The organism is Mycobacterium sp. 20KCMC460 (genome assembly GCF_022179425.1).
Taxonomy (GTDB): Bacteria; Actinomycetota; Actinomycetes; order Mycobacteriales; family Mycobacteriaceae; genus Mycobacterium; species Mycobacterium kiyosense.
In genome coordinates, this window is record NZ_AP025524.1 from 57672 (window position 1) to 170285 (window position 112614).

108 protein-coding genes, 4 tRNA genes and 7 pseudogenes (2 of these 119 running past the window's edge) are annotated in these 112614 nt (G+C 67.6%); 63 read left to right on the top strand and 56 right to left on the bottom strand.

The window, feature by feature from the left end; translation table 11 throughout:
- Positions 1-549, top strand: the 3' portion of a protein-coding gene (locus tag MKCMC460_RS00255; protein ID WP_289624958.1) for a cutinase family protein. Its footprint begins 159 nt before the window's first position; the window shows 549 of its 708 coding nt (coding positions 160-708); its start codon lies off the left edge, out of view; it ends in the stop codon at positions 547-549.
- 17 nt (positions 550-566) lie between these two features.
- Here MKCMC460_RS00255 and MKCMC460_RS00260 read toward each other — a convergent pair whose 3' ends face one another.
- A complete protein-coding gene (locus tag MKCMC460_RS00260; RefSeq protein ID WP_236978867.1) occupies positions 567-704 on the bottom strand; it encodes a hypothetical protein in 138 nt (45 codons plus the stop codon).
- A 35-nt stretch (positions 705-739) separates the two neighbouring features.
- Positions 740-1123 carry a PPOX class F420-dependent oxidoreductase gene (locus MKCMC460_RS00265; RefSeq protein WP_236978869.1) on the bottom strand — a complete coding sequence of 128 codons (384 nt, stop codon included), beginning with the start codon at positions 1121-1123 and terminating at the stop codon, positions 740-742.
- A 113-nt stretch (positions 1124-1236) separates the two neighbouring features.
- Here MKCMC460_RS00265 and MKCMC460_RS00270 point away from each other — a divergent pair, with 113 nt between their 5' ends.
- Positions 1237-2217 (top strand): SDR family NAD(P)-dependent oxidoreductase, encoded by a 981-nt coding sequence (locus MKCMC460_RS00270; protein WP_238305159.1) that lies wholly within the window; start codon positions 1237-1239, stop codon positions 2215-2217.
- Between the two features lie 33 nt (positions 2218-2250).
- Here MKCMC460_RS00270 and MKCMC460_RS00275 read toward each other — a convergent pair whose 3' ends face one another.
- The 10 genes and pseudogenes from MKCMC460_RS00275 to MKCMC460_RS00320 form a co-directional block, all read right to left on the bottom strand.
- Positions 2251-2568: a hypothetical protein gene (locus MKCMC460_RS00275; protein ID WP_236978871.1), complete on the bottom strand. Its 318-nt coding sequence runs from the start codon at positions 2566-2568 to the stop codon at positions 2251-2253.
- Between the two features lie 16 nt (positions 2569-2584).
- On the bottom strand, positions 2585-3427 hold the full coding sequence (locus MKCMC460_RS00280) for a TauD/TfdA family dioxygenase (RefSeq protein ID WP_236978873.1): 843 nt from the start codon (positions 3425-3427) through the stop codon (positions 2585-2587).
- Positions 3428-3448: 21 nt separating this feature from the next.
- Positions 3449-3784, bottom strand: coding sequence for a hypothetical protein (locus tag MKCMC460_RS00285; RefSeq protein ID WP_370653048.1), 336 nt, complete (start codon positions 3782-3784; stop codon positions 3449-3451).
- 2 nt (positions 3785-3786) lie between these two features.
- Positions 3787-5049, bottom strand: coding sequence for an aromatic ring-hydroxylating dioxygenase subunit alpha (locus MKCMC460_RS00290; RefSeq protein WP_238305160.1), 1263 nt, complete (start codon positions 5047-5049; stop codon positions 3787-3789).
- 13 nt (positions 5050-5062) lie between these two features.
- Positions 5063-5806: an SDR family NAD(P)-dependent oxidoreductase gene (locus MKCMC460_RS00295; protein ID WP_236978877.1), complete on the bottom strand. Its 744-nt coding sequence runs from the start codon at positions 5804-5806 to the stop codon at positions 5063-5065.
- A pseudogene (locus tag MKCMC460_RS00300) lies at positions 5803-6078 on the bottom strand (2Fe-2S iron-sulfur cluster-binding protein); the annotation flags it as partial. The gene MKCMC460_RS00295 and the pseudogene MKCMC460_RS00300, both read right to left, overlap by 4 nt.
- 101 nt (positions 6079-6179) lie before the next feature.
- Positions 6180-6632, bottom strand: a complete 453-nt coding sequence (locus MKCMC460_RS00305; RefSeq protein WP_236978879.1) for a MarR family winged helix-turn-helix transcriptional regulator — start codon at positions 6630-6632, stop codon at positions 6180-6182.
- A gap of 13 nt (positions 6633-6645) precedes the next feature.
- Entirely contained in the window at positions 6646-7893 is a 1248-nt protein-coding gene (locus tag MKCMC460_RS00310) for an amidohydrolase family protein (RefSeq protein ID WP_238305161.1), read from the bottom strand.
- Positions 7890-8219: a hypothetical protein gene (locus tag MKCMC460_RS00315; protein ID WP_370653049.1), complete on the bottom strand. Its 330-nt coding sequence runs from the start codon at positions 8217-8219 to the stop codon at positions 7890-7892. The genes MKCMC460_RS00310 and MKCMC460_RS00315 overlap by 4 nt, the downstream gene beginning before the upstream one ends.
- A 5-nt stretch (positions 8220-8224) precedes the next feature.
- Positions 8225-9493 carry an aromatic ring-hydroxylating dioxygenase subunit alpha gene (locus tag MKCMC460_RS00320; protein WP_236978883.1) on the bottom strand — a complete coding sequence of 423 codons (1269 nt, stop codon included), beginning with the start codon at positions 9491-9493 and terminating at the stop codon, positions 8225-8227.
- 80 nt (positions 9494-9573) lie between these two features.
- On the opposite strand from MKCMC460_RS00320, the gene MKCMC460_RS00325 reads away from it, so the two are divergent.
- A complete protein-coding gene (locus MKCMC460_RS00325) occupies positions 9574-10971 on the top strand; it encodes an aldehyde dehydrogenase (protein WP_236978885.1) in 1398 nt (465 codons plus the stop codon).
- Positions 10972-11847: 876 nt separating this feature from the next.
- On the opposite strand, the gene ligD is transcribed toward MKCMC460_RS00325, so the two are convergent.
- Positions 11848-12879 (bottom strand): non-homologous end-joining DNA ligase, encoded by a 1032-nt coding sequence (ligD, locus tag MKCMC460_RS00330; RefSeq protein WP_236978887.1) that lies wholly within the window; start codon positions 12877-12879, stop codon positions 11848-11850.
- A 37-nt stretch (positions 12880-12916) separates the two neighbouring features.
- Between ligD and MKCMC460_RS00335 the strand changes: the two genes are divergently transcribed.
- The 3 genes from MKCMC460_RS00335 to MKCMC460_RS00345 all read left to right on the top strand — a co-directional run bounded on the left by MKCMC460_RS00335 (position 12917) and on the right by MKCMC460_RS00345 (position 14989).
- Positions 12917-13993 carry an ATP-dependent DNA ligase gene (locus MKCMC460_RS00335; protein ID WP_238305162.1) on the top strand — a complete coding sequence of 359 codons (1077 nt, stop codon included), beginning with the start codon at positions 12917-12919 and terminating at the stop codon, positions 13991-13993.
- Positions 13994-14053: 60 nt separating this feature from the next.
- Positions 14054-14503 carry a hypothetical protein gene (locus MKCMC460_RS00340; RefSeq protein ID WP_238305163.1) on the top strand — a complete coding sequence of 150 codons (450 nt, stop codon included), beginning with the start codon at positions 14054-14056 and terminating at the stop codon, positions 14501-14503.
- A 63-nt stretch (positions 14504-14566) separates the two neighbouring features.
- A complete protein-coding gene (locus MKCMC460_RS00345; protein WP_236978891.1) occupies positions 14567-14989 on the top strand; it encodes a hypothetical protein in 423 nt (140 codons plus the stop codon).
- On the opposite strand, the gene MKCMC460_RS00350 is transcribed toward MKCMC460_RS00345, so the two are convergent.
- From MKCMC460_RS00350 to MKCMC460_RS00360, 3 genes are read right to left on the bottom strand one after another with little or no spacing between them, the layout of a single operon-like run.
- Positions 14986-16221: a cytochrome P450 gene (locus MKCMC460_RS00350; RefSeq protein ID WP_236978893.1), complete on the bottom strand. Its 1236-nt coding sequence runs from the start codon at positions 16219-16221 to the stop codon at positions 14986-14988. The genes MKCMC460_RS00345 and MKCMC460_RS00350 overlap by 4 nt on opposite strands.
- 46 nt (positions 16222-16267) lie before the next feature.
- A complete protein-coding gene (locus MKCMC460_RS00355) occupies positions 16268-16738 on the bottom strand; it encodes an NUDIX domain-containing protein (RefSeq protein WP_236978895.1) in 471 nt (156 codons plus the stop codon).
- Positions 16738-18114 (bottom strand): wax ester/triacylglycerol synthase family O-acyltransferase, encoded by a 1377-nt coding sequence (locus MKCMC460_RS00360; RefSeq protein WP_236978897.1) that lies wholly within the window; start codon positions 18112-18114, stop codon positions 16738-16740. The genes MKCMC460_RS00355 and MKCMC460_RS00360 overlap by 1 nt, the downstream gene beginning before the upstream one ends.
- 182 nt (positions 18115-18296) lie before the next feature.
- Between MKCMC460_RS00360 and MKCMC460_RS00365 the strand changes: the two genes are divergently transcribed.
- The 3 genes from MKCMC460_RS00365 to MKCMC460_RS00375 are packed head-to-tail and all read left to right on the top strand — an operon-like array spanning position 18297 to position 19935.
- On the top strand, positions 18297-18785 hold the full coding sequence (locus tag MKCMC460_RS00365; RefSeq protein ID WP_238305164.1) for a DUF1772 domain-containing protein: 489 nt from the start codon (positions 18297-18299) through the stop codon (positions 18783-18785).
- A 53-nt stretch (positions 18786-18838) separates the two neighbouring features.
- Positions 18839-19174 carry a hypothetical protein gene (locus MKCMC460_RS00370; protein ID WP_238305165.1) on the top strand — a complete coding sequence of 112 codons (336 nt, stop codon included), beginning with the start codon at positions 18839-18841 and terminating at the stop codon, positions 19172-19174.
- A gap of 47 nt (positions 19175-19221) precedes the next feature.
- The gene (locus MKCMC460_RS00375) at positions 19222-19935 is read left to right on the top strand and encodes a VC0807 family protein (RefSeq protein ID WP_236978901.1); all 714 of its coding nucleotides are present in this window, start codon (positions 19222-19224) and stop codon (positions 19933-19935) included.
- Here MKCMC460_RS00375 and MKCMC460_RS00380 read toward each other — a convergent pair.
- On the bottom strand, positions 19919-20281 hold the full coding sequence (locus tag MKCMC460_RS00380) for a hypothetical protein (protein WP_238305167.1): 363 nt from the start codon (positions 20279-20281) through the stop codon (positions 19919-19921). The two genes, MKCMC460_RS00375 and MKCMC460_RS00380, sit on opposite strands and share 17 nt — an antisense overlap.
- A gap of 188 nt (positions 20282-20469) precedes the next feature.
- Between MKCMC460_RS00380 and MKCMC460_RS00385 the strand changes: the two genes are divergently transcribed.
- The 4 genes from MKCMC460_RS00385 to MKCMC460_RS00400 are packed head-to-tail and all read left to right on the top strand — an operon-like array spanning position 20470 to position 23439.
- Positions 20470-21558: a dihydrodipicolinate reductase gene (locus MKCMC460_RS00385; protein WP_238305169.1), complete on the top strand. Its 1089-nt coding sequence runs from the start codon at positions 20470-20472 to the stop codon at positions 21556-21558.
- The gene (locus MKCMC460_RS00390) at positions 21555-22052 is read left to right on the top strand and encodes a VOC family protein (RefSeq protein WP_370653050.1); all 498 of its coding nucleotides are present in this window, start codon (positions 21555-21557) and stop codon (positions 22050-22052) included. The genes MKCMC460_RS00385 and MKCMC460_RS00390 overlap by 4 nt, the downstream gene beginning before the upstream one ends.
- Positions 22049-22834: an SDR family NAD(P)-dependent oxidoreductase gene (locus tag MKCMC460_RS00395; RefSeq protein WP_236978911.1), complete on the top strand. Its 786-nt coding sequence runs from the start codon at positions 22049-22051 to the stop codon at positions 22832-22834. The genes MKCMC460_RS00390 and MKCMC460_RS00395 overlap by 4 nt, the downstream gene beginning before the upstream one ends.
- 2 nt (positions 22835-22836) lie before the next feature.
- Positions 22837-23439, top strand: a complete 603-nt coding sequence (locus tag MKCMC460_RS00400) for a TetR/AcrR family transcriptional regulator (protein WP_236984489.1) — start codon at positions 22837-22839, stop codon at positions 23437-23439.
- A 4-nt stretch (positions 23440-23443) separates the two neighbouring features.
- On the opposite strand, the gene MKCMC460_RS00405 is transcribed toward MKCMC460_RS00400, so the two are convergent.
- From MKCMC460_RS00405 to MKCMC460_RS00425, 5 genes are all read right to left on the bottom strand, one after another.
- Complete coding sequence (locus MKCMC460_RS00405; RefSeq protein WP_236978913.1) at positions 23444-24439, bottom strand: D-2-hydroxyacid dehydrogenase family protein; 996 nt, start codon at positions 24437-24439, stop codon at positions 23444-23446.
- An 8-nt stretch (positions 24440-24447) separates the two neighbouring features.
- Positions 24448-25962, bottom strand: coding sequence for a carboxylesterase/lipase family protein (locus MKCMC460_RS00410; protein WP_238305171.1), 1515 nt, complete (start codon positions 25960-25962; stop codon positions 24448-24450).
- 69 nt (positions 25963-26031) lie between these two features.
- On the bottom strand, positions 26032-26940 hold the full coding sequence (locus MKCMC460_RS00415; RefSeq protein WP_255731129.1) for a CoA ester lyase: 909 nt from the start codon (positions 26938-26940) through the stop codon (positions 26032-26034).
- A gap of 13 nt (positions 26941-26953) precedes the next feature.
- Positions 26954-28138, bottom strand: coding sequence for a CaiB/BaiF CoA-transferase family protein (locus MKCMC460_RS00420; protein ID WP_236978917.1), 1185 nt, complete (start codon positions 28136-28138; stop codon positions 26954-26956).
- Positions 28131-29477, bottom strand: a complete 1347-nt coding sequence (locus tag MKCMC460_RS00425; protein ID WP_236978919.1) for an LLM class flavin-dependent oxidoreductase — start codon at positions 29475-29477, stop codon at positions 28131-28133. The genes MKCMC460_RS00420 and MKCMC460_RS00425 overlap by 8 nt, the downstream gene beginning before the upstream one ends.
- A 69-nt stretch (positions 29478-29546) precedes the next feature.
- On the opposite strand from MKCMC460_RS00425, the gene MKCMC460_RS00430 reads away from it, so the two are divergent.
- From MKCMC460_RS00430 to MKCMC460_RS00445, 4 genes are all read left to right on the top strand, one after another.
- On the top strand, positions 29547-30191 hold the full coding sequence (locus tag MKCMC460_RS00430; RefSeq protein ID WP_236978921.1) for a GntR family transcriptional regulator: 645 nt from the start codon (positions 29547-29549) through the stop codon (positions 30189-30191).
- A 50-nt stretch (positions 30192-30241) separates the two neighbouring features.
- Positions 30242-30520 carry a type II toxin-antitoxin system Phd/YefM family antitoxin gene (locus MKCMC460_RS00435; RefSeq protein ID WP_236978923.1) on the top strand — a complete coding sequence of 93 codons (279 nt, stop codon included), beginning with the start codon at positions 30242-30244 and terminating at the stop codon, positions 30518-30520.
- On the top strand, positions 30517-30921 hold the full coding sequence (locus MKCMC460_RS00440) for a type II toxin-antitoxin system VapC family toxin (RefSeq protein WP_236978924.1): 405 nt from the start codon (positions 30517-30519) through the stop codon (positions 30919-30921). Before MKCMC460_RS00435 ends, MKCMC460_RS00440 begins: the two co-directional genes overlap by 4 nt.
- Before the next feature lie 400 nt (positions 30922-31321).
- A complete protein-coding gene (locus tag MKCMC460_RS00445) occupies positions 31322-32218 on the top strand; it encodes a helix-turn-helix transcriptional regulator (RefSeq protein WP_236978926.1) in 897 nt (298 codons plus the stop codon).
- 66 nt (positions 32219-32284) lie between these two features.
- On the opposite strand, the gene MKCMC460_RS00450 is transcribed toward MKCMC460_RS00445, so the two are convergent.
- Complete coding sequence (locus MKCMC460_RS00450; protein ID WP_238305173.1) at positions 32285-32869, bottom strand: TetR/AcrR family transcriptional regulator; 585 nt, start codon at positions 32867-32869, stop codon at positions 32285-32287.
- A 67-nt stretch (positions 32870-32936) separates the two neighbouring features.
- Between MKCMC460_RS00450 and MKCMC460_RS00455 the strand changes: the two genes are divergently transcribed.
- Positions 32937-34097: an LLM class flavin-dependent oxidoreductase gene (locus MKCMC460_RS00455; protein WP_236978932.1), complete on the top strand. Its 1161-nt coding sequence runs from the start codon at positions 32937-32939 to the stop codon at positions 34095-34097.
- Positions 34098-34118: 21 nt separating this feature from the next.
- Here MKCMC460_RS00455 and MKCMC460_RS31640 read toward each other — a convergent pair.
- Together MKCMC460_RS31640 and MKCMC460_RS31490 are read right to left on the bottom strand one after the other, a co-directional pair.
- Positions 34119-36780 (bottom strand): annotated as a pseudogene (locus MKCMC460_RS31640) (PE family protein).
- 288 nt (positions 36781-37068) lie between these two features.
- Positions 37069-39935, bottom strand: a pseudogene (locus MKCMC460_RS31490) (PE family protein).
- Positions 39936-40292: 357 nt separating this feature from the next.
- On the opposite strand from MKCMC460_RS31490, the gene MKCMC460_RS00495 reads away from it, so the two are divergent.
- Both MKCMC460_RS00495 and MKCMC460_RS00500 read left to right on the top strand, forming a co-directional pair.
- Complete coding sequence (locus MKCMC460_RS00495) at positions 40293-44186, top strand: Pls/PosA family non-ribosomal peptide synthetase (RefSeq protein WP_238305178.1); 3894 nt, start codon at positions 40293-40295, stop codon at positions 44184-44186.
- Positions 44183-45505 (top strand): M1 family metallopeptidase, encoded by a 1323-nt coding sequence (locus MKCMC460_RS00500; protein WP_236978938.1) that lies wholly within the window; start codon positions 44183-44185, stop codon positions 45503-45505. Before MKCMC460_RS00495 ends, MKCMC460_RS00500 begins: the two co-directional genes overlap by 4 nt.
- On the opposite strand, the gene MKCMC460_RS00505 is transcribed toward MKCMC460_RS00500, so the two are convergent.
- Positions 45442-48636: an adenylate/guanylate cyclase domain-containing protein gene (locus tag MKCMC460_RS00505; protein WP_238305180.1), complete on the bottom strand. Its 3195-nt coding sequence runs from the start codon at positions 48634-48636 to the stop codon at positions 45442-45444. The two genes, MKCMC460_RS00500 and MKCMC460_RS00505, sit on opposite strands and share 64 nt — an antisense overlap.
- 1 nt (position 48637) lies before the next feature.
- On the bottom strand, positions 48638-49024 hold the full coding sequence (locus MKCMC460_RS00510; protein WP_236978939.1) for a DUF2237 family protein: 387 nt from the start codon (positions 49022-49024) through the stop codon (positions 48638-48640).
- A 98-nt stretch (positions 49025-49122) separates the two neighbouring features.
- Here MKCMC460_RS00510 and MKCMC460_RS00515 point away from each other — a divergent pair, with 98 nt between their 5' ends.
- A complete protein-coding gene (locus MKCMC460_RS00515; RefSeq protein WP_236978942.1) occupies positions 49123-49512 on the top strand; it encodes a hypothetical protein in 390 nt (129 codons plus the stop codon).
- Between the two features lie 129 nt (positions 49513-49641).
- On the opposite strand, the pseudogene MKCMC460_RS00520 reads toward MKCMC460_RS00515, so the two are convergent.
- The 3 genes and pseudogenes from MKCMC460_RS00520 to MKCMC460_RS00530 form a co-directional block, all read right to left on the bottom strand.
- Positions 49642-49991: pseudogene (locus MKCMC460_RS00520) on the bottom strand (LLM class flavin-dependent oxidoreductase); the annotation flags it as partial.
- A gap of 26 nt (positions 49992-50017) precedes the next feature.
- Positions 50018-51211 carry an MBL fold metallo-hydrolase gene (locus MKCMC460_RS00525; protein ID WP_236984493.1) on the bottom strand — a complete coding sequence of 398 codons (1194 nt, stop codon included), beginning with the start codon at positions 51209-51211 and terminating at the stop codon, positions 50018-50020.
- Positions 51212-51266: 55 nt separating this feature from the next.
- Complete coding sequence (locus MKCMC460_RS00530) at positions 51267-52523, bottom strand: sulfotransferase (protein WP_370653051.1); 1257 nt, start codon at positions 52521-52523, stop codon at positions 51267-51269.
- 101 nt (positions 52524-52624) lie between these two features.
- Between MKCMC460_RS00530 and MKCMC460_RS00535 the strand changes: the two genes are divergently transcribed.
- Positions 52625-52984 carry a hypothetical protein gene (locus MKCMC460_RS00535; RefSeq protein ID WP_236978944.1) on the top strand — a complete coding sequence of 120 codons (360 nt, stop codon included), beginning with the start codon at positions 52625-52627 and terminating at the stop codon, positions 52982-52984.
- Between the two features lie 85 nt (positions 52985-53069).
- Complete coding sequence (locus tag MKCMC460_RS00540; protein WP_238305182.1) at positions 53070-54206, top strand: cellulase family glycosylhydrolase; 1137 nt, start codon at positions 53070-53072, stop codon at positions 54204-54206.
- Positions 54207-54222: 16 nt separating this feature from the next.
- Here the strand turns inward: MKCMC460_RS00540 and MKCMC460_RS00545 are convergent, their stop codons facing one another.
- The 4 genes from MKCMC460_RS00545 to MKCMC460_RS00565 form a co-directional block, all read right to left on the bottom strand.
- Positions 54223-54828 (bottom strand): bifunctional 2-polyprenyl-6-hydroxyphenol methylase/3-demethylubiquinol 3-O-methyltransferase UbiG, encoded by a 606-nt coding sequence (locus MKCMC460_RS00545; protein WP_236978946.1) that lies wholly within the window; start codon positions 54826-54828, stop codon positions 54223-54225.
- Between the two features lie 107 nt (positions 54829-54935).
- A tRNA-Ser gene (locus MKCMC460_RS00550) sits at positions 54936-55025 on the bottom strand.
- A gap of 29 nt (positions 55026-55054) precedes the next feature.
- Positions 55055-55516, bottom strand: a complete 462-nt coding sequence (locus MKCMC460_RS00555; protein WP_236984497.1) for a nucleoside deaminase — start codon at positions 55514-55516, stop codon at positions 55055-55057.
- A gap of 116 nt (positions 55517-55632) precedes the next feature.
- Complete coding sequence (locus tag MKCMC460_RS00565; protein WP_236978948.1) at positions 55633-56154, bottom strand: tRNA adenosine deaminase-associated protein; 522 nt, start codon at positions 56152-56154, stop codon at positions 55633-55635.
- Positions 56155-56261: 107 nt separating this feature from the next.
- Here MKCMC460_RS00565 and MKCMC460_RS00570 point away from each other — a divergent pair, with 107 nt between their 5' ends.
- A complete protein-coding gene (locus MKCMC460_RS00570) occupies positions 56262-57206 on the top strand; it encodes a prephenate dehydrogenase (protein ID WP_236984499.1) in 945 nt (314 codons plus the stop codon).
- Here MKCMC460_RS00570 and MKCMC460_RS00575 read toward each other — a convergent pair.
- From MKCMC460_RS00575 to MKCMC460_RS00595, 5 genes are read right to left on the bottom strand one after another with little or no spacing between them, the layout of a single operon-like run.
- On the bottom strand, positions 57169-57768 hold the full coding sequence (locus MKCMC460_RS00575) for a putative glycolipid-binding domain-containing protein (RefSeq protein ID WP_236978959.1): 600 nt from the start codon (positions 57766-57768) through the stop codon (positions 57169-57171). The genes MKCMC460_RS00570 and MKCMC460_RS00575 overlap by 38 nt on opposite strands.
- A 37-nt stretch (positions 57769-57805) precedes the next feature.
- Complete coding sequence (locus tag MKCMC460_RS00580; protein WP_236978961.1) at positions 57806-58507, bottom strand: ABC transporter permease; 702 nt, start codon at positions 58505-58507, stop codon at positions 57806-57808.
- Complete coding sequence (locus tag MKCMC460_RS00585; RefSeq protein WP_236978963.1) at positions 58504-59172, bottom strand: ABC transporter permease; 669 nt, start codon at positions 59170-59172, stop codon at positions 58504-58506. The genes MKCMC460_RS00580 and MKCMC460_RS00585 overlap by 4 nt, the downstream gene beginning before the upstream one ends.
- Entirely contained in the window at positions 59172-60275 is a 1104-nt protein-coding gene (locus MKCMC460_RS00590) for an ABC transporter ATP-binding protein (RefSeq protein WP_236978965.1), read from the bottom strand. The genes MKCMC460_RS00585 and MKCMC460_RS00590 overlap by 1 nt, the downstream gene beginning before the upstream one ends.
- Before the next feature lie 4 nt (positions 60276-60279).
- Positions 60280-61209 carry an ABC transporter substrate-binding protein gene (locus MKCMC460_RS00595; protein ID WP_236984501.1) on the bottom strand — a complete coding sequence of 310 codons (930 nt, stop codon included), beginning with the start codon at positions 61207-61209 and terminating at the stop codon, positions 60280-60282.
- Between the two features lie 106 nt (positions 61210-61315).
- On the opposite strand from MKCMC460_RS00595, the gene MKCMC460_RS00600 reads away from it, so the two are divergent.
- Positions 61316-61681, top strand: a complete 366-nt coding sequence (locus MKCMC460_RS00600; protein ID WP_236978967.1) for a lipopolysaccharide assembly LapA domain-containing protein — start codon at positions 61316-61318, stop codon at positions 61679-61681.
- A gap of 7 nt (positions 61682-61688) precedes the next feature.
- On the opposite strand, the gene MKCMC460_RS00605 is transcribed toward MKCMC460_RS00600, so the two are convergent.
- Together MKCMC460_RS00605 and MKCMC460_RS00610 are read right to left on the bottom strand one after the other, a co-directional pair.
- The gene (locus MKCMC460_RS00605) at positions 61689-62738 is read right to left on the bottom strand and encodes a phosphotransferase family protein (protein ID WP_236978969.1); all 1050 of its coding nucleotides are present in this window, start codon (positions 62736-62738) and stop codon (positions 61689-61691) included.
- Positions 62739-63010: 272 nt separating this feature from the next.
- Positions 63011-63616, bottom strand: a complete 606-nt coding sequence (locus MKCMC460_RS00610; RefSeq protein WP_236978971.1) for a histidine phosphatase family protein — start codon at positions 63614-63616, stop codon at positions 63011-63013.
- 85 nt (positions 63617-63701) lie between these two features.
- Here MKCMC460_RS00610 and MKCMC460_RS00615 point away from each other — a divergent pair, with 85 nt between their 5' ends.
- Genes MKCMC460_RS00615 through MKCMC460_RS00635 form a run of 5 tightly spaced genes read left to right on the top strand, consistent with a single transcriptional unit; the run spans position 63702 to position 68416 of the window.
- Positions 63702-64760, top strand: a complete 1059-nt coding sequence (locus MKCMC460_RS00615; protein ID WP_238305184.1) for a phosphotransferase family protein — start codon at positions 63702-63704, stop codon at positions 64758-64760.
- A gap of 1 nt (position 64761) precedes the next feature.
- Positions 64762-65526 carry an SDR family NAD(P)-dependent oxidoreductase gene (locus MKCMC460_RS00620; RefSeq protein WP_238305185.1) on the top strand — a complete coding sequence of 255 codons (765 nt, stop codon included), beginning with the start codon at positions 64762-64764 and terminating at the stop codon, positions 65524-65526.
- A 15-nt stretch (positions 65527-65541) separates the two neighbouring features.
- Positions 65542-66849: an acyl-CoA dehydrogenase family protein gene (locus tag MKCMC460_RS00625; RefSeq protein ID WP_236978972.1), complete on the top strand. Its 1308-nt coding sequence runs from the start codon at positions 65542-65544 to the stop codon at positions 66847-66849.
- On the top strand, positions 66846-67448 hold the full coding sequence (locus MKCMC460_RS00630; RefSeq protein ID WP_236978974.1) for a TetR/AcrR family transcriptional regulator: 603 nt from the start codon (positions 66846-66848) through the stop codon (positions 67446-67448). The genes MKCMC460_RS00625 and MKCMC460_RS00630 overlap by 4 nt, the downstream gene beginning before the upstream one ends.
- Positions 67448-68416: an NADPH:quinone oxidoreductase family protein gene (locus MKCMC460_RS00635; protein WP_236978976.1), complete on the top strand. Its 969-nt coding sequence runs from the start codon at positions 67448-67450 to the stop codon at positions 68414-68416. The genes MKCMC460_RS00630 and MKCMC460_RS00635 overlap by 1 nt, the downstream gene beginning before the upstream one ends.
- A 16-nt stretch (positions 68417-68432) precedes the next feature.
- On the opposite strand, the gene MKCMC460_RS00640 is transcribed toward MKCMC460_RS00635, so the two are convergent.
- Positions 68433-70313 (bottom strand): alkyl/aryl-sulfatase, encoded by a 1881-nt coding sequence (locus tag MKCMC460_RS00640; protein ID WP_238305186.1) that lies wholly within the window; start codon positions 70311-70313, stop codon positions 68433-68435.
- Positions 70314-70457: 144 nt separating this feature from the next.
- Here MKCMC460_RS00640 and MKCMC460_RS00645 point away from each other — a divergent pair, with 144 nt between their 5' ends.
- Positions 70458-70931 carry a lipoprotein LpqH gene (locus MKCMC460_RS00645; protein ID WP_236978978.1) on the top strand — a complete coding sequence of 158 codons (474 nt, stop codon included), beginning with the start codon at positions 70458-70460 and terminating at the stop codon, positions 70929-70931.
- A 2-nt stretch (positions 70932-70933) separates the two neighbouring features.
- Here the strand turns inward: MKCMC460_RS00645 and MKCMC460_RS00650 are convergent, their stop codons facing one another.
- The 4 genes from MKCMC460_RS00650 to MKCMC460_RS00665 all read right to left on the bottom strand — a co-directional run bounded on the left by MKCMC460_RS00650 (position 70934) and on the right by MKCMC460_RS00665 (position 73700).
- Positions 70934-72448, bottom strand: coding sequence for a cell wall metabolism sensor histidine kinase WalK (locus MKCMC460_RS00650; RefSeq protein ID WP_236978980.1), 1515 nt, complete (start codon positions 72446-72448; stop codon positions 70934-70936).
- Complete coding sequence (gene tcrX / locus MKCMC460_RS00655; protein ID WP_238305937.1) at positions 72426-73130, bottom strand: two-component system response regulator TcrX; 705 nt, start codon at positions 73128-73130, stop codon at positions 72426-72428. The genes MKCMC460_RS00650 and tcrX overlap by 23 nt, the downstream gene beginning before the upstream one ends.
- A 150-nt stretch (positions 73131-73280) precedes the next feature.
- The gene (locus tag MKCMC460_RS00660; RefSeq protein WP_236978982.1) at positions 73281-73436 is read right to left on the bottom strand and encodes a DUF6131 family protein; all 156 of its coding nucleotides are present in this window, start codon (positions 73434-73436) and stop codon (positions 73281-73283) included.
- Between the two features lie 12 nt (positions 73437-73448).
- Positions 73449-73700, bottom strand: a complete 252-nt coding sequence (locus tag MKCMC460_RS00665) for a hypothetical protein (RefSeq protein ID WP_236978984.1) — start codon at positions 73698-73700, stop codon at positions 73449-73451.
- Positions 73701-73958: 258 nt separating this feature from the next.
- Between MKCMC460_RS00665 and MKCMC460_RS00670 the strand changes: the two genes are divergently transcribed.
- A complete protein-coding gene (locus tag MKCMC460_RS00670) occupies positions 73959-74786 on the top strand; it encodes a hypothetical protein (RefSeq protein WP_238305187.1) in 828 nt (275 codons plus the stop codon).
- Between the two features lie 72 nt (positions 74787-74858).
- Here MKCMC460_RS00670 and MKCMC460_RS00675 read toward each other — a convergent pair whose 3' ends face one another.
- Entirely contained in the window at positions 74859-75797 is a 939-nt protein-coding gene (locus MKCMC460_RS00675) for a class I SAM-dependent methyltransferase (RefSeq protein ID WP_238305188.1), read from the bottom strand.
- Between the two features lie 162 nt (positions 75798-75959).
- Between MKCMC460_RS00675 and MKCMC460_RS00680 the strand changes: the two genes are divergently transcribed.
- Together MKCMC460_RS00680 and MKCMC460_RS00685 are read left to right on the top strand one after the other, a co-directional pair.
- Entirely contained in the window at positions 75960-76991 is a 1032-nt protein-coding gene (locus MKCMC460_RS00680) for a phosphotransferase family protein (protein WP_238305190.1), read from the top strand.
- A gap of 25 nt (positions 76992-77016) precedes the next feature.
- Entirely contained in the window at positions 77017-77157 is a 141-nt protein-coding gene (locus MKCMC460_RS00685; RefSeq protein WP_236978985.1) for a hypothetical protein, read from the top strand.
- Between the two features lie 108 nt (positions 77158-77265).
- Here MKCMC460_RS00685 and MKCMC460_RS00690 read toward each other — a convergent pair.
- Together MKCMC460_RS00690 and MKCMC460_RS00695 are read right to left on the bottom strand one after the other, a co-directional pair.
- Positions 77266-77338: transfer RNA gene (locus tag MKCMC460_RS00690), tRNA-Arg, on the bottom strand.
- 29 nt (positions 77339-77367) lie between these two features.
- A tRNA-Ser gene (locus tag MKCMC460_RS00695) sits at positions 77368-77459 on the bottom strand.
- An 82-nt stretch (positions 77460-77541) separates the two neighbouring features.
- Between MKCMC460_RS00695 and MKCMC460_RS00700 the strand changes: the two genes are divergently transcribed.
- The gene (locus MKCMC460_RS00700; protein ID WP_236978987.1) at positions 77542-78612 is read left to right on the top strand and encodes a pyridoxal phosphate-dependent aminotransferase; all 1071 of its coding nucleotides are present in this window, start codon (positions 77542-77544) and stop codon (positions 78610-78612) included.
- On the top strand, positions 78609-79070 hold the full coding sequence (locus MKCMC460_RS00705) for a DUF4334 domain-containing protein (RefSeq protein WP_236978989.1): 462 nt from the start codon (positions 78609-78611) through the stop codon (positions 79068-79070). Before MKCMC460_RS00700 ends, MKCMC460_RS00705 begins: the two co-directional genes overlap by 4 nt.
- Before the next feature lie 84 nt (positions 79071-79154).
- On the opposite strand, the pseudogene MKCMC460_RS00710 reads toward MKCMC460_RS00705, so the two are convergent.
- Positions 79155-79300, bottom strand: a pseudogene (locus MKCMC460_RS00710) (TIGR03086 family protein); the annotation flags it as partial.
- A 24-nt stretch (positions 79301-79324) separates the two neighbouring features.
- Here MKCMC460_RS00710 and MKCMC460_RS00715 point away from each other — a divergent pair.
- Genes MKCMC460_RS00715 through MKCMC460_RS00725 form a run of 3 tightly spaced genes read left to right on the top strand, consistent with a single transcriptional unit; the run spans position 79325 to position 82462 of the window.
- Positions 79325-80149 carry a crotonase/enoyl-CoA hydratase family protein gene (locus tag MKCMC460_RS00715; protein WP_236978991.1) on the top strand — a complete coding sequence of 275 codons (825 nt, stop codon included), beginning with the start codon at positions 79325-79327 and terminating at the stop codon, positions 80147-80149.
- Between the two features lie 17 nt (positions 80150-80166).
- Entirely contained in the window at positions 80167-81402 is a 1236-nt protein-coding gene (gene lipE, locus MKCMC460_RS00720; protein WP_236978993.1) for a lipase LipE, read from the top strand.
- Between the two features lie 43 nt (positions 81403-81445).
- On the top strand, positions 81446-82462 hold the full coding sequence (locus tag MKCMC460_RS00725) for a hypothetical protein (protein WP_236978995.1): 1017 nt from the start codon (positions 81446-81448) through the stop codon (positions 82460-82462).
- Here MKCMC460_RS00725 and MKCMC460_RS00730 read toward each other — a convergent pair.
- The 4 genes from MKCMC460_RS00730 to MKCMC460_RS00745 form a co-directional block, all read right to left on the bottom strand.
- Positions 82444-82581, bottom strand: a complete 138-nt coding sequence (locus MKCMC460_RS00730) for a hypothetical protein (protein ID WP_238305192.1) — start codon at positions 82579-82581, stop codon at positions 82444-82446. The two genes, MKCMC460_RS00725 and MKCMC460_RS00730, sit on opposite strands and share 19 nt — an antisense overlap.
- 198 nt (positions 82582-82779) lie before the next feature.
- Positions 82780-83079 carry a hypothetical protein gene (locus MKCMC460_RS00735; protein WP_236978999.1) on the bottom strand — a complete coding sequence of 100 codons (300 nt, stop codon included), beginning with the start codon at positions 83077-83079 and terminating at the stop codon, positions 82780-82782.
- A 61-nt stretch (positions 83080-83140) separates the two neighbouring features.
- Positions 83141-83560 carry an Hsp20/alpha crystallin family protein gene (locus MKCMC460_RS00740; RefSeq protein WP_236979001.1) on the bottom strand — a complete coding sequence of 140 codons (420 nt, stop codon included), beginning with the start codon at positions 83558-83560 and terminating at the stop codon, positions 83141-83143.
- Between the two features lie 164 nt (positions 83561-83724).
- Positions 83725-83811 (bottom strand) — tRNA-Ser (locus tag MKCMC460_RS00745).
- Between the two features lie 36 nt (positions 83812-83847).
- On the opposite strand from MKCMC460_RS00745, the gene MKCMC460_RS00750 reads away from it, so the two are divergent.
- On the top strand, positions 83848-84825 hold the full coding sequence (locus MKCMC460_RS00750; RefSeq protein ID WP_236979003.1) for an NAD(P)H-quinone oxidoreductase: 978 nt from the start codon (positions 83848-83850) through the stop codon (positions 84823-84825).
- 28 nt (positions 84826-84853) lie between these two features.
- Here MKCMC460_RS00750 and MKCMC460_RS00755 read toward each other — a convergent pair whose 3' ends face one another.
- Entirely contained in the window at positions 84854-85864 is a 1011-nt protein-coding gene (locus tag MKCMC460_RS00755; protein ID WP_236979005.1) for an adenylate/guanylate cyclase domain-containing protein, read from the bottom strand.
- 286 nt (positions 85865-86150) lie between these two features.
- On the opposite strand from MKCMC460_RS00755, the gene MKCMC460_RS00760 reads away from it, so the two are divergent.
- Positions 86151-87917, top strand: a complete 1767-nt coding sequence (locus MKCMC460_RS00760; RefSeq protein WP_236979007.1) for a serine/threonine-protein kinase PknH/PknJ — start codon at positions 86151-86153, stop codon at positions 87915-87917.
- Positions 87918-87967: 50 nt separating this feature from the next.
- Here MKCMC460_RS00760 and MKCMC460_RS00765 read toward each other — a convergent pair whose 3' ends face one another.
- On the bottom strand, positions 87968-89164 hold the full coding sequence (locus MKCMC460_RS00765) for a cysteine desulfurase-like protein (RefSeq protein WP_236979009.1): 1197 nt from the start codon (positions 89162-89164) through the stop codon (positions 87968-87970).
- Between the two features lie 129 nt (positions 89165-89293).
- Here MKCMC460_RS00765 and MKCMC460_RS00770 point away from each other — a divergent pair, with 129 nt between their 5' ends.
- The 22 genes and pseudogenes from MKCMC460_RS00770 to MKCMC460_RS00880 form a co-directional block, all read left to right on the top strand.
- A complete protein-coding gene (locus tag MKCMC460_RS00770; protein WP_236979011.1) occupies positions 89294-91261 on the top strand; it encodes a DUF6541 family protein in 1968 nt (655 codons plus the stop codon).
- A gap of 19 nt (positions 91262-91280) precedes the next feature.
- Complete coding sequence (locus MKCMC460_RS00775; protein WP_238305195.1) at positions 91281-91832, top strand: bacterial proteasome activator family protein; 552 nt, start codon at positions 91281-91283, stop codon at positions 91830-91832.
- Positions 91833-91835: 3 nt separating this feature from the next.
- On the top strand, positions 91836-92663 hold the full coding sequence (locus MKCMC460_RS00780; RefSeq protein ID WP_236979013.1) for an ABC transporter ATP-binding protein: 828 nt from the start codon (positions 91836-91838) through the stop codon (positions 92661-92663).
- Positions 92656-93570, top strand: a complete 915-nt coding sequence (locus MKCMC460_RS00785) for a glycosyltransferase (RefSeq protein ID WP_236979014.1) — start codon at positions 92656-92658, stop codon at positions 93568-93570. The genes MKCMC460_RS00780 and MKCMC460_RS00785 overlap by 8 nt, the downstream gene beginning before the upstream one ends.
- Complete coding sequence (locus tag MKCMC460_RS00790) at positions 93567-94397, top strand: ABC transporter permease (protein ID WP_236979016.1); 831 nt, start codon at positions 93567-93569, stop codon at positions 94395-94397. Before MKCMC460_RS00785 ends, MKCMC460_RS00790 begins: the two co-directional genes overlap by 4 nt.
- Positions 94398-94400: 3 nt before the next feature.
- On the top strand, positions 94401-95237 hold the full coding sequence (locus MKCMC460_RS00795; protein ID WP_236979018.1) for a class I SAM-dependent methyltransferase: 837 nt from the start codon (positions 94401-94403) through the stop codon (positions 95235-95237).
- A 237-nt stretch (positions 95238-95474) separates the two neighbouring features.
- A complete protein-coding gene (locus MKCMC460_RS00800; RefSeq protein WP_236979020.1) occupies positions 95475-96620 on the top strand; it encodes a beta-ketoacyl-ACP synthase III in 1146 nt (381 codons plus the stop codon).
- A 3-nt stretch (positions 96621-96623) separates the two neighbouring features.
- Positions 96624-96875, top strand: coding sequence for an acyl carrier protein (locus tag MKCMC460_RS00805; protein WP_236979022.1), 252 nt, complete (start codon positions 96624-96626; stop codon positions 96873-96875).
- Positions 96872-99778 (top strand): type I polyketide synthase, encoded by a 2907-nt coding sequence (locus MKCMC460_RS00810; RefSeq protein WP_236979024.1) that lies wholly within the window; start codon positions 96872-96874, stop codon positions 99776-99778. The genes MKCMC460_RS00805 and MKCMC460_RS00810 overlap by 4 nt, the downstream gene beginning before the upstream one ends.
- Positions 99775-100509 carry a thioesterase II family protein gene (locus tag MKCMC460_RS00815; protein WP_236979026.1) on the top strand — a complete coding sequence of 245 codons (735 nt, stop codon included), beginning with the start codon at positions 99775-99777 and terminating at the stop codon, positions 100507-100509. Before MKCMC460_RS00810 ends, MKCMC460_RS00815 begins: the two co-directional genes overlap by 4 nt.
- The gene (locus tag MKCMC460_RS00820; protein ID WP_236979028.1) at positions 100506-102131 is read left to right on the top strand and encodes a fatty acyl-AMP ligase; all 1626 of its coding nucleotides are present in this window, start codon (positions 100506-100508) and stop codon (positions 102129-102131) included. The genes MKCMC460_RS00815 and MKCMC460_RS00820 overlap by 4 nt, the downstream gene beginning before the upstream one ends.
- Before the next feature lie 178 nt (positions 102132-102309).
- On the top strand, positions 102310-104109 hold the full coding sequence (locus tag MKCMC460_RS31495) for a PE family protein (protein WP_289624948.1): 1800 nt from the start codon (positions 102310-102312) through the stop codon (positions 104107-104109).
- Positions 104110-104321: 212 nt separating this feature from the next.
- Positions 104322-104780 (top strand): annotated as a pseudogene (locus tag MKCMC460_RS31645) (PE family protein); the annotation flags it as partial.
- Between the two features lie 90 nt (positions 104781-104870).
- Positions 104871-105050, top strand: a pseudogene (locus MKCMC460_RS31650) (hypothetical protein); the annotation flags it as partial.
- A gap of 1158 nt (positions 105051-106208) precedes the next feature.
- Positions 106209-106676: a GTP cyclohydrolase I gene (locus MKCMC460_RS00845; protein WP_238305196.1), complete on the top strand. Its 468-nt coding sequence runs from the start codon at positions 106209-106211 to the stop codon at positions 106674-106676.
- Between the two features lie 79 nt (positions 106677-106755).
- Positions 106756-106974, top strand: a complete 219-nt coding sequence (locus MKCMC460_RS00850) for a hypothetical protein (RefSeq protein ID WP_236979034.1) — start codon at positions 106756-106758, stop codon at positions 106972-106974.
- A gap of 29 nt (positions 106975-107003) precedes the next feature.
- Positions 107004-108131, top strand: coding sequence for a flotillin family protein (locus MKCMC460_RS00855; RefSeq protein ID WP_238305197.1), 1128 nt, complete (start codon positions 107004-107006; stop codon positions 108129-108131).
- Positions 108132-108256: 125 nt separating this feature from the next.
- Entirely contained in the window at positions 108257-108745 is a 489-nt protein-coding gene (locus MKCMC460_RS00860) for a GreA/GreB family elongation factor (protein ID WP_236979038.1), read from the top strand.
- Positions 108746-108843: 98 nt separating this feature from the next.
- On the top strand, positions 108844-109209 hold the full coding sequence (locus tag MKCMC460_RS00865; RefSeq protein WP_236984505.1) for a GtrA family protein: 366 nt from the start codon (positions 108844-108846) through the stop codon (positions 109207-109209).
- 32 nt (positions 109210-109241) lie between these two features.
- A complete protein-coding gene (locus tag MKCMC460_RS00870) occupies positions 109242-110624 on the top strand; it encodes an FAD-binding oxidoreductase (protein WP_236979040.1) in 1383 nt (460 codons plus the stop codon).
- On the top strand, positions 110625-111407 hold the full coding sequence (locus tag MKCMC460_RS00875) for a decaprenylphospho-beta-D-erythro-pentofuranosid-2-ulose 2-reductase (RefSeq protein WP_236979042.1): 783 nt from the start codon (positions 110625-110627) through the stop codon (positions 111405-111407). It abuts the gene before it with no gap.
- A gap of 2 nt (positions 111408-111409) precedes the next feature.
- Positions 111410-112614 carry the 5' portion of a galactan 5-O-arabinofuranosyltransferase gene (locus tag MKCMC460_RS00880; RefSeq protein WP_236979044.1) on the top strand. 889 nt of this gene lie beyond the right edge of the window, so only the first 1205 of its 2094 coding nucleotides appear in the window; it begins with the start codon at positions 111410-111412; its stop codon lies off the right edge, out of view.

The following is a 112614-nucleotide window of genomic DNA, read 5'->3' on the forward strand; positions in this document are numbered from 1 at the left end:
GGCCTCGGCAGCGTCGGCGGCCCCTTCGTCGATGCGCTTCGCGCGCAGCTCGGCGGGCGGTCGCTCGGGGTGTATCCGGTCAACTATCCGGCCAGCACCGACTTCGCCAGCCCGCAGTTCGCGTCGTCGGTGATCGACGGAATTCGGGATGCCGGCAGCCATGTCCAGTCGACGGCAACGAATTGTCCCAACACCAAGCAGATTCTGGGCGGCTACTCCCAGGGCGCGGCCTTGGCCGGTTACGTCACCGCGGCCGCCGTGCCGCCCGGAGTTCCGGCCGCCGCGGTACCTCAACCGCTGTCCCCGGACGTCGCGAATCACGTTGCCGCCGTAGCACTATTCGGGACACCCTCGTCGGAGTTCCTCGATCAGTACGGCGCACCCCAGATCGTCATCGGGCCCGCTTACCAGGCCAAGACCATCGAGCTGTGCGCCGACGGGGACAATATCTGCGCGGGCGGCGGCACCACTCCCACCGTGGCGCACACGTTGTACGCCGTCAACGGAATGGCCGGGCAGGCAGCGGATTTCGCGGCCGCCCACCTATAGGGGCCTAGTTCGGTTCGCTAGTCGGGTTCGTCGTCGTCTTGCGGCGGCGGCAGCGGGGGCGAGTTCTTCAACCAATTCCGCAATCGGAACAGCCCGTTGATGACGATGCCCAGGCCCAACAAGACCAGAGCCCCCACGATTATTGCTGTGGTCACTGCTCCATGGTGGCAGGTTCAGCCGGGGACTTATGTCAGGCCGGGGAAACCTCGAGGCCGACGTGTACTTTGTCGATTCCGCCGCGGACGATCGAGTGTGCATAGAACCACCAGGCGTGGTACCAGTAGCGCCGCAGCACCGCGTGGTAAACCCGCCTCGTTTCGGACTTCGGCAGGATACGCGCGACGCCCGCCACGGCCTCACTCTTCGGGCTGCCCAGGCCGCCGCTCTTGGCGATGGTCACCCGCGGCGTGTTGCGAATCCGCTTGACTTTCCAGGAATCGTCGTCGGTGATGACCAGCAGGCGGTCCCCCTCGGGCACCCCCCAGATGGCGGTCGGCTTGGGGCGGCCGTCCTTGGTGAATGTCGTCAACAGCAGGTATTTGGACTTGATCACGTCTTGGAAGCTGACGGCCACGGCGGGTGTTCCTCCTGGAATAGAAAGTTCAGAAAGTGAACTACCCAACGGGTGATTCGCGGAAACCCAAGCCCGATGTGGCCGAGGGCACAAGCCGATTGCAGAATGCAAGCATGCATGTTCTGATCACCGGAGGCACGGGGTTCGTCGGCGGCTGGACCGCCAAAGCCATCGCCGACGCCGGGCATTCCGTCCGGTTCCTGGTGCGCAAGCCCGAACGTCTGAAGACTTCGGTCGCCGCACTGGGGGTGGATACCTCCGACTACGTCATCGGTGACATCAAGGACGGCGAGTCGGTGCGTAAGGCACTCGAAGGCTGCGACGCCGTCGTGCACAGCGCCGCCCTGGTGGCCACCGACCCACGGCAGACCCCACAGATGCTGGCCACCAACATGGAGGGGGCCCGCAACGTGCTGGGGCAGGCCGTCCAGCTGGGCCTGGACCCGGTGGTGCACGTGTCGAGCTTCACCGCCCTGTTCCATCCGAACCTGCCGACGCTCACCGCCGACCTGCCGGTGGTCGGCGGAACCGACGGCTACGGAACCTCCAAGGCCCAGGTCGAGATCTACGCCCGCGGCCTGCAGGACGCCGGCGCGCCGGTCAACATCACCTATCCCGGCATGGTGCTGGGACCGCCGGTGGGTGACCAGTTCGGCGAGGCCGGCGAAGGGGTCCGAGCGGCGCTGCAGATGCACACCATTCCCGGCCGCAGCGCCGCCTGGACGGTGGTAGACGTGCGTGACGTGGCAGCGCTGCACGCGGCCCTGCTGGAGCCCGGTCGCGGACCGCGCCGCTATATGGCCGGAGGTGAGCGGGTCGCGGTGGCGGATCTGGCGAAGATGCTGGGCGACGCCGCCGGCACCCCGATGATCTCGGTTCCGGTTCCCGACTCCGTATTGCGGGCTGCTGGAACGCTTTTGGATTTTGTGGGACCGTATCTGCCGTTCGACAACCCGTTCACCGCCGCCGGCATGCAGTACTACACCCAGATGCCGCAATCCGACGACTCGCCCGCCGAACGTGATCTCGGGATCACTTTCCGCGACGCCCGCACCACCATCGCGGATACGGTCGCGGCGCTGCGCGACGCCTGACCGAACCGACCGGGGTCAAGGCACGGTGCGGGGTCAGGAACCCCGGGGATGCTCGCTGACCAGGCTCAGGTAGCGCATCGCCGGCGGTGGATCTGTATGGACCACAACGGGTCTGGACATTTTCCCGGAGTCCAGGGCGGCGCGCAGCGTGGTGCGGGCGGTCTCGACGTCGGTGTCGATCTCGTAGAGGGTGATGAAGGACTCGCCGTCGGTCTGCCAGCGCCGCGCCGACACGAACCCGTCGACGGCGAGCATCTCGGGAATGTGGACCTCGTCGTGCCAGCGGTGGTATTCGTCGACCACATCCGATGAGGCGGGCTTGCTTTCGACGAAAAGTAGGGACTTGGTCACTGCGGTTCCCTTCGGGCTATTGGATCGGCTCGTCACCGAGAACGGTGGTGCGCAGCATCTCGCGCGGTGAATCGGGGTCGTAGGGAGCCGCCCGGTGCAGCACCCCGCGGTTGTCCCAGATCACGGTGTCGCCGACGGACCAGTTGTGGCTGTACACCCGCTCCGGCACGGTCGCCCGGTCCAGCAGCTCGGCCAGCAACGCGCGGCCCTGGTCCGGATCCATGCCCACCACGTAGTCGGCAGAAGCGCCCAGTACCAACGACTTCCGGCCACTGCGATGGGTCCACACCAGAGGGTGCTCGTGAGTGGGCCGGGATCGCCAGCGCGCCAGCTGTTCGGGGGTCGGGTCGGGGGTGACGCGCCGTTGCGAGGCTTCCAGCGAGTGCACCACCCGCAGCGTCCCGTAGCGCTGCTTCTCTTCGTCGGTCAGCGCGTCGTAGGCCGCATAGGAGTTCGCGAATTCCGTTTCGCCGCCCCGTTCGGCGACCTGCACCGCCGACAGCACGGTGGCTTTCTGCGGGCACTCGTCTCCGGTGGGCGTGCAGCCGTCGATGTGCCAGTCGAAGGTGGCCTTCAAATAGGCCGCCGAGGAATTTTTCGACCGGTCCAGCGTGATCGGGTAGATCCCGGCCACCGGATGGTGCCCGTCGGAGGAGTGGTCGACCTCACCGAGGCGGCGGCAGAAGGCGACCTGAGTCTCCGGGTCGAGCCCCAGGTTGCGAAACACCAGAACTCCGTTGTCTTCCAACGCATCCAAAATGGCCGCGCCGAGTGCGTCGTCAGTCAGCCGGTCCGGATTCAGGCCGGTGACCTCGGCGCCGACCGAATCGCTGAGCTTGGTGATGGTGAGCAGACTCATTGTTTTTTCCTTGCACTCTCGTTACGGCCACGGTTCGCCGGTGCGGTTCATCACGGCGTCGGCGGCATCGGTCGGGGCGGGCTGGTGCATGATCTCCACCGCCATGGCGACCATGATCAGCGAATAGATCAGGTGCAGCAGGTTGAGCGCGTCGTCGGGCAGGTTGTCCAGCTCGAACTTGTCGCAGTACTCGATGGCTTCTTCCAGGCGCGGCAGAAATGCGTCGTGGAACCGGTGCATCTCGGCCATGGTGCTGGCCAGCCGCTGGTTCCAGCGTTCGGTTTCGGTTGCCAGGCACCAGGTTTGGGCATACTCCTCGAACTCGGCGAAAGCGCTGGGCAGCAATGCATCCGACATGGTCACACCCCCGCCGGCTGCCGCTCGCGGCGGTAGGCCTCGACCCAGTCGACCACCACCTTGTGCAGGTGGCGCACCAGGATCTCCTGGTCGTTGAGCGGGAAGTCCTCGACGATCCCGTATTCCAGCGCGGCCTGGGTGCCGCCGAGCATGCCGGCGTCCTGCAGCGCAAATTCCTTGAGCACCACCGAGGCAACCTCGTGTTCGATCCGTTCGCGCACGGTGCGCGCCGGGTGGAAGTAGGTGTAGGCCTCGAAGCGGTGGGTGTTGTAGGAGGTCGGCCAGTAGCGGTAGAGCAGATACCAGCCGCCGTAGATCAGGATCTCGGTGTTGGGGAAGATCTGGAAGTTGCTGATCCCCCACGGCTCGATGCCGCCCGGGTTCAGACCCGCCGGTAGTTCGCCGATATCCGGCGTGCGCCACGGACCGACCAGACCGCTCTTGGTGGCCCGCTCGATCGGATACATGTAGTCGGGCGGCAGCAGCCAGCGCCGCCGCCCGGCCGTCGAGACCAGCCGGTGCGGACCGTCGAGTTGGAAATGGCCGCAGGTGAATCCGGCGTTGGGGTCACGCACCTCCGGCGGCACCTGCTGCGGGTGCAGCGACGGCACGTGATAGTACTCCTGGAACGCGTCGGCGAAGATCTTCCAGTTGCTGTTGTTGTGCGCGACCCATTCGTAGCGTTCGGTCAGCTTGTCGAACGGGTAGCCGTCCAGCCCGGTGACCATCGGGCCGAGGAACTCGCGCAGGCTCTGTCGCGGCTCGGGATCGAAGTTGACGAAGACGAACCCATTCCACACGTCGCAGTGCACCGGGGCCAGTCCGTGCCGGGCCGGGTCGAGGTCGAAGAACTCCGCGGACTGTTGCACATAGGTGAGCGCGCCGTCCAGGCCGTAGCGCCAGCCGTGGTACTTGCAGGTGAACTGCCGGCAGGTGCCGCGTGTCTCTTCGTGCGGAAAGTCGTTCCACACCAGTTTGTTTCCGCGATGCCGACAGACGTTGTAGAAGGCCCGGATCTGCTCGTCGCGGCCCTTGACCAGGATGATGGAGACGCGGGCGACCTCGATCTCCTTGGTCAGATAGCTACCGGCCCGCGGCAGCTCCTCGACGCGGGCCACGTTCAGCCACGCCCGCTTGAAGACCGCCTCACGTTCCAGCTCGTAGAATTCGGGCGACGTGGAATCGGCGAAAGAGACCGGCCCCGTGCCCAATTCGGGATAGTGCTCGGTCCAGGAACCCTCGGCCGGCCTGCCCTCTCGCGTCATTGGTGAACCTCCCTCACATCACCGCTCCGCCGTTGACACCCAGCACCTGGCCGGTGATGAAACCCGCTGCCTCCGAGCACAGAAACCCGACTGCCGCGGCGATATCGGCGCCGGTGCCCAGGTGACCGACCGGGATGTTGGCGGCGATCTCTTCGTTGGACTTCAGATACCCCGCCGCCTGCGCATTGTGCTGCATCGGGGTCTCGATGCCCGACGGCGGAATGTTGTTGACGGTGATTCCGTGCGCGGCGTATTCGCGGGCCAGCGATTTGGTCAGGGTGATCACCGCGCCCTTGGACGCCGCGTAGTGCGCGGCGAAGGGTGAGCCGCGCTGGGCGCTGGACGACGAGATCATCACGATGCGGCCCCATTTCGCGGCCACCATGTCCGGCAGGGCGACCTGACAGCAGTGGAAGGTGCCGGTCAGGTTGACGTCGACGATCCGGTTCCAGGACTCGGTGCTGATCTCCGCGAACGGGGAGAAGCCGAACATGCCCGCACTGGTGACCAGAATCGACACGGGCCCGAGTTCGGCACGCACGTGGGCGAAGGCCCGTTCGACAGCGGCGCGGTCGGTGACGTCGGCGCCGACACCGACGGCGGTGATCTCCTGCGCCCGAAGCGCATCGGTGACGCGTTGCGCCGCAACCTCGTCGATGTCCAGGACGGCGACCTGGTGCCCGAGTCGGCCAAGCTCGTGGCACGTCGCCTCACCCATGCCCGAGGCGCCGCCGGTCACCACGGCCACCCGGCTCATTCGTACACCACCCGAACCGTACGGGTGGTGGGCAGGGACTGGCAGGTGAGCACCCAGCCCTCCGCCACCTCGTCGTCGTCGAGCGCGTCGTTGTTGATCATCCGGGCGCAGCCCTCGGTCAATCGCGCCATACACGTTCCGCAGGAACCGATCTCGCAGGATGAGGGGGCGTTCAGCCCCGCCATCCGGGCGGTCTGCAGCAGGGTGTCGCCGGCGGCGTAGGCCACAGTGGTCGAGCGCCGATTCAGCTCGATGGTCACCGTCTCGGTGGCCACCTCGTCGGCGACGGCGGGCGGGGATTCATGCATCACCATCACAATATCAACTACTTGTCATCAGTATCAAGTACTAGATACACCGGGTGCCTCATCCCTCATTCCTCGACGTGGTCTTCGAAGAGTTGGTTACCGGTGCCCTTCTCCACCACCCGGGCCAGCAGTTCGCGCAACGTTTCCTTCTCTTCGGCGCTCAGCACGCCGAACACCTCCTCGTGAGCGGCCACCGCGTCGGCGAACACCGCCGCCACCACTTTGCGTCCGTCTTCGGTCAGATACGCGTGCAGAATGCGCTTGTGCGCCGGGTCGGGTTTACGCTGCACCAAGCCGCGCCGTTCCAGGGCGGTGAGAGCCAGCTGCACGCCCTGCGGGGTGATCAACAGCCGTCGGGCCAATTCGGCGCCGGACAGGCCCGGCTCGTTCGAAAGTTGGCGCAGCACACCGACTTGCGCGGTGCTGACACCGTGGCTGCTGATGGCGTCGTTCACGGTGGTCAGCGAGTAGTAGAAGGCCTGCTTGAGCAGCCACAGGATGTTCTCGGTGAGTTCCATAGCCGTCTCCCGCTCAGGCCGCCGGCGTCTTGTAGATCTGCCCGTCCTTCATGACGAACGAAACCTGTTGCGTGACACCGATATCGCGCGAGGGGTCGCCGGGCACCGCGATCACGTCGGCCAGGTAGCCCGGCGCCAAACGGCCCGATTCGTGGTCTGCTTCGACGAGTTCGGCGGCCACTACCGTGGCGGCGCGAATCGCCTGCATCGGTGTCATGCCGCGGGTCACCAGCGCCCCGAGTTCCTTGGCGTTCTGGCCATGCGGGATCGCCGGCGCGTCGGTGCCGCAGGCGATCCGCACCCCGGCGGCAATCGCCTTGGGCAGCATGGTTTTTGCCCGGGGAAACACGTCTTCGGCCTTCTTGCGCAGTTCGGGCGCGATCCGGTCGATGGCCATCGCCTCGGTCAGGTAGGTGGTGGAGACCAGGAAGGTCCCGTGGTCGGCCATCATCTGGATGGTGTCGTCGGAGGCCAGGAAGCCGTGCTCGATGCAGTCGATGCCGGCGCGGATGCACGCCCGGATGGCGGTGTCGCCGACCGCGTGGGCGGCCACCCGGACGCCCGCGCGGTGGGCCTCGTCGGCGATCGCGGCGAACTCGGCGTCGGAGTACTGCTGGGCGCCCGGCGCGGTGCTGTGCGACATCACCCCGCCGGACGCGGAGACCTTGATCAACTTGGCGCCGTGCCTGATTTGGTAACGCACACAGGCGATTACGTCGGGAACGCCGTTGGCGATACCCTCGGCGATGGATAACGGCATGATCCCGGGCGCCAAGCGCTGGAAGACCGTCGGGTCAAGGTGCCCGCCGTAGGGCGTGACGGCGTGCCCGGCCGGATAGATGCGCGGGCCGGTGTGCCAGCCCTGCTCGACAGCGCGCTGCAGTGCGACGTCGAGCAGGTAGCCGCCGGTCTTGACCATCAGCCCGAGGTTGCGCACCGTGGTGAAACCGGCATCCAGGGTGGTGCGCGCGTTGACCGCGGCGCGCAGCGTGCGGTATGCCGGGTCGTCCTGCACACCGTGCATCGGGGCGGGCAGGCCCTCAGGTCCGCCCGGGCCGCCGATGAACAGGTTGAGTTCCATGTCCATCAACCCCGGCAGCAACGTAACGTCGCCGAGATCGATGACGGAAGCCGAAGCTGGCAGCGGCCCTTCGGGATTGACGTCGGTGATCCGGTTGCCATCCACCACCACCACGGCGGATTCGCGCACCACGCCGGCGTCCACGTCGGCCCAGCGCGCCGCCTTCAGGACGGTGGTCACGGGAACGGCTCGGACACACAGTCCAGGGTGGAAGCACCGGAGTCGGGTACCCGGGGCTGTTTCCAGCACTCCACCGGGAACGACACCATGATCATCGAATACAGCAGGTGCATCAGGTTCAGCACGTCTTCGGGCAGATCGTCGAGTGGGAACTTGTCGCAGTAGGCCAGGGCCTCTTCGGCGCGTGGCGTGATCGCGTCGTAGAACGCCTTCATCTCGACCATCGAGCTGGCCAGCCGCTTGGCGTAGCGCTGCGGTTCGGTGGGTAGACACCAGTCGGCGAACGGTTCCAGGTCGGCGAATTCGGTTGGCAGCACGGCAGACATCGGAGTCACACTCTCGCGGGGTCGGTGCGCTGGTACTCGTCGATCCACGCCGCGGTCTCCTTGTGCAGGTGGCGCAGCAGGATCTCCTGGTCGTTGAGCACGAAGTCGTCGACCACCCGCGACTCGATCATGCTCTGGGTGGCCTCCAGCGTGTTGGCGTCCTGCAGGCCGTACTCCTTGAACGACACCGCCGCGAGTTCCTGGGCGACCCGCTCGCGGGGAGTCCGCGGCTGCGGGAAATACAGGGTGCCCTCGAAGATGTGACTGTTGTAGGACGTCGGCCAGTAGTGGTAGGTCAGATACCAGCCCTGGCCCCAGAACAGGATGACGAAGTTCGGGAACAACTGGAACGAATCCAGGCCCCACGGATCGCATTTCGCCGGATTCAGCCCGGGCGGCATTGGGCCCAGGTCCGGCTTGTCCCACGGCCCGAACAGGCCGCTCTGGCAGATGTCCTCGATCGGCTTGCGCATCTCCGCCGACATCTCCCAGGCCCGCACACCCGAGGTGCTGACCAATCGGTGCGGGCCCTCCAACCGGTAGTGCGGGGCCTCGAACCCGGCCTCGGCGGCCGCCTTCGAGTACGCGGTCGGCGACTGGTTCGCGTGCAGTACCGGCGCGTGATAGAACTCCTGGAACGCGTCCATGTAGAGCTTCCAGTTCGCCTTCACCTCGGAGCGGTAGTACCAGCGCGAGGTCATCAGGTCGAACGGATATCCCTCCAGTGCGGTCACCATCGGGCCCAGGAATTCCCGCAGCGTCTGTTCCGGCTGCTTGGCGAAGTTGACGAAGATGAAGCCTTCCCAGACGTCGCAGTGCACCGGCACCAGGCCGTAACGGCTCTTGTCGAGGTCGAAGAACTCGCCCTCCTGCTGCACGAACGTCAGGTTCCCGTCCAGGTCGTAGCGCCACGCGTGGTACTTGCAGGTGAACTGGCGGCACGTGCCGCTGGTCTCCTCGAGCGGCATGTCGTTCCACACCAGTTTGTTGCCGCGATGCCGGCACACGTTGTGGAACGCGTTGATCTGTCCAGATGCGTTGCGCACCAGAATGATCGAGGTGTTGACGACCTTCAGTTCCTTGGTGAAATAGCTGCCCTTGCGTGGAAGCTGTTGCACGCGGCCGACATTGAGCCAAGCGCGTTTGAAGATCGCGGCGCGCTCCAACTCGTAGATCTGCGGGCTGATCGAGTCCTCATAGGACACCGGCCCGGTGCCCAGTTCGGGATAGTGCTGCGTCCAGCTGCCTTCCGGCGGCTTGGGAAATCGGGGCATAACGGCTCCTGTCTTCCGTCAGGGCCGACGGTATATGCTCAATACCCGAATCGCAAGTAGTTGATACTGGAAGGCGGCCGATGGGATCGCAGGTTTTCGAAGTCATCTCTCCGCACACCGAGCAGCCGATCGCCGAAGTCACCGCGGCCAGCGCCGCCGACGTCGACGCCGCGATCGCTGCCGCGCGCGCGGCCTTCGACTCCTGGGGACGCGGCGCACCCGCCGATCGCATTGCCGCGATCCGGCGGTTGGCTGACGTGTACGACGAGCGGCGCAAGGAGATGGCCCAGACCATCAGCGCCGAGATAGGCGCTCCGATCACCTTCGCCCAGCGTGCGCAGGTGGGCCTGCCCGCGATGATGATGCGTGCGTTCTGCGACCTGGCCGAGCGCCACCCGTGGCAGGAGAACCGGCGCGGCTTCTTCGGCACCGACGTCCAGGTGCGCAAGGAACCGGTCGGCGTCGTCGGCGCCGTCGTGCCGTGGAACATGCCACAGTTCCTGATCGTCACCAAGCTGGTGCCCGCGCTGCTGGCCGGCTGCACGGTGGTGCTCAAACCGGCGCCCGAATCACCTTTGGATGCCTTGCTTTTGGCCGAGATGTTGGCGAGTGTGGGCCTGCCGGAGGGTGTGGTCACGCTGGTATTGGGCGGCCGCGATGTCGGCGAAGCCCTGGTCAGCCACCCCGGCTTGGACAAGGTGTCGTTCACCGGTTCCACGGCGGCCGGACGCGCGGTGGCAGCCGCATGTGCGCCCAACCTGACCAAGGTCAGCCTCGAACTCGGCGGCAAGTCCGCGGCCGTCGTCCTCGACGACGCCGCCCCGGAGCAGGTCGCCGCGGGCGTACGATCGGCCAGCCTGTCCAACAGCGGGCAGATCTGCAACGCGCTGACCCGCGTGCTGGTGCCGCAGCAGCGCCACGACGAGTACGTCGACGCGCTGGCCGCCGAGATGGGAGCGCTGCGGGTCGGCGACCCCGCCGAAAAGGACACCCAGCTCGGCCCGCTGGTCTCCCAGCGCCAGCAGAGCCGGGTGCGCGGGTACATCGAAATCGGGCAACGGGAGGGTGCGCGAATGGTGCTGGGCGGCACCGAGATGCCCGACGGCGTGGACCGCGGCTGGTACGTCAAGCCAACTCTTTTCGCGGGCGCCGACAACGCGATGCGCATCGCGCGTGAGGAGATCTTCGGTCCCGTCATCACCGTTATCCCATACCGCGACGAGGACGACGCGGTGGCCATCGCCAACGACTCCGACTACGGCTTGGCCGGCTCGGTGTGGACCGGTGACACCGATCGCGCGCTGGCGATCGCCGGCCGCATCCGCACCGGGACGCTAGGCATTAACCAGGGCTACACAATGGACCCGTTCGCGCCGTTCGGTGGTGTGAAGGGCAGCGGGTACGGGCGTGAGCTGGGTCCTGAGGGGTTGGACTCGTACCTGGAGACCAAGTCGATCGCTGTTGCGCCGGGAGGCTGAGCGGGGTCGGGTGTGAAGCGGTAGCGTCGGGTGTGAAGCCGGGGCGTTGGGCATGAAGCCTGGGCGTTGGGTGTGAACCCTGGGCGCGAAAACCACGAAAATCCCGCCACCACAACACTTTCAACGCCCAAACTTCACACTCAACGCCACAGCTTCACACGCGAGACCTCAGCCGGGAAAAACCAGGCCCTAGCGCCGCGGAACCGCGCCGCTGCGCGTGAAGCTGGGCGTTGCGCGTGAAACCTGGGCGCTGCGCGTGAAACCTGGGCGTTGGGCGTGAACCCTGGGCGTTGGGTGTGAAACCTGGGTGCGAAAACCGCGAAAATCCCGCCACCACAACACTTTCAACGCCCAAACTTCACACTCAACGCCACAGCTTCACACGCGACACCTCAGCCGGGAAAAACCAGGCCCTAGCGCCGCGGAACCGCGCCGCTGCGCGTGAAGCTGGGCGTTGCGCGTGAAACCTGGGCGCTGCGCGTGAAACCTGGGCGTTGGGCGTGAACCCTGGGCGTTGGGTGTGAAACCTGGGTGCGAAAACCGCGAAAATCCCGCCACCACAACATTTTCAACGCCCAAACTTCACACTCAACGCCACAGCTTCACACGCGACACCTCAGCCGCGTAAAACCACGCCCTAGCGCCGCGGAACCGCGCCGCTGCGCGTGAAGCTGGGCGTTGCGCGTGAAGCCTGGGCGCTTGGTGTGAAGCCTGGGCGTTGGGTGTGAAACCTGGGCGTTGGGCGTGAACCCTGGGCGCGAAAACCGTGAAAATCCCGCCACCACAACACTTTCAACGCCCAAACTTCACACTCAACGCCACAGCTTCACACGCGGCCACACCTCAGCGGAACGCCCAGCAGGACCAAAACGCCCTTCAGGACTTCTTCTTCAAGTCCGTATCCCGGCTCGGCTGCACTCGTTTCGGCTCCCCCGGCATCTTCGGGTAGTTCGGCGGATACGGCATATCCCCCAACCCGCGCTGCTCGTCGGCAGCCACCATCTCCAACAGCGGCGCCAGCGATTGCGCCTCCTCGTCCATCCCGGCCCACGGGTCCGCCCGCGCGGCAATCAGATCGGGCACCGTGGCCATGGTGTAGTCGTCAGGGTCCGCATCCGCGAGTTCGTCCCAGCTCAGCGGCATCGAGACCGTCGCGATCGGGGTGCGCCGCACCGAATACGGCGACGCCATGGTGCGGTCACGGGCATTCTGGTTGAAGTCGATGAAAATGCGCTGTCCGCGCTCTTCCTTCCACCAAGACGTCGTCACCGCCTCCGGCGCGCGCCGCTCTACCTCGCGGGCCAGCGCGATACCGGCGCGACGCACCGCGATAAAGTCCCAGTCGGTGGCGATCCGCAGATAGACGTGCACCCCGCGACCGCCCGAGGTTTTGGCGTAGCCCACCAGACCGAGTTCGTCGAGCAGCGGCCGCAGCACCTCGACGGCAACCGTGCGAGCCTCGAGGAAGCCGGTGCCGGGCTGCGGGTCCAGGTCGATGCGCAACTCGTCGGGATGGTCGGTATCCGGGCAGCGCACCTGCCACGGGTGTAGCGTGACGGTGCCCATCTGCGCCGCCCACACGATCGCCGCCGGGTGCGTCACCTTCAGCGCGTCGGCGGTACGTCCCGACGGGAAGGTGATCCGGCACGTTTCCAGGTAGTCGGGGTGATGCTGCGGCACCCGCTTCTGGTAGATCTCCTCGCCGTCGATGCCGTCGGGGAACCGCTGCAGATGGGTGGGCCGGTCCCGCAGGGCGGTCAGCATCGGGCCGGCACCGACCGTCGCGTAGTAGTCGATCAGCCGGCCTTTGGTGCCGTCGGTCGCCAGCGCGGGAAAGTACACCTTGTCCCGGTTGGTCACCCGCACGGCGATGCCGTCGACGTCGAGTTCTTCTGCTTTGGCAGCCATGTCTGGCTACCAGCATGCCGCACGACACAATGATCCAATGGATTTACCTGTCATGCCGCCCGTGTCGCCGATGCTGGCCAAGCCGGTCAAGACGATCCCGAACGACGCCTCCTACGAACCCAAATGGGATGGGTTCCGCTCCATCTGCTTTCGCGACGGCGACGAGGTGGAACTGGGCAGCCGCAACGAACGGCCGATGACGCGGTACTTTCCCGAACTGGTCGCCGCGGTCAAAAGCGAGTTGCCGCCCCGCTGCGTGATCGACGGGGAGATCGTGATTGCCACCGCGCACGGCCTGGATTTCGAAGCGCTGCAACAACGTATCCATCCCGCCGACTCGCGGGTGCGGATGCTGGCCGAGCAGACCCCGGCGTCGTTCATCGCGTTCGACCTACTCGCCCTGGACGACGAGGACTACACCGGGCGCCCGTTCACCGAGCGGCGCGCGGCGCTGGTCGAGGCGCTGACGGGCTCGGGACCGTCGTTTCACGTGACCCCGGCGACCACCGATCCCGCAGTCGCGCAACGCTGGTTCGACGAGTTCGAGGGCGCCGGCCTCGACGGGGTGATCGCCAAGCCGTTGAGCGTCACCTACCAGCCGGACAAACGGGTGATGTTCAAGGTCAAGCACGAACGCACCGCCGACTGCGTGGTCGCCGGTTATCGCGTACACAAATCGGGCGCCGACGCGATCGGGTCGCTGCTGCTGGGGCTCTATCAGCCGGACGGTCAACTCGCCTCGGTCGGGGTGATCGGCGCCTTCCCGATGGCCGAACGCAGACGGCTGTTCGCCGAATTACAGCCGCTGGTCACCGAGTTCGACCAGCATCCGTGGAACTGGGCCGCGCACGAATCCGGCGAACGCACGCCACGCAAGAACGAGGGCTCACGCTGGAACGCGGGCAAGGATTTGTCGTTCGTGCCGTTGCGACCGGAGCGGGTGGTCGAGGTCCGCTACGACCACATGGAGGGCGTGAGATTCCGCCACACCGCCCAATTCAACCGATGGCGCCCCGACCGCGAACCGCGCTCGTGCACCTACGCGCAGCTGGACCAGCCGGTCACTTTCAGCTTGGGCGACATCGTGCCCGGGCTTTTGCGGAAAGACACGTGATGGGCGGTGGAATGGCGCGGCCGCCGCGGAGATTACGTGGCGCAGCCTTAAGATGTCGTGATGCTGCACGTATGTTCACTGTTCGTTGCACGCACCGCCGCGTTCGACGAATATGGCGCGATCAACGCCACCTCCATTCCCATGGCGTGGTTTCAGGTCGACCAAATGCCGTTATGGGCAAAGGTTCCGGTGGTTCTGGTAGTGCATGCGCCGGCCGGTGGCGACTACGACCCGGATCTGCACGTGGTGTGCAAGGATCCGGCCGGCAAAGCGTTGGGATCGCTGCGCGCAGCCTGGCATTGGCCTGATGACGGAAAGCTGCCGTCGAAGTACCGGTGTTTCACCCAGGAGCTCGCATTTCAGGTGGAAACCGAAGGTGAATACACCATTGGCGCCTATTACGACGCCGACGGCAAATTCGAGTTGTCCACACCCGTCCCGATGTCGATCGTGCTGGCCGAAAAGAACCCCGAAAACGACGTCGACGACGACGACGAAGCCGCACTTTGAATTGATTCGACCGGTATTGCCAACGCCGGGTTTTCGCCAACCTCGCCCCGTTAAGCTGTCGTGATGCACGTAGCCGCACTACTCGTGGCGGGTTCCGCCAACATCGACGATTCCGCTATCGACGCCACCCGTCTGCCGACGACCAGTTACGACATCAACCAGGTTCCGATCTGGCTGACGGTCCCGCTGGTGCTGGTCGTGCACGCACCGGCCGGTGGCGATTTCGACCCGGAGCTGTTCGTCGTCGCGAAGGATCCCGGCGGGTCGATTCGCGGCACCCTGCGCTCTGCCTGGCAATGGCCGGACGAGGAGAACAAGGCGTCGAAGTATCGCTGCTTCACCCCGCAGCTCTCATTCGCGATCGAGACCACCGGTGAATTCACGATCGGCGTCTACCACGATGCGGAAGCCACCCGTCCCATCGCCACACCCATACCGCTGATGATCAACCTGGCCGGCGGGCGTCCGGGCCGCAACGGCAACTAGACCGCGACCGTCAGCGTCGACAGACCGCGCAGGGTGAGGTTCGGCTTGTACAGCGGTTCGCCGGCCAGTCGCGCGCCGGGAAAGCGTGCCGTCACCGCCGACAACGCCGCACTGGCTTCCAACCGGGCCAGCGGCGCACCCAGGCAGTAGTGGGCGCCGCGGCCAAAACCCAAGTGCCGCAACCCAACACGATCCGGATCGAAGACGTCGGGGCGCTCGAATTCGGCGGGATCACGGTGCGCTGCGGCCACCAGCAGCGTCATCATGTCCCCTTTGGCCACGTTGGTTCCGCCAATTGTCATGTCGTCCAACGCGATTCGGCTGAGTTGTTGCACCGGCGGATCGTAGCGCAGCGTCTCCTCCACCACGGCCGACGCCCGGGATGGGTCCTGGCTCAACGCCGTCCATTGCCGGCGGTCGCGCAGCATCGCCAGGATCGCGTTGCCGATCAGGTTCACCGTGGTCTCGTGCCCGGCGACCAGCAACAGCAGACAGGTCGAGACGATCTCCTCTTCGGTCAACTGATCGCCGGAGTCGTTGACCGCCACCAACCCCGACATCAGGTCGTCGCCGGGGTCGCGGCGCCGCAGCGCGATGAGGCTGTGCAGATATTCGCGCAGGCTCGCGCCGGCATCGAGGGCGTTGCTGATGTCGTCGGCCTCGCTGTCGGCGAAGAACGGGTCCAGTGACTTCGCCAGCACCGCCGACGCCCGGCTGAACTTCGGCTCGTCGTGCAGCGGCACGCCGAGCAACCGGCAGATCACCGCGACCGGCAGCGGGTAGGCGAAGTCCGCGACCACGTCGAAGCTGCCCTTCTCGGCGATCCGGCCCAGCAGTCCGTCCACCAGCGCACCGATCTCGGGTTGCAGCGCGTTGACCACCCTCGGCGCGAACGCCTTGCTGACGAGTTTGCGCAGCCGGGTGTGGTCGGGCGGGTCGAGAAACAGAAATCCCGGCGGCGTCTCCCGGCGTAGCGTCTGGTCGGCCTCGATCATCCGCTGCGCCGCGGTCGACTTGGAATGGTCACTGCTCGACGACGGATGCCGCAGCACGTCGTCGCAGTCGCGGTACGACGAGAACATGACGAAGCTGCCGCCCGGCAGCTCGACCGGGCCGAGATCGCGCAGCTGCGCGCACACCGGGTAGGGGTCAGGCCGGCTCGCCGGGTCCAGCAGCCGCAGCAACAGCGCCTGCGGGTCTTGCGCGGTGGACTGGGCTGGCGTCGGCGGCATGGGCCCCATTGTGCCCGTGTCGAGCGCGAGCCCAATGGCCCCGGCACTACTCCGCTGCGTCAAGGTGCGCCATCAGGCGGTCCAGGAACTCGCGCTGGCCCTTGAGCAGCTTGATCCGGGCCTGCGCCACCGGGAACCAGCCGACTCGGTCGACTTCGGGGAACTGCCGAATCTTGCCCGACCCGCGCGGCCACTCCAGCTCGAAGGTGTTGCTGCGCGCGTCGGTGACGTCGAGATCACCGGCGACGGCGAACGCGGTGACGATCTTGCCGCCGGACTGCTGCACCGCGCCGAGGTCGATGCGTGCCCCGGCCGGGACCGGCAGCCCGAGCTCCTCGCCGAACTCGCGTTGCGCGGCCGCCCACACGTCGTCGCCGTCGGTGTACTCGCCTTTCGGGATCGACCAGGCGCCGTCGTCCTTGCGCGCCCAGAACGGACCACCCGGATGAGCGATCAGGACCTCGACGACACCGCAGCGTGTCCGGTACAGCAGCAAACCCGCGCTGAGCCGCGGCATCAGGCTCCCACGGCCTGCTCCAGGTCCTTCAGCGACGACTCCAGATGGGCGAGCAACCGTTGCAGGTGCGGCACGCTGCGCCGGCAGCCGACCAGCCCGAAGTCCAGGTTGCCGGCGTTGTTGACCAGCGTGATGTTCAGCGCCTGGCCGTCCGGGATGTTGGACAGCGGGTAGCTGCCGTCCAGCCGCGCCCCGCCGTAGTAGAGCGGGTCCGCCGTCCCGGGCACGTTGGAGATGACGATGTTGAACGGCGGCGGCACCGCCGAGAGGAACCCCGGCACACCGGACAACAGCAACGGCGCCATGTTCAGCGCCGACAACGCCAGCACCTCATACGACGGCAGGTCGGCGAGCACTTTCTTGTTGCGGCGCATCGACTCGGCGATGATCTCGATCCGCTTCGCCGGGTCTTCGACATCGGTGGCCAAGTTGCACAGGATGCTGCCGACCTTGTTGCCGCCGCTGTCGGCGTCGGCCTCCGAACGCAGGCTCACCGGCACCATCGCCACCAGCGGCGTGTCGGGCAGTGCGTGCTGCTCGAGCAGGTAGTAACGCAGCGCACCTGCGCACATCGCCAGCACGGCGTCGTTGACCGTCACACCGGCGGCCTGCTTGACGCTCTTGACCCGGTCCAGTGACCAGGACTGTGCCGCGCACCGCCGCGCTCCTCCGACCTTCACGTTGAGCATGGTGTGCGGCGCGGCGAACGGCAGCGTCAACTGCTGTTCCAGCAGTGCCGCGCGGGCCAGCTTCAACGTCGAAGGGCCAACTCCCGCAAGCCCTTTGAGGGACCCCGCCAGTTTCATCAGTGAGTTCAGCGGGTTTGAGCCTCCTTCGGAGGGGGCTGCCGGTTTCGGCGGCCGCGGCAAACTCCACATCGCTTTGACTTCGGTGTCGTGCGGGTCGGTGGACAGCGTGCGCTGCATCAGCTTGACCGCCGAGACACCGTCGATCAGCGCATGGTGCATCTTGGTGTACAGCGCGAACCGGCCGTCCTGCAGGCCCTCGATCACGTACGCCTCCCATAGCGGGCGGTGCCGGTCGAGCAGGGCGGTGTGCACCCGCGAGGTCAGCTCCAGCAAGTCGCGGACCCGTCCCGGCGACGGCAGCGCCGAGCGCCGCACGTGGTAGTCGACGTCGACTTCGTCGTCGTAAGCCCAAGCGAGAGTGGCGATTCCACCCGCGATCTTCGCGGGGTGCTTCCGGAAAGTCGGCTGAAATTCGTCGTTGGCGATCAGCGCCTCGTAGAACTCCCGGACGAACTGCGGTCCGGCTCCCTCCGGAGGCTCGAACAGCGACAGGCCACCGACGTGCAAGGGATGCTCCCGCGATTCGCTGAACAGAAACATCGAGTCGGTGGGCACCATGAGTTCCATCCGGCCATTACACCCCGAGAATGCCCCGGACGTAATAGCCCTGCACGAACCGATGACCTCGGCGGCCTGAGTCCCCGCGTGAGAGTGAACGTCACGACGCGCCGTAAACCCGTCGCAGAAATCGCGCTCGGCCGGGGGTGCTCACCAAACGATCGCCTTGCCGCCCTGATTGGATTGCCGCTATGTCCAAGCGTGTCAGCCCCCTGAGCGTTCTGACCGTCGTCGCCGCTCTGGGCAACGCGGCCGTCGGCGGCCTGTTCTTTGCTTTCTCCGCCTTCGTCATGCGCGGCCTGGACCGGATCAACCCGGTGGACGCGGTTGTCGCGATGCGTGCCATAAATGCTGCCGCACAAGCGAATCCACCATTCTTGACGCTGTTCTTCGGGGCGGCTGTCACTGCACTGGCGGTCGGCATCGTCGCGGTGACACAGCTGGCGCGCCGCGGCAGCGGCTACCTGCTGGCCGGCGCGGTGCTGGCCGTCGTCGCGCTCGTCGTCACCGCCGCATGCAACGTGCCGCTCAACGAACAGCTGGACAAGGTCCGGCTCGCGACGGATGCCGCGCCGGCGTGGCATGCCTACTCCGGGCCGTGGACGGCGTGGAACCATGTGCGCACCATCTGCCCCCTGCTCGGCGCGGCGCTGCTGGGTGTGGGTCTGCTGCGCCGCTGATCAGGGCACCTGATCCAGTAGGTTCACAGCAGACCACAAGGAGACGATGCGACGTGAGCGATGGATCCGCCGAAGACGGCATTCCGGCGCGGGTGGTGCACAAAGCGAGCACCACGCTGATCGCCGCGGCACGAAGGTGGGCCTGGACCAACCCGGCGGTGCCGATCGGACTGGCCAGCCTGGCGCTGGCGGGCTACCTCGTACATCGGGTGGGCGGACACCGGCGCTTGGGCAACGCGCTGGACTCCACGGTCGTCACCGCGGGCGACGTGCTCGACCCCGATCCCACCGACACCGCCTCGCTGCGCCACCCGGTGCGCCGGGCCGGCCACGCAATCATCGACCGGCTCACCCGCGGCGCGGCCGCCCGCCGCTCAGCGCCGCGTTAGTTAGGGTCAGCTAACTACATCGGCGGGGGCGTCGGTACGCTCGGTCTGTGCCGCAAGAAAACCCCACTACTTCCGATGAATCGGCCGGCGCCGGGTTCGACGCCCCGAAAAGCCTGCGCGAATACGCGCAGACGACCGTGATCAACACCGTGCCGCCGGTATTGGCGTACTACGGCCTGCGTATGTTCGGCGTCACGCCGTACCTGGCCCTGGTGGGTGCGATCGTCGTCGCCACCCTGCAGGGCCTGTCCACCGTGGTGCGCAAACGCAAGATCGAATTCGTCAACGTGGCCGTGCTGGTCTGCGCCGCCGTCTCGCTGGCCGTCGCGTTCACCACCAAGAACCCGCGCATCGTGCAGGTCACCGAACTCATCCCGGCCACCTTCCTGGTCTGGTCGGTGGTGGCCAGCGGCGTGGTGCGCAAGCCCACCTCCAAGATGATCACCGGCGCCATCGCGCCCGGCCTCGCCGACGCGGCACTGCCGCAACGGGGCTGGACCGATCAGGACATCCGCGACTGGCACCGCCTGCACACCCGGCTGTGCGTGCGCCTCGGGCTGATCTGCGGCATGTTCCCGGTCGCCGCGGTCGCGTGCATCTTCACGCTGCCCGTCGACATCTCGCAGATCCTGATCGTGACGGTCGGTCCGACGCTGCTGGTGGTCTGCATCGCGAGCGCCACTACCCTGCTGCGCAGGTTCGTCCGTCGCACCGACGAGGCGGCAGCCGATCGCGCCGCTGCGGTCACCCGACGGGCGTAGCTCCCGAGCTGGACAGGGTGAATCCTCGACCCGAGGCGACCGTGCAGGTGACACCGTTGGATTCGGAGCGGCAGGTGAAGGGGCCGACCGCGGCGGATTGACCGTAAGCCAGCGTCGGGGTGCCTTGGCCCGAATTACCCAGGCAGGTCTCCCCCGAGCAGCTCTTGAACGACCCGTCGGTGCTCAGGCGCACCGACAGCGGCGGCGAGTTGGTTTGGCAGTACGTTTCGTCGGGGATGCCGCTACCCCGCTGGTAGCTCAGTTCGCAGCCGATGTTGCGGCTCGGCGACAGGAATGAACACCACGTACTGGTGCAGACCGGGTTGTCCGCGGCCGCCGTGGGCATCCCCGTCCACCCAGCCGTGACTAGGGCAGCTGCTACTGCGATTGCTGTCTTACGCACCGCAGAATTATCGGATTTTTCTCGTCTCCGGGACGCATGTTTCGGAGATTTCCGCGCATTCGTTGACAGTCGCTGTCATAAGGTCATACGTTGCCAGCCGGCATACCACTCATCCCACCGGAAGGTGACCCATGACCCCCACACCGTCCACATTTCGCGTCATCCAGTGGGCGACCGGGGGTGTCGGAAAAGCCGCCGTGGAATGCGTGCTGAACCATCCGCAACTCGAACTGGCCGGCTGTTGGGTGCACTCCGCGGACAAGAACGGCCGCGACGTCGGCGAGATCGTCGGCATCGACCCCATCGGCGTCACCGCCACCACCGACGTCGACGAGATCCTGGCCCTGGCTGCCGACTGCGTCGTCTACAGCCCACTGATCCCCAACGACGACGAAGTGATCGCGATCCTGCGGTCCGGCAAGAACGTGGTCACTCCGGTCGGCTGGGTCTATCCGGACCTCAGCCACCCGCGCCATCGGGCCGTCGCCGACGCCGCGCTGCAGGCCGGTGTGACGCTGCACGGGTCGGGAATCCACCCCGGCGGCATCACCGAACGCTTCCCGCTGATGGTCTCGGGGCTGTCATCGGCGGTCACCCATGTGCGCGCCGAAGAGTTCTCCGACATCCGCACCTACAACGCGCCGGACGTGGTCCGTCACATCATGGGCTTCGGCGGCACACCCGAAGAGGCGGTGCAGGGGCCGATGGCGGCGCTGCTGGAACAGGGATTCCAGATGTCGGTGCGAATGATCGCCGACCACATGGGATTTCGCATCGATCCCGAGATCAGGACGATCCAGGACATTGCGGTGGCAACCGCGGACATCGACTACGAGCCCTTCCCCATCACCGCGGGAACCGTGGCCGCGCGCCGCTTCCGCTGGCAGGCGGTCATCAACGGCGAACCCGTCATCACCGCTGCGGTCAACTGGCTGATGGGCGAGGACAACCTGGAGCCCGCCTGGAACTTCGGCGACGCAGGCGAACGGTTCGAGGTCGAGATCACCGGCGACCCCACGGTGCACCTCACTTTCAAAGGGCTGCAACCCCAGACCGTGGCCGACGGGCTCGTCCGCAACCCCGGCGTGGTGGCCACGGCCAACCACTGCGTCAACGCCATCCCCGACGTGTGCGCGGCCGCGCCGGGCATCAAGACCTACCTGGATCTGCCGTTGTTCGCCGGACGTCCGGCGCCCCACCTCACGGGTGGCGCCTTGTGACCGTGCTCGGCGACGTGTCGTTCTGCCACTTGGTCATCGGGGTCACTGACATCGACCGCGCCCTGGAATTCTACCGGGATCTGCTCGGTCTCGACGTGGTGTTCGACAACACCATCTCCGGTGAACCCTTCGACACCGTCCTGCACGCCACCCGCAAGCAGGAGGGCCGCGTGGTCGGCGGCTTGCTGGGCGGGCTGATGATCGAACTGCTCTCGTTGACCACCGCCGCGCCCGAGCGCAAGCCGTCGCGGCCCGGTATCACTGGGATCCACAACTTGTCGCTGTCGGTCACGGACCTGGACGACACGCACCTCCGGATCACCGCGGCCGGCTACACCCCCGATCAGCAGCCGTTCGAAATCAGCGGCGTACGAATGTTTTTCGTCAAGGATCCGGCCGGCACCCCGGTCGAGTTCATCGAACTGCCCGGCGGGGCTCGCAGCACCTACGAACTGCACCGTGGGGTGCCGCTGCGACTGGGGCCGGCCCGATGAGCTACTCGCACCCGGACTCGCTGCGGGGGCAGGTCGCCGTCGTGACCGGTGCCGCCCAGGGCGTCGGAAGGGGCGTCACCGCCGCGCTGCTGGAGCGCGGAGCTTCGGTGCTGCTGGTCGACATCCAGGAGGCGAAGCTCGGTGCCACCGCCGACGAATTGCGGACAGAATTCGGTGCAGCGCAACGTCTCTCGACACTCACAGCCGATCTGCGCCACCCCGAGAGCGCGCGGCGCATCGTGGCCGCGGCGGTGGACGCGTTCGGCACCGTGCACGGACTGGTCAACAACGCGATCGCCACCAACGAGCCCAAGGCGTTCGTCGACATCACCGTCGAAGACCTGGCGCTCGGTTACGACGTCGGTCCGCGGGCGACGTTTCTGCTCATGCAAGCCGTGCACCCGTTGCTGGTGGCTGCCGGCGGCGGCTCGATCGTCAACCTGGGCTCGGGGACCGGTACCGGCGGTGAACCCAAGTGGGGTGGCTACGCCGCGGCCAAGGAAGGGATCCGCGGCTTGTCGAAAGTGGCTGCGCTGGAATGGGGCCGCGACAACATCCGGGTCAACGTGATCTGCCCCTTCGCCGAATCGGACGGCGTCAAATTCTGGAAGCAGTTCGCACCCGAGGACTATGCGAAGGCGGTGGGTCGGGTCCCGATGAAGCGGATCGGCGATGTACGGACCGACGTCGGGGCGCTGGTCGCGTTCCTACTGAGCTCCGACGCGACGTTCATCACCGGCCAGACCATTCACGTCGACGGCGGAATCGGCAGCTTCCGGTGACGGTGCCCGGGGAGTCGCTGCGCGATCGGCAGCGCGCCCAGATCCGCGCCGATATCCGGCGGGCGGCCTTCCGGCTATTCGCCCAGCGCGGCTACCACACCGTGACGACTGACGAAATCGCGGCTGCCGCTGGTGTTTCCCAGCGCACGTTGTTTCGGCATGTGACCACCAAGGAAGAGCTGCTGCTGGCACCGGCACGGCACGGCGGCGCCGAGGTGGTGAGCCTGCTCGAACAACGCCCGGCGCAGGAATCGCCGGACGTCGCGTTGGCCAATGCGATCGTCGCACGCACCCGCTCGTTCGGCGAGACCGACACCGAGGAGTGGCGGGCAGCGTTGCTGGTGGCCCCGGATCTGTTGGACCGGTTGAACTTTCATACCGCCGCCGACCGGCAGCGGGCGACGGTCAGCACCGCAGCGCGGATGGGCGTGGATCCCGACGCCGACGTCCGGCCAGGCCTGTTGGTGCACTTGAGCTTCGCCGCCGCCGATTTCGGTTTCCAGCGCTGGGTCCGGCAGAACTCGGCGCAGCAACCGCTGGATCGGTGCGTGGCCGAGGCGCTGGAAGCATTGCGCAGCTCCCGCTGGAGTTCCGGTCGCGGTTGACCCGTTACCGCAGCGCTTCCGGGTTGGCGATCCGCACGGGTGTCCCGTACAGCCAGGCGACCACGGCTTCGACGGTGTCGGAGTAGAACGCGCCCAGCATTTCCCGGGTGACATAGCCGAGATGCGGCGACAGCGTCACATTCGGCAGATGACGCAACGGATGGTCGGCCGGAAGCGGTTCGGCGTCGAACACGTCCAGTCCCGCCCCGGCGATCCGGCCGCCCCTCAGCGTTTCGATCAGCGCCGTCTCGTCGACAATCGGCCCGCGAGAAGTGTTGACCAGAAACGCGGTTGGCTTCATCGACATCAGTTCCGGCCGGCCGACCAACCCGTGGGTGCGCTCGGAGAGTACGACGTGGATGGACACCACGTCGGACTGTTCGAACAAGGCTTCCTTGGCGACCCAGCGCGCGCCCACCTCCGCCGCGGCCGCCTCGGTGAGGTTCTGGCTCCACGAAATCACCGGCATGCCAAAGGCTTTCGCGTAGCCGGCCATCCGGCTGCCGACCCTGCCCAGCCCGAGCAGACCCAGGGTCTTGCCGGATAAGGTCGTCCCGATGGTGGACTGCCATCCTCCCTCGCGCATCCGGCGGTGTTCTTCGGCCAGATTGCGCACCGTGGCGATCATCAGACCCCACGCCAGCTCCGGAGTGGCGTCGCGGACCGCACGGAAGCGGGGGTGGGTGAAGTTCGAGTGGGCGACCAGCACGTGGTGCTCCGTGGCGGCGGCCAGGTCCAGATTGGGCAGGCTGCGGCCGACGATGGTGATCAGCTTGAGGTTCGGCAACCGGGCGATGAGGCTGCGCGGAAACGCCATGCGCTCACGCATCGTGCATGCCACGTCGAACGGCGCCAGCGCCTCGGCCGCCTCGTCTTCGGACAGATGCCGATCGAAGACGGTGATGTCACAACGTTTTTGCACCGGCGACCAGTCGGCCAGCTCGAGGGCCATGCGCGCGTAGTCGTCCAGTATCGCCACCCGGGCGGTGCGCTCACCCATCCGATCCCCTAGTGCACGGCGGTGGGGTTGGCAGCACGCTGGGGTCCGGCGTAATGGCGCCACGCTTCCCACGTCGCGCTGTAGAGTCCGTCGACCACCCGAGGTTCCGGACGATCGATGACGACGGCGGCTTTGTCGTCGTTGTACGCCGGCCAACCAGCCGCACCGGTCCGAGCGAACTCGATCCAGTGCTGCCGTACCCAGTCGCCCAGCGCCCGGTATTCGCGGCGCTCACCGGTGGTGAACGGTTGCGTCGCGGGCATGTCGAACCCGAACACCAGCGGAATGTCGGTGGCGTGAATGGCGCCCATGCCTATCCAGCGCAACAGCGGCGGGGCGTAGTCCATTCGGTACAGGTAGGTCGGCGCGTGCCGAGCATGGGCCTCCGCCGCGGCGATCATCGGTCGCACGAAGAAGCAATCGGTGGCCAGCTTGGTCAGCGTTCTGCCGCTTGGGTAGTCCGGATAGTGCCGCAGGACCTCGTCTTTCGCGGCCGGGTCGGTGGCGGCGAACATGCGTTCCACCCGCTGAGGGGTGGTCGGGAACAGATCGACGAACCGCCGGACCGGTCCCCAGCCCGCGTGCCCCATCTCGTTGCGCATCGAGCCGATGAGCAGCGGGACGCGGTGCGCGTGACCGGCCGCCAGCGCCGCCGTCGGGTCCTGCGGCAGCAGATCTCCGTCGATCACCGGGGCCAGCGACATCTGGCAGGGAACCTCGCGCGCGATACGTAGCATCACCCGGATCGCCGTCCCCGCAATCGCTTTGGCCGGCGCCGTGCGCAGGGCATCCGCGGCGTTCTCGGGATCGATGCCGAGCGCCTCGACAATCCGGCGGGCGGTTTCGGCGGCCTGGTCCCGGGTGCGCACCGCATCGGGTACCGGGCTCTGCGCGATCGCGCGGTGGAACAGTCCCTTGGTGGCGGGCATCACCAGGTGGTTGAGAACGGCGCTGGCACCGGCGGACTGCCCCCACACGGTGACGTTCTCCGGGTCGCCACCGAACGCCGCGATGTTGCGCCGCACCCACTGCAGCGCGGCGATCTGGTCGCGCAGGCCGACATTGGATTCGAAATCCGCCGAGTACCGGGAGAAGTCGACGAATCCCAGGCCGCCGAGCCGGTAGTTGATCGTGACGAGCACGATCCCGAACCGGCGCACCAGCGGCTCGGGATTGTGGACCGGCAACGCGGAGCTGCCCTCGAAGAACCCGCCGCCGTGGATGAATACCAGCACCGGCCGGGGTGGTCCGTCTCCGGCGGGCGCGCAGACGTTGAGCGTCAGGCAGTCCTCGTCCTGCAGCTGCCGCTTCACGATGCCCAGCGGCGAGCTGAACAGGTGCGAATGTGCGGCGTTACCGAATTCGGTCGCGTCCCGCACGCCGCCCCACGGCGTGACGGGCTGCGGGGCACGAAACCGCAGCGGCCCGACGGGCGGCGCCGCGTACGGGATCGAACGCCAGACGTCGACGTCGCGGTGCCGCCGGCCGCGCACGGCGCCGGACTCCACGTCGACCCTGGTCACCGCTTCAGGTTACGTTGACGCTGCGCCCACGGCGCACGCCACTCGAACTTTCCCGCCCTGGACGCAGAGTCAACCGCCAGAGTTCGCGCATAGCGCGGCGCGCGCCAGCGTCTGCTCGGCCATCTTCACGTGCGCTGCGTCCACCAGCACGCCGTTCACCCCGACCGCACCCCGGCCGTTCGACTCCGCTTCCCGGTACGCCGCGACATTGCGTTGCGCCAAGGCGATCTCGTCGGCGGTGGGCGCATACACCTCGTTGGCGACCGGTACCTGCCCGGGATGAATCGCCCACTTGCCGGTGTATCCCATCAGCGACGCCCGGCGTGCATCGCGCTCGTAACCGGTCAGATCGCGAAAGTCGGGGTAGGGCGCGTCGATCGCTTCGATACCGGCGATGCGCGCCGCGACGATCACCTTGCTACGCGCGTACTGCCAGAAATCGCCGGGGTAGTCGCCGAGCGGGACGAAGTTGGTGTCCACCCGGGCGCCCTGGGACAGCGAGAAGTCGCCGACCCCGAAGATCAGCGCGTCCAGCCGCGGGCTGGCGGCCGCGATGGCTTCGGCGTTGGCCAGGCCCTCGACCTCCTCGATCAGCACCTCGAGCCGAATCTGCCTGTCGAGTAACAGTTTTGCTTCAAGCTGGGTGAGCAGCACGTCCACCCACCACACGTCGCGGGCGGTGCGCGCCTTGGGGATGATGACGGTGTCCAGGTTGGCGCCGGCCTTGGTCACCACCTCGATCAGGTCGTCGTGACACCAGGGGGTGTCCAGGCCGTTGATCCGGATCGCGCGAGCCGTGCGGCCCCAATCGATCTCGTTGAGCGCTGCGATCGCCTTGGATCGAGCCGACTCCTTGCAGGCCACAGGCACCGCATCCTCGAGGTCGAGAAACACCAGGTCGGCGCCGCAGCCGGCGGCCTTGTCGAACATGTCGTCGTTGCTCGCGGGTACCGCCAGCTCGGAACGGCGCAGTGTCACTTGTTCTCCTCCCTCACAGCACACCGTTGGCGTGCAGATCGTCAATCTCGTTGCGGCTCAGCCCGAGTAGTTCGCCGTACACCTCGTCGTTGTGCTCGCCGAGGCGTGGGCCCAGCTGCCGTACCGCGCCGGGGGCCGCGGAGAACCGGGGCACCGGCGCCTGTACCGTCACCGGCCCTAGTTCGGTGTCGTCGACCGAGACGAACACGCCCCGGTGGGCAAGCTGCTCGTCGCGCACCAGATCGGTGATGTCGTAGACGGGTGCGGCGGCCACCTCGTGCGCTTCGAACACCTCCATCGCCTGCGAAAGTGTCTTACCGGCAACCCAATCCGCCACCACCGCGTCGACCTCGCGGGCGCGGGCGAGTCTGCGCTGCGGATCGGAGAAGTCGGCGTCGTGCACCAGGTCGTCGCGTCCGATCGCCCGGAACACCCGAAGGGCCAGCGCCGGCGAGCTTCCCGACATCGCCAGCCAGCGGCCGTCGGCGGTGCGATAGGTGTTGCGCGGCGCGGAGATGTCCCAGCGGTTGCCGGACCGCTCGGGCACCAGGCCGAGTTGGTCGTAGCCCAGCAGCGTCTGCTCCAGCAATCGGGCCAGCGGATCGATGAGGTTGACGTCGATCAATTGGCCCGGCCCACCGTGTACGTCGCGGTGGTACAGCGCCATCATCACCGCGTATGCGGCATTCAGCGATGCGACCCCGTCGGCCAGCATGAACGGCGGCAGCGTCGGCGGCCCGCCGGCCTGGCCGGTGATGTGGGCGAAGCCGCTCATCGCCTCGCCCAGAGTGCCGAACCCGGGCCGCTCGCTCTTGGGCCCGGTCAACCCGTATCCGGTGATGTGCAGCATGACGATTCGGTCGTTGACCCCGCGCAGGCTCTGATAGTCCAGCCCCCACTTGCGCAACGTCTGTGGCCGGGTGTTGAAGATCGCGACGTCGGCGTGCCGCACCAGTCGGCGCACCAGCTCCTGGCCGGCGCTGCAGCGCAGGTCCAGCGTGATCGATTTCTTGTTGCGCGAGATGGACTTCCACATCAGGCCGACGCCGTCGCGCTGGTTGCCCCAGGAGCGGATGGGGTCGCCGTTACGCGGGTCCTCCACCTTGATCACCTCGGCGCCGAACTCGCCCAGATAGGTGGCGACCAGCGGCGCGGCCGCCAAGGTGGCCAGGTCGAGCACCCGCAGGCCGTCAAGCATTGGCGCCGACGGGTCGTTGCAACCCGAGGTGACCCCGCAGCGTCGACGACTCGTACGCGCTACGGAACAACCCGCGTCGTTGCAGCTCCGGAACCACCATCCGTACCACGTCCTCGAACGCGCCGGGCAGATGCGTTGCGGCCAAGACGAATCCGTCGCAGGCACCGCTTTCGAACCAGTCGGCCATCTGGTCGGCGACCTGCTCACCGGTGCCGACGAACCGCGGCCCCTGCAGCAAGGTGGCGCGGTGGCCGGCGAGATCGCGCACCGTGACCGTGTCGCCGCCGATATGCGTGCGCAGATTCTGCACCAGGCCCCGGATTCCCGAGACCGATGCGATCAGATCGTCGGTAACCGGATCGTCCAGATCGTGTTGAGCGAAGTCGTAATTCATCAACTCCGACAACAGGGTGAGCGAGGCCATCGGGTGCACCAGGTCGTTGAGGAACATCGCCTCGCGGTCCTTGGCGTGCGACTCCGATTCCCCCACCACCGCGTAGGCCATCGGGCAGATACGGACCGCGCCCGGATCGCGTCCGGCAGCGGCGATGCGGTCCTTCTGGTCGGCGTAGTGGCTGCAGGCCACTTCGATTCCCGGGTCGCCGGTGAAGATCAATTCCGCCCAGCGCGAGGCGAATTCGCGCCCGCGGCCCGAAGAGCCGGCCTGAATGATGACCGGCCGTCCCTGCGGGGAGCGGGGCACCGTCAGGGGCCCGCGCGCCGCGAAGTACTGCCCGACGTGGCCTAGCTCGTGCACCTTTGCCGGATCGGCGTAGTGACCCGTCGCGCGGTCGTGCAGTACGGCGTCGTCCTCCCAGGTGTCCCAGAGTCCGGTGACCACGTCCATGAATTCGTCGGCACGGTCGTAGCGTTCGTCGTGACCGAGGTGGGCCTCGACGCCGAAGTTCTGCGCCTCGCTGTCGTTGACCGAGGTGACGACGTTCCAGGCGGCCCGCCCGGCCGACAGGTGGTCCAGCGACGCGAAGGTGCGGGCGACGTGGAACGGCGCATAGTAGGTGGTCGAATAGGTGGCGCCGAGTCCGATGTGCGAGGTCGCCTGGGCCAGTATCCCCAGCACCACGCCCAGGTCCAGCTTGACCGGCCGGGCACCGTACTGGACGGCCTCGGCCACCGAGTTGCCGTATACCCCGGGCATCGCCAACCGGTCGTCGAAGAACATCAGGTCGAAGCAGCCTTCTTCGAGCTGACGGCCGATCTTGGCGTAGTAGGACGCGTCGAGGTACCGGTGCTCGGTCGCGGGGTGTCGCCAGGATCCGGCGTACACCGAAGTGCTGCCCGCCTGCATGAAGGCGACGAGGGACATCTTGTCGGTTCGCATGGTTCGGAAATCTAACACCTGATATTTCAGATTTCAAATGTTAGATTCTCGATTTGATATGCTGCCTCGATGGCAGCGATCGACATCTCCGGCACCGTGCGCGAGCGCGCCGCCCGGGAACTGCGTGACCGCATCCTGACCGGCACCATCCCCGCCGGGGCGCGTCTGGACCTCGACGCCATCACCGAGGAATTCGCCACCAGTCGCACCCCGGTGCGCGAAGCCCTGCTTGAGCTGTCTTTCGAGGGCCTGGTCCGCGTCGCGCCGCGCAGCGGAGTCACGGTGATCGGGATCAGCCCGGAAGACGTGCTGGACAGCTTCACCATCCTGGGGGTGCTGACCGGCCAGGCGGCGGCCTGGGCCGCCCAGCGCGTGGAACCGGACGAGTTGGCGATGCTGCGCGAACTGGCCGCCGACGTCGCGTCGAGGTCCGGTGACGACAGCATCGGCGAGGCGAACTGGCACTTCCACCAGAAGATCCACCGGGCCGCGCACTCGCCCCGGCTGATGGCCCAGATCAAACAGGCGGCGCGGGTGGTGCCCACCAACTTCCTGACGCTGTTCCCCGACCACGAGAAGCACTCACTCGATGACCACGAGGCGCTGCTCGACGCGTTCGCCGACAAGGACGCCGAGCGTGCCCGCGCCATCGCCGAACGGCATGTGCTGGATGCCGGGCGCTCCCTGGCGGAGTGGCTGGAACAGCGCGGCTGAGCCCGCGTCCAGCGGCGCTGATGTAGCACAAGACGTGCTACGTTGGCTGGATGGAGGTCATCGGGGTCCGTGAACTGCGACAACATGCATCGCGGTACCTCGCGCGGGTCGAGGCCGGCGAGGAGCTGGGCGTTGCCAATCACGGGCGCCTGGTTGCCCGCCTCGTACCGGTTGCGCAAGCGACGCGGTCCCGCACCGCCCTGATAGATGCGGGACTGCTACTCCCGGCCCGCAGCCCGGAAAATCTGTACGACCCCGCCGGCACATCGCCGCCGAGCGAAAAGCGCACACTGTCGGACGTTCTCGAAGAAATGCGCGACGAGCAGTGATCTACCTGGACACCTCGGCCCTGACGAAACTGCTCATCGCCGAGGCTGAGACGGCTGCACTGCGAGCGTGGCTCAACGCCCAGCACGAGCGGGGCGAGCACGCAGCGACCAGCACGCTGGGCCGCATCGAGTTGATGCGAGCCGTTTACAGGTACGCAGCGACTGAGTACGTCGGGCGGGCCCGCTATCTGCTGGACGGCCTTGACATGGTCACGCTCAGCGCACCTGTGTTGACCGCAGCGGAGACCATCGGTCCGCCTACGCTGCGTTCGCTCGACGCGATCCACCTGGCGGCTGCTGCGCAACTCAAGCAGGAGCTGACGGCTTTCGTCACTTACGACCGGCGTTTGTTGGCGGGCTGCCACGACGTCGGGATTCCGGCGATATCGCCCGGCTCATGAAAGTTGTTGCGGGGCGGCAACGGTATGGCTAAGGTATGGCTAACATCAGCGAAATCCGTTGTGCAGAACCGGTATACCGCAAGCGCAGTCATCCAAAGACCACATTCGTCCAGCGGCGGCTCAAAAGCCTCGGATAGCCGACGGATTCTCGGGTTGAACTTTTCTCCCCCGATCGGGGGAGAAAACCCGCCCGCGCAATCGTCGGCATGGAACCCAAACCTGGCCCCAAGATTCTCAAAGACGTTGCTGATAAGCACTTTTCGGCAACAACATGACGAGCTGCCAGCCGGGGGACCGGGTGCAAACGGGCGTTGCCACGGCCCTACGAAGACCCGTGACAGCCGGTCAGATCTGGTTAATATCGCCTTCCACGGTACCGACGAGGGCAAGGCTGCAGCTCGTGAGTCAAGGATTCGCACAGGTCATCACCGCCGGCGAACGCGCGGGCAACCCGGTCCAGATGCGGCGCCGGCGCCTGGGCTCGATGAGCTTCGACGAGCTGGAACTCGACTCCGAAATCCGCTACCGGATGGCACCGTTGGACCGGATCGTCTTGACCCGGGTTCGCACCGGCTATTTGGAGCTGGACCGGGCCGGCGGTCAGACCGAAGTCCTGACACCCCAGGACCAGGTGGTCGCCCTGCCCACCGAGGACCTGACGGTGGGGATGCGGGGCAGCTACGAGATGGTGACGTTCCAGACTGCGGATCTGACCAAGGTGGCCGTCAGGTGCGCCGCGGACGGTGAACCCGTTCGATTGCTGTCCAGCCGCCCGGTGTCGGCGGCGACCGCCCGGCAACTCAGCTCGCTGATCGACTATCTACGCGACCACGTGCTCAGCCAGCCCGAGGCGTGCGATTCACCGGCGATCGCCAGCAACGCCGCGGCACTGCTGGCCGCCTGCGTGCTGAACACCTTTCCCAGCAATGTGTCGGCCAAGGCCGACCCGCTCGACCCGATCAAGTCCAGCCTGGTGCGCCGCGCCGTGGCGTTCATCGACGAGCGCGCGGACACCGACCTGTCCCTCGACGACATCGCCGCCGCCATCCACGTGACGCCGCGCGGGCTGCAGCACATGTTCCGTCGCCAGCTGGGCTGCACGCCGATCGGCTATCTGCGCCGGGTTCGCCTCAGTCGCGCGCACGAGGAACTGTCGGACGCCGATCCCGCGACCGTCTCGGTATCGGCGGTCGCCGCACGCTGGGGATTCGCTCATGGCGGGCGGTTCGCGGCCTACTACCGGCAGCATTACGGTCAGCACCCGCGCGTGACGCTGCACGGCCAATCGTCTAAGTAAGACTCCCGCATCCGGGGGCGCCGGCCGAACCAGGCGCGCGCCTGCCCCCGCTTGTCCCGCCGCTCCTCATCGTCCTCTGGTCAGCCCGGCCGCAAAGGTATTGACGAGTTCGTTGATGATGTCGGCCTCGCTGCGGCCGGCGGTCGCCTCTTCGTTCAGGGCCAGGGCCGTGACCGCAGCGAACACGATCCGCACCGCGATATGCGGGTCGTAGCCGTAACCGTGCCGCCGTGCGATCTCGGCCGTCAGCTGCTCAAGGCGGTCCAGCACCGGGGTTACGTGTGCACCGAACGGATCGGTGCTCAGTGCGCGGAACAATGCCCGGTTGGTGCGTACCAGAGTCCACAACCCCTCGACGTAGACCCGCATCATCTGGTGAGGTTCGTCGCCCAACGCGACCACGTGCTGCCATTCGACCAGCTGCTGCTCGGCCAGCGCCTCGAAGGGCTGCAACACCGCGGCGGCGAACAGCTGCTGTTTGGACGCGAAGTGGTTGAACAGAAGTTGTTCGGTGACGGTCGCCCGCTCGGCGATCTCCCGGGTCGTCGCGTGGAAACCTTTGGCCGCGAACATCTCTCGTGCGGCATCGAGCATCAGCACCTTGACCTCGGACGCGGACCTGCGGCGGCGGACATTATTGGTATGCGCCATCTTGAAATTCCCAACCATGCTGCAATAGAGTGCTTACTCTACAGCCCGTCGTCGAATCGAGCAGGCAATGACGAATGTCGAGGTAGCCCTCAACTATTGGCCGAGCCGCTATCTGCCGCCCCAGGCCGGCGCTGACTTCGCCAAGCAGATCGAGGCGAGCGGCGTCGTCGACTGGTTCCAGACCTGGGACCAACTGGTCAGCTTCTTTCCGCAGGCGCTGTGGCGTCCGGATGTCACTCCCATGGCCAACCTCAGCGCCGACTGCGACTCGTACTACAACGCTGCAATGGTCGCATTGTTGGCTGCCGCCGCGACGAACACGCTGAACATCACGACCACCCTGGACGCGGTGCGCAACGGTCCCGCGGAACTGCTACAACAAATTCTCACGCTCTCGTCCGCGACGCCGGCCAAGGTGGCGCTCCAGTTGGCCGCGGGCGAGCTCAAGCAATGTAAGCCGTTCGGCTGGAAGCGATCCCAGGGCCTATCCCGGATGGAGGACATCTTCGCCATCGTGCGCAAACTGCTGTCCACCGATGGGCTGATCAGCCACGAGGGCAACCATTGGAACTACTCGGGCGCATGGATCGGCGCCCACTTCCCCAAGGTCCCCGAGATCTGGGCCCTCGGCGGCGGCCCCCAGCTGATTGACATCGCGACCACCCACGCCGACGGTTTCATCAGCATGGTGCCCAGCGCATTCAGCACACCGGAACAATGGGGAGAGCAAGTCGCCCAGATCGACGCTCAGCTGGAGCGCAAGGACCGCGACCCAGAGAAGTTCACCAACGGCTTCTGGCCGTTCGTCATCGCATACCGCAGCGACGACGAACGCGAACGCCTGCTCAACAGTCCGATCACCAAGTGGATGGCCGCGGTGTTCGGGCGACTGCACCACGGGGCCTGGCGCGACGAGGGCGAGCAGCTGATCTTCGAGGAGAACTGGCACTACGCGCTCAAAATGCTGCCGCACCAGATGAGCGCGGCCGAGGTCGATGAGATCGTCGCCTCGGTAACGCCGTCCATGATCGAGAAGTCCTACATCATCGGCACCCCGGACGAGGTGGCCGCCGAACTCCAGAAGTACGTCGATGCGGGCGCCGACTACATCGCACCGAGCGACCTCGCTCCGGCGATTTTGCAGGCCGAGGAACAACCTCGCGCGCTCGAGACAATCCTGCAGGTCTGCGCTTGCCTCAAGGGTGCGGAACTACCCGCTGCGTCCTGAGGATCGCCGCCGCGCCGTCCGTCAGGGCGTGCCGTGCGAGCCGGGTGCGCCGCTGCTGCCGGTTCCGCCGCCCGCGCCGGGCAGCCCACCGGTACCGCCGTGCGCATTGGCCATGTTCGGCGCCGTCGCGTCACCGCCGTTACCGCCGTTACCACCGGCGCCGTCCTGCGGGCCGCCGGCACCGCCATCACCGCCGTCGCCGGCGACGACCTGCGCAGTGGAGGCTGCATTGGTGGCTTTGGCATCACCACCGCGGCCACCGTTTCCACCGGTCCCGACGGAGTCCCCGGCGCCGCCGTCGCCGCCGTGGCCGGCGGTGACTGTGCCGAGTCCGTTGCTGTTCGCGGTACCGCCGTCGCCACCGGCCCCGCCCGACCCGTTCTGTGACTCAACAGGGCCGTTCGGGGCGCCGGTGCCGCCGTGCCCGCCGTCGCCGGCGCTGGCTGCCGCCGCGGACGCGGTGTTGTCGACCGTTGCGTTGCCGCCGTGGCCGCCGGCGCCGCCGCGACCGTAATCGGTTGCCGCACCGCCATTTCCACCGTCGCCGCCGGTAGCGCTGCCGGTGCCGAACGCGTGTGCGTCGCCACCCGTCCCGCCGGCGCCGGCGTTCGCGATGTAGTTGACCCGCAGTTCGCCACCGTCGCCGCCGTCGCCTCCGGTCGCCGAACCGCTGCCGTAATTGACGGCATCGCCGCCGGTTCCGCCGTGTGCATAGAGACCGCCCAAGAAGGAAAGGCCGCCGGTGCCCCCGTTACCGCCGACGGCATCGGCGGATGCGCCCGACGCCACGACCAACGCCTTCCCGCCCACACCGCCGGCCCCCCCGCCGCTACCTGCTCCGCCGGTGCCGCCGGCCCCACCGACCACCCGCCCGGTAGCGGCGGTATTCACGGAGTCGGCGGAGCCGCCGTCGCCGCCCTTGCCTCCGAATCCGCCGGCATTCCCGCCGTCCCCGCCGGCTCCACCCGTGGTCGCGCCGGTACCCGCGTTGAAGGCGTCGCCCCCGCGGCCGCCGTCGGCGGCGTAGTTTGCGCCGCCACCGCCGTGGCCGCCAGCCCCACCGGTGGCGCTACCGGTGCCGGCGCTGTCGTTGATGTTGGCGTTGCCGCCCACCCCGCCGAAGCCGTCGCCGTCGTTGCCGCCGCTACCGCCGTTGCCACCGTTGCCGCCGGTGGCATTCAGGGTGCCGGCACCGATCGAGTTGCCCCCGCGACCCCCGGTGCCGGGGGTGCTGGTTTCGTCGTAGCCGACGCTGCCGCCGTTGCCGCCGTTGCCACCGACGCCGCCGAGGCCGGCGTTCCCCCCGTCGCCACCTTTGCCGCCGGTGCTGCCCGGGGTGATCTGGTCGCTGTAGCCGTTGCCACCGTTGCCGCCGTTGCCACCGGCCAGTTGGGTGCCCGCTCGCCCGTCCGCGCCCTGGTGGGCGCCGGCACCACCGACGCCACCGGCGCCCACCGCGCCGGGATTGCCGCCGTCGCCACCGCGCGCGCCGTTGCGGGCGCTCGCATTGCCATCGCCACCGTTGCCCCCGTTGCCACCGGCCCCGGAGTTGCCGCCGGCGCCACCGGCACCGCCGTCGCCGGTGGCGCCGTGATGGCTCAGCAGCCAGCCGCCCTCGCCGCCGGCGCCGCCGGATCCACCGTTGCCGCCCGTCGCGCCGTCGCCACCCAGGCCGCCGCTGCCTCCGGCGCCGCCGGCGTTGGGGTTGGTGTAGCCGAGCCCGCCGGCCCCACCGGAGCCTCCCGTTCCACCGACGCCGCCGACGCCACCCGCGCCGCCGTGGCCCCACAGGCCACCGCCGTTGCCGCCCCGGCCGCCACTGCCACCGTTACCGGCGGCGGTGCCATCGCCACCGGTGCCACCGACAGCCGTGGTGGAGCCGTCCGTGCCGACCAGGCCTTCCGCGCCACTGCCGCCGGCGCCGCCGATGCCACCGGTGCCGCCGCTGCCCAGCAGCGCGCCGCCGTGACCCCCGGCTCCGCCATTTCCGCCGTTGAGGCCGACCGCTCCGGTGCCGCCGATGCCGCCGGTTCCGCCCTTACCGAACAGGGTCGCCGACCCACCCGCACCACCTACCGCGTTCAGCCCGCCCGCGCCGCCGGCACCGCCATTGCCATACAGCCAGCCCCCCGACCCACCACGACCGCCAGCAGCCCCCGAACCCCCGCCCCACCAGCCCCACCATGACCGATCAACCCCGCCGACCCACCAGCCCCACCGGCCTGACCCGCCGCACCCGAACCACCACTACCGCCATTGCCCCACAACAAACCCCCATCCCCACCCGCCTGACCCGACCCCGCCGCACCATTGGCCCCATTACCGATCAACGGCCGACCCAACAAATACTCCGTCGGCGCATTGATCAACCCAAACGGCTCCCACCCCGCCAACAACCCCAGATTCAGCGCCTCCGCCGACCCGTACGCACCACCAGCACCGGCCAACGACTCCACGAACTGCGCATGAAACGCCGCCGCCCGCGCACTAACCTCCTGAAACTGCCGCCCATGCCCAGAAAACAACTCCGCAATCGCCGCCGACACCTCATCCCCGCAGCCACCGCGATCCGCGTCGTCGACACCGCCGCACTCGACCCCGCCTGCTCCAACGCCGACCCGATACCGGCCACATCCGCCGCCGCCGACGCCAACAACTCCGAACCCACCACGACAAACGACATTTCGAACCTCCAGACCCGCAGCGGACGAATATCCGGTTTTGCGTAAATGCTCGCTGGCGTCAGTCAACCAACGAGCATTTGCGTGTGGCGCTTTATCGATCGCGACGCTCTGCCCCGGGATAAATCTCGTCGCTTCGCGGATATTGCAATTTCTGGTATGCCGGATTTATTGGAATCCCATTTCAGATACACCGAATCCCGGGGCCATAATTCACTGTTGGGTCGCGGTGACATGGCTCCCGGGATTCGGGTCCGTCGGCTGGGGCGCCGACGGTAATCGTCCTGCCGCTACGGCGTGCCGTCGGTGCCGGGTACGCCGCTGCTTCCGGTTCCGCCGCCTGCCCCGGCGCTGCCACCGGTGCCGCCCTCTTTGTGGGTACCGCTGGGGCCTGTCGCATTGGCGCCGTTGCCGCCGTTGCCGCCGGGTCCGTTCACCGGCCCGCCGGCGCCGCCGTCGCCCCCGTCACCAGCGATGATGTTGGCTGTGGACGACGTGTTGGTGGCACTGGCACCGCCGCCGTTGCCGCCGTTCCCGCCTTTGCCGGCCGCGCCTCCGGCGCCGGCGTCACCGCCGTCGCCGCCGGTGACGTTGCCGAGTCCGGTGCTGGATGCGCTACCGCCTTGACCACCGTTGCCGCCCCAGCCGGCCTGCGATTGAAAGGCGCCGTTCGTGCCGCCCGGACCACCGGAACCGCCGTGGCCGCCGGTGGCTGCCGCCTTGGAAGTGGCATTGCTGACCGTCGCGGTGCCACCGTTCCCGCCGTCGCCGCCGCGCCCGTAGTTGATGCCCTGGCCGCCGTTGCCGCCGTCACCGGCGACGGCATTACCCGTGCCGTATGCGGTGGCGTTGCCGCCCACACCGCCGTCACCACCGTCGGCGATGTTGGTGGTGTTGAGTACGCCGCCGTCGCCGCCTCGTCCGCCGATGGCGTTCCCGCTGCCGTAGTTGATCGCGGCGCCGCCCTTCCCGCCGACGGCAGAAGAGGCGTTGTTCGAGGAGGTGCCGCCGGTGCCGCCGTGACCGCCGACGGCATCGGCAGTGTTGGCGATTCCGCTGACGAGCGCCTGACCGCCGACGCCGCCGGTGCCGCCGATCGCGCCAGTACCGCCGTTTCCGCCGGTCCCGCCCAGGACGGTGCCGGCGGGGCCGGTGGTCGCACCGTTGGCCGAACCTCCCTGGCCGCCGCGGCCGCCGTTGGTGATCCCGTTCCCGCCGTCGCCGCCGTTGCCAGCGGTGGTGGTGCCGCTACCGGCGTTGTACGCGTCGCCGCCATCGCCGGCGTTGCCGGCCACGTTGCCGCCGTTGCCGCCGCGCCCGCCGGCACCCGCCGTCACGTTGCCGGTGCCGCCGGGGTCGGTGACCTGTGCGTTTCCGCCTTTACCACCGACACCGGCCTCGTTGGCGCCGCCGGCGCTGCCGCCGTTTCCGCCTTTACCGCCGGTGGCGCCGAGCGAACCCGAGCCGAACGAGTTGCCGCCGTCGCCGCCCTTGCCGGCGTTGCCGTTGTTGCCGTTCGACCCGACGCTGCCGCCGTCGCCACCGTTGCCGCCGACGCCGCCGAGTCCGGCGTTGCCGCCACGGCCGCCGTCGCCGGCGTCGAAGTTGGCCAAGTTCAGGTCGCTGTAGCCGTTGCCGCCGTTGCCGCCGTTGCCACCGGCCAATTGGGCGCCGGAGAGCCCGTCGGCTCCCACGTGTGCGCCGATGCCGCCGGCCGCCCCGCCAATTCCACCGATACCGGCCGCACCGGGATTGGCGCCGTCGCCGCCCCGTCCGCCCAGCCCGCCGTTGGGGCTGCCCGCGGTGCCGTTGCTTCCGTTGCCGCCGCTGCCGCCTGCCCCGGCATTGCCGCCGGTCCCGCCGGCGCCACCATTACCGTTGGCGCCATCTGGGCTCAACAGCCAGCCGCCCTTGCCGCCGGCGCCGCCGGCGCCGCCATTGCCGCCGGCCGCGCCGTTTCCACCCAGGCCGCCATTGCCGCCGGTTTTACCGCCGACGGTGGGCTCGGTGAAACCGGTGCCACCGGCCCCGCCCGAACCACCGGTACCGCCGACGCCGCCGTCACCGCCCATGCCGCCGTGTCCCCACAGCAAGCCGCCGTCACCGCCTCGGCCGCCGATGCCGCCGTCGCCGGCGGCGGTGCCGTCTGTCCCGGCGGCGCCGGTCGGGTTCTGTGGCGAGCCGCCCTTGCCGTTCACACCGTTGATTCCGTCGCCGCCCGCGCCACCGACGCCACCGTTGCCGCCGCCGCCCAGCAGTGTGCCGCCATCACCACCGGTACCGCCGTGGCCGCCGACGCCCTGCGCACCGCCGATCCCGCCGGCGCCACCGTCGCCGCCGTGACCCCAGATCCAGCCGCCTCGCCCGCCGGTGCCGCCGTCCCCGCCGTTGAGCAGACTGCTGGCCGCGGCGCCGCCGGCACCGCCGGCGCCGCCTGATCCGAGCAGGTATCCGCCGTTGCCGCCGGTTCCGCCGCCCGCTCCGGTGCCGCCGATGCCGCCGGTTCCGCCCTTACCGAACAGGGTCGCCGACCCACCCGCACCACCTACCGCGTTCAGCCCGCCCGCGCCGCCGGCACCGCCATTGCCATACAGCCAGCCCCCCGACCCACCACGACCGCCAGCAGCCCCCGAACCCCCGCCCCACCAGCCCCACCATGACCGATCAACCCCGCCGACCCACCAGCCCCACCGGCCTGACCCGCCGCACCCGAACCACCACTACCGCCATTGCCCCACAACAAACCCCCATCCCCACCCGCCTGACCCGACCCCGCCGCACCATTGGCCCCATTACCGATCAACGGCCGACCCAACAAATACTCCGTCGGCGCATTGATCAACCCAAACGGCTCCCACCCCGCCAACAACCCCAGATTCAGCGCCTCCGCCGACCCGTACGCACCACCAGCACCGGCCAACGACTCCACGAACTGCGCATGAAACGCCGCCGCCCGCGCACTCACCTCCTGAAACTGCCGCCCATGCCCAGAAAACAACTCCGCAATCGCCGCCGACACCTCATCCCCCGCAGCCACCGCGATCCGCGTCGTCGACACCGCCGCACTCGACCCCGCCTGCTCCAACGCCGACCCGATACCGGCCACATCCGCCGCCGCCGACGCCAACAACTCCGAACCCACCACGACAAACGACATTTCGAACCTTCCCGCAGAGTCCAACAAGATCCGGTGCGCTGTTACTCGACCCATCCCATTCACGACGCCGAGCCGAGAGGCGTTAACCCGATTGCGTACCTGAATGCGAAGTGAAGCAATGAACCCGGCGGGCGCGGTGAGTTATTGGCGATGCAATACCGCGGTCGGACAAACATCGTCGTTCTCTGGATAAGCATTTAAATTCTCGGTTGTTGCCCGCGGAATTCAATTCTGGAACTCATTTACGAATTCCACGGCGGACGGAGCCGCGGCGGAGCGTTGCGCCAGCGTGGTCAGGGGCGACACAGGTAGCGTCACCGCACGCGCCGGGCGGTGTGGCTTGAGTATTTTCGTAAGGTGCCCGAGACCCCCGCGCAGTACCTCCGGTCGGCTGACGCGCCCAGGCCGCGCACGCTCATCGACATCATCAACGAGACAGCCGCGCGCTATCCGGATGCCGCCGCGATCGACGACGGCGAGGTGCAGCTCACCTACCGCGAACTGCTCGAGGACATGGCCGAAAGTGTGCGCTGGCTGGCCGCCCGGGGCATCGGCCGCGGCGACCGCATCGGCGTCCGGATGCCCTCAGGCAGCTATTCGCTGTACGTGGCGATCCTGTCGGTGCTGGCCGCGGGCGCCGCGTACGTCCCGGTAGACGCCGACGATCCCGACGAGCGGGCCGAGCTGGTCTTCAGCGAGGCCAATGTCGTCGCCGTGATTACCGAGAATGGCATCGAACGCACCCTGGGCGCCTCCCGCGGCTGGCGAGCCGGGGCGCCGCTGGCCCGCGACGACGCGTGGATCATCTTCACCTCCGGTTCCACCGGCACTCCCAAGGGGGTGGCCGTCACGCACCGCAGTGCCGCCGCGTTCGTCGACGCCGAGGCCCGACTGTTCTTGCAGGACAATCCGATCGGACCGGGCGACCGAGTACTGGCCGGGCTGTCGGTGGCGTTCGACGCGTCGTGCGAGGAGATGTGGCTGGCGTGGCGGCACGGCGCCTGCCTGGTCCCCGCGCCGCGGTCGCTGGTGCGCAGCGGAATGGACCTGGGCCCCTGGCTGGTGACCCGCGACGTGACTGTGGTGTCCACGGTGCCGTCGCTGGCCTCGCTGTGGCCCGCCGAAGCGCTGGAAGCGGTGCGGCTGTTGATCTTCGGTGGTGAGGCGTGTCCGCCCGAGCTTGCCGAGCGGTTAGCGGTGGAGGGACGTGAGGTGTGGAACACCTACGGTCCCACCGAGGCCACCGTCGTCGCCTGCGCCGCCCGGTTGGACGGTTCGCAGGTGAGCATCGGACTGCCGTTGGTGGGCTGGGATCTGGCCGTCGTCGATGACCAGTGCGAGCCGGTCGACTACGGGGTGACCGGCGAGTTGGTGATCGGCGGGGTGGGGCTGGCGCGCTATCTGGACGAGGACAAAGACGCCGAAAAGTACGCGGCGATGCCGACATTGGGGTGGCCGCGAGCGTATCGCAGCGGTGACCTGGTCCGTCTCGAGCGCGACGGCCTGTACTTCTGCGGCCGCCGCGACGACCAGGTGAAGGTCGGCGGGCGGCGCATCGAGCTCGGCGAGGTGGACGCGGCGCTGGTGAACCTGCCGGGGGTCAGCGGCGCCGCGGCCGCGGTGCGGCGCACCGGGGCCGGCGCCCCGGTGCTGGTCGGGTATCTGGTGAGCGCGGACCCGGACTTCGATATCGCCAAGGCGCGCAACCAACTTGCCGAGCATCTGCCCGCCGCCCTGGTGCCCCGACTGGTCCGCGTCGAGGCGCTGCCCACCCGTACCTCGGGCAAGGTGGACCGTGATGCGTTACCGTGGCCGCCACCGGGCGGCACCGACGAGACCCCGGAACTGGCCGGCACCGCCGGCGTGCTGGCCGGGTTGTGGCGGGACCTACTGGGCGCGGAAGTGGTTGGCCCGCAAGCAGATTTCTTCGCGCTCGGCGGTGGTTCGCTGGCCGCCGCGCAACTGGTCGCCACGTTGCGGCGACAGTACCCACAGATCACCGTCGCCGACCTCTACGACCATCCGCGGCTGGGATCGCTCGCCGGTTTCCTCGACGAACAGGAGGCGCCGCCGCAGGTCACCGAGCGGGTGGTAGTGCCGGTCCCCCGCCGCACCCAGGCGACCCAGCTGCTGTTGGCACTGCCGTTGGCGACCTTGGCTGCCTTGCAATGGGTTACCTGGCTGGCATTGGGGAACAACCTCGCCCGTGCGCTGCATGTAGTGCCGTGGACGGTCGCGGTGAACTGGTGGCTGGTGGTCGCCGCGTTCGTCCTGTTCGTCACGCCACTGGGCAGGATGGGCAGCGCAGTGCTCTGCGCCCGCCTGCTGTTGCGCGGCGTCAAGCCCGGCAGCTACCCGCGCGGGGGTTCGGTGCATCTGCGGGTCTGGTTCACCGAGCGGCTCGCCGCGGCCAGCGGGGCCGAAAACCTTGCGGGCGCACCGTGGCTCGTCTACTACGCACGCGCGCTGGGAGCCGAGATCGGCAAGGGCGTGGACCTGCACTCGATGCCGCCGGTGACCGGTCTGCTCAAGGTCGGGCAGCGCAGCGCGATCGAACCCGAGGTGGACCTGTGTGGGCATTGGGTCGACGGGGACATGTTCCACGTCGGGGCCATCACCATTGGCAACGACGCGACCATCGGCGCCCGGACCACGCTGCTGCCCGGCGCGGTCGTCGGCAAGAACGCCGACGTGGCACCGGGTTCGGGTGTGGTCGACAAGATCAAGAACGGGCAGTACTGGAAGGGTTCTCCGGCCGCGAAGTCCGGCCGGGTCAAGCACCCGTGGCCCGACGAGCGGCCACCGTCGCGCTCCTACTGGGTGGCCGGGTACGGGGTGACGTCGATGGTGTTGGCCGGCCTACCGCTGCTGGCCGCGGCCGCGGGGCTGGCCGTCATCGGGTTGGCGGTGCACCGTACGCGCAGCCTGGCACAGGCCGTGTTGCCGGCCCTGGTGTGGACACCGGTGGCCACCCTGGTCGCGGTGGCCGTGTACGCGGCGGCGACAGCGGTTGCGGTGCGGGCGTTGTCGATCGGGCTGCGCGAGGGATATCACCCGGTGCGCAGCCGGGCCGGCTGGCAGCTGTGGACCACCGAACGGCTGATGGACGCCGCCCGCAATTACCTGTTCCCGCTGTATGCCAGCCTGCTGACCCCGATCTGGTTGCGCATCCTGGGCGCGCGGGTCGGGCGCGGCACCGAGATCTCCACGGTGTTGCTCACACCCAAGTTCGCCGTCATCGAGGACGGCGCGTTCCTGGCCGACGACACCATGGTCGCGTCGTATGAGCTTGGCGGCGGCTGGATCTACGCTGCCGAGACCACGGTCGGGCGGCGCGCCTTCCTGGGTAACTCGGGCATCACCCAGCCGGGCCGTCGGGTGCCCGACGACGGGCTGGTCGCGGTGCTGTCGGCGACGCCGCCGAAGGCCAAACGGGGCTCGTCCTGGCTGGGCAGTCCGCCGATGCGACTGCGCCGCCGTCCCGCCGAGGCCGACGAGGAGACCACCTACGCTCCGCCGACCCGGTTGAAGCTGATGCGGGCCGTGGTGGAGACCTGCCGGTTGGTGCCGATGATGGTCACCGCCGCCATCGGGCTGGCGATGTTGGGCGGGCTGCAGTACCTGGCGGGCTTCGGGATCGGGTGGGCCGCGCTGGGCGGAGGGTTGGTGTTGCTGGCCGCGGGTGTGCTGGCCGGGGTGGTGACGGTGGCGGCCAAATGGTTGCTGGTGGGCCGGATCCGCGCGAGCGAGTACCCGCTGTGGTCGTCGTTCGTCTGGCGCAACGAGCTCGCCGACACATTCGTGGAAACCGTTGCGGCGCCCTGGTTTGCGCGCGCAGCGGCCGGTACGCCGGTGCTGAACCTGTGGCTGCGCGGGCTGGGGGCGGACATCGGCCGCGGGGTCTGGTGTGAGACCTATTGGCTTCCCGAAGCCGACCTGGTCACTCTCGGTGCGGGCAGCACCGTCAACCGCGGCTGTGTGGTGCAGACCCATCTGTTCCACGACCGGATCATGCGGATGGACACCGTCGTGCTCGAGCCCGGCTCCACGCTGGGCCCGCACTGCGTCGCGCTGCCCGCGGCCCGGCTTGGCGCCGGAGCTTCGGTGGGGCCCGCCTCGCTGGTGGTGCGCGGCGACGAGGTGCCGGGATCGACGCGCTGGCAAGGTAATCCGGTACGGCCATGGAAACCGGCCCGTAATCCGGGCCGGAAGAAGGGCAAGAACACCGAAGCCGAAGGCACCGCGGCGTGAAGACCGCGGCCAAGAAAGCCTCGAAGAACGGGGCGCTCGATTCGTACCTGCCACAGAACGGCAACTTCGGCTACTCGGTGTCGCGCTACGAACTGGATCTGCAGTACAAGGTCGGCATCAACCGGTTGTCCGGCACCGCGACGATCACCGCGGTCACGCTCACCGAATTGCAGGTGTTCACCCTGGATCTGTCCAGTGTGCTGGCGGTCTCGAAGGTCTCGGTGAACGGTAAGCGCGCCGAGCGGTTCAGTTGCCGCGCCGGCAAATTGCGCATCACGTTGTCGTCGAAGCTGGCGACCGGCGCGGCGATGTCGATCGTCGTGCGCTACAGCGGCCACCCGAAGCCATTCCGAACGCTGTGGGGCGAAGTCGGTTTCGAGGAGCTGACCGACGGCGCACTGGTGGCCGGGCAGCCCAACGGCGCCGCCTCGTGGTTCCCCTGCAACGACCATCCCAGTGCCAAGGCCGCCTTCCGCATCCAGGTCAGCGCCGAAAGTGCTTATCGGGTGGTGGCCAACGGCAAGCTGGTGTCGCGTCGGGTGCGGGCGTCGCAGACCGTCTGGACCTACGAACAACCCGAGCCCACCTCGACTTACCTGGTCACACTGCAGATCGGTGTGTACGAGCCGGCCCGGCTGGCCAGGACGCCGGTGACCATCCGAGCGGCCCTGCCCGAACGGCTGAAGAAGAACTTCGACCACGACTTCGGCGAGCAGCCGCAGATGATGAAGTTGTTCGTCGAGCTGTTCGGGCCGTACCCGCTGGCCAACGGCTATACGGTGGTGGTCACCGACGATCCGCTGGAGATTCCGCTTGAGGCACAAGGTATTTCGATCTTCGGTGCCAATCATTGCGACGGCAGCGGAGACAGCGAGCGGCTGATCGCCCACGAGTTGGCGCACCAGTGGTTCGGCAATTCGGTGACCGCGCGGCGGTGGCGCGACATCTGGCTGCACGAGGGCTTCGCCTGCTACGCCGAGTGGTTGTGGTCCGAGCACAGCGGCGGACCCAGCGCCGGGGAGCTGGCCGCCGAGTACCACGAGGAGCTTCGCGGTCAGCCGCAGGACCTGCTGCTCACCGATCCGGGACCCCGGCGCATGTTCGACGACCGGCTGTACAAGCGGGGCGCCCTGACCCTGCACACGCTGCGCGGACGACTGGGCGACGTGAAGTTCTTTGCGCTGCTGAAGGATTGGACATCGCGGTATCGGCACTCGACCGCCAGCACCGACGACTTCACCGGCCTGGCGGCCAACTACAGCGACGAGTCGCTGCGGCCGTTGTGGGATGCGTGGCTGTATTCGACCGCGCTGCCCTGAGCCTTCGCGAACGGTTCGTATCCGGTCGCTGCGGCCTTCGCGCGGCAGCGGTCGATGAACTGCTGGTGGGTGTCAGCGTCGCCGTGTGCTCGGGCCAGTAGGCCCCGCAGCCGCAGCACGGTGAGTTGGTCGATGACGCAACCGGGTTCGGGTGAGGCTGCGGCCAAGCGATCGACGGTGGCCTGCGCCTCGGCCAGATCGCCATCGGCACGCCGCTGCGCCAGTGCTTCGACGAGGACGTCGGCCGCCAGCCAAGCCCAGAACATCTCGCTCGTCTCGAGGTCGTTGTCGAAGACGGATCGAGCCAGCTCGACCGCTCCGTCGAGGTCACCGGTGCGGGCCAACTCTCGGGCCAGCTGAGGGTCGACAATCGGGACCGCAACGCGGGGAAACCGCCCGATTTCCGCGGATTCGCGGGTGCGACGCAACAGCTCAAGTCCTTCATCGCGGGTGTGATCACCGTGGCGAATTAGCACGCCGCCGTGCGTCATCTGGGCAAGCCCCAAAATGAAGTCGTCACCCGTCTGCTCGGCGATCCGCAACGCCAGGGCCGTCTCGGTTAACGCGGTCGCATCCGCGGCGATAGCTCCGGCGGGGATGGCGCCGATGTATTTCCACATGATCGCGGCGACGTGGCTGGTCGGATCGATCGGGGCCGCCATCGTGATGGCCACGTCGGCGTCGGATTGCCATCCGTCGATGCCGAGTCGCATCATTGCCAACGCTTTCATCCCGATCGCCAGGGCGAGCGGCGAACCGAATACGAGATCGCCCAGAGTAGGTTTCCCCTCGGCAAGATCGACTATTCGTTGGGAGACGTGGAGTGCTTTACTGACCTCTCCGACCTCCGAGTACGCGTATGCCGCTCCGTTGAGCAGGGCGACGGCCAGGGTGCTATCCCCGATCGAATCGATCAAATCGATGAATTCCGAAGCCATTGCGGCGGCATCGCCCGGTCGTCCATTGGTTGCGAGCACCATCATCGGGCCGTACATACCGATAGCCAATGACTCCTTGGCACCAGCCGCCGTGCACAGATCCCGAAGTTCCTCGAATCCCGTCTCATTGAAACCGATACCGGCGATAAATGAGCTGGCGCACAACATGGTTCGGGGCTCGATCTGCATCCGCACCTGGTCCGGGTCAGTGCGCGGCAGTTGATCGGCGACACGGCGGGCGCGTTGCCAGCTCGCCCGGGCTGCGGCGCGGTCGCGATGATTGGACCACGCGGCAGCACGCATGTGCCAGCCGAACGCGGTCCGCTGATCCCCGGCGGCTTCCAGGTGCTCGGCGATCAGGGCAGCATTCTCATCGCTGCCGGGATCGCGTGCTTCGATGACTGCGGCCACCCGCCGGTGCAATTCGGCGCGCCCGGCCTTGAGTTGCGACTCGTAGGCGACCGTGCGAATGAGCGGGTGCCCGAATGCGTATTCCGCGTACGGAGTGAACCGCACCTGGTCGATCAGTTCGGCCCGCAGTAACTTGTCGAGCACCGGCTCGACGCCGAGCGCGGTGAGCAGGTCGGGGGTGAAGCGCGACCCGATGACTGCCGCGGCATTGATCGCCCGCTTGGCGCCGGCGTCCAACCGGTCGATACGGGCGGCGATGGTGGCCTGAAGGGTGGCCGGGAGGCTGACGGCGGCGGTTTCGTCGCGGCATTCGTAACCTCCACGGTCACCCCGGATTACGTTGCGCTCGGCCAGGTCCCGGATGATCTCTTCGGCGAAGAACGGATTGCCGGCGGCCTGCTCCGCGATCTGACGCGCCAGACTGCTCAGCGACGGGTGCGCCCCCAACAACTCACCGATCAACGCCAGCGTGTGCGCGGAGTTCAGCGGCGCCAACGCGATCGTCTGCCCGCCGGTGGTTCGGGACAGTGCGCCGCGGTATTCGGGCCGATAGGTGATCAGCACCAGCGAGTGGGTCTGCGGCACCACGGTTACGAAGTCGGCGAGCATCGCCTCGCTGGCTTCGTCGATCCAATGCGCGTCCTCGACCACGAAGATTGCCGGCGTGCTGCGGGCCAGCGCGGCGGCGTTGAACATCGCTCCCAGCCGTCTACGGCGCGCGTCGGAGGTGATGGCAGGAAGTGCGACGGCGGGATCGGCGACCCTCAGCAGATCGTCCAGCAACAGCAGATCTTCGGCGTCCGCCTCGGGTATCCGGACACGGGTACGTTCCCGGGCCACCTCGGGGGTGACGTCGTTGATCCCGAAGACCGATCGCAGCAACCGCTCAACCACATGGAAGGGCACGTCGCGGGTGTGTGATTCGCAGTAGGTGCTGAACACTTCGAGACCGGCGGACGTGGCGCGCTGCACTGCTTCGGCGACAGTTCGGCTCTTGCCGATTCCCGGCGGGCCGACCACCGCTGCCACACAACCGTTTCCCCCGATCGCCTGCTCCAATATCCCGCCGATGGTGTTCAGCTCCCAAGTGCGCCCAACCAGGGTCGACTCCCGCCGCGGCGATACGAACCGGCCGGAAGGCATGGCCAGCAGTCGACGCGCGGGCACTGGGGCTTGCGAGCCTTTGATATGCACTAGTTCGGGTTCGCCGAGCACCGCGAGGTTCTCGACCAGCTTGGCGGTGGACTCGCCGAGCATCACCCCACCCGGCGCGGCCGCGGACTCCATCCGCTGGGCCATCCCGACCTGCTCGCCTACCGCGGTATAACCCGAAGGGCCAGAACCTATTTCACCGGCGATCACTTGGCCGGAGTTGAGGCCCACCCGTAGCCGCAACGGGGGGCCGAGGCCGGTGTCAAGGTGTGCGACTTCGCCCTGGATGTCCAACGCCGCCAGACAAGCCCGCCGGGCGTGGTCCTCCAGCGCGACCGGCGCCCCGAATACCGCCATGATCCCGTCGCCGGTGAACTTGTCGACGGTGCCGCCATAGCGCTGCACAGCAGCCGCAGAACGGGTGAACACCTGCGCCATCAGGTCGCGCAGTCCTTCGGGTCCCAACGCCGCCGCGAGTCGCATTGACCCCACCACGTCTGCGAACAGCACCGTCACCTGCTTGTACTCTGCACGTTCGGAGTCTGGCTGCACCGCGGTGCCGCAGCCGTCGCAGAACCTGGCGCCGTCCCGAAGGGCGAGACCACATGCCCGGCAAGACCGTTGGGACATCTCAGAGATTTGCGATGTCGTCAGGCACGTCCACCGCGTGTTGCTGAAGCACCTCGAGCGGCACCACGTCCAGCGTGCGCTGATGGGTGGAGGCCAGCACCACGGGAGCGGCGCAGCCATCCTGGTGGGCGCGCAGCCAGTTCCGCGCGGTGACGCACCAGCGGTCGCCGGGCAGCAACCCGGGGAACCGGTACAGGGGCACCGGGGTGGACAGGTCGTTGCCGATGGAGCGCTGGTGCTCGAGGAACTGCGCGGTCACCACGGCACAGATGGTGTGCAGGCCGCGGTCCTCCTCCCCGGTGGCACAACAGCCGTCCCGATAGAAGCCGGTCATCGGCTCGGTGCCGCACGGTTCCAGCGGGCCGCCTAGCACGTTGCGATCGGGCATTGGCTCAGTATTGCGCTTCCGGCCCGCGGATGGCGGGCAAATCTCTCTGCGCACGGGTCGCGGTGGAGTCGTAACACCGCCGGGGTAGGTTCAGCGGCGTGATACTAACGGGCGCCTTCCTGGCCGACGCGGCTGCCGTCGTCGACAACAAACTCAACGTGTCGGGCGGCGTGCTGTCCCGATTCGGGCTCGGGCCCGACCGCTCGGCCCGATTCGTCTTGGTGGTGCTGACGCAGGCCGAACCCGGCAACACCGACCGGCAGATCAAGATCGAGATGCGCCCGCCCAACGACGACGAGCCGATCAAGCTGGAGTTCGAGGTGCCGGAGGCGGCTGTCGCCGAGTTCCCCGGGTTCGCGTTCTTCGAGCTGCAGCTGCAGCTGCCGACCGACGGCCGCTGGGTGATGGTGGTGACCGGCGGTACCGGAGCGATTTCGCTGCCGGTGCTGGTCAGCGAGATGCCGCAGCCGTCCGGGTTGAGCCTCTGAACTGGGCAGCTGGGCGGCTGGGACTCAAGCCTTCATAGCGCGAACGTCCCCAAAATGTCGGTATTCGACGCGGGGAACCGTACATTTGAGGCCGCTCGCCGGAAGATAGTTGCGGGCGGGCGCCGGGGCGCCGTAGGTGACCGCCTCCCGCCGGATGTGGTCGCCGAGTTCGGCCCAGGCGCGGTCGGGGTCCCGTGTAGGTAGATCATTCCGCGGTTGACCGGTCGGGGCATGACGACGAGCGGCTTGGTGCCGCCCTCGGCGCACAGCTGGTAGCGGGCCGCGACCTCGGGCAGGTGATCGGCCAGACCGAGCGGCAGCCCGAACCGCGCCGCACGCCGCGCGGTGGCCAACGACCCGCCGCCCACATAGAGCGGCTGATGCGGCCGGGTCCAGGTGCCGATGTCCGCCCAGAACGCCAGCATCTGTTCGACCAGGTTGTCCATCAGCTTGCCGCGCCGGCTGAATTCGACTCCCAGCAACCTCAGTACGGTGAGCAACATGGCTACGAGTTTCTTGCCACCTGCTGGGTGAGCCAGGCGGTTTCCCAGAAGTTGGTGCTGTCGGCCAGCAGGTGCTCGTGTGCGGTCTTGAGCACTTCGCGCGCGGCGGGTTGGTCGGCGACCAGTTCGGCGAGGTGGATGGCGTGCAGCGGACGGCCGGCCGCCAAGTGGCCCCGGGCGCGGTCGACGAGCGCATCAGCGCCGGCCAGTTCGACGACGTCGGCGGCCACCGCGCCGAACCCTACCGGATACAGTTCGGTGGTGCAGCGGTGATGGAACCAGCCCGAGTAGTTCTCCCAGATGGCCCGCACGTCCCAGGCGACCTTGCCGTAGCCTTGTCCCACTTCGTATTCCGCGGGCAGGGCGATCTCCCGCATCAACGTTTCGACGTCCTTGCCGCCGTTCATTCCGGCGACGGTCTGGTCGTGCACATACTGGATCGCGTCGCGCAATCGAGTGAGTTCCGCCTCGATCAGCTCGGCGCCGGCGATCGGCTCGAAGTGGCCGGTGACGAGCAGGTCCGGCTTCAGATCACGCACCCGCTCGACCGAGGCGATCGTCGTCAAGGCATCTCGGTAGCGGTCACCGCGCATGGTGACCAGGTTCGGAATATGCCCGAACAGTGGACCGAACGTGTTGCCGCACAGGCAGATTCGCTCCTCAGGTAGCCACACCACCAGCGAGTCGGTGGTCTCGCCCCCGGGCACCGAGATGAGCTCCAGCCGTCGTCCCCCGACCTGCAGGGTCAGCGTGTCGTCGAAGTCGAGATCGACCGCGGGAACGCTCTGCGGGGGCAGCCGTTTGGTGCCGAGCCGGCGTTGGATGGCTGGGATTCCGGCGGCCAGGGTGTCTTGGAACGCGAACGCGCTGCGACTGGCCCGGTACGGGATGAGGCGTTCGTTGTCGTCACGCCACAGCGTCCAGTTCGCCTGCGCGACAACGACTGTGTCGGGATCGCGGACGCTGTCCAGGCCGCCGACGTGGTCGACGTGGCCTTGCGTGAAGATGATGTAGCGCACCGGCGCGGTGTCGACGGCGTCGAAGTTGGCGCGGTGCACCGGCCCTTCGAATCCCATCCCGGTGTTGACGATCACCCGTCCGTCGTCGGTGGTCAGCAGGTATGAGTTGGAAAGCCCGGGCGAGCACCACAACCCGGGGGCGATCGGTTCGGCGCGTTCGGCGGCGGCCGGGCGCATCTGGTCGGCGCCTGGGCGACTGCGGTAGACGGGCTCGAAGTTCACTGTCTCTCCCTCATTCGGCACGAACGTCGAACCTGTCGAAGTAGAAACCGAATCGTGTGCGCACCTCTTCGGCGCTGACACCGAAATGCCGTTGCAGGTCATAGCGGATGCGGCCGTGCTTGCCGCGTGGGTTGGCGTCAAGGTATCCCTGGAAGCAGCGAGCGGCCTGGTCGGTCAATTCGACACCGCTGCGACGGTAAAGCTCGGTCAGTAGCTGCATTTCGTTGCCGTTGAGGTGATGGAATCCGACGTCGATGCTGCGTTCGGCGGGGACCAGGTCGCGGTCCCGCACGCAGGCACTGAGCAACCGGTGCACCCGGTCGGTCCAATAGTCCAGCAGCCAATCCGGGTCAATACTGTTGCGGCGCAGACGATCCGAGTACGCCATCATGGTGATCGCCGACTGGATCACCGCAGCGGGATCGCGGTGGGTGAAGGCGACGGTGGCGTCGGGGAATGTCGCCAGCAGCGGTCCGAGTTGCTCACTGTGTTGCGGGCTTTTGAGCACCCAGGTCCGCGGGCCACGCAGAAACGTCAAGGCCTGCAACACTTTGCGTAGATACGCATAGTGATGGTGCTGATCCAGACCCAGGTAGTAATCGCGCCAACTCGGCACCCGCGCATGCCATTCCAGCACATAGGAAGCCAGATCCAGGTCCAGGACCTCGACCTCCTCCTCGATGGCCTCGGGGAACCGGTCGTGCATGGCCGCCACCAGCGGCGCGCTGGCCATCAGCGCGTCGTGTTCCTGTCTGGTCCGCGTGTAGCGCGGGTCCACGCCGCAGGCGTCCGGCCCGTGGCCGCGAGCCGGTATCGGATCCTGGCTCTCCCAGTACGGCAGCGCACGCCGGCGCGGGTCGGCGGCGATCAGGTTGACCAGGTGCGTGGTGCCCGATCGCGGCATCCCGACCACGATGAACGGCTTCTCGATCGGGATCGACTCGATCTCCGGGTAGCGCTTGACCAGATCGGTCAACGACAGCCGGTTGCGCAACAGGCGCACCACCCGCTGGCGCAGCGTGGAGCGGGTGAGTTGGCGCAGGCCATCGTCGGCCTCGATCGCGGCGACGTGCGCGCTCAACCGGTCGGTGAAACCGTCGGTGTCGTCCAGATCGTCCGCCCCGGCCTGAGCGCGTGCCTCGGCGAGCATCGCGTCGACGTCGAACGTAACGGGCCTGGACTCGGTGAACTCCAGGATCTGACGCTGGGTCTCGGTCAGCTGGGGCGAGGTCAGGTCACTCAGGTCGATGTGGTCCACAAGATCCACGCTGCTGACCTCCGTTGGCCGTCTTGCCGCTCGTCGCCGCCCGTCGAATATATGCCGCGACCCACCTGCGCTGGCGGGCAGCGCAACGGTAGGTTCAGCGGGTGATAGTCGGGGCCTTCCTGGCCGAGGCCGCAGCGGCGGTGGACAACAAGCTCAACGTGTCGGGCGGGGTGCTGCTGCGGTTCGCCGTCGAGGAAGATCGGCTGGCGCAGTTCCTGCTGGTGGTGCTCACCCAGGCGGAGACCGGAAGCCCGGATCGGCGGGTCGAAGTCGAAATCCGCCCGCCCACCGACGAGGAGTCCCTGACCATCGAGTTCGAACTGCCCGAGGCCGCCACCACAGCCGAGCTCGGGTTCGCCATCTTCCCCGTCGAAGTGACCCTGCCGGTCAACGGGCGCTGGGTGCTGATGGTGACCGGCGGCGCGGGCATGATCTCGCTTCCGCTGATCGTCAGCGGATGACGGCGGCATAACGATTTTCCACCTCACTTGTCGCGGTCCGGTACGCCGCGCGTGAGGGGTCGCCGACCGAAACTACCGTCGCGTCGTGCACCGTCGAACCGCCCTCAAGCTGCCGCTGGCGCTGGCCGTGGGCACGGCGCTGATCGGTGCACCGCGCGCCGGCGCCGACGCGGGCCGGTGGCCGGCCGACCGTGCCCACAACTGGTATCAGGCGCAGGGTTGGCTCGTCGGGTGCAACTACACGACCTCGACGGCGATCAATCAGCTCGAGATGTTTCAGGCCGGCACCTACGATCCCGCCCGCATCGACCGCGAGCTGGGCGCTGCGCGCTTCCACGGGTTCAACACGGTGCGGGTGTTCCTGCACGACCAGCTGTGGGCTCAGGACCGGCAAGGCTTCCAGTCCCGGTTGGCGCAGTTCGTCGGTATCACCGCACAGCACGGCATCAAGCCGCTGTTCGTCTTGTTCGACTCCTGCTGGGACCCGTTTCCGCGGATCGGCCGCCAGCGGGCGCCCCGACCGGGGGTGCACAACTCCGGGTGGGTGCAAAGCCCCGGCGCCGAGCACATCGACGACGCCCGCTACGCCGGTGTGCTGCGCGACTACGTCACCGGGGTGCTGAGCCAGTTCCGCAACGACGACCGGGTGCTGGGCTGGGATCTGTGGAACGAGCCCGACAACCCGGCCCGCGAGTACCGCAAAGTGGAGCGCAAGGACAAGCTGGACAAGGTCGCCGCGCTGCTGCCCCAGGTGTTCGGCTGGGCGCGCTCCGTCGATCCGGCGCAACCACTGACAAGTGGTGTGTGGCAAGGCAATTGGGGTGATCCCGGGAGCCGCAGCGCGATCGCCGGCATCCAGCTGGACAACTCCGACGTGATCACGTTCCACAACTACGGACCGCCCGCCCAGTTCGAAGGCCGGATCAACGAGCTGGAGCCGCTGGGGCGGCCGATCATCTGCACCGAGTACCTGGCGCGATCGCTGGGCAGCACGGTGGAGGGCATCCTGCCGATCGCCCGGCGACACAACGTCGGCGCCTTGAACTGGGGCCTGGTGGCGGGCAAGACCCAGACGTATCTGCCGTGGAGCTCGTGGGACCGCCCGGTCACCACAGCGCCGAAACCGTGGTTCGCCGACCTGCTGCAGCCGACCGGCCAGCCGTTCGCCGACGGCGAGGTGCAGACGATCAAGAAGCTGGTCAGCGGGCAGAAACCGGACTGAACCCGGGCCGGACGGCTCAGTCCTTGCGGAGCAGCGCGACCAGGAAGTCCGAGTCGTCGGCCAACGGGCGCAGATCCCAGGTGGACAACAACAGCTCGGGCACCAACCCGGCGCGCGGAACGTCGTCGAAAAACTGTCCGAACTCGTAGCCGCGACCGGCGCCGAAACCGATGACGACCCGCCCGTCCGCGCCCAGATGGCGGCGCAGCCGGCGCAGTACTTCGACTCGGGTGCTCGGAGCGAGGAAGGTCATGACGTTGCCGGCCGACACGATCACGTCGAAGGGTTCGCTGATGCCACGGGCGGGTAGGTCGAGTTCGGCCAGATCGCCGACCAGCCAGCGTGGCCCGGGATGGTCCTGCTCGGCCGCCGCGATGAGGACGGGATCGACGTCGACGCCGACCACATCGTGACCGGCGGCGGCCAGATATCCGCCCACTCGGCCCGGACCGCACCCGGCATCGAGGATGCGGGCACCGCGAGGTGCCACCGCGTCCACCAGGCGTGCCTCGCCGTCCAGGTCCTCACCGGCGCGGGCCTTCGAACGGAAACGCTCCACATACCAGTGCGAATGCTGGGGATCGGCGCTGACCCTCTGCATCCAGAGGCTCTGCTCGACCATGACCTCATTCTTGTAGACGGCCTAATACCTGTCGCACCGCGAGTGCTACCCGACTGCGAAGGTCGGGGCTAGCAATCGCAGCCCGGTCGCATTCGCGGGCAAAAAGTTGGCGGTGGCGGAGGGATTTGAACCCTCGGACGGTTTTAGCCGTCACACGCTTTCGAGGCGTGCTCCTTAGGCCGCTCGGACACGCCACCGCCGAGCAGCTTACCGAACCACACGCCCATCACCCCAATCGCTGACGGGCGAAGAACTCTTCCAGGGGCGCCGCGCACTCTGCAGCGAGCACTCCGCCGCGCACCTCGGGGCGGTGATTGAGCCGCCGGTCCCGCACCACATCCCACAGCGACCCCACCGCACCGGTCTTGGGCTCCCACGCCCCGAACACCAGCCGGGCCACCCGGGCCAGCACCAACGCCCCAGCGCACATGGTGCACGGCTCGACCGTCACCGCCAGCGTCGCACCTTCCAGACGCCACCCGTCGCCCAGAGCCGAGGCCGCCGCCCGCAGCGCCAGAATCTCGGCATGCGCGGTGGGGTCACCCAACAACTCGCGGGCATTGACCGCCCGCGCCAGCTCGGTGCCGTCGGCCCCCACGACAACCGCGCCGATCGGCACGTCCCGCGGGCCGGCCGTCCCGGCCACCACCAACGCGGCACGGATCAGATCCTCGTCGGAAACGGACAGACTCACCGACCCCGACTGATGGCGGCGACCCGCAGCACCCGGCTCCGCCGCGCTTGCGGTCACCGACCCCGACTGATGGCGGCGACCCGCAGCACCCGGCTCCGCCGCGCTTGCGGTCACCGACCGAGGCGGTCGATCACCGCCGACAACTGCTCGGCGAAGCCCATCTCCCGGGCAATCCGGCCCAGCTGCTCGTCGGCGTAGAGGTCGGTCTCGTCGAGGATCACGCTGAGCACTGCCTCGGGCAGCCCTATGTCGGACAGCAGCCCCAGGTCGCCTTCCTCGAACGGGTCGGAATCCTCCAGGTCCTCGGGATCGATCTCGGCGTCCAGGCTGTCCAGCACCTCGGCGGCGATGTCGTAGTCCAGCGCCGCGGTGGCGTCCGACAACAGCAGCCGGGTCCGGGCAGGCGCGGGTCGCACGATGACGAAGAACTCGTCGTCGATATCGAGTAACCCGAAGACCGCGCCGGCGCTGCGCAGCTCGCGCAACTCGGTTTCGGCGGCCGAAAGGCTGGTCAGCGCCTTGGCGCCCATCGGCGCACAGCGCCACTGACCCTCTTCACGTACCACCGCAACGCCGAAGCCGTCCGGAGTGTCCGCGGACGGGCCTGTTGCTGAAGCCCGTTGTGCGCCCATGGGCGCCTACGCTAGTCCCTGACCTGGCCCGTGGCCAGACGAAGCCGGGACGGGCGTCCCACCGCAACCGTGCCTGTGCCACCCTTGATCCTGTGAGTAGTCCACCGGTGTGCGTACTCGGTCTGGGCCTGATCGGGGGATCGATTGTGCGGGCGGCGGCGAGCGCCGGCCGCGAAGTTTTCGGCTACAACCGTTCGGTGGAGGGTGCTGCGGGCGCCCGGGCCGACGGGTTCGACGCCACCACCGACCTCGGCGAGGCGTTGGCCCGTGCCGCCGACCGCGACGCCCTGATCGTGCTGGCCGTCCCGATGCCCGCCCTGCCGCACCTGCTCGGCCACGTCCGGGAGGCCGCGCCCGACTGCCCGTTGACCGACGTCACCAGCGTCAAGACGGCGGTGCTTACGGCGGTGACCGAGGCCGGCCTGCTGGACCGGTTCGTCGGCGGACATCCGATGACCGGCACCGCGCACTCGGGATGGGCCGCCGGCCACGGCGGGCTGTTCAACCGGGCGCCCTGGGTGGTCAGCGTCGACGACCACGTCGATCCCGAGGTGTGGTCGATGGTGACGGCGCTCGCGCTGGACTGCGGGGCGCACGTGGTGCCGGCCCGGTCCGACGAGCACGACGCCGCCGCGGCCGCGATCTCACACCTGCCTCATCTGCTGGCCGAGGCGCTGGCCATCACCGCCAGCGAAGTCCCGCTGGCATTTGCGCTGGCCGCAGGGTCTTTTCGGGATGCCACCCGGGTCGCAGGCACCGCCCCGGACCTGGTGCGCGCGATGTGCGAGGGCAACGCCGACCAGTTGGTGCCCGCCACCGACCGGATCATCGAGCTGCTCTCCCGCGCCCGCGACTCGCTAGCCGCCAACGGCTCGGTCGCCGACCTGGTCGACGAGGGCCACGCCGCGCGCACCCGCTACGAACGCTTCCCGCGCCACGACATCGTCGCCGTCGTCGTCGGCGCGGAGAACTGGCGCCAGCAACTGGCCGCCGCCGGCCGGGCCGGCGGAGTGATCAGATCCGCTCCGCCAACCCTGGGTAATCCACGATGAACCCGTCGGCGTCGACCGTCACCGTCGTGTCCGCCACCGGCGAGCGCAGCTTGATCCCGTCCAAGCGGCCCTCGCTGCTGTAGCTGACGGTGGCCGCGTCCACCGACATGTCCGGCACGTTCACATAGACCATCGGCAGAGTGATCACCTCGGCCCGTTCGTGAATACCGAGTCGCCGGATAGGCAGCGCGTTGAAGAACGGGCTGAACACCAGATCGACGTCGAGGGCGCCGTTGTACCCCGCGCGCCGCTGTCCCTGGTGGTCGGTGATCAACCACATGTTCTCTTCGTCGCGGGCGATGGCAAGCTGGCGTTCCCGCTCGGCCAGTGTGACGGTCAACCCGAACCGCTTGGTGGCGCCGGACTCGTCGGTCTGCAGTTCGTAGAAAGCACCGAACGCCGGGTTGGTCGCGGTGGCTGCCGCGACGATGCGGCCGTTGGCCTTGATTCGCTTGCCTGACAACTGGATTCGTACGGATTCCATGCGTGATACGTCCTGGGCGCGCCAGGTCAACATCTGTGGCCAGACGCTTGGACTCGAATCAGAAGGGGCTGCGTTCACACGTCTACCGTAAGACGTGTCCGGCCGCTGCGGCGGATTAGGCGGGAACTGTGATGTTAGGTACCTGTCCGGTCCTGCTCAGCCGTCCCGATCCGGGTGCCGCCGCCCACACCGCCGACGCCAGCAGCCCGTCCAGAATCAGCGCCAGCCCGGTCACCATCAGCGCACCGACCAACGCGGAAGCGAACTGTCGTTCCTTGATCCCGTCGATCAAATAGCGGCCCAATCCGCCGAGGCTGGCGTAGGCGGCCACCGTCGCGGTGGCGACCACCTGCAACGTCGCGTTGCGCAGGCCGCCCAGGATCAGCGGCAACGCGTTGGGCAGCTCGACGCGCAGCAGCACCTGCGGTTCGGTCATGCCCATCGCGCGGACCGCATCGACCACCAGCCGATCCACGCTGGCGATGCCGGCATAGGTCCCGGCCAGCAGCGACGGGATTCCCAGCAGCATCAGCGCGGCAATCGGCGGGCCCAGGCCGAGCCCGAAGATCAGCACGCCGAGCAGCAGCACCCCCAGGGTTGGCAGCGCACGCAGGCCGTTGACCGCGCCCACCACCAGCACCTGACCGCGACCGGTGTGCCCGATGACCAGCCCGAGCGGGACGGCTATCAGCGCCGAGGCGGCCACCGCCAGCGCGGTGTACTCCAGATGCTCACCGATCCGGGCGGCCAGTCCGGCGGGACCGGCCCAGTTGGCGGCGGTGGTCAGGAAGGACAGCGCTTGTCCGATGAAGCTCATCGGGCGCCGCCCACCAACGGCGTCGTGATGCCCCGGCTGCGCTCCCACGGCGTGAGCAACCGCCCGGTCAGGTTCAGCGCGGTGTCGATCACCACCGCGAGCAGGAACATCGCAATGATGCCGGCCACGATCTGGTCGCTCTTATTCATCTGGAATCCGGCGGTGAACCAGCTACCCAGGCCGCCGATACCGATGACCGAACCCACCGACACCATCGCGATGTTGGTCGCCACGACCACCCGCAATCCCGCCACCAGCACCGGGACCGACAGCGGCAGTTCGACTTTCACCATCCGGACCAGCGGCGAGTAGCCGAGCGCGACCGCCGCGTCGCGCACCGCGCCGGGCACCGCATCCAGAGCTTCCAGCACCGCGCGCACCATCAGCGCCGCGGTGTAGGCGCTCAGTGCGACCATCACGTTGGCTTCGTCGAGGATGCGGGTGCCGATGATCATCGGCAGCACCACGAACAGCGCCAGCGACGGAATGGTGAACACCACGCTGGCGGCAGCCGTGGTCAGCCGGCGCAGCGCCGGAGTGCGCTGCACCGCCACCCCGAGGGGCAGCGCCACCGCCAGCCCGATCAGCACCGGCACCAGCGACAGCCGCAGGTGCACCACGGTCAGCGCCCACGCGGTACCTAAATGGGTCAGCAGGTAGTGCATCAGTCCGGCTCGCTCCTGCGGCGCGCTTCGACCGCGGCCAGCACGTCGGCGGCCCGCACCCCGCCGACGACCTTTTCCGCGCGGTCGACGGCGACACCCACCGACGACGGCGAGGCCAGCGCCGCATCCAACGCCTGGCTCAGGTTGCCGTCCACGTGGAAGACCGACCCGACCGACGTCATCGCCTCCGACAGCGGTAGCCCGGCGCGGTGGTGGCGCAGCGCGTCGGCGTCGATCCAGCCCACCGGCGCGCCGCCGTCGTCGACCACCAGCGCCCAGCCGGCGGGGGGTTCGGCGGCGGCCAGGCCGGTGGCCGGGATCTGCGCGATGTCGTGCATGGGCAGGGCGGCCGCGCTCAACAGTTGCAGCCATCGGTAGCCGCGGCCCAGCCCGATGAACTTCGAGACGAACTCGTTGGCCGGGCGGGACAGCAGCCGCGCCGGGTCGTCGTACTGCTGCAGCACGCCGCCCGCCCCGAACACCGCCACCCGGTCGGCCAGCCGCAAGGCTTCGTCGATGTCATGCGTGACGAACACCACGGTCTTGCGTAATTCGCCTTGCAGACGCAGGATTTCGTTCTGCAACGTGTGCCGCACCACCGGGTCGACGGCCGAGAACGGCTCGTCCATCAACAGGATCGGCGGGTCGGCGGCCAGCGCCCGGGCCACCCCGACCCGTTGCTGTTCACCGCCGGACAGTTGCCTCGGATAGCGATTCGCCAGCTTGGGGTCCAGGCCCACCCGTTCGAGCACCTGGTAGGCGGCTTTGCGGGCGGCGCGCCGGGACTGGCCGTTGAGCACGGGAACCGTTGCGACATTGTCGATCACCCGCTGATGGGGCATCAGCCCCGCGTTCTGGATCACGTAGCCGATGCCGCGGCGCAACCGCACCGGGTTGACGGTCGCAACGTCGGCACCGTTTACGACGACACGGCCCGAGGTGGGGTCGACCATCCGGTTGATCATCCGCAGCGCGGTGGTCTTACCACAGCCCGACGATCCGACGAACACGGTCAACTTGCCTTCGGGCACTTCGAGATTCAAGTTGTCGACGGCGGTGGCGCCACCGTCGAACACCTTGCTGACACTCTCGAACCGGATCATGGCGCTACCCGACCGGATGGTCGAAACCGTTGTCGTGCAACCATTTCCGGGCCGCCTGGTCGGGGTCGAGGCCGCCGTTGCCGGACACCGCGACGTTGAGTTCGGCGATGCCGTTCGTGGTCAACTTGGCCGACACCGCGTCCAGCACATCCTTGAGCCGGTCGGACTTCTTCTGGGAATTCACCAGCGGCACAATGTTGCCGGCCAGGAAATTGTGGTCCGGATCCTCGAGCACCACAAGGTGATTCTGCAGCACCGCCGGCGCGGTGCTGAAGATGTTGGCGGCGGTCACATTTCCCTCGATCAGTGCGCGCACCGTCACCGGGCCACCGCCGTCGTTGATGGGGACGAAATTGCCCGGGCTGATATCGAGGCCGTACTTCTGCTTGAGGCCCGGCAGTCCCGACGGTCGGGTCGCGAACGCCGACGGCGCCGCGAAGCGCACTTCGGCGGAGTGCGCGGCCAGATCGGCGATGGTCTTCAGTCCCCACTTGGCTGCGGTCGCCGCGGTGACCGTGACGGTGTCGGTGTCGGAGGCCGGCGCAGGCGCCAGCAGCGACAGATCGCCCGGGAGACGTTTGTAGAGCGCCAATTCCACGTCGTCGAGCAGGGTAGCGGTGGCGGTGGGCTCGAAATAGAGCAGCAGGTTGCCGATGTACTCCGGCACCAGATCCACGGAATGATCTTTGAGCGCCGGGATGTACGTCTCGCGGCTACCGATCCCCATCCGCCGGCCGACTTCGAACCCGTTGGCCTGCAAGGCCTGTGCGTAGATTTCGGCGACGATCTGCGACTCCGGGAAGTCGCCGGACCCGACCACGATGGACTTCGGGCCGCCCGCCCCCGAGCCGAACGGATCGGGATTGCTGCACGCGGCGAGTAGGCACACCGCCGCCGCCCACCCTGCCGCGGCGAAACCCACGCGCCGCAGCATTCTCACCTTGCCGACACTAACCGTTTCCGTTGCCCGGACAACGCTTCCTGCGAGTTTCCCGCGTGGTTTGGTTTCAATCCGCTCAGGATGGGAGAAAGATAGACCTATGAGCAGCAATCCCCCAGGCGTGCCGTCCGAACGGCCGGCGCCCGATCAGTCGCCTGCGCTTAATCCCGAAGAGCGATCCCGTCCGATCCCCAAGGACAGGGCATCCACGTTCACCCGCGCCGGTGCGCTCTGGGCGTCGCTGATCATGGGTTTCCTGGTGCTGATCCTGCTGCTGATCTTCGTCACCCAGAACCTGGACCCGGTCAAGCTGTCCTTCCTGGGTTGGCAGTGGACGACGCCGCTGGGGGTGGGGATGCTGGTCGCCGCCATCGGTGGCGGGCTGATCACCTTCGCGGTGGGCACCGCGCGCATCGTTCAGCTGCGCCGCGCGGCCAAGAAGAACCTCACCGCCGCGGTGCGCTGACCCGAGCTCAGCTCAGCTTGGCGATCTCGCCGAGTCCGCGGGAGATCAACGGCGCCACCACCTCGGGCACGTCGTCGGAGTTTTCGGCCTTGCCGTCGGCCTGCGCCGACATCCGTCTGCGGAAGTCGATGCCCGCCGCGATGATCGCCAACTTGAAGTACGCCAGCGCCATGTAGAACTCCCACGGCCCCAGCGAGTGCCCGGAGACCAACGAGTACCGGTCGGCCAATTCGTCGGCGGACGGCAGCAGCGGCGACGTCCAGGCCGCTTGGGTGTCGATGATCAGGTCCAGCGCGGGATCGCGGTAGACGCACATCAGCGCCGCGTCGCTGATCGGGTCGCCCAGCGTCGAGAGCTCCCAGTCCACGACGGCCCGCACGATGGTCGGGTCTTCGGCGTCCAGGATGGTGTTGTCGATGCGGTAGTCGCCGTGCACGATCGAGGTCCGGCTCTGCTTCGGAATGGCCTGCTGCAGCGCCGAATGCAAGCGGGCCACGTCGCCGTCGCGGCGGTCGTCGGGCAACCGCACCAGCTCCCACTGCGAGCCCCACCGCCGCACCTGGCGTTCCAGGTAGCCGGTGGGTTTGCCGAAGTCGCCCAGCCCGACCGACTCCGGGTCGATGCTGTGCAGATCGACGAGCACCCGGATCAACGCGTCGACGCAGCCGTCGATGGCGCGCCGGCCCAGCGATTCCAGCTGGGCGCGCCGGCGCACCACCTGCCCGGCGACGAACTCGACGATCTGAAACGGCCCGCCCAGCACGGAGTCGTCCTCGCACAGCGCGATCGCGCGCGCCACCGGAACCGGGGTGTTTTGCAGCGCGGCCACCACTTTGTATTCGCGGCTCATGTCGTGCGCCGACGGCGTTAGCCCGTGCAGCGGCGGGCGCCGGACCAGCCAGCTGGTCGCGTCGTCGTAGACGCGGAAGGTCAGATTCGAACGGCCACCGGAAATGAACTCGCCGCGCAGTTCGCCGTCGCGGTCGATACCCAGCGAACGCAGATACCCGTCCAGCGCGGCCAGGTCCAGGCCGTCAAGTCGGTCCACCGAAGTCACCGCACTTGTTTACCACCGCGGGGTTCGAGCTGTACTACCACCTTTGGATTTGTTCGCTCCTCCTCAAGCCGCTACGCGGCTCGCATCGTCGACTCACCCCTTTGAATTTGTTCGCTCCTCCTCAAGCCGCTACGCGGCTCGCATCGTCGACTCACCCCTACCGAATCTGTTCGCTCCTCCTCAAGCCGCTACGCGGCTCGCATCGTCGACTCACCCCTACCGAATCTGTTCGCTCCTCCTCAAGCCGCTACGCGGCTCGCATCGTCGACTCATCACCGCTGGTTTCTCGGCAGCAGATCCCACACATGCTCGGTGCCGTTAACACTCGCCACCGTGCCCTGCCCCTCCCGGGAGAACAACAGCCGCGTCACCGACGTGTAGTCGATGGGAAACGACAGCAACCGGGCGGTGCCCAGCATCTCGTGCAACACCACGTTGATCACTCCGCCGTGGCTGAACGCCGCGATCGTCTCATCGGGCTCGGCGCTGGCGACCAGATCGTCGACGGCGGCCCGCACCCGGGCGCGGAATGCGTCCTCGTCCACCGCGCTGGGCAGATGCCCCTGCGCCATCCGCGCCCATTCCTCGGGGAACTCGGTCTTGATCTGCTCGACCGGTATGTAGGAGTGCAGATCGCGGTCGTATTCGGCGAACCGGTCGTCGATCTCGATGGGCAGCCCGTGGTGCTGCGCCACCGGTTCGGCGGTCTGGATGGCGCGCTTTTGGGGGCTGGAGACCACTCGGGAGATGGGAAACCGAGACAGCGCGTCGGGCAGGCGGGCGACCTGCTCGAAGCCCGTCTCCGACAGATGCGGGTCGGCGCCCTCGCCAGGTTCGCTGCGCAGCGGCAACGCGTGCCGGACCAGAAGCAGTTGCATGCGGCAAGCCTCGCATGGCGCCAATCCGGCCCTCCCAACACCGTGGAGAATGCTATTCTCCGCATGGAGAGTGAGGTGTGCGACCATGACCGATGCGCGACCGGCACCGAGGGGGATCCAGCTTGACTGCGGCGCACTCGGTCGGTGGCTCGACTCGGAGGGCGCTCCCGGCCAGGGTGAGGAGCCCGTTCTCGAGCAGCTCAGCGGCGGATCGCAGAACACGCTGTACCTGGTCCGGCGCGGACCGGAACGCATGGTGCTGCGGATGCCCGGCCCCCGCGCCGACGCCGCCCGCATCAACGGGCTGCTGCGCGAGATCCGGCTGGTCCGGGCGCTGTCCGGCACCGACGTTCCACACGCGGAGTTGATCGCGGCCGACGAGACCGGCTCGGTGCTGGGCCTGCCGTTCTACGTGATGACCGCCATCGACGGGTGGAGCCCGATGGACGGCGGCTGGGCTGAGCCGTTCGACACCGATCTGTCCGCCCGTCGTGAACTGGCGTTCCAGCTTGTCGAAGGCGCCGCCAAACTCGGCCGGGTGGACTGGCGCGCCCAGGGTCTCGAGGGCTTCGGTCGCCCGGACGGTTTCCACGACCGGCAGGTGGACCGGTGGCTGGCATTCCTGGACGCTTACAAAGTGCGTGAGTTGCCCGGACTGGACGAGGCCGCCGACTGGCTGCGCCGCAATCGTCCGGCGCGCTATAAGCCGGGCATCATGCACGGTGACTACCAGTTCGCCAATGTGATGTTCGCCCACGGAGCCCCGGCACGACTGGCCGCGATCGTGGACTGGGAGATGACCACCGTCGGCGATCCGCTGCTCGACCTGGCGTGGTCGCTGCTGGGTTACGACGGGGAAGAACCGCGCGCCGATGGCTTCTATCTGGACATGGCCGGCATGCCCAAGCGCAGCGAATTGCTGGACCACTACGAGAAACTCAGCGGACTGTCCACCGAGAACATCGACTACTACCTGGTATTGGCCAACTGGAAGCTGGGCATCGTGCTGGAGAAAACGTATGCTGCCGGCGTGCGCACCGGCAGAGTCGATCCGAAGATCAAGGACGCGTTCGCAGCGATGATCCCGCAGTTGATTGCCACCGCGGCCGAGATGGCCCGCTCGCTGCCGGCCAAGGCCCGTTGAAATGGGTTACGCCGAGCAACTTTTCGACCTGACCGACCGAGTGGTGCTGATCACCGGCGGCAGCCGAGGGCTGGGCCGCGAGGTCGCTTTCGGTGCGGCCCGCTGCGGTGCGGACGTGGTGATCGCCAGCCGCAACCTGGACAACTGCGTGGCCGTCGCCAACGAGATCGAGTCCGAGACCGGCCGCACCGCAATGCCATACCAGGTGCACGTGGGCCGGTGGGATCAGCTCGACGGGCTGGTCGAGGCGAGCTATGACGCGTTCGGCAAGGTCGACGTCCTGGTCAACAACGCCGGCATGTCGCCGTTGTACGACAAGCTCACCGACGTCACCGAGAAGCTGTTCGATTCGGTGCTCAACCTCAATCTCAAAGGGCCGTTTCGGCTTTCGGCGCTGGTCGGTGAGCGGATGGTGGCTGCCGGGCGCGGCTCGATCATCAACGTAAGCACCGCCGGATCGCTGCGACCGACGCCCGACATCATTCCGTATGCGTGCGCGAAAGCCGGGTTGAATGCGATGACCGAGGCGTTGGCGAAGGCGTTCGGGCCGGCGGTGCGGGTCAATACACTGATGGCCGGACCCTTCCTCACCGACGTCAGCAAAGCCTGGAATCTCGACCAGGCCACCCGAAATCCGTTCGAACACCTGTCGCTCAAGCGCGCCGGCAATCCGTCCGAAATCGTCGGCGCTGCATTGTTTCTGGCGTCGGACGCATCCAGTTTCACCACCGGCTCGATCCTGCGAGCCGACGGCGGCATCCCCTAACGAGAGGAACGATCGATGGCGTGGGATTTCTCTACCGAACCGGAGTTCGAGAAGAAGCTGCAGTGGGTGCGCCAGTTCGTCCGTGCGGAAGTCGAGCCGCTCGAGGTGCTGTTCCCCGGCTGTGAGTTCCTGCCGCTGGACGACGAACGCCGCCGCATCGTCGACCCGCTCAAACAGCAAGTCCGCGACCAGGGCCTGTGGGCGCCGCACTTGGGACCCGAACTGGGAGGGCAGGGCTTCGGTGCCGTCAAGCTGACGCTGATCAACGAGATCTTGGGCCGTAGTCCTTGGGCGCCAATAGTATTCGGAACGCAAGCACCCGATACCGGCAACGCCGAGATCCTCGCCCGCTTCGGCACCCAGCAACAGAAGGACCGCTACCTGGACGGACTGCTGTCCGGTGAGATCTTCTCCTGCTTCTCGATGACCGAGCCGCAGGGCGGAGCCGATCCGCGGGTGTTCACCACGCGTGCGGTGCGCGACGGCGACGACTGGGTGATCAACGGCCGAAAGTTCTTCTCCTCCAACGCTTCGATCGCATCGTTCTTCATCGTCGTGGCGATCACCGATCCCGACGTGCCCGTGCACCACGGCGCATCGACCTTCCTGATCCCGGCCGGGACACCGGGTCTCACCATCGAAGCCAACCATCACCTGGTCGGTGCGGACCCCCACGAGCCGGGACACTCGCTGGTCCGTTACGACGACGTCCGGGTAGGACCGGACGCGCTGCTGGGCGAGGCCGGCCAAGGATTCCTGATCCTGCAAACCCGGTTGGCGGGTGGCCGGCTACACCACGCGATGCGCTCGCTCGGGGTGGCGCAGCGGGCCGTCGAGATGATGTCGCGGCGTGCGAAAAGCCGCTTCACCCAAGGCGGTTTGCTGGCCGAGAAGCAGATGGTGCAGGAGTTCATCGCCGACTCTTACACCGAGTTGACACCGTTCCGACTGACCGTGCTGCACGCCGCGTGGCTGATCGACAACGGCGATGAACGTGCCGCCCGCGCCGAGATCGCCACCTGCAAGATCCTGGCATCCCAGGTGCTCAAATCCATTGGTATGCGCGCGATACAGGTCCACGGCGCGCTGGGGCTCAGCGACCAGCTGCCACTGGTCAACACCCTGCTGGGTGGTATCGCGCTGGGCCTGGCCGACGGTCCCACCGAGGCGCACAAGGTCAACCTGGCTCGGATGCTGCTCAAGGGCTACCAGGCCGAGGAAGGCGAGTGGCCCAGCGAGATGCTGGATGTCCGCCGTGAAGCGGCCCGCAAGAAATACGCCGGACTGGTGGATCGCGTTCCGGCGCTGCCTGATTCGCCGTGAACGGCAGGGTCGCCGCGGCCGTCGGGCGGGCGCTCGACGACCGGCAGCGCGGCGCCACCGAGGAGGTGGAACGCATCCTTAACGCCGCGGTGCGGGTGATGGAGCGGGTGGCCCCCGAGCCGCCGCGGGTCAGCGACATCGTGGCCGAGGCCGGCTCGTCGAACAAGGCGTTCTACCGGTACTTCGCCGGAAAAGACGATCTGATCCTGGCCGTGATGGAGCGCGGAGTCGCAATCGTGGTGTCCTACCTCGAACATCAGATGGCCAAGGAGTCTCGGCCCCAAGACAAAGTTGCCCGCTGGATCGAGGGTGCGCTGGCTCAGGTCGCCGACCCGCACCTGCTCAGCATGAGCCGTGCGGTGGCCGGGCAGATGTCGAATTGGCATGTCGCCGACCAGGAAATGATGCAGCCGATGCGGGGGTTGTTGGTCGAACCGGTGACGGCGCTCGGCAGCGCCGATGTCGAACGTGACGTGGCGGCGGTCTACGGTTGCACGGTGGCGATGATGCGGCGTTATGTGGGCTCAGGTGATCGGCCGGGTCCTGACGACATCGGCCACCTGGTGCGGTTCTGTCTGCTGGGTCTGGGAGTGAATTGATGCGCGCAATCGTCTGCAACGCCTACGGTCCCCCGGAGGATCTGGTGCTCACCGAGGTGGCCGACCCGGTACCGGCGCCCGGGCAGGTGCTGGTGCGGGTGCACGCCGCGGCGGTTAACTTTCCCGACGTGCTGTTCGTCGCCGGCAAGTACCAGGTCAAGATTCCGCCGCCGTTCATACCCGGCAACGAGATCGCCGGCGAGGTGGTGGCCGTCGGCGAAGGCGCGACGTTCGACGTGGGCCAGCGGGTGTTCGGCACGACGTACGGCGCGTTCGCCGAACTCGCGCTGCTCGACGGGTCGGTCGCAGATGTGGTCCCCGACGGCGTCGACTTCGGGTCGGCCGCTGCATTCGGCGTGACCTACCGCACCGCCTATCACGCCCTGCGCTCGGTGGCCGAAGTCAAGGCGGGTGACTGGGTCGTGGTGCTCGGCGCGGCCGGCGGGGTGGGCCTGGCCGCGGTGGACCTGGCCGTGGCGATGGGCGCACACGTGCTGGCCGCGGCGTCCAGCCCGGAGAAGCTGCAACTGTGTCGGGAGCGTGGCGCGCAGGCCACCGTGGATTACGACAACGAGGACCTCAAGCTGCGTATCCGCGAACTCACCGAAGATCGGGCCCGCGTGGTGCTCGACCCGGTCGGCGGATCCTATGCCGAACCGGCGCTGCGCGGGCTGGCCCGCGGCGGCATCTTCGTCACCCTCGGCTACGCCGCGGGAACAATCCCGGCGATTCCGCTGAATCTGGTGATGCTCAAGGACATTACGGTCCGCGGCATGGAGATCCGCACCTTCCTCAGCGACTACCCCGACGAATGCGTCCGCGACCTGGCCGAGCTGTCAAAGATGTTCGCCGACGGCAAGATTCGGCCGTACATCGGCGCCCGCTTCCCGTTGGCGCAGACCGCGGCCGCGTTGCGTTACGTCGCGGACCGGAAGGTGCTGGGCAAGGTCATCATCGACGTCGCCTGACCGCGCAGCAAGCGGACTAGGGCGTGACGATGTTGAAGTCGGGGTCGGGCGCATCGAGCACCGCGATCAGGGACTGCAGCGCCGACCGGTCGCCCGAGAGCTCCAGCCCCGGTGAGTCGAAATCACCGATCGCCACCAGCAACAGCCGAACCTTGTTGGCCAGCTTGATCGTAACGGTGGCGGTGGCCGGGTCGGCGGGGACGCGGCGATGCACCAGCACGCCGTTGCGCAGGGCCAGACGGTAGTTGGTGTCCACATCGGTGAACGTGACGTCGATGGTGACGTCGAGATCCCAGCTGCGGGGACCGTTCACCCGGATGGCCAGGCTGTCGAACACCTGCTCGGGCGTCAGCTGCGCCAGCAACGTCGGCGACGTGACGCTGGTGGCGGTGCCGAAGTTGCCGATCCGTAGTTCGGTGGCGCCGCTGAGGAAGAAGTTGCGCCAGGTCGCGTTCTCGGCGCCATAGCCCAGTTGTTCCAGGGTGTCCGCATACAGCCGACGGGCCTCGCCGTGCTGCTCGTCGGTGAACATCGCGTGGTCGAGCAGTGTTGCCGCCCAACGGAAATCACCTTCGTCGAACGCGCCTTGGGCGAGTTCGACCACACGGTCCAGGCCGCCGATGGCCTCGACATAGCGGGGCCCCAGCGCCTCGGGCGGGTGCGGCCAGAGCCGGCCCGGGTTGCCGTCGAACCAGCCCATGTAGCGTTGGTAGACCGCTTTGACGTTGTGGCTCACCGAACCGTAGTAGCCGCGGGCATGCCAAGCTTGGTCCAAAGCCGGTGGCATTTCGAATATTTCGGCGATCTCAACGCCCGTGTAGCCCTGGTTGAGCAGCCGCAACGTCTGGTCGTGCAGGTAGGCGTAGAGATCCCGTTGCAGCGAGAGGAATTCGACGATGCGGTCGCGGCCCCACGTCGGCCAGTGATGGGAGGCGAACACCACGTCGGCGCGGTCGGCGAAGGTGTCGATGGCCTCGGTGAGATACCCCGCCCAGGCATGCGGATCGCGGACCAGCGCTCCACGCAGCGTCAACAGGTTGTGCAGGTTGTGGGTGGCGTTCTCGGCCATGCACAGAGCGCGGAATTGCGGGAAATAGAAGTGCATTTCGGCGGGCGCCTCGGTGCCCGGTGCCATCTGGAACTCGATCTGCACGCCGTCGATGGTGTGCGTCTCCCCCGTCGACCGGATGTCTACCGTGGGCACGATCAGGGCCACCTCCCCGGTCGAGGCAACCTGACCGAGACCGCTTCCCACCTGCCCCTGCGGGCCGCGGTCCAACAGCGCCCCGTACATGTAGGTGGCGCGGCGCGTCATGGCCGGACCCGCGTACACGTTCTCCTGGACCGCGTGCGCCGTGAAGCCCTCCGGAGCCAGCACTGCGACCTTGCCGGCATCGACGTCGGCCTGTGAGGTGACCCCCAGTACGCCACCGAAGTGGTCGACGTGGCTGTGGGTGTAGATGACCGCGACGACGGGACGTTGCCCGCCTCGGTGGGTCCGGTACAACTGCAGCGCCGCGGCGGCGGTCTCGGTGGACACCAGGGGGTCGATGACGATGACGCCGGTGTCGCCCTCGACGAAGCTGATGTTGGAGATATCCAGACCGCGGACCTGGTAGATGCCCGGAACCACTTCGTAGAGGCCTTGCTTGGCCGCCAGTGTGGACTGGCGCCACAGGCTGGGGTGCACCGACGTGGGCGCCGGGCCGGTGAGGAATGCGTACAGGTCGTTGTCCCACACCACCCGGCCGTCGGCCGCCTTGACGACGCATGGGGACAGGGCGGCGATGAAGCCGCGGTCGGCGTCGTCGAAGTCTCTGGTGTCGTGCACCGGCAGCGAATGATTTGCGTGTGCTGACTCGATGACCTCGGAAGGCGATTTGTGCTCCACTGCCAATACCTTGCCACCATTGCGGTCCGCCGAGTTAACGAACTATCGAGGAATTTTCCGCGGTTCCTGGACCCCGGGTCCGGTTCAGTCGCATACTGCCGGGGCGGTCCTCAACGACGACGGATCGTTTCCTCGGGCAAAGGAGCACAGGTGAAGCGTGGACTGACGGTTGCAGCAGCTGCAGCGGCCATTGTGGCGGCGGGTCTTTCGGGCTGTTCGAGCAACAACAAGCCGGCAACGAGCAGCGGCTCCTCCAGCGCGGCCCCCGGCGGGGGCAGCGGCACCTCCGCGTCGAAGGTCCTCATCGACGGCCAGGACCAGCACGTCAGCGGAACCACCCTGTGCACCACGGTCGGCGGCACCGTCAACATCGCGATCGGCGGACAGGCGACCGGGATCGGCGCGGTGCTCTCCGACGCCAATCCGCCCGAGGTCAAGTCGGTTGCGCTCGGCAACGTCAACGGCGTCTCGCTGGCCTACGCCCCCGGAACGCCCGATGCCAAGGCAGAAGCGACCAAGAACGGCAGCAGCTACAAGATCAGCGGCACTGCCACCGGGGCGGACATGGCCAATCCGACGGCGATCGTGAAGAAGTCGTTCGAAATCGACGTCACCTGCCCCTGAGGCTAATTCACCGACGGGTTCTCGGGCGGTGCGGTTGCCCACCCGTTCACGGGCAACCGCACCGCGAACTCGGTATTGCCGGGTGAGCTGTGCACCGTGATCGTCCCGTTGTGGGCGCGGACGACGGCGGAGACGATCGCCAGGCCCAGCCCGGTGCTGCCGCCTTTGCGTGACCGCGAGGTGTCGCCGCGCACGAACCGCTCGAAAACCTCCGACTGCTGCGCCGCCGGAATGCCGGGGCCGTTGTCGACGACCTGCAGCAGCGCATGCGTCGGCTCGGCGGTCAGCCGGGTGGTGACCACGGTGCCCGCGCCGGTGTGCACCCGGGCGTTGGCCAGCAGATTGGCCATCACCTGGCGCAGCCGGGCCTCGTCGCCGACCACCACCACCGGCTCGGCCGGCAGATCGAGCTCCCACTCGTGGTCCGGCCCAGCGATATGGGCGTCGCTGACCGCGTCGACGGCCAGCCGGGACAGATCCACCGGTTCCCGCTCCAACGGACGTCCCGAGTCGAGCCGGGCCAGCAGCAGCAGGTCCTCGACGAGTCGGGTGATGCGCTCGGTCTCCGAGGACACCCGGCTCATGGCGTGCGCCACCGCTTCCCGGTCGTCACCCATGCGTTGGGCCAGTTCGGTGTAGCCGCGGATGGCGGCCAGCGGAGTACGCAGTTCGTGGCTGGCGTCGGCGACGAACTGGCGGACCCGGGTCTCGCTGGCCTGTCGCGTGGACAGCGCCGCGGAGATGTGGTCGAGCATCCGATTGAGGGCCGAACCGAGTTGTCCCACTTCGGTATTGGGGTTGGCGTCGGTTTCGGAGACGCGTACCGGCAGTTCCACCTCGCCGCGGTCCAACGGCAATTCGACGACCTTGGTCGCGGTCTGCGCGACCCGGCGCAGCGGCGCCAGCGCACGCCGGATGATCACCACGCCGGCCGTGGTCGCCGCCGCCAGCGCGATCAAAGTGAGGATGCCGAAGATGACCAGCATGCGCAGCATGGTGGCGTCGATGTTGGACATCGACAGGCCGGTGACGATCAGGTCCTGCTGGTTGCGGCTCGGCGCGGCCATCACCCGGTAGCGGCCCAGACCGTCGAGGTTCAACGTCACCGGAGAGCGGGTGCCGGCGATCCGTTCCAGCTGCTGCTGGGCGGTCGGCGTCAACGCGGCCCGGGCACCACTGCTGGTCAGATAACCGGAGTCGACGGTCTTGCCGTCAGTAACCACGGCTGCGACCATGCCGGCCGGCTGGCCCGGAGCGTCCAGAAACCTGGGGCCGGGACCGCTCTTGACCGCGCGTGATTCGTGCCGGCGCGGCGGGTCGGGATACATCAGCGACGACCGGTAGGACGTTCCGCTCAATTGGCTGTCGAGTTGAGCCAGCAGGTGGTGGCGCAAAGCCAATTCGGTGGCCGCGGTGATTCCCACGCAGACGATCGCCAGCACGGCGACCTGCCCAACCAGGAGCCGCACACGAAGCGACCAGACTCCCGGCCTCCTAGCGCGCCGGCTTGAGGACATAGCCTGCGCCGCGCAGCGTGTGGATCATGGGTTCGCGTCCGTTGTCGATTTTCTTGCGCAGGTAGGAGATGTAGAGCTCGACGATGTTGGACCGGCCGCCGAAGTCGTAGCTCCATACCCGGTCCAGAATCTGAGCCTTGCTCAGCACCCGCTTGGCGTTGCGCATCATGAACCGCAGCAACTCGAATTCGGTGGAGGTCAACGAGATCGGTTCGCCGGCGCGGGTCACCTCGTGGCTGTCCTCGTCGAGGACGAGGTCGCCGACGACCAGCTGCGCGCCGCTGTCGACGGTGGTCACCCCGGTGCGCCGCAGCAACGCACGCAGCCGCAGCACAACTTCTTCGATGCTGAAGGGTTTAGTGACGTAATCGTCCCCGCCGGCGGTCAACCCCGCGATGCGGTCTTCCACCGCGTCCTTGGCCGTCAACAGCAGCACCGGCAGCCGTGGGTTTTCCTGCCGCAGTTTCTGCAGCACATCGAGGCCGCTCATGTCGGGCAACATCACGTCGAGAACGACCACGTCGGGCCGTTCGGCCCGCGCGGTGGCAATCGCCGATGAGCCGTCACCGGCCGTCGCGATATTCCAGCCTTCGTAACGCAAGGCCATCGACACCATTTCCGCGAGGACGGGTTCGTCGTCGACCACCAGCACGGTGACCGGTTGGCCGTCCGCGCGGCACATCACTACCCGCTCGACCGAAGTTTTTGGAGACGCCACGCGATCCAGTATCCGGGTATTCCCTTAGGCCGAGGCTATGGCGTTGCTGTGTGGCTGCTATGAAACGGTCGCGTGACCGCATTGCGATCACGCGACCGTTTCATGGTGGGTCGTTTAATACCAGTAGCGCCGGCCGGCCACCGGGCGGCCGATGGAGCCCATGGCCCACATCACCGCACCGACGACGAGCAGCACCACGCCGAGCACCGTCAAAAGATGGACGCCGAAAACGAATCCGAGGATGAGCAGGAGTGCACCGACGAGAATCATTGTGATTTTCCTTTACCTAGCAGGGATGAGTTCGATTGAATGCATTGCGCTGGGTTGCGGCAGGCGTGGTGCGTGGCAATCCTTTACCTTCGGATTCACGCCCATGTAATTCAGTGGCCCGGCAATGACCGTCACCGCAACGGTTCCCAGTGAGGCACAACTGGTTTCCTCACCTTTGAAATAGTCGCGCTGCCAGGCTGCGAGGATCCCTATGAGCAGCCACACCAGCACAATTGCGCCCAGAATTCCGCGACCGCGAACCATAGTTTCCTCCGTTGTCCCGATACAATTCCCGTGCCGAGAGCTTTGCCCGTTGCACTCGTACCTAAACCTGGACTGCGCGTAGAATCTGCGGTGCCGACCCACGACGTCGGCCCGGAACACCAGACGGCGCGCGCATTCGACGCGCCGGAGAACTTGTACGCCCGAGCCGCTGCCGGTACCTCCCCGCTGGCGCGAGCGCCGGTCTTGTCTCGGTAGCATGGTGCGACAACCATTGCGGCAAAGGGGGATAACGGCACCGTGACCGACACGTTGTTCGCGGATGTCTCGGAATACCAAGTGCCCGTGGATGACTCGTATCCGTACCAGGTGCTCTCGATTCGCGTCAGTGACGGCACCTACGTCGACCACAACTTCGCGCGCAACTACGCCTGGATGCGCACCGCGTTGGACAGTGGCCGGCTGGCGTTCGGCATCGTCTACACCTACGTGCGCCCGAATTGGCAGGCCACCGCCGATACGGTGCGTTCGGCAATCGACGCACAAGGCGGATTGCACCCGCGGGTGGCCCTGATGCTCGACGTCGAATCGGGCGGCAACCCGGCCGGCGACGGGTCGGGCTGGATCAACCCGCTGTACTGGAACCTGGCGGACTACGCCGGCTCGGCAGCGCGAATCATCGGCTACGCCAACGCCTATGACTTCTACAACATGTGGCGGGTGCGCCCAGATGGGTTGCGGTTGGTGGCCGCCGGATACGGCTCCAACCCCAACCTGCCCGGCCAGGTGGCCCACCAGTACACCGACGGTTCGGGCTACAGCCCGAATCTGCCCCAGGGCGCGCTGCCATTCGGCCGGTGCGACATGAATTCCGCCGACGGGCTGACACCGCAACAATTCGCCGCCGCGTGCGGCATCACCGCGAACGGAGGACCGCTGATGGCGCTCAGCGACGAGGAACAGACGGAGTTGCTGACCAAGGTGCGCGAGATCTGGGATCAGCTGCGCGGACCCGGGGGCGCGGGCTGGCCACAGCTGGGCCAAAACAGCCAGGGCCAGAATCTCACCCCTGTCGACGCGATCGCGGAAATCAAAAAGGACGTGCAGAGCCCTCGACCCTCGAGCTGAAATATGTTGGCGGACAACGGTTTTCAATAATCAAACAGCTGGGCGGGACGTCCGCTGATGGTGACGCCGCGCTTACGGACGCTGGGCGGACACAAAAAGGGTTGGCGGCAGCGAGTTTTCCCGCTCACCACCGGCGTCGCGGCCATATCGGGCCAGCAACTCCGCGAAGGTCTGCGCCGACACCTGCCAGCCACGCTCCCGCAACCAGTCGGCCAGCGGGGTGCGCTCCTCGGCGTACCAGAGGTCGTCGGGGTCCTCGACCTCGACATTGGCCAGTTGCGCGGCCACCGCACGCATCCGTCGCATGTCCGCACGCTGCCGTCGTACCAGCTCGGGATCCAGGAAGCCTTCGCCGGGAACGTTCGAGGCCAACCAGCTGCCCGACGGGCTGAGCGCGTCGATGCGCTCGAACAACAGGTCCTGAGCCTGGGCGGGTAGGTACCGCACCAAGCCCTCGGCCGACCAAGCTGACGGCTTGGACGCATCAAACCCGGCCTCCTGCAATGCCTTTGGCCAATCCTGGCGCAGGTCCACCGGAATGCTCACCAGCTGCGACGTGGGCTGGGCGCCATGCCGGCGCAAGGTGGTGGCCTTGAAGTCCAGGACGCGCGGCTGGTCCAGTTCGTATACGACGGTGCCGTCCGGCCAGGGGAGCCGCCAGGCCCGCGAGTCCAGCCCCGATGCCAGTATCACCACCTGCCGAACACCGGCATCGGCGGCGCCGAGGAAGAACTCGTCGAAGAACGCGGTGCGCGTCGCCATGAAGTCGACCATCAACCGCACCCGCGCAACCACTTCCGGTTCCACCTCGGCCGCACCGGACAGCAACTCCGGGTTGGCGTAGACGCTCCACACCCCTTCGCCCGCGGCATCCAGGAACACCCGCGCGAACGGGTCTCGGATCAGCGGGTCGTCGCTCTCGGTTTCGACGGCGCGGGCGGCGGCCACACCCAGAGCGGTGGCGCCGACACTTTCGGTGATGTCCCAGGAATCGTTGTCGGTACGCGGCATGCCGCCCATTCTTCCAGCCGACCTGAGTGGCAAACGCCCTTCAAGAGTCCCCTACGCTTTTTGCCAGACGGTAGACAGGTTGCATAGGAGCAGCATGACTCACACGCCGGTGTCCGCCCAGCGGGACGGGATGATCTGGGCGCAGACCCCGCGGGCCACATCATGACGTCGGTCGACCTGGACGCGGTGGCTCGGTGGATGTCGACCCAGGGGCTCGGCGAAGGCCCGCTGCAGGATGTCACCGCCATCACCGGCGGCACCCAGAACGTGATGCTGCGCTTCACCCGATCCGGCCGCTCCTACGTGCTGCGCCGTGGGCCGCGCCATCTGCGTGCCCGCAGCAACAGCGTGATCCTGCGCGAGACCAGGGTCCTGGCGGCGCTGGCCGATTCCGATGTGCCGCATCCACACCTGATTGCCAGCTGCGACGACACCAGCGTGCTGGGCGACGCTGTGTTCTACCTGATGGAGCCGATCGAGGGCTTCAACGCCGGCGAAGGCCTGCCGCCGCTGCACGCGGGCAATGCCGAGGTCCGGCACGGCATGGGGCTGTCGATGGCCGACGCGCTGGCCAAGCTGGGCGCCGTCGACCACGTCGCGGTCGGCCTCGCCGACTACGGCAAACCCGAAGGCTTCCTGGAACGCCAAGTGCCGCGCTGGCTTTCGGAGCTGGAGTCCTACCAGGAGTACGACGGCTACCCCGGGCCGGACATCCCCGGCATCGAGGAGGTTGCGGGCTGGCTGGAGCGCAACCGGCCAACGAGCTGGAAGCCCGGCATCATGCACGGCGACTACCACGCCGCCAACGTGATGTTCTCCCGCACCGGCCCGGAAGTGGTCGCCATCTGCGACTGGGAGATGTCCACCATCGGGGACCCGCTGCTGGACCTGGGCTGGCTACTGGCCACCTGGCGCCAGGACGACGGGTCCTCGGTGTTCAGTCACGCCCTCGGCGGCACCGACGGGCTGGCCAGCACCGACGAACTGCTGGCGCGTTATGCGGAGAACACCACCCGGGATCTGTCGCACATCGACTGGTACACCGTGCTGGCCTGCTTCAAGCTGGGCATCGTGATCGAAGGAACCCTGGCGCGGGCCTGCGCCGGCAAAGCCGAAAAGGAAGTCGGCGACCAGCTGCACGCGGCCACCGTGCACTTGTTCGAGCGGGCTCTGCGGCTGATCGAGACGAGGTAGCGCTGGCTGCTGAGATAATCGGCCGATGACCTCCGAACGCTCCCCCGGCGATCCGACACCCCGCGTTACGCGCGAGGAGCAGGAGCGCTACAGCGACGAGGATGAAATGCGTTCGGCGCAGGACGAGCAACGCTTACGCGACGAGGCGCCACCACACCATCGGTGATCCCGGCAGCTGCTTTGGCCCTGCGACCTGCTGCGGGGCTCGCGTGAAATGTGGGCGGAAATCAGGCGGCAGAACCGCCCTGCGTTCACGCGGGGGAAGTGGAAAAAGCGCGCCCGAAGGGATTCGAACCCCTAACCTTCTGATCCGTAGTCAGATGCTCTATCCGTTGAGCTACGGGCGCCGGTCTTAAGTTGTCCTGCTGGTGTTGCGTGGCGGAGGCGAGAGGATTTGAACCTCCGGTTCCCTTTGAGGGGAACAACTCATTAGCAGTGAGCCCCATTCGGCCGCTCTGGCACGCCTCCTTGGCCTCCCTGAGGGTACCCGACCGAGGAACCCGGAACCGCCGGAGGCATAGCGTACACAGCCGCGACATATGCTGTCGAAGTGACCGCCCGCCTGCGGCCCGCGCTGGCCGGGCTTCCCGTGTACGTGCCGGGCAAGACCGTCCCCGGCGCCATCAAACTGGCCAGCAACGAAACGGTGTTCGGACCGTTGCCCAGCGTCCGCGCGGCCATCGAGAACGCCACCGAGCTGATCAACCGTTACCCCGACAACGGGTGCGTACAACTCAAGGCGGCGCTGGCCCGGCATCTCGGCCCCGAGTTCGCACCCGAGCACGTCGCGGTGGGCTGCGGATCGGTGAGCCTGTGCCAGCAGCTGGTGCAGATCTCCGCGTCGGCCGGCGACGAGGTGGTCTTCGGGTGGCGCAGCTTCGAGCTGTACCCGCCGCAGGTCCAGGTCGCCGGCGCCATCCCGGTCCAGATCCCCCTGACCGAGCACACCTTCGACCTCGACGCGATGCTGGCCGCCGTCACCGACCGCACCCGGCTGATCTTCGTGTGCAATCCCAACAACCCGACGTCGACCGTCGTCGACCCGGACGCGCTGACCCGCTTCGTGGAGGCGGTGCCGCCACACATCCTGATCGCCATCGACGAGGCCTACGTCGAATACATCCGCGACGGCATGGCACCGGACAGCCTCGGGCTGGTCCGCGCCCACGACAACGTCGTGGTGCTGCGCACCTTCTCCAAGGCCTACGGACTGGCGGGACTGCGGGTCGGTTACGCGGTCGGCCACCCCGACGTGATCACCGCCCTGGACCAGGTCTACGTCCCGTTCACCGCGACCAGCGTCTCGCAGGCCGCGGCCATCGCGTCACTGGAAGCCGCCGACGAACTGCTGGCCCGCACCAACACAGTCGTCGCCGAACGCGAGCGGGTCAGCACGGCACTGCGCGAGGCGGGTTTCCAACTACCGTCGTCGCAGGCCAACTTCGCCTGGCTGCCATTGGGCGCGCGCACCCGGGACTTCGTGGAGCAGGCCGCCGACGCGCTGATCATCGTCCGCCCGTACGGCACCGACGGTGTCCGGGTCACCGTGACGGCGGCCACCGAGGAAAACGACGCCCTGCTGCGGTTCGCCCGCAGCTGGATCAGAGGAGAAAACAGATGAGCGTGGCGCGTAAGCAGTTCGAGGACTTCAAGGAACGCACCGGCGCGATCCCGGACGCCGAGCTCGACGACTTCTGGGCGACGCTGCAGCCCGCGACGATCGACGGCATGCTCGGTGAGTGGAAGGGCGGCGAGTTCGTCACCGGCCACCCCATGAACGGACAGCTGGAGAAGTCCCGCTGGTACGGCAAGACGTTCAAGTCCGTCTTCGACGTGCAGCCGCTGGTGTGCCTGGACGACGACGGCAACAAGTTCTCCAACGTCCCGCTGGGCAAAGGCGAAGCCAGCCTGTGGCTGGAGGAATTCCGCGGCGAAATCACCGCGACGATGGTCTATGACGGCCAACCGGTGCACGACCACTTCAAGAAGGTCGACGACACCGCGGTGCTGGGCATCATGAACGGCAAGGGCGTCGTGCACGACGGCCGGTACTTCTACTTCTATCTCGAGCGGGTATAGCGGGCCGGGCCGCCCCCTCGCCGAACGTCACGCCAGCGTGACGCTGGGCGCCGACGGTTGCGGCAGCGTGACGCTCGACGCCCGGTCGTAGTCGGAGCATGGCGTCTGCTTGGACCTGTCGTCGCGGCCGATGGGATGAACCACTTGCGCAGCACCGCAAGGGTGGCTTCGGCGCTGGCCAGCTCGTCGGTGGGCGGAGAATCCGGTCCGGGTCGCAAGTCCGAGGGCATACTCGCCACGCTACGGTCTGACGCATGGGCGCAACATACGAATCGGTCACGGTCGAGATCAAGGATCACGTCGCGCAGGTGACGCTGATCGGTCCGGGCAAGGGCAACGCCATGGGACCCGCTTTCTGGGCGGAGATGCCCGACGTTTTCGCCACGCTGGACGCCGACCGGGAGGTGCGCGCCATCGTGATCGCCGGCTCGGGTAAGAACTTCAGCTACGGCCTGGACCTGCCCGCGATGGGCGGTACCTTCGCGCCGCTGATGGCCGACAACGCGCTGGCCCGCGCCCGCACCGACTTCCACACCGAACTGCGGCGCATGCAGGGCGCCATCACCGCGGTCGCCGACTGCCGCACCCCGACCATCGCCGCCGTGCAGGGTTGGTGCATCGGCGGTGGGGTCGACCTGATCTCCGCCGTCGACATCCGCTACGCCAGCGCCGACGCCAAGTTCTCCGTCCGTGAGGTCCGCTTGGCCATCGTCGCCGACGTCGGCAGTCTGGCCCGGCTGCCGTTGATCCTCAACGACGGGCATCTGCGCGAACTCGCGCTGACCGGCAAAGACATCGACGCCGCCCGCGCCGAGAAGATCGGCCTGGTCAACGACGTGTTCGAGGACGCGGAAGCCGCCCTTGCCGCCGCCCACGCCACCGCCGCCGAGATCGCCGCCAACCCGCCGCTGGCCGTCTACGGCGTCAAGGACGTCCTCGACCAGCAACGCATCGCGGCGGTATCGGAGAGCCTGCGCTACGTCGCCGCGTGGAACTCCGCGTTCCTGCCGTCCAAGGACCTTTCCGAAGCCATCGCGGCCACCTTCCAGAAGCGCCCGCCACGGTTCACCGGCGAGTAGCGCACGTACCCTCGGGTTTGATGACTCCCGACGGCAAGATTCGCGTTCCCGCCGACCTGGACGCCGTGACGGCGACCGCTGACGAAGACCATTCCGAGGTCGACAGCGCCGCCGTCGAACGGATCTGGCAGGCCGCCCGGCACTGGTATCAGGGCGGCATGCACCCCGCCATCCAGCTGTGCATCCGCCGCAACGGCAAGGTGGTGCTCAACCGCGCCATCGGGCACGGCTGGGGCAACGCGCCGACCGACCAACCCGACGCGGAGAAAGTCCCCGTCACCACCGGCACCCCGTTCTGCGTGTACTCGGCGGCCAAGGGGATCACCGCGACCGTCATCCACATGCTCGTCGAGCGCGGCGTATTCGCCCTCGACGACCGGGTCTGCGAGTACATCCCCAGCTACACCAGCCACGGCAAGGACCGGACCACCATCCGGCACGTACTGACCCACAGTGCGGGCGTCCCGTTCCCCACCGGGCCCAAGCCCGATCTGCGCCGCGCCGACGACCACGAGTACGCCCAGGAGCAGCTCGGCAAACTGCGGCCGCTGTACCGCCCCGGCCTGGTGCACATCTATCACGCACTGACCTGGGGCCCGCTCATGCGCGAGATCGTCTACGCCGCGGCCGGCAAAGACATCCGCGAGATCCTGGCGACCGAGATCCTGGACCCGCTGAATTTCCGGTGGACCAACTTCGGCGTGGCCCCGCAGGACGTCCCGTTGGTCGCCCCCAGCCACCCCACCGGCCGACCGCTGCCGCCGGTGATCGCGGCCCTCTTCCGCAAGGCGATCGGCGGCACCGTGCACGAGATCATCCCGTACACCAACACCCCGGCGTTCCTGACCACCGTGGTGCCCTCGTCCAACACCATCTCCACCGCCGACGAACTGTCGCGTTTTGCCGAAATCTGGCGCCGCGGAGGCGAACTCGACGGCGTGCGCATCATGAGCCCGGAGCGCATGTACGGGGCGGTGCAGGAATCCCGACGGCTGCGGCCGGACTTCGCGGTGGGGCTGCAACCCGCCCGCTGGGGCACCGGGTACATGCTCGGCACCAAACGGTTCGGTCCGTTCGGGCGCAACGCCCCGGCGGCGTTCGGCAACCTGGGCCTGGCCAACATCGCGATCTGGGCCGACCCGCAGCGCGGTCTGGCAGCGGGCCTGATCAGCAGCGGCAAGCCGGGGCGCGACCCGGAGCTCAAGCGCTACACCGCCCTGATGGACACCATCGCCGCCGAGATGACGGTCTAACGCGAACGTTTGTTCACCGGCGTGCGGGGTACCCCTGTCCGTCATGCACGCCGTCCGGTTCCGTGAACTGCTGGAAAGCAGCGGTCCGTTCGTGTCGGTGTATTACGAGGAATCGGTCGGTTTGGGCAACGGTGCCGGGGCCATTCAGCTCGACCACCGTTGGCAGGGACTGCGCGAGCGGTTGGAACGGCTCGGCGCCGACAAATCGATGACCGACGCGATCAAGCGGGCCGTCCTGCGATGGAACCGGCCGGCCATCCGTCGGGGCGGCCGCGCGGTGGTCGTCGGGCCCGAGGGCGTCTTGTTCAACGAGGTGTTGCTGCGTCCGACCGATTCGACGGTGGTACGCGTCTCGGAGCTGCCCTACATCGTCCCGATTCTCGCGCACGGACTGGAGAACCCGAACTATCTGCTGGCGATGGTCGACGCCACCGGCGCCGATATCAGCGCTTACCTCGGCGGCGAACTGCACTCCGAATCCGTCGACGGCGCACTGGGCCGGGTGGCGGCGCGGCTGACCAAGCTGCTGGACGAAACCCTGGCCGGCACCACGTTTGTAGCCGGCACCACCGAGGCGCGGGCGAACCTGATGGCCGCACTGCCGACATCGGTGTGCGGACAGGTGGTGTCGCTGCCGATCTGCGCACCTCGCGGTGAGTATGACTTCGACGAGCTCAAGTGGGCTGCCGAGGCGTGGTTTCTGGACCGCCAGCTCAGCGCGGTCGACGACGCCGTGGTGCGTTTCGATGCCGAGGCCGGCCGCCGCTCCGGGCGTGCCGTGCAGGGTTTGGGTGCGGTGTGCTCGGCGTTGCGGCAGGGAACAATCGACACATTGATCGTCGGCGACATCGGCGATGCGGTCGTGGTGGCCGACGAAGGAATGACCACCGTCGCCCCTCGCGGCGACGACCGGGAGCTGGGTTCCGGACGGGTGATGCGGGCCGACGAGGCGCTGCCGCTGTTCGCGATATCGGCCGGGGCGTCGCTGGTGCGCACCGACGAGCGGATCGCCCCGACCGACGGAATAGCCGCGGTGCTGCGTCACACTCCGAGTAGCTGAGGATTGGCGAACCAGCCTGCCATCAGATCGCGGTCGCCGGCATGGGGGTAGTCGTCGTCGGGCAGCGGCACCACGTCATGCTGCTCCAGCCAGTCGACGGGGTCGGCTTCCAGCGTCATCGAATCCATCGTTTTCTGGCCCCTCTCCTCGGATCTCTCAGTTGTCAGGTCAGCAGAACATGTTGGGGACGGGCCGCCCGCCCCGGGATGAGTCGCCCAACCTGGGCATCGGCGTGGTCGTCACCGCTGCAGGTGCCGACAGCGCCCACGATGTGGCCCGGGTGGCGAGCTGGCCCACTCGACTCGTTGGTGATGACATCACCTCCCTTCCTGCTCAACGTGGTCACCGGCGGGTGCCGGAGGGCTGCGTTGCACGGCATCGATTCGATGCGCCGGCCCGTGCCGCGGGTACGCCGGCAGCCGCCAAGACCGACCGGCAGACTTGGGCACGGCGAGGGCGCATCCGGTCGCCGGTGGTGCCGGTGGCCGACACCGCAGACGGCGGGCCGCCGCCCGCAGGATCGCGTCGACCTCGGCGATCAGCGCGATCACCGATGCGTCATCGGTGACCAGCGGCACCGTCTGCGGCGCCGGCGCCTCGACGGCTGCGCGTGACACTTCCCGCACCGCCCCCGTGCTGCACTGCGACATCACTGACCCAGCTTCTGTCGGCGGCCGCTCAAGCGCTGAGCGCGTGCTGGTTCTGGTTGTGGCTGATGGTGATTTTGCGGGGCTTGGCCTTCTCGGCCACCGGGATGCGCAACCGCAGCACTCCGGCGTCATAGGAGGCTTCGATGCGGTCGGTGTCCAGATTCTCGCCGAGCACCAACTGCCGGGAGAACACCCCTCGCGGCCGTTCGGTGGCCAGCATTTCCTTGCTCGAATCCACGTCTGGACGCTCGGCCCGAACGGTCACCACGTTGCGCTCGATATCCAGATCCAGCGAGTCGACGTTGATGCCGGGCAAGTCGAACTCGACGACGAACTGCTCGCCCTCGCGCCAGGCGTCCATCGGCATCACCGCCGGCCGCGCCGCGGTGCCCAGAACCTGCTGAGTGAAGCGATCGAGATCGCGGAACGGATCGCTACGCACCAACATGGTCGCCACCTCCAACACTCCAATCATCAATCGTTGTGGACAGGAAATCTATGTCTGACGACACACTTTTTATATAGCGCGACATGGAGGATTTGGCAAGTGTCTGCGACAAGATTTTAGCCGCCCGGCGGAGGCGAACGGGCGCTCCCGGGGAACTCGCGCTGCGGTGGCGGAGGGATTTGAACCCCCGGACGGTGTTAGCCGTCTCTCGCTTTCAAGGCGAGTGCATTAGGCCGCTCTGCCACGCCACCGCTGCTAAGGGTAACGGTGCTTGTAGCGTGACCCTCATGCGTGCCATCGTCGCCGAATCCGCCGAACAACTTCGCTGGCAGGACGTCCCCGACGTATCCGCCGGCCCGGGTGAGGTCTTGGTCAAAGTTGCCGCCGCCGGCGTCAACCGCGCCGACGTGCTGCAAGCCGCCGGCAAGTACCCGCCCCCGCCGGGCGCCAGCGAGATCATCGGCATGGAGGTCAGCGGTACCATCGCCGAAGTCGGCGCGGATGTCACCAATTGGTCTGTCGGACAAGAGGTTTGCGCATTACTGGCTGGCGGGGGTTACGCCGAGTACGTCGCCGTGCCCGCCGGGCAGGTGCTGCCGATTCCCGCCCCGGTCGACCTCGTCGACGCGGCCGGAATCCCCGAGGTGGCCTGCACGGTGTGGTCGAACCTGGTGATGACCGCCCACCTCGGCCCGGGCCAGCTGGTGCTGCTGCACGGCGGCGGCAGCGGGATCGGCACCCACGGGATCCAGGTGGCTCGCGCGCTCGGCGCCCGGGTTGCCGTCACCGCCGGGTCGGCAGAGAAGCTGCAATTCTGCCGCGACCTGGGCGCTCAGATCACCATCTCGTACAAGGACGAAGACTTCGTCGCGCGAATCAGAGAAGAAACCAACGGCGGTGGCGCGGACGTAATCCTGGACATCATGGGCGCGGCCTACCTGGACCGCAATATCGATGCACTGGCCACCGACGGGCAGCTGATCGTGATCGGCATGCAGGGCGGCGTCAAGGCCGAACTCAACCTGGGCAAGTTGCTGGCGAAGCGGGCGCGCGTAATCGGCACCACGCTGCGCGGCCGGCCGGTGAGTGGGCCCAACAGCAAAAGCGCCGTCGCCGAGGCGGTCACTACATCGGTCTGGCCGATGTTCGCCAGCGGGGCCGTCCGACCGATCATCGGCGCCCGGTTACCCATCCAGCAGGCCGCGGAGGCGCACCGGTTGCTGGTTTCGGGCGAGGTCACCGGAAAGGTCGTATTGACCGTCTGAGTTGCAGCGTCACGCCCCGCCCCATGGTCTAGTCGGCGCTCTTGCGTGCGATCACCGGGAACACCGTCGCCGTGCCGTGCCGGCCCTTGATCTCGACGCTTTCGCTTGGGCCCCAAGTGAACTGGTCTGCGACGGCGGCTTGCACGCCGCTGGCCGCCAACACCGGAGCGCGCCCTTGACGCCCCGCCATCGACGCCAGCCGGAATGCCACGTTGGTCGCATCACCGATCACCGCATCGGCCGACCTGGTCATCGCGGCCAGTGCGGCCACCCCCTGCACCACACCCCAGCCCATCCGGATCGGCCCGCCGTCCGGGCTGCGCAACGGCCACCCGGGCGCGAGCTCCTCGACAAGTCGATTCGCGGCCAACGCGAAATCAACGGCCAGCTCGGCGGCGTCCGGAAACCGGCGCACCTCCCAGACCGCGAACAGCGCGTCGCCGGCATAGTGGCTGAGCGTGCCCCGATGAGCGCGCAGCACACCACCCACCTGGCGCCAGAGCATGTACAGGCTGTGCGCCATGACCCCCTCGTCGGTCACCTGCGAAATCGTCGAGTAGTTGACGATGTCACCGACCACCATCACCATCGCGGATTTGCCGATCCGCGCCAGCGTGCTCTTCACCACCCGTTTCGGGATGCCGTTGAAGCGCTCCGCGCGGAATTTCAGCACCACGTCGCCGATCTGGATCTCGTCGCCGGGCCGGATCAGCAACGCCACCGCCCGTTCCAGCCGCACCCCGTTGAGCAAGGTGCCGTTGCTGCTGGTGTCGATCACGAAGGCCTGATCGGCTTCGGCGTGCAGCCGGATCTCGAGATGCGTGCGCGAGATCTCGGGATCGGGTATGACCAGCCGACGCGACGCCCTGATTCCCGCGCATTCGCGTCCGACGAACAGCTGATCGAAAATCGGGACGGTGCGCGTGCAGACATCGCCGTCCATCATGTCCAGGTAGCCCAACGGTTCCCGAATTTGCCCGCCGGTCAACCGGTCCGTCGCAATCATCGCCTCGCTGCTACCCGTCGCCGCTAGTGGCATCCGCAATATTGTCAGCATGCGCCCGCCGGTGCCAGTTCGAAACGGCGCCTCTCCGATTTCGGATCGGGTGACCCGGCGTATCCGCAAGTTACCCGGTGCGGTCCGTTTATCTGTAGTTCTGGTGTTTTCTGTGTGAAAATCGTCGGCAGCAAACGTGTGGTCCGGCGGTCCTGTGCAGTGCCGCCCTGACACCAGCCGCCGCCGCAGGAGGGAACAACAGTCGGACACCTCCGCTGGGAGCCGCACGAAAGCGCTTACACCCCAAGCAATTTCACAGTTGTACGCGGTGAGGAAAGGGACGCTGATGGACGAGGTCGCGTTCGGGCGCTACCGGCTGCTATCAGTCATCGGTCAGGGCGGCATGGGCACCGTCTACCGGGCTCACGACACGCTGATGAATCGCGATGTCGCGATCAAGGTGCTGCCCACCGCACTCGGCGACCGGGCCGATTACCGGGAGCGCTTCCGGCGCGAGGCCCACACCGCAGCCAGGTTGACCGAACCGCACATCATCCCGATTCACGAGTCCGGCGAAATCGACGGACAGTTGTACCTCGTGATGCCGATCGTCGAGGGCATCGACTTAGGGCAGTTGTTGCGACGCGACGGGCCGATGAGCGCGCAAGAGGCGGTGCATGTCATCGAGCAGTTGGCCAGTGCACTGGACGCGGCCCATGCCGTCGGATTGGTGCACCGCGACATCAAGCCGTCCAACGCCCTGGTGACCGGACGCAACTTCGTCTACCTGATCGACTTCGGCATCGCCCACGATGCGGCGGCGACGAAGCTGACCTCCACCGGCATGATCGTGGGCACCATGGCCTACATGGCACCGGAACGCTTCCTCGCCGGGACCGCCGGGCCCAGCTCCGATGTCTACGCCCTGACGTGTGTGCTGCACGAATGCCTCACCGGCGAACACCCTTTCCCCGGCGAAAGTATGGAGCAACAGATCGCCGGGCACCTGTCCTTGGATCCGCCCCGTCCCAGCGCGCAGCGCGCGCAGGTACCCGCTGGATTCGACGAGGTGATCTCCCGTGGCATGGCCAAGAAACCCGAGGACCGCTACGCCTCCGCGGTCGAACTGGCCGATGCGGCACGAGACGCCCTGATCGCGCCTGCCGTTCCCGCTCATGCCGCCGCCTCGGCGCCCACCGCTGTTGCCAACCCCGACGTTCCGACGACGCCGTACCGCCCGCGTCCCTATGCGCAGCAGCGTTCGGCGCGGTCCCCGCACGCCACTCCGCTGCTGCCGCGCTCTACGCCGCCCACTGGACGAAAGCGCTGGCTCTTGATCGGCGCCGGAGCTTTGGCGGTAGTTGTCACGCTCGCAATCATGGCTGTGAATTTCGGATCGAAGAAAGCGGGCACCACCGCCGCGACCTCGACCGCCACTCCGACCTCCGCGGCCAGTCCCGCGACCGGCCCAGCCGGCCCGAGCGGCCCGCCGCTCGTCGGCGAGGCCGACCTGCAGGGCCTGCTGCTGTCTCCCGATCAAATGGACACCGCGCTGGGCGCCACCGGACTGCGGGTCGACGGGCCGAAATATCCGACATCGACCTACGACGACAACGACACGGTGTCGGATAAGGCCTGCCTGCCCATGGTGAGCCCGGGAGAAAGCGAGGCCTACTCGGGCAGTGGCTGGAACGCGTTGTACGGACAAGAACTGGAGACACCGGGGAGCACAGCAGACTTCTACGGTATCCAGCTGGTGGTGTCATTTCCATCGGTGCAACAAGCCAAAGCGTTCTTCACCACTTCGTTTCAGCGCTGGTCGACCTGCTCGAACCGACAGTTCACCAAAACCGTTGCCGGCAAACCTGATCAGGTGTGGACCGTCGGGTCCGTCTCCAACGTGAATGGCATGCTGAGTGTGGGCAAAACCCTCAGCGGCCGCAACGCTGCCGAGCATTGGCTTTGGACGACCTGTCAGCGCGCGCTGACTGTGGCCGACAACGTGGCCATCGACGTAGTGGCGTGCAGTTTGCAGCATTCGGTCTCCGCGGTCAACGTCGCCCAGCAGATCGCCGCCAAGGTGCCGGCCGTCTGACTCGCGAATGTAACGTCACCGCGAATCGCCGCGCCGATCTCGCGGGCGGCTCAGCCCAACGAGGCCAACGCGCGTACCAGCTGGTCGACCTCGGCCATCGTCGAGTAGTGCGCCAACCCGACCGTTACCGCACCGCCGATGTCGTTGACGCCCAGCACGTCGAGCACCCGGGAACCGGCATTGGCGATCGCCAGCACCCCGTTGTCCGCCAACCGCTGCACCACCCGGTCGGCGGGCACGTCGTTGACCGCGAAGCTGACCACCGGGATCCGCGCCTCGGGCCGGCCCAGCAAAATCACCAACGGCAGCGACCGCAGCGAGGACATCAGATAGTCGTAGATCCGGTTGAGGTAGGACGACGCCGAATGCATCGACACCGACAACCGTTCGCGCCTGCTACCGCGGGCCGACTCGTCCAGCGACGCCAAGTATTCGATGCTGGCCACCACACCGCCCAGCAGACCGAACTGATGCACGCCCAACTCCAGCCGGGCCGGGCCGGTCGCGTACGGATTGGTCGACACCGACCCGAAGGGGTTCAACAACGCCGGGTCGCGGAACACCATCGCACCGATCGGCGGTCCGCCCCAGGCCACCGCGTTCACAGTCACCACGTCGGCGTCGGTTTCCTTCAGATCGAACAACCGGTAGGGTGCCGCCGCGGAATGGTCGACCACCACCAGTCCGCCGACGTCGTGCACGAGTTTGGTCATTGCCCGCAGGTCGGTGACGGCGCCCAACGTCCCCGACGCCGACGTCACCGCGACCAACCGGGTGGACTTGCCGATCAGGCTCTCCCACTGCCAGGTAGGCAGCTCACCGGTCTCGATATCGACCTCGGCCCACTTGACTTTCGCACCGTACAGATGCGCCGCGCGCAGCCACGGCGCGATGTTCGCCTCGTCGTCCAGCCGGCTGACGACCACCTCGTAACCCAAACCGGCCCGCGCGGACGACGCCTCGGCCAGCGACGACAACAGCACCGCCCGGTCGGAGCCCAACACCACGCCGGCCGGGTCGGCGTTGACCAGGTCGGCCACCGCCTCGCGGGCCGCCTCCAGCAGCGCGGCGCTGCGCCGCGCCGACGGATGGGCGCCGACCATGCTGGCCCCGGACCGCCGGAAAGCCGTCGACACCGTGGTCGCGACGGAATCGGGGATCAGCATGCCGGCCGGTGCATCGAAGTGCACCCATCCGTCACCAAGCGACGGATGCAGTCCACGCACCCGGGCGACGTCGTAGGCCATGCCAGCCACCTTAGAACTCTCCAGAGCACTCGCCATTTTGTAGACGGGTAGACGGTAGCGGGTGCGCCGGAGACGTTCCAGCCGTTACGGCCTCCCGAGCGAGGGCACCCGGGCAGCCATACTAGTCGAGTGAGCTTGTGCTTCGGAACGCTGATCGCATTGATCCTGCTGATCGCGCCGGGGGCCATCGTCGCACGTATCACGCAGTTGAGCTGGCCGATCTCGATCGCGGTCGGCCCTCCGCTGACGTACGGCGTGGTGGCTTTGGCGATCATCCCCTACGGCGCGGTCGGCATCCCGTGGAACGGCTGGACGGCGCTGGCCGCATTCGCGGTCGTCTGCGTGTTGGCGACGGCCTGGACCCTGCTGCTCGCCCGGTTCCGCGACCGGCAGGCCGAGGCCCACGGCATGCGCCCGGGACCCGGTCTGGTGGTGGCCGCCGGCGTGCTGCTCGGTGCCGGGCTGATCGGCTGGGCCGCGTTCGCCGGCATCCCGCACTGGCAGTCGATCCCCAGCACCTGGGACGCGGTCTGGCACGCCAACGAGGTGCGCTGGATTCTGGACACCGGCCAAGCGTCCTCCACCCACATGGGTGAGCTGCGCAACGTCGAAACCCATGCGCTGCTCTACTACCCGTCGGTGTTTCACGCGCTAACGGCGGTCTTCTGCCAGCTCACCGGGGCGGCGGCCACCACCGGTTACACGCTGTCCTCGGTGGCGGTCGCGGTCTGGCTGTTCCCGGTCAGCGCCGCCGTACTGGCGTGGCGCGCGCTGCGCACCCACACCACCGAGTGGCGCACCGCGGCGGTCGCGGCCACCGCGGCGGCATTGTCGGCGTCCTTCACCGCGGTGCCCTACGTGGAATTCGACACCGCCGCCATGCCGAACCTGGCGGCCTACGGGGTCGCCATCCCGGTGATGGCGTTGATCGCCTCGACGCTGGGGCACCGGGACCGTATCCCGGTTGCCATCCTGGCCTTAGTCGGCGTGTTCTCCGTGCACATCACCGGAGGGATCATCGTGCTGCTGTTGCTCGGCGGCTGGTGGCTGTTCGAAGTGTTCTGGCACCCGGTACGCAGCCGGCTGGCCGACCTGCTGACGCTGAGCGGCGTGGGCGTGGCTTCCGGGCTGATCCTGCTGCCGCAGTTCCTGTGCGTCACGCAGCAGGAGGACATCATCGCCGGGCACTCGTTCTTGACCTACCTGAGCATGCGGCACGGCCTGTTCGACGCCGTGTTCATGCACTCCCGGCATCTCAACGACTTCCCTTATCAGTGGGGGCTGAGTCTGCTGTGCGCGATCGGCGGATTCATCATGCTGGTCAAAAAGATCTGGTGGCCGCTGGCGGTGTGGCTGACGCTGATCGTGATCAACGTCGACGCGGGCACGCCACTGTGGGGTCCGTTCGGAAGGGTCGCCGGGTTGTTCGGCGAGTTCTTCTACAAAGACCCACGCCGCATCGCCGCCGCCACGACCCCGCTGTTCAACCTGATGGCGGCCGTCGCGCTGGTCACCCTGGTCGCCGGGGCGGTGGCGCTGGCCAAGCGATTCGTCCAGCCCCGAAAGGCCATGCCGTCCCGGTTCTGGGCCGGCGCCACCGCGGCGCTGCTGGTCGGCATCACCGTGGCCACCGCGTGGCACTACTTTCCCCGGCACCGGTTCCTGTTCGGCGACAAGTACGACCAGGTGATGATCAATCAGCAGGACCTGGACGCGATGGCGTACCTGGCTCAGCTGCCAGGTGCCCGCGACACCCTGATCGGCGACTCCAACGTCGACGGCACGGCGTGGATGTACGCGGTAGCCGGGCTGCACCCGCTCTGGACGCACTACGACTATCCGGTCCAGATGGGTCCGGGCTACCACCGCTACATCTTCTGGGCGTTTGCCCGCAAGGGCGACAGCGATCCGCGCGTTCCCGAGGCGATCAAGGCGCTCAACATCCGTTATGTCCTGGCCAGCGGTCCGACGGTGCGGGGGTTCAAGATTCCCGACGGGTTAGTCTCACTGGACAAGTCGCCTTACTGGACGATGATCTACGACAACGGCGGCGCCCAGATCTACGAATGGCACGGCTACGCGCCGCCACGCTCTTGACAGACGCAGCACGAGGACGGTGATTGGGTTGAGTGACGGACACGGCGAGCCCGATGTCGACGACGTCGAGGTAATCGGCGGCGGCGTCGATCCGCGCCTGATGGCGATCCGGCAAGCCGAGGACGACGACTCCGACGAGCAATCGCTGACCGACCTGGTCGAGCAGCCGGCCAAGGTGATGCGGATCGGCACCATGATCAAGCAGCTGCTCGAGGAGGTCCGCGCCGCACCGCTGGATGACGCCAGCCGCACCCGGCTGCGCGACATCCACGCCAAGAGCATCAAAGAACTCGAAGACGGCCTGGCGCCGGAGCTGCGCGAAGAACTGGAACGGCTGACCCTGCCGTTCAACGAGGAAGCGGCTCCGTCCGACGCGGAGCTGCGGATCGCGCAGGCGCAGCTGGTGGGCTGGCTGGAGGGGTTGTTCCACGGCATTCAGACCGCGCTGTTCGCCCAGCAGATGGCCGCCCGCGCACAACTCGAGCAGATGCGCCAGGGCGCGCTGCCGCCCGGGGTGAGCAGGCCCGGTCACGGGGGCCACGGTGCCCACGGAACCGGACAGTATCTGTAAGCCGTGTCCAGCGGTCCGCACATCGAAACCCGCGACGCGTGGGTGGAGTTTCCCATCTTCGACGCCAAGTCCCGCTCTTTGAAAAAAGCGTTCCTGGGCAAGGCGGGCGGCGCAATCGGGCGCAACGCCTCCAACGTCGTGGTCATCGAGGCGCTGCGGGACATCACCATGTCGCTGGAGCTCGGTGATCGGGTGGGCCTGGTCGGGCACAACGGCGCCGGGAAATCGACACTGCTGCGGCTACTTTCGGGCATCTACGAGCCGACCCGCGGCTGGGCGAAGGTGACCGGCCGGGTGGCTCCGGTCTTCGACCTGGGCATCGGCATGGACCCGGAGATCTCCGGTTACGAGAACATCATCATCCGCGGACTGTTCCTGGGGCAGACCCGCAAGCAGATGCTGGCCAAGGTCGACGAGATCGCCGAGTTCACCGAGCTGGGCGACTACCTGTCGATGCCGCTGCGCACCTATTCCACCGGCATGCGGGTGCGGCTGGCGATGGGAGTGGTGACCAGCATCGACCCGGAGATCCTACTGCTCGACGAGGGCATCGGCGCGGTGGACGCCGAGTTCCTCAAGAAGGCGCAGTCGCGGCTGCAAAGCCTGGTCGAGCGATCCGGAATCCTGGTGTTCGCAAGCCATTCCAACGAATTCCTGGCCCGGCTGTGCAAAACGGCGATGTGGATCGACCACGGCGTCATCAAGCAACGCGGTGAGATCGAGGACGTGGTGCGCGCCTACGAAGGTGAGGACGCCGCCCGGCACGTGCGTGAAGTCCTGGCCGAGACACGGCGCGACAACCTGACCCAAAGAGCTTCTGGCGGTGAGTGATTCCGTCTTCGCCGTGGTGGTCACGCACCGGCGCCCCGAGGAACTCGCACGCTCGCTGGACGTGCTGTGCAGCCAGACGCGGCCGCCGGACAAGCTGATCGTCATCGACAACGACAACTCCGGCGACACCCGGGTGCACGCCCTGGTGACCGGGCAGCAGATCCCGCAGATCTACCTCAACTCACGCCGAAACCTCGGTGGTGCAGGCGGTTTCGCGTTGGGCATGCTGCTGGCACTGGCCCACGGCGCCGACTGGATATGGCTGGCCGACGACGACGGTTACGCACAGGGCACCGAGGTGCTGGAGACCCTGCTGGCGTGCGCCGAGAAGTACGGCTTGGCCGAGGTGTCACCGATGGTGTGCAACATCGACGACCCCGAGCTGCTGGCTTTCCCGCTGCGCCGCGGACTGGTATGGCGCAGGCGGGCAAGCGAATTGCGTACCGAACCCGGCCAAGACCTGCTGCCCGGCATCGCGTCGCTGTTCAACGGCGCCCTGTTCCGGGCGTCGACGCTGGACGCGGTCGGCGTGCCGGACCTGCGGTTGTTCATCCGCGGCGACGAGGTGGAGCTGCACCGCCGGCTGGTGCGATCCGGGTTGCCGTTCGGCACCTGCCTGGACGCGGTCTACCTACACCCTTGCGGCAGTGCGGAATTCAAGCCTATCCTCGGCGGCCGCATGCACACTCAATACCCCGACGACCCCAAGAAGCGGTTCTACACCTATCGCAACCGCGGCTACGTACTGTCCCAGCCCGGGCTGCGCAAGCTGTTGCCGCAAGAATGGGTGCGGTTCGCCTGGTTCTTCCTGGTGACCCGCCGTGACCCCCGGGGCCTGATGGAGTGGTTCCGGCTGCGCCGGCTGGGACGACGTGAGCAGTTCGGAGCGCCGGGAGGTTCGGCATGACATTCATCGACGCCGCCGCGCAGTCCAAGACGTTCGGCCGGGCCCGCGGCGATCTGGTCGACGGCTTCCACCGCCGCGAATTGTGGCTGCACCTGGGTTGGCAGGACATCAAACAGCGGTATCGCCGTTCGGTGCTGGGCCCGTTCTGGATCACCATCGCCACCGGCACCACCGCGGTGGCGATGGGCGGGCTGTACTCCAAGCTGTTCCACCTCGACCTGTCGGTGCACCTGCCGTATGTCACGCTCGGGCTGATCATCTGGAATCTGATCAACGCCGCCATCCTGGAAGGCGCCGACGTGTTCGTCGCCAACGAGGGCCTGATCAAGCAACTGCCGACACCGCTGAGCGTGCACGTGTACCGGCTGGTGTGGCGGCAGATGATCCTGTTCGCGCACAACATCGTGATCTACGTAGTGGTCGCGATCATCTTCCCCAAGCCCTGGTCATGGGCGGACCTGTCGGTGTTGCCCGCGCTGGCGCTGATCATGCTCAACTGCGTGTGGGTGTCGCTGTGCTTCGGCATCCTGGCGACCCGCTACCGCGACATCGGCCCGCTGCTCAATTCGGTTGTGCAGCTGCTGTTCTTCATGACGCCGATCATCTGGAACGACAGCACGCTGCGGCAGCAGGGCGCGGGCGGCTGGTCGAAGATCGTCGAACTCAACCCGCTGCTGCACTACCTCGACATTGTGCGGGCCCCGCTGCTGGGGGCACCTCAGGAGCTGCGGCACTGGGCGGTGGTGCTGGCGCTGACGTTGATCGGCTGGGCGTTGGCGGCGGTGGCGATGCGCCAGTACCGGGCCCGCGTGCCCTACTGGGTGTAAGCGATGAACGATTCCCGCCCCGACAAAGTCGACGCCAGCATGCTCACCGGCGTCTCGGAGACAGCGCTGTTGACCCTCAATGGCCGTGCCTACCAGGCCGGCCACCCCGAGGCGATCATCGACGATCCGATGGCCATCAAGCTCGTCGAATCCATCGACTACGACTTCGCGAAATTCGGCCGCAAGGGCCAGGAGATGGCGTTGCGGTCGCTGGCGGTCGACAAGTGCGCGCGGGCCTACCTCGCCGAGCACCCCCGGGCCACCGTCGTGGCCCTGGCCGAAGGCTTTCAGACCAGCTTCTGGCGGCTCGACGCGGCACTGCCGGATGCCCAGTTCCGGTGGGTGTCAATCGACCTGCCGCCGGTGATCGAACTGCGGCGGCGACTACTGCCGCATTCGCCGAGGATCACCGAGATAGCGCAGTCCGCCCTGGACTACAGCTGGATGGACCACATCGACACCGGCGAGGGCGTGTTCATCACCGCGGAGGGGCTGCTGATGTACCTGCAACCCGACGAGGCACTGGGACTTATCGCGGCGTGTGCCGAACGGTTCCCCGGCGGTCAGATGTTCTTCGACCTGCCGCCCACCATCGTGAAAAAGGTTGCGCGCAAGGGCATGCGCTCGTCGCGGCATTACCGGGTGCCACCGATGCCGTTCAGCCTCTCGCCGGGTCAGCTGGCGGATCTGGCTCGAACCGTTCCCGGCATCCGCGCGGTGCACGACATACCGATGCCCAACGGGCGGGGCTGGTTTTTCGGCTCGGTGTACCCCGCGCTCTGGCAGTTCGGGCCGATCAGACCGTTCCGCGGGGCCTACACGGTGCTCGAATTCGGTTGAGGCTTCCGCAGTGATGGGGACTTCGACGGAGAGCAGATCTGCGCGATTCGCCGACGTTTAGCCAGGGAAAGACCAGGAATATCCACTATCGGCAAATTCCGAACACCCTGTCGCTGAGCAGCTTACGCTCCACCAACATTGGAGCGGGTAGGTATCTAGGTCGTCTCCGACAACTGCATCGACGCAACTGCCGGAAATTCCCGCATGGCCACCGGACCGAACGAAAGGACATCGGCGATGAGGGACGTCTACATCACGGCGTGCGGCGCGGCTCTTCCCAACAGCCCAGTGGACAACGAATCCATGGAACGGATCATCGGATACGTCGGAGGTCGACCGTCTCCGCTGCGCACCAGGATTCTGAACAGCAACGGAATCACCTCCCGGCACTACGCCATCGACCCCGTCACAAGGGAATTCACCCATTCGAACGCCGAGCTGACCGCCGAGGCGATCCGCAACCTCGAGCAAGACGGGGTGGATATCGACACCATGCAGGCGCTGGCATGCGGCACGTCGACGCCTGATCAGCTGATGCCCGGCCACGCGTTGATGACGCAGGGTCTGCTTGGCGTCTCCGACATTCCGGCGGTGACCACCACCGGGCTCTGCCTCGCCGGACTCACCGCCTGGGAATTCGCCTGGCTCAGTGTGGCCAGCGGCCGCTACGACAACGCGGTGGCCAGCGCATCGGAGATCTACTCGGCAGTGATGGCCGCAGAAACATTCTCCCGGGAAGCCGAACACACCACCATCGATCCAGAGATCGGGTTGGCCATCGCTTTCGAACGCGACTTCCTGCGGTGGATGTTGTCAGACGGCGCCGGGGCGATATGGCTGTCCGCCGAGCCACGAACTGACGAGCTCAGTCTGCGCATCGACTGGCTGGAGACCATCTCCTATGCGGGCGAGATGCCCTTGTGCATGCACCGCGGATTGAAGGTCAACGAAGACGGCAGCACGACGGGCTGGCCGCAACTGCCGTTCGATACCGCGCTTAACGACGGGGTGTTCTCGCTGCAGCAGAACGTGCGCCTGCTCAACAAGAACATCGTCTACTACACGCTGGAAAAGCCGCTGGCGAAGTTGATGGTCAAGCACGGACTCAGTGCGGACAAGATCGATTACGTCCTGCCGCACTACTCCTCGATGTACTTCCACGAGCGATCGGTAGCCGGTCTGAAGCGAATCGGCCTGGACGTCGACGAGCGCAAGTGGTTCACCAATCTGACCTACAAGGGCAACACCGGCTCGGCCTCGATCCTGTTGATGCTCGAGGAGCTGTACCACTCGGGACGTTTGAAGGAAGGCGACCGGATAGTCTGCGCCGTCCCGGAAAGCGGTCGATTCTCAACGGGTTTCGCTCACCTCACGGTGGTCTAGCCCATGAATCCGGATCAGACTCAGGAGCTGGCCGACTGGCTGTTGAGTAAGGTCAGCCGATACCTCAACGTGGCTCCGGACACCATCGATTTCGACGTACCGCTGGCAGACTTCGGCATCGACTCGGCGATGAGTTTGTCGCTCTGTGCCGACCTGCAGCGCGAGCGCGGGGTACAGGTCGACACCACCATCGTCTACGACTACCCGACGATCAACGCGATGGCGGAATACCTGTCCGGCCAGGGTGAACCGTGACCGCGATCGCCGTCGTCGGCATCGACTGCCGCTTCCCGGGGGCACCGGACAAGGACGCCTACTGGCGGTTGCTGACCGAGGCCACGGTCACCGACACCGATGTCCCCGCGCAGCGGTGGGACGTCGAAACCTACTACCACCCACGCGGAGTCGCGGGCTCGATGAATACCCGGCGCGGCCACTTCCTGGACGACGTCGACGCCTTCGATCACGAGTTCTTCGGCATCACTCCGGTCGAGGCGGCCGTCCTCGATCCACAACAACGGCTGCTGCTGCAGACGTCGTACCGCGCCCTCGAAGACGCCGGGATCGACCCCAAGTTGTTGTCGGGGACAGCGACCGGAGTCTTCGTCGGCGTCATGTCCAGTGAGTGGAGCAGCTGCCAGATGCTCGATCTCGAGCGGATATCGGCGTTTCACGGCTCCGGCAGCGGCTATTTCATGCTGGCCAACCGAATCTCCTACCACTTGAACCTGGCCGGGCCGAGCATGGCGATCGACACCGCGTGCTCGTCGTCGTTGGTAGCGGTGCACCAGGGATGCGCGGCGCTGCGCGCAGCAGAAGTCGACACTGCGATTGTTGCCGGCACGAATCTGCTTCTCACACCCGCGCTTTCGGTGTTCTACACGCAGGCCGGACTCTCGGCTTCCGATGGGCGGTGCAAACCGTTCTGCCAGGGCGCCGACGGTATCGGGCGCGGTGAGGGTGTCGGCGCGGTGGTGCTGCGCCGATTGGACGACGCGATCGCGGCGGGCCAGCAGATCTATGCGGTGATACGCGGTTCGGCGGTCAACCACGACGGTCGCAGCAACGGCATCACCGCTCCCAACCGGTCGGCCCAAGTCGCGCTGATGCGTCAAGCACTGGCCCGTGCCGGGGTACAAGCCCATCATCTCGCCTTCGTCGAAGCCCACGGCACCGGAACGGTGTTGGGTGACATGATCGAAGCCAACGCGCTCGGTGACCTGCACCGGTCGCGGGTCGACGGGCCCTGCCTGCTGGGGTCGGTCAAGGGAAACATCGGGCACACCGAGGGCGCCGCCGGTATCGCCTCGTTCATCAAAGCCTGCCTGGCGCTGCATTTCCGGGTGCTGCCGCCGACCGTGATTGCCGGACAAGCCAATCCAGGACTGCGGCTCGAGTCACAGGGCCTGACCCTGGCCGCCACGGCATCCGACCTGCCCGCCCAGGGGGCACTGGGCGGGGTCAGTTCCTTCGGTCTTGGCGGCAGCAACGCCCACGTGGTGCTGGAATCCGCGTCTGCGACCACTGCGACCGCCGGTGCCCCGACGGGTGTGTTGACACTGTCGGCACCGAACGAACGGGGATTGCGGCGCAACGCAGCCGTCTTCGCCGACGCCATGGCCGGCGTGGATTCGCAGCACATTGCCGCGTGGTGTCGTGCCAGCAACATTGTGAAACGGTCGCACCGACATCGGCTGGCCCTGGCCGGCGACCGGGACGCCCTGTTGGCGGGGCTGGCCGGCTATCTCGCCGGAGATCGCGATGAACTCGGCTCGGCGGCGCCGGTCCGCAAAGGCCCCGCCGAAATTGGATTGTTGTGCTCCGGGCAAGGTGCGCAGTTCCCAGGGATGACGCTGCCGCTCTACCGCTCCCATGCCGGCTACCGGAATCAGCTCGACGCCGTGTGCGCGGTGCTCGATCACCACCTGTGTGCGCCGCTGCTGCCCGCCATCTTCGGCGAACACGGCAACCTCGACGACACCGGCACAGCACAGCCGGCCTTGTTCGCGGTCTCCTACGCATTGGGAAAGTCTCTGCTGCTCAGCGGAATCAGCCCGGTGTTCGGGATCGGGCACAGCGTTGGCGAGATCGCACTTGCGTGTCTTGCCGGGGTGTTCTCCGTCGCCGACGCGGCCAGGATGGTGGTGACCCGCGGCGCACTGATGGGTTCGCTGCCACCGGGTGGGGCCATGATCGCAGTGGATCTGCCGGCAGCCCAGGCACAGGCGTTGGCCGACGCCGAGCCGGACTGTGCGGTTGCCGCGGTGAACGGTCCGCGTTCGGTGGTGATCTCCGGTCCGGCGCAGTCCCTGGACACCATCGCCGCAGCGGTCCGCCGCCAGGGCGGGCGAGCACGGAAGCTGGTGGTATCGCATGCTTTTCACTCTCCGCTGATGCGACCCATGGTCGCGGAGTTCCGTCGGGAGATCGCCGGCATTCGTCTGAGCCCGGCAGAATTTCCGATCGTGTCCACCGTTACCGGAGCATTGGTGGAGGGCCAGGAAATGGATGCCGACTACTGGGCTCGACAGATCTGCGACCCGGTCCGGTTCGCCGACGCGTGCGAGATTGCCACCCGCAGCTTCCGGGCTCGCTACATCGCCGAGGCCGGGCCGCGGGCCACGCTACTCACGCTGGCCCGTCAGTCCGGCGTGACCGCTGGTTCTTTGACGCCGTGCAACGGACCGGATTCGCGCGGCCACGAGTTGGTGGAAGTGGCGGCGACTCTGCTGCGCGACGGGTATCCCGTTGAGCTGTCGCATATCTACGGCCATTCCGCCGAGCCGCCCGGGCGAATCCCGCCCTACGAGTTCGACGATGGCCCTCGATTTTGGTCTGACGGCCAGACCACACTCGTACCGGAGCGACGCGCAACCGAAACCCCGCCGCCGGACTCAGCGGATGTGGCGACCGACATCCTCTCCCTGATCGCGGCGATCGGTGGCCTTCCGCTGAGCACTGTCACTCGGTCGAGCCGCCTCGGTGAAGACCTCGGCTACGACTCGCTGCTGCAACTGCGGTTGTTCGAGCAGATGCGCCGAAATTACCCGCAGTTGGCGCTGCAGGACAGCGCCGATCTGCCGGCCGACATCGCTACCGTCGGTGATTTGGTCGACTTGGTGGCCAGGCGCCTCGAGTTGGCGAGTACCAACCCATGACCGCCCTCGAACTCGTGTGTTTCCCGCACGCCGGCGGTGGCGCCGCGTCATTCAACTCGCTGCGCCGCGACCTCTCGTCGGTCGGCGCGAATGTCAACGTCACCACCGTAGAGCTTCCCGGACGTGGCGAGCGTTCTCACCAACAGAGGTTCGTCGACGTCCGCGCTTGCGCACGGTCGCTGGCCGAACAACTCGCCGACAAGCTGTGCGGTCCGCATGTGCTGCTCGGCCACAGTATGGGTGGCTTGCTCGCTTATCTGGTTGCACGGCAACGTATCGCCGAGGACTTGCGGCCCCCTGAGGCGGTAATCGTGGTGGCGGCAGCCGCGCCGCACTGCAACAGTCACCTGCGCGACGTCGATGCCATGCATGACCAAGATCTGGCGACCGAGTTGGTCAGCTGTGGCGGGCTGCCTGCCGAGGTGCTGACGCGACCGGAATGGCTGGACATTTTGATACCCGTCATCCGCGACGATCTTGCGCTGTGCCGGTCCTATCGCCCCGCCGCCGAAGCACCGCTGCCCTGTGCTCTGCACATCTTCGGCGCCCATTACGACCCGCTGGTGCCGATCGAGGCGCTGGAGGCCTGGTCGGATTATTCGCTACGGCCGCAGCCGGTCCGGTTGTTCGCCGGCAGTCACTTCCTCTTCCGGCCGGCCAATCCCGAACGGGTGTCCGCCGTTCGGGACATCACCGAGAACGCCTTGGGTGGAAGGGAATTGGTGTCATGAGTGTGCTGGTCGACAGCATTCTCGCCGCTGCCCGCGGCACCCGGTGGGCGCTGACCGTCGGTACCGTTGCCGAGCCGCACCACATCCCATGGAGCGAGGTGCACCGGGCAGCGGCCGGCATGTCGACCGCGCTGGCCGACAAGGGAATCGGGCACGGCGATACCGTCGCGGTATTGGCCGGCGACGCCGCTGACGTAGCACCGCTGGCGCAGGCGCTCTGGATCCGCGGCGCAGCGCTGACCATGCTGCAACAACCCACCCCGCGGATGGACCTTGGCGTCTGGCTCGCAGACACCCTGCGGGCGCTCGAGATGCTCCGGGTCGCCGGCGTGGTCGTGGGTGTGCCGTTCGAGATGGCCGCGCCGCCACTGGCCGAGCAGGGGTTGCCGGTGTGGAGCGTCGATTCCCTTCGCGAAGCAGGCCCGATCGCCCTGGTGCAAGCCGACGAAGCCGATATAGCGTTGCGGCAGTTGACATCCGGTTCCACCGGAATCCCGAAGGCCGTCGAGATCAGTCACGGCAACCTGGCCGCCAACATCGATTCGACCGGCCGGGCGACCGGCGCCACCAGCGACAGCATTGCCGTCAGTTGGCTGCCGCTCTGCCACGACATGGGGATGATCGGATTCATCTGCATGCCAATGGTATACGGCGCCCAGGCGGTAGTATTGCGCACCGAGGAGTTCCTGCGCCGGCCGATCGTGTGGGCCGAGATGATCACCAGGTTCGGGGCGACGATCACCGCGGGCCCCAATTTCGCCTACTCGGTGCTGGCCCGGATGTTGGAGCGCTGCGAACCACCAACCATCGACCTGTCGTCGCTGCGTGTCGCGATCAACGGGGCCGAACCCATCGATCACCGCGACCTGGAGCACTTTCAATCGGTTGGCGCCCGGTTCGGCCTGGGCCCCGGGGTGCTCACCCCGTTCTACGGGCTGGCCGAAGCGACCGTGACGGTGTCCGCGGGAGTGTTCGGTGTGCCGCCCGTGGTGGACCACGTGTCGCGCGCACGCATGGCGGCGGCCGACGTCGCCGAACCTGTGGCACCCGATTCGCCCGACGGCCAACCGGTGGTCTGTGTGGGACGGCCCGTGCACGACATGCGGGTGCGCGTCACCAAAGACGGAAACATCTTGGGCAGCAGGGAGATTGGTGCGATCGAAGTTGCCGGCCCGTCGGTCGCCCGCAGCTATCTGACCACCGACGGCACCGTGATGCTGGCGGACGAAGACGGGTGGGTCGACACCGGCGATCTCGGTTACCTGGACGAGCAGGACCGCCTCTATATCTGCGGCCGCAGCAAGGACCTGATCGTGCTGGCAGGGCGCAACCTCTACCCACACGACATCGAACGTGCCGCCGCGGGCGTCGAAGGCGTGCGCAAGGGGTGCGTGGTGGCCTTGCGCATCGACACCGACCGTGAGGGTTTCGCGGTACTGGCCGAGGTATACGACCGCTACGGCGAGCAGGACCGGATGCGGCTGCGCCGTGAGATCGCAGCCCGGGTCAGCAGCCACGTCGGCCACGTGCCACGTGAGGTGAAGCTGCTCACGCCGGGGAGTCTGCCCAAGACAACGTCGGGAAAGCTGCGGCGCAGCCATGCGCGCGCGCTACTGGGGTGACGTTGCCCCGCAACGGGATTCGCGGCCGGCTACCACCCGGCCGTCCAGGCTGTCGCAGCGGATATCCCAAAAGGCCCACCGATATCCACTTCACGACAACGCGAACATGGCTGTACCCGAACCGGTTACGATCCGCCCCGTTGTTGCGGGTCGGCAAACAGCTCGATAGGAGATCCCCGTGTCCTACTTAAGCACTGTTCCGGAAGCGTTGACTTGCGCCGTCTCCGAATTGGCCGGCATCGGTTCGGCAATTCAGACTGCCAATGCAGCCGCCGCCGGCCCCACCACCCGCGTGCTGACCGCGACCGCCGACGAAGTGTCCGAAGCGGTCGCGGCGCTGTTCGGCGCACACGCTCAGAGCTATCAATCACTGAGCCTGCAGGCCACGGCGTTTCACGAGCAGTTCGTGCGGGCGCTCAACGCGGCCGGCAACTCCTACGCACAGGCCGAAGCGGCCAACGCCGCGCCGCTGCAACTGGCCCTGGACGTGATCAACGCACCCACCCAGGCGCTCCTCGGCCGGCCCTTGATCGGTAATGGCGCCGCCGGCACAACGGTCAACGGCGTCGGTCAAGCCGGCGGTGCCGGCGGAATCTTGTGGGGCAACGGCGGAGCGGGCGGGGTTAGTACGGCCGCAGGCGCAGCCGGCGGATCCGGCGGTAGTGCCGGCCTGTTCGGCAACGGCGGGGTCGGCGGTCAGGGCGGGCGCGGTGCAGCGGGCGGGTCCGGCGGGACCGGCGGACTGCTCTACGGGGATGGCGGCACTGGGGGTACCGGCGGCGCCGCCCTGGCCGGATTCAACGGCGGTCAGGCGGGGAGCGGCGGTACCGGCGGCAACGCCATCGTGTTCGGCAACGGCGGGTACGGCGGTCAGGGAGGCGTCGGGCTCAACGGAACCAACGGGGTGAACCCCACTCCCACCGGGGCGGCGGCAGCGACCGGAACGTTCGGCTCGAACAATTCCGGAACCGGGTCGGAGCTGGTCGCCGGTGGGGGTACCGGCGGCGTGGGCGCGACCGGTGGTCCCGGCGTCGCGGGCGGCACCGGCGGGATGGGCGGCCAGGGCGTCGCCACCGGCACCGCGGCCGGTGGGGACGTCCTGTTCGCTGCGGGCGGCGCAGGCGGCAATGGGGGTATTGCCGGCGCCGGCGCCGCCGGAGGCACCGGCGGCGAGGGCGGCCTCGGCTACACCATCGACCCGAGCGGCACCGGCTCCTTCACCGGGGCAGCCGGCGGTCAAGGCGGACTCGGCGCCCCGGGCGGACAGTACGGCGGCAGAGGCGGTGACGGTGGCGCCGGTGGCAACGCGACGGCGCAAGCGAACTTCGCCACCTACACATACGGTGGTCCCGGCGGCGACGCCGGCTTCGGGGGCACCGGGATGGCGGGCAGTGCCGGTGGCATCGGAGGCACCGGCGGCAACGGCGGCCACGCCGGCCTGCTGATCGGCAACGGTGGCGGCGGCGGTGCAGGCGGCTTCGGTGGCGCCGGCGGATCGGGCGACTTCGGCGGCGACGGCGGCAATGGTGGCCACGGAGGTGCCGCCAGCGTCGGGGTCACCGGAAGCACCGCCACGGCCGGCGATGGCGGCGACGGCGGTGACGGCGGCGCCGGTGGTGCCGGCGGAGCAGGGGGCGCCGGGGGCGCTGGGGGTCAGGGCGGCGGCGCTGGACTGCTCGCCGGCAACGGCGGTGCCGGCGGACCCGGAGGCGCCGGAGGGACCGGAGGCGGCGGCGGACTCGGTGGTGACGGCGGCAACGGCGGCGCCGTCGGCAGTAGCGGCACCGGCCAAATCGGCGGCGCTGGCGGATCCTCCGGCGCCGGCGGAGTCGGCGGCGAGGCAGGCGCCGCGGGAAGCGGGGGCAGTGGCGGCGCCGGTGGCGCGCTGATTGGCAGCACCGGCGTGAGCGGTCACCTCGGCGCGACAGGTCAGATCGGCGCCGACGGCCTAGCTGGATCACCGGGCCGCCAAGGCTAAGCCCAGCCCCGCTCGCCGATGGTCCGGGCGGTTTATTCCGGTAGCCGGAAAATGCCGAAGAATATCCGCTTTCCGAATACCCCGAACATGTTGTCGCCGTGGCGATTACGCTGCGGCCACGTGTTGCACGGTGGGCAATACGAGTCGGATGGGAGCTGCAGTTGTCCTATTTAGTCGCTGTCCCGGAAGCATTGGCCTCGGCGGCCGGCACGGTGGCCGAGATCGGTTCGGCCGTACGTGCCGCCAGTACCGCAGCGGCGCACCCGACCACCACGGTGCTGGCCGCGGCCGCCGACGAGGTGTCCACGCAGATCGCCGCACTCTTCGAGCAGCATGCTCAGAGCTACCAGGCGATCAGCGCCCAGGCGGCCACCTTTCACGAGCAGTTCCTGCAGGCCCTGAACGCTGCCGGAAGCTCCTACGCCTCGGCCGAGGCGGCCAACGCGGCGCCGCTGCAGACAGCCGAACACACTGTGCTCGACGTGATCAACGCCCCGACCCGGGCGTTGCTGGGCCGCCCGCTGGTCGGCAACGGCACCGACGGCAGTTCGCCGGGCCAGGCCGGCGGCGCGGGCGGGTTGTTGATCGGCAACGGCGGCAACGGAGCTGCCGGTGCGACCGGCCAGGCCGGTGGCGCGGGCGGTTCGGCGGGCCTGCTGGGTCGGGGCGGTAACGGCGGCACCGGCGGCGCCGGAGCGGTCGGCGGCAACGGCGGCAACGGCGGCCTGCTGTTCGGCAGCGGTGGCACCGGCGGTACGGGCGGCACCGGCGCGGCCGGCGGCATCGGCGGCAACGCGCTGCTGTTCGGCAACGGCGGCGCGGGCGGCGTCGGAGGCAATGCGGCGGCAGCTGTCAACGGTGGTCATGCCGGCGCCGGCGGCGACGGTGGTGCGGCCGGGTTGTGGGGCAACGGCGGATCCGGCGGGGCCGGCGGCCATGGCCTGGCCGGGGCAGACGGAGTCAATCCCGGCAGCAACGGCGCTTCGGCAGGCGCCGGGACCGCGGGCGCGTCGCAAACCGTGTCAGATGGTCAATCCGACACCCGAGCTTTCGGCGCCGACGGGCAGCGGGGCGGCACCGGTGGTACGGGGTGGGCCGGCGGCACCGGCGGGCAGGGCGGCAACGCATCGGCCACCAACACCGATCCCGTCGGGGCTTACGTCCGTGCCGACGGCGGCCAGGGGGGCGCCGGCGGTACCGCCGGAACCGGCGGCGCCGGCGGGACCGGCGGAGCCGGCGGGAATGCGACCGCCGTCAGCAGCAATACCACGAGCCACTCCAATTCGATTACTGCCACGGCCGGGAACGGCGGCAACGGTGCTGCCGGCGGGAGCGATGGCGGCAGCGGCGGGACCGGCGGAGCCGGCGGTAACGCAACCACCTCCACCTGGCAGTACGACAACAACACCGCGTACGGCGGCAACGGCGGCAAGGGCGGTGACGGGGGCATCGGCACCACCGGCGGAACCGGCGGCAGCGGCGGAGCCGGCGGCAACGGTGGCCGTGGCGGACTCTTGTTCGGCGATGGCGGCAACGGCGGCGCGGGAGGAACGGGAGGCACTGGCGGGCACGGGGCCATCGGTGGCACCGGTGGTAACGGGGGCAACGGCGGCACCAGCAACAGCGTGGACGCCGGCGACGGTGGCGACGCGGGCCGGGGCGGCACCGGCGGCACCGGCGGCACCGGCGGCACCGGCGGGGCCGGCGGCAACGGCGGCGCCGGCGGGTTGCTCTCGGGCCACGGCGGCACCGGCGGGGCCGGCGGATCGGCCGGCGACGGCGGCACCGGCGGGATCGGCGGCACCGGCGGTCATGGCGGCAACTCGGGCGGCACCGGTGGCGTCGCCGGTGCGTCAGCCGACGGCGGCGACGGTGGTGACGGTGGGGCGGCCGGAACGGCGGGCAGTGCCGGCAGCGGCGGCACCGGCGGCGTGCTGGGCTCGGCCGGATCCGGCGGCGCACTGGGTGGAGCCGGTTCGTCGGGCAGCCAGGGCGGCAACGGCGCGCACGGGTAGCACCTGCCCGTATCAAGGATCCGCCAAGAATCCTTTGAGGATCCGTCGAGAATTTCTCCAGGATCCGGCCCGAGGCTGGGTCCCATGCTTCGCCACGACAACGGCTCCGCGCTGGCGGTCGCCACGGTCCTGCAGTTCCCCGTCGGCCGCCGGACCGCACTCGAACTATTGCGGCCGATCCGCTTTCAGTCGCTCTGCGAGGAGCACCTGCTGCCGTTTCACGGCGCGGTGCACATCGGTTACCTCCCCGGTGAAAAGCGGTTCAGACAACCAGAATTCGAGCGAGCTGTAGCAGCCTGCTCGGGCGGCATCCAGATCCAGCAACCGATGACCACCCGGATCGGTCTCTGGCTGCACCACCAACTCGCCCCACGAGGGGTGGGCGTGCTGGTGGAGGGTGCCTACGCCTGCGCTGCGGCGGCCGGCGGCACCCGTACGGCCGGGCCCGCCAGCACCCTGGCGTTCTACGGCGCACTGCGGCACAACGTCGAGTTGCAGCGCGAATTCCTCACCCGGACAAGGCAGGAACTCGTCCGGATAGGTGAGGGGTGACTCTCGGCGGCGCCCGCGGGGACGGATCGAAACCTGCCGCGACTCGACTCCGAGCACCCCGAAGGAGCATCATGCGATCGTGAGCGCCTCGGTCATCGGTTGCGTGGGGACCGTGATAGTGCCGACCCGCGGCGCGGATGGTGCCGGCGAGGTCTTGCTGACGGTACGCGGCACCAAAGAGGCGTTCCTGGCCCGCTCCGACCGACCGCTGGCGAAAGGGACCACGGTGCTGGTGGTCCAAACCCACGGTCCCCGAACGGTCTTCGTCGAACCTTGGCACGACCCAACACACTCTTAGTCAGAAACGAAAACACAAGGAGTACAACAATGCTCGGTTACAGGGTGCCCGCTCCGGACGAGGCGATGCTGATCTCGGGCGGCAAAGCAAAGGGCAACGCGCCCTTCCGGGTCGTCACCGGCCATGGCGCGTTCGTGGTGCCGTTCTTCCGCAAGGCCGCGTTCCTGACGCTGGCCATGTGCGAGGCCGAGGTCGCCGAGAAGTGCGTCACCCAGCAGGGCATCACGCTCAATGTGCGGGCCGTCATCGCGTTCAAGGTCGGCAACGACCCGGAGAGCATCATCGCCGCGGCGCAGCGCTTCCTGTCCGAACAGGATCAGATGCAGGTGCTCACCGGGCGGATCTTCGCCGGCCATCTGCGCTCGATCATCGGCTCGATGACCGTCGAGCAGATCATCCGGGAACGTCAGAAGCTGGCCACCGAGGTACTCGACGGCTCCAAGGAAGAAATGGCCCGCATCGGCCTGAGCGTCGATGCGCTGCAGATCCAGTCCATCGACGACGACGGGCTGGGCTACATCAAGGCGATGTCGGCGCCGCACAACGCGGCCGTGCAGCAGCAGGCGCAGATCGCCCAGGCCCAGGCCAACCAGAAGGCCGCCGAAGCCGAACAGGAGTCGCAACGCAAGCAGGCCGAATTCGCCCGGGAGACCGCGATAGTCAAGGCGCAGTACAAGGCCGAGGTCGACAAGGCCCAGGCGGAAGCCGCGCAGGCCGGCCCGCTGGCCGAGGCGGAGGCGCAGCGCGAGGTGCTGGCAATGCGCACCGAACTGGCCGAGCGGGCTGCCGAACTGCGCCAGCAGGAACTGGTCGCCGAGGTGGTCAAGCCCGCCGAAGCCGAAGCCGAGCGGGTCCGGATCCTGGCCGTCGCCGACGCCGAGAAGATGCGCATCCAGGCCGAGGCGGCGGCGTCGCACAACCGCGTCGCGCTGGACCGGATGATCATCGACCAACTGCCCGAAATCGTGGACAAGGCGGCGCGCGGCCTGGCCGGCTCCAACTTGACCGTGCTCAACGGCGCCGAGGGCATCAGCCAGGTGACCAGCGGACTGGTCTCGCAAGGCCTGGCGATTTTCGACGCGGTGCGCAACGGGCTGGGCCAGTACGACGAGGACGCGGGCGAGGTTGTCCCTTTCAACAGCAAAGACGCCACGTGAAAGTGCTTTGAGGTCGCTTACGCCGGGGTAAACGAGGACGAAATACCCGTGACGGCCGGGTTCGTTGTGGTGTATCACTGTAAGCCACGAATCCGGTTCGATGGCCCCAGGAAAGGTCGGCGCAGGTGAGCGAGGAAGCCCAGGCAACGGACTTGGCGGCTGCAGCGCGGGAGAACCTCGCCGCCGAGCTGGAGCGGCTCAAGCAGCGGCACGACCGGCTGGAGGTCGAGGTCAAGAACGACCGGGGCATGGTCGGCGACCACGGCGACGCCGCCGAGGCCATCCAGCGCGCCGACGAACTTGCCGTGCTCGCCGAACGCATCAACGAGCTGGACCGACGGTTGAAGGCCGGCCCGGCCGGCACGGAGGCCTCCGAGGACGAGCTGCCCGGCGGCACCGAGGTGACGCTGCGGTTCGCCGACGGCGAGGTGGTCACCATGCACGTGATCTCCATCGTCGAGGAAACCCCGGTGGGCCACGAGTCCGAGACGCTGACCGCCCGCAGCCCGCTGGGCCAGGCGCTGGCCGGACATCAGGCCGGCGACACCGTGACCTATTCGACCCCGCAGGGACCGGCGCAGGTCGAGCTGATCTCGGTGAAGCTGCCCTCCTAACTTCGACGCGGTACTTTGACGCGATGATCCCGCCCGAGCCCGATGCCGCGCCCGCCGATCAGGATCAGCACCAGCACCTGCACCTGACCACCCAGGCACTGCGCTTCCTGATCACCGGCGGGTTCGCCGCCATCGTGGACTTCAGCGTGTACGTGGCGCTCTACAAGGGTGCGAGCCTGCAGGTCGACCTGTCGAAGTTCATCAGCGTCGTCATCGGCACCATCACCGCCTACCTAATCAACCGGCGCTGGACGTTCCAGGCGGCGCCGAGTCGCGCCCGGTTCGCCGCCGTCATGGCGCTCTACGGAGTCACCTTCGCCGTCCAGGTGGGCCTCAACCACCTGTCCCTGGCGTTGCTGCACTACCGCAGCTGGGCCATCCCCGTCGCATTCGTGATCGCGCAGGGCGTGGCCACGGTGATCAATTTCGTCGTGCAGCGAACCGTGATCTTCCGCGTCCGCTGAGCCGCTGCCAGGAGGCGGTACCCTCTTTGACGATGTTCAGCGCTGATATTCCGACCACCCCGACCCGGCTCATGGGCTTCGGCCGGACCGCCCCATCGGTGGCCCAGGTGTTGTCCACCCCCGACGTCGAGGTGATCGCCAAGGCGGTGGCCCAGGTGGCCGACTCCCCCGGCCGGGGCGTGATCGCCCGCGGTCTGGGGCGCTCGTACGGCGACAACGCCCAGAACGGCGGCGGCCTGGTGATCGACATGACGCCGCTGAACCGCATTCATTCGATCAGCGCCCAGACCTGCCTGGCCGACGTCGACAGCGGGGTGAGCCTCGATCAGCTGATGAAGGCGGCGCTGCCGTTCGGGTTGTGGGTGCCGGTGCTGCCGGGCACCCGCCAGGTCACCGTCGGCGGCGCGATCGGCTGCGACATCCACGGCAAAAACCACCACAGCGCGGGCAGCTTCGGCAACCACGTCCGGTCGATGGACCTGCTGCTGGCCGACGGCTCGGTGCGCACCATCACCCCCGACGGCGAAGATGCCGAACTGTTCTGGGCCACCGTCGGGGGCAACGGGCTGACCGGCATCGTGCTGCGCGCCACCATCGCGATGACCCCTACCGAGACGGCGTACTTCATCGCCGACGGCGTCGCCACCCACGATCTCGACGAAACCGTCGCCGTCCACCTCGACGGCAGCGAGGAAAAGTACACCTACTCCAGTGCCTGGTTCGACCTGATCAGCCCGCCACCGAAACTGGGGCGCGCCTCGGTCAGCCGCGGCAGCCTGGCGCGACTGGACCAGCTGCCCGACAAGCTGGCCAAGAACCCGCTCAAATTCGATGCGCCGCAACTGTTGAAGGTGCCCAACGCATTTCCCGTCAGCGCGATGAACAAGTTGTCGTTCATGGCGATCGGCGAGGTCTACTACCGGCTGGGTGGTAACTACACCGGCAAGATCATGAATCTGTCCCAGTTCTACCACATGCTCGACCTGGTCAGCGGATGGAATTATGCTTACGGCCCAGCCGGTTTCGCCCAGCATCAGTTCCTGGTCCCGCCGGACGCGATGGACGAATTCAAGGCCATCATCCGATGGATCCAGACCCAAGGCCACTATTCGGCCCTCAACGTCTTCAAGCTTTTCGGCCCGGGAAACGTTGCGCCGCTGAGCTTCCCGATGGCCGGTTGGAATGTCGCGATGGACTTCCCGGTCAAGGCCGGCGTCAACGAGTTCCTCAACGAACTCGATCGACGAGTCCTGCAGTTCGGTGGCCGCGTCTACACCGCCAAGGACTCTCGGGTCAGTGCCGAGAATTTCCACGCCATGTATCCGCGCATAGACGAGTGGATCGCCTTGCGCCGCAAGGTAGATCCCGCCGGGGTGTTCGCCTCCGACATGGCCCGACGTTTGGAGCTGCTCTAGATGGTGCTGGACGCTGTCGGTAATCCTCAGTCCATCCTGTTACTCGGAGGCACTTCCGAGATCGGGCTGGCCATCTGCGAGCGGTACTTGCAGAACGCCCGCGCTCGAATCGTGCTGGCCGACTTACCCGACCACCCCCGCAAGGCCGATGCGATCGCCGCCATGCAGGCCGCCGGCGCCAAGACCGTCGAGTGGATCGACTTCGACGCCCTCCGGTCCGACGCCCACCCGGCGGTGATCGAACAAGCCTTCGCCGGCGGCGACATCGACGTCGCTATCGTCGCGTTCGGTGTCCTCGGTGACGCCGAGGAGCTGTGGCAGAACCAGCGTAAGGCCGTGCAGGCGGCCGAAATCAATTACACCGCAGCGGTTTCGGTGGGCGTGCTGCTGGGCGAGAAGATGCGCGCCCAGGGCTTCGGCCAGATCATCGCGATGAGCAGCGCCGCGGGTGAACGGGTGCGGCGGTCCAACTTCGTCTACGGTTCCACCAAGGCCGGTCTGGACGGCTTCTACCTCGGGCTCGGGGAGGCGCTGCGCGAGTTCGGGGTTCACGTGCTGGTGATCCGGCCCGGCCAGGTCCGCACCTCGACGACGATCGCGCACTGGAAGGCGACCGGCGCCAAAGAAGCCCCGCTGACCGTCGACAAGGAGTACGTAGCCGACCTCGCGGTGACCGCGGCCGCCAAAGGTAAGGAATTGGTTTGGGCACCAGCAACATTCCGTTACGTGATGATGGTGTTGCGACACGTCCCGCGGAAGATCTTCCGCAGGCTGCCCATCTGACCATGCGCAACGCGCTGGCCACGCTGGGCCAGATGGCGGTGGCCGCACTGGTGGCCACCGCGGTCGCGGTGGTGTCGCTGACCGCGATCTCGCGGGTCCAGTGGCCGGCCTACCCGTCGTCCAACCAGTTGCATGCGCTGACCACCGTCGGCCAGGTGGGTTGCCTGGCCGGGCTGCTGGCCGTCGGCCTGGTGTGGCGGCACAGTCGCTGGCGGCGGCTGGCCCAACTGGGTGGGCTGGTGTTCGTCTCCGCGTTCACCGTCGTGACCCTGGGCATGCCGTTGGGGGCTACCAAGCTTTATCTGTTCGGCATCTCGGTGGACCAGCAGTTCCGCACCGAATACCTGACCCGCCTGGCCGACAGCCCCGCCCTGCGCGACATGACCTATCAGGGGCTGCCGCCGTTCTACCCGCCGGGCTGGTTCTGGATCGGCGGGCGCGCCGCGGCGCTGACCGGGACCCCGGCCTGGGAGATGTTCAAGCCATGGGCGATCACCTCGATCACGGTGGCCGTTGCGGCGGCGCTGGTGCTGTGGTGGCAGCTGATCCGCTTCGAGTACGCGCTGCTGGTCACCACCGCGACCGCCGCGGTGACGCTGGCCTACAGCTCGCCGGAGCCCTACGCCGCGATGATCACGGTGCTGCTGCCGCCGGTGTTCGTGCTGACGTGGTCGGGTCTGCTGGCGGGCACGCGACCAAGTCCCCTCGCCGAACGTCACGCCAGCGTGACGGCCGAGGCCGAGCGTCACGCCAGCGTGGCGGTCGGCGAAAACGCGGTGGGGCGTCACGCCAGCGTGACGGCCGAGGCCGAGCGTCACGCCAGCGTGGCGGTCGGCGAAAACGCGGTGGGGCGTCACGCCAGCGTGACGGCCGAGGCCGAGCGTCACGCCAGCGTGGCGGTCGGCGAAAACGCGGTGGGGCGTTCGGGCTGGGCGGCAATCGTCGGCGCCGGATTGTTTCTGGGCTTCGCGGCGAACTGGTACACGCTGCTGTTCGGCTTCAGCGCGTTCACCGTGACATTGATGGCGCTCGGCCTGGCCGCGGCGCGCTGGCGGGCCCACGGCTTCGCGGCGGCACTGGATCCGCTGCGCCGGCTGGCGGTCATCGGCCTCATCGCGGCGGCGATCGCCGCCACCACCTGGCTGCCCTACCTGCTGCGAACCTTGAGCTCCCCGATCAGCAATTCCGGTAGCGCCTTCCACTATCT

Bases quoted from the DNA above. Each gene is read 5' to 3' on its own strand.
- MKCMC460_RS00270 (WP_238305159.1), top strand. From the start codon at position 1,237: ATGCATGTTCTGATCACCGGAGGCACGGGGTTCGTCGGCGGCTGGACC.
- MKCMC460_RS00280 (WP_236978873.1), bottom strand. From the start codon at position 3,427: ATGAGTCTGCTCACCATCACCAAGCTCAGCGATTCGGTCGGCGCCGAG.
- MKCMC460_RS00285 (WP_370653048.1), bottom strand. From the start codon at position 3,784: ATGTCGGATGCATTGCTGCCCAGCGCTTTCGCCGAGTTCGAGGAGTAT.
- MKCMC460_RS00290 (WP_238305160.1), bottom strand. From the start codon at position 5,049: ATGACGCGAGAGGGCAGGCCGGCCGAGGGTTCCTGGACCGAGCACTAT.
- MKCMC460_RS00295 (WP_236978877.1), bottom strand. From the start codon at position 5,806: ATGAGCCGGGTGGCCGTGGTGACCGGCGGCGCCTCGGGCATGGGTGAG.
- MKCMC460_RS00305 (WP_236978879.1), bottom strand. From the start codon at position 6,632: ATGGAACTCACCGAGAACATCCTGTGGCTGCTCAAGCAGGCCTTCTAC.
- MKCMC460_RS00315 (WP_370653049.1), bottom strand. From the start codon at position 8,219: ATGTCTGCCGTGCTGCCAACCGAATTCGCCGACCTGGAACCGTTCGCC.
- MKCMC460_RS00320 (WP_236978883.1), bottom strand. From the start codon at position 9,493: ATGCCCCGATTTCCCAAGCCGCCGGAAGGCAGCTGGACGCAGCACTAT.
- MKCMC460_RS00325 (WP_236978885.1), top strand. From the start codon at position 9,574: ATGGGATCGCAGGTTTTCGAAGTCATCTCTCCGCACACCGAGCAGCCG.
- ligD (WP_236978887.1), bottom strand. From the start codon at position 12,879: ATGGCTGCCAAAGCAGAAGAACTCGACGTCGACGGCATCGCCGTGCGG.
- MKCMC460_RS00335 (WP_238305162.1), top strand. From the start codon at position 12,917: ATGGATTTACCTGTCATGCCGCCCGTGTCGCCGATGCTGGCCAAGCCG.
- MKCMC460_RS00340 (WP_238305163.1), top strand. From the start codon at position 14,054: ATGCTGCACGTATGTTCACTGTTCGTTGCACGCACCGCCGCGTTCGAC.
- MKCMC460_RS00345 (WP_236978891.1), top strand. From the start codon at position 14,567: ATGCACGTAGCCGCACTACTCGTGGCGGGTTCCGCCAACATCGACGAT.
- MKCMC460_RS00350 (WP_236978893.1), bottom strand. From the start codon at position 16,221: ATGCCGCCGACGCCAGCCCAGTCCACCGCGCAAGACCCGCAGGCGCTG.
- MKCMC460_RS00355 (WP_236978895.1), bottom strand. From the start codon at position 16,738: ATGCCGCGGCTCAGCGCGGGTTTGCTGCTGTACCGGACACGCTGCGGT.
- MKCMC460_RS00360 (WP_236978897.1), bottom strand. From the start codon at position 18,114: ATGGAACTCATGGTGCCCACCGACTCGATGTTTCTGTTCAGCGAATCG.
- MKCMC460_RS00365 (WP_238305164.1), top strand. From the start codon at position 18,297: ATGTCCAAGCGTGTCAGCCCCCTGAGCGTTCTGACCGTCGTCGCCGCT.
- MKCMC460_RS00380 (WP_238305167.1), bottom strand. From the start codon at position 20,281: ATGCCCACGGCGGCCGCGGACAACCCGGTCTGCACCAGTACGTGGTGT.
- MKCMC460_RS00385 (WP_238305169.1), top strand. From the start codon at position 20,470: ATGACCCCCACACCGTCCACATTTCGCGTCATCCAGTGGGCGACCGGG.
- MKCMC460_RS00395 (WP_236978911.1), top strand. From the start codon at position 22,049: ATGAGCTACTCGCACCCGGACTCGCTGCGGGGGCAGGTCGCCGTCGTG.
- MKCMC460_RS00405 (WP_236978913.1), bottom strand. From the start codon at position 24,439: ATGGGTGAGCGCACCGCCCGGGTGGCGATACTGGACGACTACGCGCGC.
- MKCMC460_RS00420 (WP_236978917.1), bottom strand. From the start codon at position 28,138: ATGCTTGACGGCCTGCGGGTGCTCGACCTGGCCACCTTGGCGGCCGCG.
- MKCMC460_RS00425 (WP_236978919.1), bottom strand. From the start codon at position 29,477: ATGCGAACCGACAAGATGTCCCTCGTCGCCTTCATGCAGGCGGGCAGC.
- MKCMC460_RS00430 (WP_236978921.1), top strand. From the start codon at position 29,547: ATGGCAGCGATCGACATCTCCGGCACCGTGCGCGAGCGCGCCGCCCGG.
- MKCMC460_RS00435 (WP_236978923.1), top strand. From the start codon at position 30,242: ATGGAGGTCATCGGGGTCCGTGAACTGCGACAACATGCATCGCGGTAC.
- MKCMC460_RS00450 (WP_238305173.1), bottom strand. From the start codon at position 32,869: ATGGCGCATACCAATAATGTCCGCCGCCGCAGGTCCGCGTCCGAGGTC.
- MKCMC460_RS00455 (WP_236978932.1), top strand. From the start codon at position 32,937: ATGACGAATGTCGAGGTAGCCCTCAACTATTGGCCGAGCCGCTATCTG.
- MKCMC460_RS00505 (WP_238305180.1), bottom strand. From the start codon at position 48,636: ATGTCCCAACGGTCTTGCCGGGCATGTGGTCTCGCCCTTCGGGACGGC.
- MKCMC460_RS00510 (WP_236978939.1), bottom strand. From the start codon at position 49,024: ATGCCCGATCGCAACGTGCTAGGCGGCCCGCTGGAACCGTGCGGCACC.
- MKCMC460_RS00525 (WP_236984493.1), bottom strand. From the start codon at position 51,211: ATGCGCCCGGCCGCCGCCGAACGCGCCGAACCGATCGCCCCCGGGTTG.
- MKCMC460_RS00545 (WP_236978946.1), bottom strand. From the start codon at position 54,828: ATGGTCGAGCAGAGCCTCTGGATGCAGAGGGTCAGCGCCGATCCCCAG.
- MKCMC460_RS00565 (WP_236978948.1), bottom strand. From the start codon at position 56,154: ATGGGCGCACAACGGGCTTCAGCAACAGGCCCGTCCGCGGACACTCCG.
- MKCMC460_RS00580 (WP_236978961.1), bottom strand. From the start codon at position 58,507: ATGAGCTTCATCGGACAAGCGCTGTCCTTCCTGACCACCGCCGCCAAC.
- MKCMC460_RS00585 (WP_236978963.1), bottom strand. From the start codon at position 59,172: ATGCACTACCTGCTGACCCATTTAGGTACCGCGTGGGCGCTGACCGTG.
- MKCMC460_RS00590 (WP_236978965.1), bottom strand. From the start codon at position 60,275: ATGATCCGGTTCGAGAGTGTCAGCAAGGTGTTCGACGGTGGCGCCACC.
- MKCMC460_RS00595 (WP_236984501.1), bottom strand. From the start codon at position 61,209: ATGCTGCGGCGCGTGGGTTTCGCCGCGGCAGGGTGGGCGGCGGCGGTG.
- MKCMC460_RS00600 (WP_236978967.1), top strand. From the start codon at position 61,316: ATGAGCAGCAATCCCCCAGGCGTGCCGTCCGAACGGCCGGCGCCCGAT.
- MKCMC460_RS00610 (WP_236978971.1), bottom strand. From the start codon at position 63,616: ATGCAACTGCTTCTGGTCCGGCACGCGTTGCCGCTGCGCAGCGAACCT.
- MKCMC460_RS00615 (WP_238305184.1), top strand. From the start codon at position 63,702: ATGACCGATGCGCGACCGGCACCGAGGGGGATCCAGCTTGACTGCGGC.
- MKCMC460_RS00620 (WP_238305185.1), top strand. From the start codon at position 64,762: ATGGGTTACGCCGAGCAACTTTTCGACCTGACCGACCGAGTGGTGCTG.
- MKCMC460_RS00625 (WP_236978972.1), top strand. From the start codon at position 65,542: ATGGCGTGGGATTTCTCTACCGAACCGGAGTTCGAGAAGAAGCTGCAG.
- MKCMC460_RS00635 (WP_236978976.1), top strand. From the start codon at position 67,448: ATGCGCGCAATCGTCTGCAACGCCTACGGTCCCCCGGAGGATCTGGTG.
- MKCMC460_RS00650 (WP_236978980.1), bottom strand. From the start codon at position 72,448: ATGTCCTCAAGCCGGCGCGCTAGGAGGCCGGGAGTCTGGTCGCTTCGT.
- tcrX (WP_238305937.1), bottom strand. From the start codon at position 73,130: ATGTGCCGCGCGGACGGCCAACCGGTCACCGTGCTGGTGGTCGACGAC.
- MKCMC460_RS00660 (WP_236978982.1), bottom strand. From the start codon at position 73,436: ATGATTCTCGTCGGTGCACTCCTGCTCATCCTCGGATTCGTTTTCGGC.
- MKCMC460_RS00665 (WP_236978984.1), bottom strand. From the start codon at position 73,700: ATGGTTCGCGGTCGCGGAATTCTGGGCGCAATTGTGCTGGTGTGGCTG.
- MKCMC460_RS00675 (WP_238305188.1), bottom strand. From the start codon at position 75,797: ATGCCGCGTACCGACAACGATTCCTGGGACATCACCGAAAGTGTCGGC.
- MKCMC460_RS00680 (WP_238305190.1), top strand. From the start codon at position 75,960: ATGACGTCGGTCGACCTGGACGCGGTGGCTCGGTGGATGTCGACCCAG.
- MKCMC460_RS00685 (WP_236978985.1), top strand. From the start codon at position 77,017: ATGACCTCCGAACGCTCCCCCGGCGATCCGACACCCCGCGTTACGCGC.
- MKCMC460_RS00705 (WP_236978989.1), top strand. From the start codon at position 78,609: ATGAGCGTGGCGCGTAAGCAGTTCGAGGACTTCAAGGAACGCACCGGC.
- MKCMC460_RS00715 (WP_236978991.1), top strand. From the start codon at position 79,325: ATGGGCGCAACATACGAATCGGTCACGGTCGAGATCAAGGATCACGTC.
- MKCMC460_RS00725 (WP_236978995.1), top strand. From the start codon at position 81,446: ATGCACGCCGTCCGGTTCCGTGAACTGCTGGAAAGCAGCGGTCCGTTC.
- MKCMC460_RS00730 (WP_238305192.1), bottom strand. From the start codon at position 82,581: ATGACGCTGGAAGCCGACCCCGTCGACTGGCTGGAGCAGCATGACGTG.
- MKCMC460_RS00740 (WP_236979001.1), bottom strand. From the start codon at position 83,560: ATGTTGGTGCGTAGCGATCCGTTCCGCGATCTCGATCGCTTCACTCAG.
- MKCMC460_RS00750 (WP_236979003.1), top strand. From the start codon at position 83,848: ATGCGTGCCATCGTCGCCGAATCCGCCGAACAACTTCGCTGGCAGGAC.
- MKCMC460_RS00755 (WP_236979005.1), bottom strand. From the start codon at position 85,864: ATGCCACTAGCGGCGACGGGTAGCAGCGAGGCGATGATTGCGACGGAC.
- MKCMC460_RS00765 (WP_236979009.1), bottom strand. From the start codon at position 89,164: ATGGCCTACGACGTCGCCCGGGTGCGTGGACTGCATCCGTCGCTTGGT.
- MKCMC460_RS00790 (WP_236979016.1), top strand. From the start codon at position 93,567: ATGACATTCATCGACGCCGCCGCGCAGTCCAAGACGTTCGGCCGGGCC.
- MKCMC460_RS00795 (WP_236979018.1), top strand. From the start codon at position 94,401: ATGAACGATTCCCGCCCCGACAAAGTCGACGCCAGCATGCTCACCGGC.
- MKCMC460_RS00800 (WP_236979020.1), top strand. From the start codon at position 95,475: ATGAGGGACGTCTACATCACGGCGTGCGGCGCGGCTCTTCCCAACAGC.
- MKCMC460_RS00805 (WP_236979022.1), top strand. From the start codon at position 96,624: ATGAATCCGGATCAGACTCAGGAGCTGGCCGACTGGCTGTTGAGTAAG.
- MKCMC460_RS00815 (WP_236979026.1), top strand. From the start codon at position 99,775: ATGACCGCCCTCGAACTCGTGTGTTTCCCGCACGCCGGCGGTGGCGCC.
- MKCMC460_RS00820 (WP_236979028.1), top strand. From the start codon at position 100,506: ATGAGTGTGCTGGTCGACAGCATTCTCGCCGCTGCCCGCGGCACCCGG.
- MKCMC460_RS00845 (WP_238305196.1), top strand. From the start codon at position 106,209: ATGCTTCGCCACGACAACGGCTCCGCGCTGGCGGTCGCCACGGTCCTG.
- MKCMC460_RS00855 (WP_238305197.1), top strand. From the start codon at position 107,004: ATGCTCGGTTACAGGGTGCCCGCTCCGGACGAGGCGATGCTGATCTCG.
- MKCMC460_RS00870 (WP_236979040.1), top strand. From the start codon at position 109,242: ATGTTCAGCGCTGATATTCCGACCACCCCGACCCGGCTCATGGGCTTC.
- MKCMC460_RS00875 (WP_236979042.1), top strand. From the start codon at position 110,625: ATGGTGCTGGACGCTGTCGGTAATCCTCAGTCCATCCTGTTACTCGGA.